The 114,553-nt window shown below is 55.0% G+C and carries 105 protein-coding genes and 1 tRNA gene (1 of these 106 only partly in view); 42 read left to right on the plus strand and 64 right to left on the minus strand.

The annotated features are described in order from the left end of the window. Both MLE19_RS04975 and MLE19_RS04980 read right to left on the minus strand, forming a co-directional pair. Positions 1-1,380, minus strand: the beginning of a protein-coding gene (locus MLE19_RS04975) for a valine--tRNA ligase (RefSeq protein ID WP_240716967.1). 1,467 nt of this gene lie to the left of the window's left edge; only the first 1,380 of its 2,847 coding nucleotides appear in the window; its start codon is at positions 1,378-1,380; its stop codon lies off the left edge, out of view. A gap of 122 nt (positions 1,381-1,502) precedes the next feature. After that, entirely contained in the window at positions 1,503-2,678 is a 1,176-nt protein-coding gene (locus MLE19_RS04980; protein WP_240716968.1) for an MFS transporter, read from the minus strand. A 161-nt stretch (positions 2,679-2,839) separates the two neighbouring features. Between MLE19_RS04980 and MLE19_RS04985 the strand changes: the two genes are divergently transcribed. After that, entirely contained in the window at positions 2,840-3,295 is a 456-nt protein-coding gene (locus tag MLE19_RS04985; RefSeq protein ID WP_240716969.1) for a Spy/CpxP family protein refolding chaperone, read from the plus strand. Positions 3,296-3,403: 108 nt separating this feature from the next. Here the strand turns inward: MLE19_RS04985 and MLE19_RS04990 are convergent, their stop codons facing one another. The 4 genes from MLE19_RS04990 to MLE19_RS05005 form a co-directional block, all read right to left on the minus strand. After that, a complete protein-coding gene (locus tag MLE19_RS04990) occupies positions 3,404-4,867 on the minus strand; it encodes a Fic family protein (protein ID WP_240716970.1) in 1,464 nt (487 codons plus the stop codon). Positions 4,868-4,950: 83 nt separating this feature from the next. Continuing rightward, positions 4,951-5,382 (minus strand): DNA polymerase III subunit chi, encoded by a 432-nt coding sequence (locus MLE19_RS04995; protein ID WP_240716971.1) that lies wholly within the window; start codon positions 5,380-5,382, stop codon positions 4,951-4,953. A gap of 75 nt (positions 5,383-5,457) precedes the next feature. Continuing rightward, complete coding sequence (locus MLE19_RS05000; RefSeq protein WP_240716972.1) at positions 5,458-6,558, minus strand: branched-chain amino acid aminotransferase; 1,101 nt, start codon at positions 6,556-6,558, stop codon at positions 5,458-5,460. A 143-nt stretch (positions 6,559-6,701) separates the two neighbouring features. Next, complete coding sequence (locus tag MLE19_RS05005) at positions 6,702-8,222, minus strand: leucyl aminopeptidase (RefSeq protein WP_240716973.1); 1,521 nt, start codon at positions 8,220-8,222, stop codon at positions 6,702-6,704. Between the two features lie 146 nt (positions 8,223-8,368). On the opposite strand from MLE19_RS05005, the gene lptF reads away from it, so the two are divergent. The 5 genes from lptF (at position 8,369) to bfr (ending at position 12,097) form a co-directional block, all read left to right on the plus strand. Further along, the gene (gene lptF / locus MLE19_RS05010) at positions 8,369-9,448 is read left to right on the plus strand and encodes an LPS export ABC transporter permease LptF (protein ID WP_240716974.1); all 1,080 of its coding nucleotides are present in this window, start codon (positions 8,369-8,371) and stop codon (positions 9,446-9,448) included. Further along, a complete protein-coding gene (lptG, locus tag MLE19_RS05015; protein ID WP_240716975.1) occupies positions 9,448-10,512 on the plus strand; it encodes an LPS export ABC transporter permease LptG in 1,065 nt (354 codons plus the stop codon). The genes lptF and lptG overlap by 1 nt, the downstream gene beginning before the upstream one ends. Positions 10,513-10,580: 68 nt before the next feature. Continuing rightward, positions 10,581-11,057 carry an RDD family protein gene (locus tag MLE19_RS05020; protein WP_240716976.1) on the plus strand — a complete coding sequence of 159 codons (477 nt, stop codon included), beginning with the start codon at positions 10,581-10,583 and terminating at the stop codon, positions 11,055-11,057. A gap of 159 nt (positions 11,058-11,216) precedes the next feature. After that, positions 11,217-11,423 carry a bacterioferritin-associated ferredoxin gene (locus MLE19_RS05025; protein ID WP_240716977.1) on the plus strand — a complete coding sequence of 69 codons (207 nt, stop codon included), beginning with the start codon at positions 11,217-11,219 and terminating at the stop codon, positions 11,421-11,423. A gap of 191 nt (positions 11,424-11,614) precedes the next feature. Next, on the plus strand, positions 11,615-12,097 hold the full coding sequence (bfr, locus tag MLE19_RS05030) for a bacterioferritin (protein WP_008959829.1): 483 nt from the start codon (positions 11,615-11,617) through the stop codon (positions 12,095-12,097). Between the two features lie 130 nt (positions 12,098-12,227). Here bfr and MLE19_RS05035 read toward each other — a convergent pair whose 3' ends face one another. From MLE19_RS05035 to MLE19_RS05075, 9 genes are all read right to left on the minus strand, one after another. After that, a complete protein-coding gene (locus MLE19_RS05035) occupies positions 12,228-13,700 on the minus strand; it encodes a carbon starvation CstA family protein (protein ID WP_240716978.1) in 1,473 nt (490 codons plus the stop codon). Between the two features lie 203 nt (positions 13,701-13,903). Beyond that, positions 13,904-14,455, minus strand: coding sequence for a superoxide dismutase [Cu-Zn] SodC (sodC, locus tag MLE19_RS05040; RefSeq protein ID WP_240716979.1), 552 nt, complete (start codon positions 14,453-14,455; stop codon positions 13,904-13,906). Between the two features lie 83 nt (positions 14,456-14,538). Continuing rightward, positions 14,539-15,708: a M20 family metallopeptidase gene (locus tag MLE19_RS05045; RefSeq protein ID WP_240716980.1), complete on the minus strand. Its 1,170-nt coding sequence runs from the start codon at positions 15,706-15,708 to the stop codon at positions 14,539-14,541. Then, positions 15,693-17,114, minus strand: a complete 1,422-nt coding sequence (locus MLE19_RS05050) for a M20 family metallopeptidase (protein WP_240716981.1) — start codon at positions 17,112-17,114, stop codon at positions 15,693-15,695. Before MLE19_RS05050 ends, MLE19_RS05045 begins: the two co-directional genes overlap by 16 nt. Before the next feature lie 38 nt (positions 17,115-17,152). Beyond that, a complete protein-coding gene (locus MLE19_RS05055) occupies positions 17,153-18,157 on the minus strand; it encodes an ABC transporter ATP-binding protein (RefSeq protein ID WP_240716982.1) in 1,005 nt (334 codons plus the stop codon). Next, positions 18,154-19,203 carry an ABC transporter ATP-binding protein gene (locus MLE19_RS05060; RefSeq protein ID WP_240716983.1) on the minus strand — a complete coding sequence of 350 codons (1,050 nt, stop codon included), beginning with the start codon at positions 19,201-19,203 and terminating at the stop codon, positions 18,154-18,156. Before MLE19_RS05060 ends, MLE19_RS05055 begins: the two co-directional genes overlap by 4 nt. Further along, complete coding sequence (locus MLE19_RS05065) at positions 19,196-20,104, minus strand: ABC transporter permease (protein ID WP_240716984.1); 909 nt, start codon at positions 20,102-20,104, stop codon at positions 19,196-19,198. Before MLE19_RS05065 ends, MLE19_RS05060 begins: the two co-directional genes overlap by 8 nt. Positions 20,105-20,115: 11 nt before the next feature. Then, a complete protein-coding gene (locus tag MLE19_RS05070; RefSeq protein ID WP_240716985.1) occupies positions 20,116-21,033 on the minus strand; it encodes an ABC transporter permease in 918 nt (305 codons plus the stop codon). Between the two features lie 75 nt (positions 21,034-21,108). Next, complete coding sequence (locus MLE19_RS05075) at positions 21,109-22,626, minus strand: ABC transporter substrate-binding protein (RefSeq protein ID WP_240716986.1); 1,518 nt, start codon at positions 22,624-22,626, stop codon at positions 21,109-21,111. 197 nt (positions 22,627-22,823) lie between these two features. Between MLE19_RS05075 and MLE19_RS05080 the strand changes: the two genes are divergently transcribed. After that, positions 22,824-23,807 carry a LysR family transcriptional regulator gene (locus MLE19_RS05080; RefSeq protein ID WP_240716987.1) on the plus strand — a complete coding sequence of 328 codons (984 nt, stop codon included), beginning with the start codon at positions 22,824-22,826 and terminating at the stop codon, positions 23,805-23,807. Here the strand turns inward: MLE19_RS05080 and MLE19_RS05085 are convergent. Continuing rightward, positions 23,746-24,351: an ABC transporter ATP-binding protein gene (locus MLE19_RS05085; RefSeq protein ID WP_240716988.1), complete on the minus strand. Its 606-nt coding sequence runs from the start codon at positions 24,349-24,351 to the stop codon at positions 23,746-23,748. The two genes, MLE19_RS05080 and MLE19_RS05085, sit on opposite strands and share 62 nt — an antisense overlap. Before the next feature lie 250 nt (positions 24,352-24,601). On the opposite strand from MLE19_RS05085, the gene MLE19_RS05090 reads away from it, so the two are divergent. The 7 genes from MLE19_RS05090 (at position 24,602) to MLE19_RS05120 (ending at position 31,900) form a co-directional block, all read left to right on the plus strand. Next, positions 24,602-25,375, plus strand: a complete 774-nt coding sequence (locus tag MLE19_RS05090) for a pseudouridine synthase (protein ID WP_240716989.1) — start codon at positions 24,602-24,604, stop codon at positions 25,373-25,375. 10 nt (positions 25,376-25,385) lie between these two features. Further along, entirely contained in the window at positions 25,386-26,282 is an 897-nt protein-coding gene (gene tcdA, locus MLE19_RS05095; protein WP_240716990.1) for a tRNA cyclic N6-threonylcarbamoyladenosine(37) synthase TcdA, read from the plus strand. Beyond that, positions 26,279-26,497 (plus strand): DUF1653 domain-containing protein, encoded by a 219-nt coding sequence (locus tag MLE19_RS05100; RefSeq protein ID WP_240716991.1) that lies wholly within the window; start codon positions 26,279-26,281, stop codon positions 26,495-26,497. The genes tcdA and MLE19_RS05100 overlap by 4 nt, the downstream gene beginning before the upstream one ends. Before the next feature lie 167 nt (positions 26,498-26,664). Beyond that, positions 26,665-27,573 carry an MBL fold metallo-hydrolase gene (locus MLE19_RS05105; protein ID WP_240716992.1) on the plus strand — a complete coding sequence of 303 codons (909 nt, stop codon included), beginning with the start codon at positions 26,665-26,667 and terminating at the stop codon, positions 27,571-27,573. 30 nt (positions 27,574-27,603) lie between these two features. Continuing rightward, positions 27,604-28,032: a TIGR01244 family sulfur transferase gene (locus tag MLE19_RS05110; RefSeq protein WP_240716993.1), complete on the plus strand. Its 429-nt coding sequence runs from the start codon at positions 27,604-27,606 to the stop codon at positions 28,030-28,032. A gap of 53 nt (positions 28,033-28,085) precedes the next feature. Next, positions 28,086-29,792 carry a SulP family inorganic anion transporter gene (locus MLE19_RS05115; RefSeq protein WP_240716994.1) on the plus strand — a complete coding sequence of 569 codons (1,707 nt, stop codon included), beginning with the start codon at positions 28,086-28,088 and terminating at the stop codon, positions 29,790-29,792. 113 nt (positions 29,793-29,905) lie between these two features. Further along, positions 29,906-31,900 carry a RecQ family ATP-dependent DNA helicase gene (locus tag MLE19_RS05120; RefSeq protein WP_240716995.1) on the plus strand — a complete coding sequence of 665 codons (1,995 nt, stop codon included), beginning with the start codon at positions 29,906-29,908 and terminating at the stop codon, positions 31,898-31,900. Between the two features lie 9 nt (positions 31,901-31,909). Here MLE19_RS05120 and MLE19_RS05125 read toward each other — a convergent pair whose 3' ends face one another. The 6 genes from MLE19_RS05125 to MLE19_RS05150 form a co-directional block, all read right to left on the minus strand. Then, on the minus strand, positions 31,910-33,331 hold the full coding sequence (locus MLE19_RS05125; protein ID WP_240716996.1) for an FAD-dependent oxidoreductase: 1,422 nt from the start codon (positions 33,329-33,331) through the stop codon (positions 31,910-31,912). Continuing rightward, positions 33,331-34,263, minus strand: a complete 933-nt coding sequence (locus MLE19_RS05130; RefSeq protein ID WP_240716997.1) for a polysaccharide deacetylase family protein — start codon at positions 34,261-34,263, stop codon at positions 33,331-33,333. Before MLE19_RS05130 ends, MLE19_RS05125 begins: the two co-directional genes overlap by 1 nt. Positions 34,264-34,267: 4 nt before the next feature. Next, entirely contained in the window at positions 34,268-35,221 is a 954-nt protein-coding gene (locus tag MLE19_RS05135) for a polysaccharide deacetylase family protein (protein WP_240716998.1), read from the minus strand. A gap of 15 nt (positions 35,222-35,236) precedes the next feature. Next, positions 35,237-35,902, minus strand: a complete 666-nt coding sequence (locus MLE19_RS05140; protein ID WP_240716999.1) for an isochorismatase family protein — start codon at positions 35,900-35,902, stop codon at positions 35,237-35,239. Between the two features lie 57 nt (positions 35,903-35,959). Next, on the minus strand, positions 35,960-36,853 hold the full coding sequence (locus MLE19_RS05145; protein ID WP_240717000.1) for an isocitrate lyase/PEP mutase family protein: 894 nt from the start codon (positions 36,851-36,853) through the stop codon (positions 35,960-35,962). Between the two features lie 83 nt (positions 36,854-36,936). Continuing rightward, positions 36,937-37,356 carry a nuclear transport factor 2 family protein gene (locus MLE19_RS05150; RefSeq protein ID WP_240717001.1) on the minus strand — a complete coding sequence of 140 codons (420 nt, stop codon included), beginning with the start codon at positions 37,354-37,356 and terminating at the stop codon, positions 36,937-36,939. A gap of 234 nt (positions 37,357-37,590) precedes the next feature. On the opposite strand from MLE19_RS05150, the gene MLE19_RS05155 reads away from it, so the two are divergent. The 6 genes from MLE19_RS05155 (at position 37,591) to MLE19_RS05180 (ending at position 43,646) form a co-directional block, all read left to right on the plus strand. Then, on the plus strand, positions 37,591-38,397 hold the full coding sequence (locus MLE19_RS05155; RefSeq protein WP_240717002.1) for a GntR family transcriptional regulator: 807 nt from the start codon (positions 37,591-37,593) through the stop codon (positions 38,395-38,397). Between the two features lie 145 nt (positions 38,398-38,542). Beyond that, positions 38,543-39,982 carry a 3-isopropylmalate dehydratase large subunit gene (gene leuC / locus MLE19_RS05160; RefSeq protein ID WP_240717003.1) on the plus strand — a complete coding sequence of 480 codons (1,440 nt, stop codon included), beginning with the start codon at positions 38,543-38,545 and terminating at the stop codon, positions 39,980-39,982. After that, the gene (gene leuD / locus MLE19_RS05165) at positions 39,982-40,620 is read left to right on the plus strand and encodes a 3-isopropylmalate dehydratase small subunit (protein WP_240717004.1); all 639 of its coding nucleotides are present in this window, start codon (positions 39,982-39,984) and stop codon (positions 40,618-40,620) included. The genes leuC and leuD overlap by 1 nt, the downstream gene beginning before the upstream one ends. A 142-nt stretch (positions 40,621-40,762) precedes the next feature. Next, entirely contained in the window at positions 40,763-41,761 is a 999-nt protein-coding gene (gene dctP, locus MLE19_RS05170) for a TRAP transporter substrate-binding protein DctP (protein WP_240717005.1), read from the plus strand. Positions 41,762-41,826: 65 nt separating this feature from the next. Next, the gene (locus MLE19_RS05175) at positions 41,827-42,333 is read left to right on the plus strand and encodes a TRAP transporter small permease (protein WP_240717006.1); all 507 of its coding nucleotides are present in this window, start codon (positions 41,827-41,829) and stop codon (positions 42,331-42,333) included. Continuing rightward, a complete protein-coding gene (locus tag MLE19_RS05180) occupies positions 42,333-43,646 on the plus strand; it encodes a TRAP transporter large permease (protein WP_240717007.1) in 1,314 nt (437 codons plus the stop codon). The genes MLE19_RS05175 and MLE19_RS05180 overlap by 1 nt, the downstream gene beginning before the upstream one ends. Before the next feature lie 99 nt (positions 43,647-43,745). Here MLE19_RS05180 and zigA read toward each other — a convergent pair whose 3' ends face one another. From zigA to MLE19_RS05205, 5 genes are all read right to left on the minus strand, one after another. Next, complete coding sequence (zigA, locus tag MLE19_RS05185) at positions 43,746-44,972, minus strand: zinc metallochaperone GTPase ZigA (protein WP_240717008.1); 1,227 nt, start codon at positions 44,970-44,972, stop codon at positions 43,746-43,748. A gap of 114 nt (positions 44,973-45,086) precedes the next feature. Beyond that, the gene (locus MLE19_RS05190; RefSeq protein ID WP_240717009.1) at positions 45,087-45,362 is read right to left on the minus strand and encodes a TIGR03643 family protein; all 276 of its coding nucleotides are present in this window, start codon (positions 45,360-45,362) and stop codon (positions 45,087-45,089) included. A gap of 3 nt (positions 45,363-45,365) precedes the next feature. Then, complete coding sequence (locus tag MLE19_RS05195) at positions 45,366-46,760, minus strand: PepSY-associated TM helix domain-containing protein (protein WP_240717010.1); 1,395 nt, start codon at positions 46,758-46,760, stop codon at positions 45,366-45,368. An 85-nt stretch (positions 46,761-46,845) separates the two neighbouring features. Beyond that, a complete protein-coding gene (locus tag MLE19_RS05200; protein WP_240717011.1) occupies positions 46,846-47,478 on the minus strand; it encodes a class I SAM-dependent methyltransferase in 633 nt (210 codons plus the stop codon). Between the two features lie 280 nt (positions 47,479-47,758). Then, the gene (locus MLE19_RS05205) at positions 47,759-48,106 is read right to left on the minus strand and encodes a helix-turn-helix domain-containing protein (protein ID WP_240717012.1); all 348 of its coding nucleotides are present in this window, start codon (positions 48,104-48,106) and stop codon (positions 47,759-47,761) included. A gap of 498 nt (positions 48,107-48,604) precedes the next feature. Here MLE19_RS05205 and MLE19_RS05210 point away from each other — a divergent pair, with 498 nt between their 5' ends. The 3 genes from MLE19_RS05210 to mdoH all read left to right on the plus strand — a co-directional run bounded on the left by MLE19_RS05210 (position 48,605) and on the right by mdoH (position 55,415). Continuing rightward, the gene (locus MLE19_RS05210) at positions 48,605-50,947 is read left to right on the plus strand and encodes a putative bifunctional diguanylate cyclase/phosphodiesterase (RefSeq protein ID WP_240717013.1); all 2,343 of its coding nucleotides are present in this window, start codon (positions 48,605-48,607) and stop codon (positions 50,945-50,947) included. Positions 50,948-51,304: 357 nt separating this feature from the next. Further along, on the plus strand, positions 51,305-52,891 hold the full coding sequence (locus MLE19_RS05215; protein WP_240717014.1) for a glucan biosynthesis protein G: 1,587 nt from the start codon (positions 51,305-51,307) through the stop codon (positions 52,889-52,891). Between the two features lie 4 nt (positions 52,892-52,895). Beyond that, on the plus strand, positions 52,896-55,415 hold the full coding sequence (gene mdoH, locus MLE19_RS05220) for a glucans biosynthesis glucosyltransferase MdoH (RefSeq protein ID WP_240717015.1): 2,520 nt from the start codon (positions 52,896-52,898) through the stop codon (positions 55,413-55,415). A gap of 86 nt (positions 55,416-55,501) precedes the next feature. On the opposite strand, the gene MLE19_RS05225 is transcribed toward mdoH, so the two are convergent. Beyond that, the gene (locus MLE19_RS05225; protein WP_240717016.1) at positions 55,502-56,449 is read right to left on the minus strand and encodes a helix-turn-helix domain-containing protein; all 948 of its coding nucleotides are present in this window, start codon (positions 56,447-56,449) and stop codon (positions 55,502-55,504) included. A 196-nt stretch (positions 56,450-56,645) separates the two neighbouring features. Between MLE19_RS05225 and MLE19_RS05230 the strand changes: the two genes are divergently transcribed. The 7 genes from MLE19_RS05230 to MLE19_RS05260 all read left to right on the plus strand — a co-directional run bounded on the left by MLE19_RS05230 (position 56,646) and on the right by MLE19_RS05260 (position 64,274). Then, positions 56,646-58,061, plus strand: a complete 1,416-nt coding sequence (locus MLE19_RS05230; RefSeq protein ID WP_240717017.1) for an ethanolamine ammonia-lyase subunit EutB — start codon at positions 56,646-56,648, stop codon at positions 58,059-58,061. After that, on the plus strand, positions 58,051-58,896 hold the full coding sequence (gene eutC, locus MLE19_RS05235) for an ethanolamine ammonia-lyase subunit EutC (protein ID WP_240717018.1): 846 nt from the start codon (positions 58,051-58,053) through the stop codon (positions 58,894-58,896). Before MLE19_RS05230 ends, eutC begins: the two co-directional genes overlap by 11 nt. Before the next feature lie 129 nt (positions 58,897-59,025). Continuing rightward, positions 59,026-60,465 carry an ethanolamine permease gene (gene eat / locus MLE19_RS05240; protein WP_240717019.1) on the plus strand — a complete coding sequence of 480 codons (1,440 nt, stop codon included), beginning with the start codon at positions 59,026-59,028 and terminating at the stop codon, positions 60,463-60,465. 118 nt (positions 60,466-60,583) lie between these two features. Next, on the plus strand, positions 60,584-61,078 hold the full coding sequence (locus MLE19_RS05245; RefSeq protein ID WP_240717020.1) for a CIA30 family protein: 495 nt from the start codon (positions 60,584-60,586) through the stop codon (positions 61,076-61,078). 81 nt (positions 61,079-61,159) lie between these two features. After that, complete coding sequence (aceK, locus tag MLE19_RS05250; protein ID WP_240717021.1) at positions 61,160-62,920, plus strand: bifunctional isocitrate dehydrogenase kinase/phosphatase; 1,761 nt, start codon at positions 61,160-61,162, stop codon at positions 62,918-62,920. Between the two features lie 43 nt (positions 62,921-62,963). Then, positions 62,964-63,677 carry an SIR2 family NAD-dependent protein deacylase gene (locus MLE19_RS05255; protein ID WP_240717022.1) on the plus strand — a complete coding sequence of 238 codons (714 nt, stop codon included), beginning with the start codon at positions 62,964-62,966 and terminating at the stop codon, positions 63,675-63,677. Positions 63,678-63,767: 90 nt separating this feature from the next. After that, the gene (locus MLE19_RS05260; protein WP_240717023.1) at positions 63,768-64,274 is read left to right on the plus strand and encodes a lysozyme inhibitor LprI family protein; all 507 of its coding nucleotides are present in this window, start codon (positions 63,768-63,770) and stop codon (positions 64,272-64,274) included. Positions 64,275-64,394: 120 nt separating this feature from the next. Here the strand turns inward: MLE19_RS05260 and bioA are convergent, their stop codons facing one another. From bioA to bioB, 6 genes are read right to left on the minus strand one after another with little or no spacing between them, the layout of a single operon-like run. Beyond that, entirely contained in the window at positions 64,395-65,681 is a 1,287-nt protein-coding gene (gene bioA / locus MLE19_RS05265; protein WP_240717024.1) for an adenosylmethionine--8-amino-7-oxononanoate transaminase, read from the minus strand. Further along, entirely contained in the window at positions 65,678-66,367 is a 690-nt protein-coding gene (gene bioD, locus MLE19_RS05270) for a dethiobiotin synthase (protein ID WP_240717025.1), read from the minus strand. Before bioD ends, bioA begins: the two co-directional genes overlap by 4 nt. Beyond that, entirely contained in the window at positions 66,364-67,146 is a 783-nt protein-coding gene (gene bioC / locus MLE19_RS05275; protein WP_240717026.1) for a malonyl-ACP O-methyltransferase BioC, read from the minus strand. Before bioC ends, bioD begins: the two co-directional genes overlap by 4 nt. Further along, positions 67,143-67,883 carry an alpha/beta fold hydrolase gene (locus MLE19_RS05280; RefSeq protein WP_240717027.1) on the minus strand — a complete coding sequence of 247 codons (741 nt, stop codon included), beginning with the start codon at positions 67,881-67,883 and terminating at the stop codon, positions 67,143-67,145. The genes bioC and MLE19_RS05280 overlap by 4 nt, the downstream gene beginning before the upstream one ends. Continuing rightward, positions 67,865-69,034: an 8-amino-7-oxononanoate synthase gene (bioF, locus tag MLE19_RS05285; protein ID WP_240717028.1), complete on the minus strand. Its 1,170-nt coding sequence runs from the start codon at positions 69,032-69,034 to the stop codon at positions 67,865-67,867. The genes MLE19_RS05280 and bioF overlap by 19 nt, the downstream gene beginning before the upstream one ends. Continuing rightward, positions 69,027-70,121 (minus strand): biotin synthase BioB, encoded by a 1,095-nt coding sequence (bioB, locus tag MLE19_RS05290; protein WP_240717029.1) that lies wholly within the window; start codon positions 70,119-70,121, stop codon positions 69,027-69,029. Before bioB ends, bioF begins: the two co-directional genes overlap by 8 nt. A gap of 143 nt (positions 70,122-70,264) precedes the next feature. On the opposite strand from bioB, the gene MLE19_RS05295 reads away from it, so the two are divergent. The 3 genes from MLE19_RS05295 (at position 70,265) to MLE19_RS05305 (ending at position 71,976) form a co-directional block, all read left to right on the plus strand. Then, a complete protein-coding gene (locus MLE19_RS05295) occupies positions 70,265-70,570 on the plus strand; it encodes a nucleotidyltransferase domain-containing protein (RefSeq protein ID WP_240717030.1) in 306 nt (101 codons plus the stop codon). Beyond that, positions 70,567-71,046 carry a hypothetical protein gene (locus tag MLE19_RS05300; RefSeq protein ID WP_240717031.1) on the plus strand — a complete coding sequence of 160 codons (480 nt, stop codon included), beginning with the start codon at positions 70,567-70,569 and terminating at the stop codon, positions 71,044-71,046. Before MLE19_RS05295 ends, MLE19_RS05300 begins: the two co-directional genes overlap by 4 nt. Positions 71,047-71,202: 156 nt before the next feature. Beyond that, positions 71,203-71,976: a tRNA-uridine aminocarboxypropyltransferase gene (locus tag MLE19_RS05305; RefSeq protein ID WP_240717032.1), complete on the plus strand. Its 774-nt coding sequence runs from the start codon at positions 71,203-71,205 to the stop codon at positions 71,974-71,976. On the opposite strand, the gene MLE19_RS05310 is transcribed toward MLE19_RS05305, so the two are convergent. From MLE19_RS05310 to def, 7 genes are all read right to left on the minus strand, one after another. Then, the gene (locus MLE19_RS05310; protein WP_240717033.1) at positions 71,962-73,236 is read right to left on the minus strand and encodes a TraB/GumN family protein; all 1,275 of its coding nucleotides are present in this window, start codon (positions 73,234-73,236) and stop codon (positions 71,962-71,964) included. The two genes, MLE19_RS05305 and MLE19_RS05310, sit on opposite strands and share 15 nt — an antisense overlap. Before the next feature lie 44 nt (positions 73,237-73,280). After that, positions 73,281-74,729, minus strand: coding sequence for a TrkH family potassium uptake protein (locus tag MLE19_RS05315; RefSeq protein WP_240717034.1), 1,449 nt, complete (start codon positions 74,727-74,729; stop codon positions 73,281-73,283). Positions 74,730-74,781: 52 nt separating this feature from the next. Beyond that, positions 74,782-76,155 (minus strand): Trk system potassium transporter TrkA, encoded by a 1,374-nt coding sequence (gene trkA / locus MLE19_RS05320; RefSeq protein WP_240717035.1) that lies wholly within the window; start codon positions 76,153-76,155, stop codon positions 74,782-74,784. A 174-nt stretch (positions 76,156-76,329) separates the two neighbouring features. Beyond that, positions 76,330-76,536, minus strand: a complete 207-nt coding sequence (locus tag MLE19_RS05325) for a dodecin (RefSeq protein WP_240717036.1) — start codon at positions 76,534-76,536, stop codon at positions 76,330-76,332. Positions 76,537-76,585: 49 nt separating this feature from the next. After that, positions 76,586-77,923 carry a 16S rRNA (cytosine(967)-C(5))-methyltransferase RsmB gene (rsmB, locus tag MLE19_RS05330; RefSeq protein ID WP_240717037.1) on the minus strand — a complete coding sequence of 446 codons (1,338 nt, stop codon included), beginning with the start codon at positions 77,921-77,923 and terminating at the stop codon, positions 76,586-76,588. Next, on the minus strand, positions 77,920-78,924 hold the full coding sequence (gene fmt, locus MLE19_RS05335) for a methionyl-tRNA formyltransferase (protein ID WP_240717038.1): 1,005 nt from the start codon (positions 78,922-78,924) through the stop codon (positions 77,920-77,922). Before fmt ends, rsmB begins: the two co-directional genes overlap by 4 nt. A gap of 49 nt (positions 78,925-78,973) precedes the next feature. Further along, positions 78,974-79,486: a peptide deformylase gene (gene def / locus MLE19_RS05340; RefSeq protein WP_240717039.1), complete on the minus strand. Its 513-nt coding sequence runs from the start codon at positions 79,484-79,486 to the stop codon at positions 78,974-78,976. A 192-nt stretch (positions 79,487-79,678) separates the two neighbouring features. Here def and MLE19_RS05345 point away from each other — a divergent pair, with 192 nt between their 5' ends. The 5 genes from MLE19_RS05345 (at position 79,679) to aroE (ending at position 84,348) form a co-directional block, all read left to right on the plus strand. Continuing rightward, positions 79,679-80,728: a LysM peptidoglycan-binding domain-containing protein gene (locus MLE19_RS05345; RefSeq protein ID WP_240717040.1), complete on the plus strand. Its 1,050-nt coding sequence runs from the start codon at positions 79,679-79,681 to the stop codon at positions 80,726-80,728. Positions 80,729-80,762: 34 nt separating this feature from the next. Next, entirely contained in the window at positions 80,763-81,902 is a 1,140-nt protein-coding gene (gene dprA, locus MLE19_RS05350; protein WP_240717041.1) for a DNA-processing protein DprA, read from the plus strand. A gap of 40 nt (positions 81,903-81,942) precedes the next feature. Then, complete coding sequence (locus tag MLE19_RS05355) at positions 81,943-82,500, plus strand: L-threonylcarbamoyladenylate synthase (RefSeq protein WP_240717042.1); 558 nt, start codon at positions 81,943-81,945, stop codon at positions 82,498-82,500. Between the two features lie 79 nt (positions 82,501-82,579). Next, on the plus strand, positions 82,580-83,533 hold the full coding sequence (gene hemF / locus MLE19_RS05360) for an oxygen-dependent coproporphyrinogen oxidase (RefSeq protein WP_240717043.1): 954 nt from the start codon (positions 82,580-82,582) through the stop codon (positions 83,531-83,533). Next, positions 83,530-84,348 carry a shikimate dehydrogenase gene (aroE, locus tag MLE19_RS05365; protein ID WP_240717044.1) on the plus strand — a complete coding sequence of 273 codons (819 nt, stop codon included), beginning with the start codon at positions 83,530-83,532 and terminating at the stop codon, positions 84,346-84,348. The genes hemF and aroE overlap by 4 nt, the downstream gene beginning before the upstream one ends. An 83-nt stretch (positions 84,349-84,431) precedes the next feature. On the opposite strand, the gene MLE19_RS05370 is transcribed toward aroE, so the two are convergent. The 17 genes from MLE19_RS05370 to MLE19_RS05450 all read right to left on the minus strand — a co-directional run bounded on the left by MLE19_RS05370 (position 84,432) and on the right by MLE19_RS05450 (position 100,061). Beyond that, positions 84,432-84,692: a hypothetical protein gene (locus tag MLE19_RS05370; protein WP_240717045.1), complete on the minus strand. Its 261-nt coding sequence runs from the start codon at positions 84,690-84,692 to the stop codon at positions 84,432-84,434. A 17-nt stretch (positions 84,693-84,709) separates the two neighbouring features. Continuing rightward, positions 84,710-85,513 (minus strand): M48 family metallopeptidase, encoded by an 804-nt coding sequence (locus MLE19_RS05375; RefSeq protein ID WP_240717046.1) that lies wholly within the window; start codon positions 85,511-85,513, stop codon positions 84,710-84,712. 123 nt (positions 85,514-85,636) lie between these two features. After that, a complete protein-coding gene (locus MLE19_RS05380; protein ID WP_240717047.1) occupies positions 85,637-86,245 on the minus strand; it encodes a hypothetical protein in 609 nt (202 codons plus the stop codon). Positions 86,246-86,451: 206 nt separating this feature from the next. Beyond that, positions 86,452-87,855, minus strand: coding sequence for a ribosome biogenesis GTPase Der (der, locus tag MLE19_RS05385; RefSeq protein WP_240717048.1), 1,404 nt, complete (start codon positions 87,853-87,855; stop codon positions 86,452-86,454). Next, positions 87,852-89,036 (minus strand): outer membrane protein assembly factor BamB, encoded by a 1,185-nt coding sequence (gene bamB / locus MLE19_RS05390; protein ID WP_240717049.1) that lies wholly within the window; start codon positions 89,034-89,036, stop codon positions 87,852-87,854. The genes der and bamB overlap by 4 nt, the downstream gene beginning before the upstream one ends. After that, positions 89,033-89,689: a YfgM family protein gene (locus MLE19_RS05395; RefSeq protein ID WP_240717050.1), complete on the minus strand. Its 657-nt coding sequence runs from the start codon at positions 89,687-89,689 to the stop codon at positions 89,033-89,035. Before MLE19_RS05395 ends, bamB begins: the two co-directional genes overlap by 4 nt. Before the next feature lie 75 nt (positions 89,690-89,764). Next, positions 89,765-91,066 (minus strand): histidine--tRNA ligase, encoded by a 1,302-nt coding sequence (gene hisS, locus MLE19_RS05400; RefSeq protein WP_240717051.1) that lies wholly within the window; start codon positions 91,064-91,066, stop codon positions 89,765-89,767. A gap of 61 nt (positions 91,067-91,127) precedes the next feature. Next, complete coding sequence (ispG, locus tag MLE19_RS05405; RefSeq protein WP_240717052.1) at positions 91,128-92,243, minus strand: flavodoxin-dependent (E)-4-hydroxy-3-methylbut-2-enyl-diphosphate synthase; 1,116 nt, start codon at positions 92,241-92,243, stop codon at positions 91,128-91,130. 8 nt (positions 92,244-92,251) lie between these two features. Further along, a complete protein-coding gene (locus tag MLE19_RS05410) occupies positions 92,252-93,295 on the minus strand; it encodes a RodZ domain-containing protein (RefSeq protein ID WP_240717053.1) in 1,044 nt (347 codons plus the stop codon). 47 nt (positions 93,296-93,342) lie between these two features. Next, positions 93,343-94,077: a type IV pilus biogenesis/stability protein PilW gene (gene pilW / locus MLE19_RS05415; RefSeq protein ID WP_240717054.1), complete on the minus strand. Its 735-nt coding sequence runs from the start codon at positions 94,075-94,077 to the stop codon at positions 93,343-93,345. 143 nt (positions 94,078-94,220) lie between these two features. Beyond that, a complete protein-coding gene (rlmN, locus tag MLE19_RS05420) occupies positions 94,221-95,435 on the minus strand; it encodes a 23S rRNA (adenine(2503)-C(2))-methyltransferase RlmN (protein ID WP_240717055.1) in 1,215 nt (404 codons plus the stop codon). 89 nt (positions 95,436-95,524) lie between these two features. Next, entirely contained in the window at positions 95,525-95,950 is a 426-nt protein-coding gene (gene ndk, locus MLE19_RS05425; protein ID WP_240717056.1) for a nucleoside-diphosphate kinase, read from the minus strand. 212 nt (positions 95,951-96,162) lie between these two features. Further along, positions 96,163-96,489: a HesB/IscA family protein gene (locus tag MLE19_RS05430; protein ID WP_240717057.1), complete on the minus strand. Its 327-nt coding sequence runs from the start codon at positions 96,487-96,489 to the stop codon at positions 96,163-96,165. 13 nt (positions 96,490-96,502) lie between these two features. After that, a complete protein-coding gene (locus MLE19_RS05435) occupies positions 96,503-97,675 on the minus strand; it encodes an aminotransferase class V-fold PLP-dependent enzyme (RefSeq protein WP_240717058.1) in 1,173 nt (390 codons plus the stop codon). 52 nt (positions 97,676-97,727) lie between these two features. Then, positions 97,728-98,195 carry a Fe-S cluster assembly transcriptional regulator IscR gene (gene iscR, locus MLE19_RS05440; RefSeq protein ID WP_240717059.1) on the minus strand — a complete coding sequence of 156 codons (468 nt, stop codon included), beginning with the start codon at positions 98,193-98,195 and terminating at the stop codon, positions 97,728-97,730. Positions 98,196-98,273: 78 nt separating this feature from the next. Then, entirely contained in the window at positions 98,274-99,161 is an 888-nt protein-coding gene (cysE, locus tag MLE19_RS05445) for a serine O-acetyltransferase (protein WP_240717060.1), read from the minus strand. A 147-nt stretch (positions 99,162-99,308) separates the two neighbouring features. Continuing rightward, positions 99,309-100,061 (minus strand): RNA methyltransferase, encoded by a 753-nt coding sequence (locus tag MLE19_RS05450; protein ID WP_240717061.1) that lies wholly within the window; start codon positions 100,059-100,061, stop codon positions 99,309-99,311. A 189-nt stretch (positions 100,062-100,250) separates the two neighbouring features. Here MLE19_RS05450 and MLE19_RS05455 point away from each other — a divergent pair, with 189 nt between their 5' ends. Next, positions 100,251-101,045, plus strand: coding sequence for an inositol monophosphatase family protein (locus MLE19_RS05455; protein WP_240717062.1), 795 nt, complete (start codon positions 100,251-100,253; stop codon positions 101,043-101,045). 112 nt (positions 101,046-101,157) lie between these two features. Here MLE19_RS05455 and secF read toward each other — a convergent pair whose 3' ends face one another. The 5 genes from secF to queA all read right to left on the minus strand — a co-directional run bounded on the left by secF (position 101,158) and on the right by queA (position 106,849). Continuing rightward, complete coding sequence (gene secF / locus MLE19_RS05460; protein ID WP_240717063.1) at positions 101,158-102,084, minus strand: protein translocase subunit SecF; 927 nt, start codon at positions 102,082-102,084, stop codon at positions 101,158-101,160. 49 nt (positions 102,085-102,133) lie between these two features. After that, complete coding sequence (secD, locus tag MLE19_RS05465; protein ID WP_240717064.1) at positions 102,134-103,987, minus strand: protein translocase subunit SecD; 1,854 nt, start codon at positions 103,985-103,987, stop codon at positions 102,134-102,136. 132 nt (positions 103,988-104,119) lie between these two features. Next, a complete protein-coding gene (gene yajC, locus MLE19_RS05470; protein WP_007111584.1) occupies positions 104,120-104,446 on the minus strand; it encodes a preprotein translocase subunit YajC in 327 nt (108 codons plus the stop codon). Between the two features lie 160 nt (positions 104,447-104,606). Next, complete coding sequence (gene tgt, locus MLE19_RS05475) at positions 104,607-105,725, minus strand: tRNA guanosine(34) transglycosylase Tgt (RefSeq protein WP_425356799.1); 1,119 nt, start codon at positions 105,723-105,725, stop codon at positions 104,607-104,609. Positions 105,726-105,817: 92 nt separating this feature from the next. Next, the gene (queA, locus tag MLE19_RS05480; protein ID WP_009286722.1) at positions 105,818-106,849 is read right to left on the minus strand and encodes a tRNA preQ1(34) S-adenosylmethionine ribosyltransferase-isomerase QueA; all 1,032 of its coding nucleotides are present in this window, start codon (positions 106,847-106,849) and stop codon (positions 105,818-105,820) included. 114 nt (positions 106,850-106,963) lie between these two features. On the opposite strand from queA, the gene MLE19_RS05485 reads away from it, so the two are divergent. Further along, a tRNA-Leu gene (locus tag MLE19_RS05485) sits at positions 106,964-107,050 on the plus strand. A gap of 728 nt (positions 107,051-107,778) precedes the next feature. After that, positions 107,779-109,527, plus strand: coding sequence for a hypothetical protein (locus MLE19_RS05490; RefSeq protein ID WP_240717066.1), 1,749 nt, complete (start codon positions 107,779-107,781; stop codon positions 109,525-109,527). Positions 109,528-109,918: 391 nt separating this feature from the next. On the opposite strand, the gene MLE19_RS05495 is transcribed toward MLE19_RS05490, so the two are convergent. Beyond that, complete coding sequence (locus tag MLE19_RS05495; protein WP_240717067.1) at positions 109,919-111,841, minus strand: acyltransferase family protein; 1,923 nt, start codon at positions 111,839-111,841, stop codon at positions 109,919-109,921. Between the two features lie 651 nt (positions 111,842-112,492). Between MLE19_RS05495 and MLE19_RS05500 the strand changes: the two genes are divergently transcribed. Then, the gene (locus tag MLE19_RS05500) at positions 112,493-114,391 is read left to right on the plus strand and encodes an acyltransferase family protein (RefSeq protein ID WP_240717198.1); all 1,899 of its coding nucleotides are present in this window, start codon (positions 112,493-112,495) and stop codon (positions 114,389-114,391) included. Positions 114,392-114,553 lie beyond the last annotated feature (162 nt).

Here is a 114,553-nt window from a genome sequence, read left to right on the forward strand (position 1 = left end):
GGGTTCAAGTGCGTGCTTCTCGCGAGCTTCCTCTTCGCTGCGAGCAACGTAGACATTCCCTTCTGCGTCATACCAGGCGGGAATGCGGTGGCCCCACCACAGCTGGCGGGAAATACACCAATCCTGCAGATCGCGCATCCAGGCGAAGTACATATTTTCATAGTTTTTGGGTACGAACTGGATATCGCCATTTTCCACCGCTTCGATGGCGGGCTTGGCGAGGGACTCCACGGCCACAAACCACTGGTCGGTGAGCAGCGGCTCGATCACGTCACCGGAACGGTCGCCATAGGGCAGAGTATTGTTAACGGGTTCGACTTGCTCCAGCAGGCCCAGGGCGTCCATGTCGGCGACGATCTGCTTACGCGCTTCAAAGCGGTCTAGACCTGCATACTTGGCGGGCAGACTGGCGTCTTCGTCCGGCTGGGGCTGGCCTTTAAGATCGAAAATCTCAGCGCTATCAAGGATAGCCGCGTCTTTGGAGAAAACGTTGATCAGCAGGTGATTCTGGCGCTTGCCGACTTCGTAATCGTTGAAGTCGTGGGCGGGGGTGATCTTCACACAGCCCGAGCCCTTCTCCATATCGGCGTGTTCGTCGGCGACCACCGGGATGCGGCGACCAACTAGCGGGAGCTCGATAAATTTGCCTACCAGCGAGGCGTAGCGCGCATCGTCTGGATTCACGGCCACGCCGGTATCGCCTAGCAAGGTTTCCGGACGAGTAGTGGCAACCACGACATAATCTTTGCCATCATCAGTTGTAACGCCGTCGGCCAGCGGGTAGCGGAAGTGCCAGAAGCTGCCCTGCTGCTCTTTGTTTTCCACTTCCAGGTCGGAAATGGCGGTGTGTAGTGTAGGGTCCCAATTGACCAAACGCTTACCACGGTAAATCAGGTTTTCTTCGTGCAAGCGTACAAACACTTCTTGTACGGCTTTGTAGAAGCCTTCATCCATGGTGAAGCGTTCGCGAGACCAGTCGACACTCGCACCCATGCGGCGCAGTTGACGGGTAATATGACCACCAGACTCCTCCTTCCACTCCCACACTTTATCGATAAACGCGTCGCGGCCAAGGTCGTGGCGGGTTTTGCCCTCTTCAGCCGCGATTTTGCGTTCGACCAGCATTTGCGTGGCAATACCGGCGTGATCCGTACCTACCTGCCACAGGGTGTTGTTACCCTGCATCCGCTTCCAGCGCGTCAGGGTATCCATAATGGTGTCCTGGAACGCGTGGCCCATGTGCAGGCTGCCGGTCACGTTGGGCGGCGGAATCATGATCGAAAAAGGCGTGCCCTTGCCGGAAGGGGCGAAACGGTTGTCGGCTTCCCAGCGCTCGTACCAGCGGGTTTCGATCTGTTCGGGTTGGTAGGTCTTTTCCATGTGGAGTCGGCTCACGGCTGGCAAGAAATGTGCAAAATGTGAAAATGTATAACCCGAGAGTATACCGCGATAGAGCATTGATCGTCAGGGGCTACTCGCGCTCGATTGCGGGCGTAACGTGTTTATGAGAGGTGCTGATGTGCAGAAAACCCGCGCATGGCTATAAGCCCGAGAATAGGCCCCGGCAGCAGCCACCAAATTACCGCTAGTGACTGGCTCGACCATAGCGCGGTGACCAGGGCGATGGAGGGGATAGTCAACCCAAAGCCAATCGCGTTCATCATCGCCAGCGCCGCCCCTAGCCGTTCGGGCGGGGCAGTAGCCGAAGCCAGCGCCGAAAACTGCGCGGAGTCGGCAATCACGCTTACTCCCCATAAGCCGAGAAGCGCCAACAGCAGCCAGGGCGAGGCGCTGCCCAACAGGGGATAAACCAAACAGAGCGCGCCTGAGGTGGCCAATGCCACGCAGGCTACCCGATCGCTGCCAATCTGGCGGCTCCATTTGCCCGCGAGCACGCAGCCCGGCAAACCCAACGCGATCACCGCAAAACTTAGCCATGGCTGGACGCTGTTTGAAGCCCCTAAGCGCTCCAGTTCCCGGGCGACCAGAAACGGCACCAGCGCCCAAAGGGCGTAAAGCTCCCAGCAGTGGCCGAAATAACCCAGTGCGGCGGCACGAAAGCGGGGCTGTTTGAACGCGGCCAGACCTGCCCAGGGGCGTCCGCTTTTGGCGGTGGCCGGGAGGTGGGGGCCAACGCCTAGCTTGAAAATCATTAGCGCCGCGACCAGCGCCAGCAGTGAAGCCAGCAGCAGCGGCCACTGCCAGGGTAAATGCAGCGTTAAACCGCGCAGCAGGTGTGGCGAGGCAATGCCCAGGGTGAGCATGCCCACCAGCCAACCCAGCGCGGCGCCGGCGTGGCTGGGTGTCCAGCTCACCACCAGCTTCATGCCTAGCGGATAAATCCCCGCCAGGCAAAGCCCGGTCGCAAAGCGAGCAACAGCGGCGAGCGTCACGCTCTCAGCCACGCCGATAAAGGCGGCGTTGATCAGTGCGCCGAGAACGGCAGAAATCGCAAACAGGTGGCTGGCACGAATTCGGTCGGCAAGACCAGTGGTTGCGATCAGCAGCGTGCCGGTAATAAACCCTGCCTGAACGGCGATGGTTAGCAGACCCAAGTCGCTTTCGCTAAGGCCGACGGCCTCCTGCAGCGCCAAGCCAACGCCATTAACGCTAAACCATAGTGAGGTGCCAAACAGCTGGGCGATGACAATCGTAACAAGCGGGTAGCGCGTGAACACGTTTACGTCTCCATGAGGGCAAAGGGCGCGGCCAGAGCCCGCTAATGGTAATCAACAATTTACCGTTACGACGAATTTTTTAAAAACAGCAGTGTCGGATCACAAGACCCGTCAGGATTCGTCGGGCAGGAAGTACAAATTTGTTCGCAATTGGAGTTTTTATGCACGTAGCCAAGCTTTTCCTTCCAGCAGTTGCAGCACTGGCATTCAGTGTTCCCGCCATGGCCCAGCAAATGGGTGGCGGCACCCCCAGTGTCGATGACCAAGTTAACCAACTCGACGAAATGGTGGATCTGAATGATGGGCAGAAGGAAGAACTCAGCAACCTTTTGATCCAGATGCAAGACGACGTTGGTGCCAATGAGCAGGAAGCCCAGCAGTTGCAACAGCAACTCAGTGAGCACGTTCAGACTGATTATGACGAAGCCGCCATTCGGGCAGATGCAGAGCGTCTTGGTGACCTAACGGCCGAGATGACCGCGGATAGCATTATCATACAGTCTCAGATCGAAGGCGTTTTCACTCAGGAGCAGCGCGATCAACTGGATGAGGCCGTGGCTCAGCAGCAGGAGCAAATGCAACAGATGCAGGAGCAGATGCAGCAACAGGGAGGCTAAGGCGAAGACGTACTGACAGAGATTGCCGACTTCCGTTGATGGCCCCGCCAAGTGCGGGGTCACGGGTTTGTGGCTGATCTTCCCTCTTTCCAGGTTGGTTTGCCCCTATCAATGTTGTCTTCCTTGATTGGCTACCCATTTCTGCCCGGCTGCTGTCAGACGGTACTTCTGACGGCTGCTGCGTGGCTTGTCTGGAATTGTCATTTCAATAGCGCCGACCTTTAATGCCGGACGCAGATAGGATTCCCGAAAGTGGTCTTCATGCTTCAGCCCAAGCGCTGCCTGTATATCTGAGCGCTTCATTTCGCCTTGCAAGACCGCGAGTAGTCGAGTCACTTCCCCGGTGACTTCCCCGGTGACTTCCCCGGTGACTTCCCCGGTGACTTCCCCGGTGACTGGTGGGGTATCGTCCGTCCACTCCGCCTCTGGCCGCCAAGCGATTGCACTGAATTGATTGCCTGAAGGGTCATTAAGCAAGTCAATCTTAGGCCATGCCTCAAGCGCTCGTGGAATGCCACTGCCCATACCGCGATAGGGTAAGATATGGCTGGCATGTTCGGTGAGCGTAGGATTACGGCGGATGGTCTTGCCCCGGCGAATGTCCTCAGCGCTTAGGCTATCCGGCAGGTGGCCAGGGCTGACAATCTCCACACGATCGGCAAAGACCATCAAGCGGACGGAAGCGCTGGTGAAGTAGTCTCGGTGAATCAAGGCATTAACCAGCAACTCTTCCAGCGCCGTTTCGGGAATCTCCAACTCGCCCAGGGTGTTGAAACTACGCCCGTGCTGCACATGGTGCAAATTGCGCTTGATAAAGGCAAAAGCGCCACGGAACTGCTCCAGTAGGGTGCCCTTGATATCTTCGCTATCCAGGTAGCGAGTATCGTGCAGCGCGGTGCCGGGGAAGGCCACTGCCTTCACTTCAAAGGCCGGACGCCAGCGCTGAGGATTGCGACCAAACAGTATCAGCCCCGCCAGATTCAACTCCTGCCCATCGCCCAGGCCCAAGTTCTGCAGCAACTGCTCCCGTGTCAGACCGGAGAACTCGCTGCTCTCACCATAGCGGCGATTGAAGTAGCCAGTAAACGCCTTGTCATCGATATCCTCCACCGAAGTACCCGCTACTGGTACTACATCAGCGTAAACCAGCCCAGAACGCTGGAACATGCGCTGCAGTTCTTCGCGGGAGGTCACATGCCGTTTGTCCGACCCCTGCTTGACCCAAATGCGGCCTTGATTATCAAGATACGGTTTGGCCAGCCCATCGGGCACCTCCATCACTATTACAATGCCCTGATCTGTCTGCACATTCTCGGTCAGCGGATGCACGGGAGGACGTACATGCTGGGAGGCAGCGTTGCCAAGTAGCTGGTTCAACCGCCGTACCGCCGCGCCATCCAGCCCTGCAATCGAGCCGTCATCATTGACGCCCAGCAACAACCACCCGCCGCCACTGTTGGCAAAGGCGGCCATCTCAGAGGCAAGGCCATCCGCGTTGGTGGCATCGCGTTTGAACTGGTGGCGGCTGTCTTCGCCGCGTGCGACCATCTCAAGAAGTTCACTTATCGTCATGGCTTACTTCGCTTCAGCTCGCGATGGAGAAAGGCGTCAATTTCAGCTTCTGGTCAAGCCTCTTCGCGCTGGATGCATTGTGCCTACCCCAATTTATGCGGCACAACCTCATGACCCATTTCTTTATAGCGCTGCCAGCAGGCGCGTTTGGCGACCAGCACTTGTTGGTGCTGGTTAATGATCTCGGCAATGCGGGCGTAGTTTTCTACACCGTCGGGAATATCGGGGTGCAGGTTAAGCAGTGCGGTTTCTTCTGTGGGCACCGGCAATTGCTGCCAGCCTAGCGTGATGGGTACGCTAGCAGCCATTTCGCTATCTTCTAAAGCGTGGGGTAGGTAGGCGTCCGGGCGGAAATTCCACAGCGCGTCGTCGGCCTGCTCGGCGAGGGCTTTATCCTCGCAGTGCAGATGCAGGCGGTAGCCTTTACGCCAGATAGTCTCGGCGAGTTTGCAGGCAAACTGCAAGCGCGCCTCTAAGGTTGTATCGGGCAAAATATAGAAATCAATGCGCGCCATGGCGGTTCCAGGTTAGTCGTTTCCAGAAACAACACCGCCGCATAAAATGCGGCGGTGTGGAGGTAAGCGCTAGCGTTACACCAGCTTGGTGAGCCAGCCGTACTTATCTTCGCTGCGGCCGTACTGCAGATCGAGCAATTTGGTACGCAGCCGCATGGCAACCTCGTTGTTGCCACTCGCTGTGAGCTGGATACGCTCGTTCTCGGTCACCAGTTCACCTACTGGAGTAATGACCGCGGCGGTACCGCAGGCAAATATCTCAGTGATCTCACCGGATGCCGCGCCTTCACGCCACTCATCAATACTGATCGGGCGCTCTTCCGGCGTGAGGCCTTCATCTTTGGCTAGCGTGAGCACTGAGTTGCGGGTCACGCCTTCCAAAATGGTGTCGGTCAGCCGCGGTGTGACCAAGCGACCATCTTTGAAGACGAAGAACAGGTTCATACCGCCCAGCTCTTCTACCCACTTGTTCTCAGCGGCGTCAAGAAACGCTACCTGGCCACACTGGTGGGCTTCTGCCTCTTTTTGCGCGGCTAGTGAGGCGGCGTAGTTACCGCCACACTTGGCAAAACCGGTGCCGCCTGCAGCAGCGCGCTTGTAGTTCGAGGAGAGCCAAATCGACACCGGCGCAACGCCGCCTTTGAAGTAGGCCGCCGCTGGTGAAGCGATCACGTAGTAATCGACTTCTTGCGACGGGCGAACGCCCAGAAACGCTTCTGAGGCGATCATAAATGGACGCAGGTAAAGACTGCACTCGTCAGAGGCGCTAGCGGGCGTGGGTACCCAGGCGTGATCCTGAGCGAGCAGCGCCTTCAGTGAGCCGATAAAGTCTTCGTCGGAAAGCTCGGGCAGCGCTAAACGTCGGGCGCTGCGCCGGAAACGTTCAGCGTTTTTCTCGGGGCGGAACGTCCAGATAGAGCCGTCGGCATGACGATAGGCTTTGATGCCCTCAAAAATTTCCTGGCCGTAATGCAGCACGGAAGCGGCGGGGTCGAGTGTCAATGGGCCGTAAGGGCGTACCTGATGGCCGTGCCAGTCAGCATCGCCGGACCAGCGAATATGTGCCATATGGTCGGTGAAGTAGCGACCGAAACCGGGATTTTTGAGAATATTTTCACGAAGTTCGTCGGCCATCGGCTGATTGGATGGCAGGATTTCAAAACTGGCAGTGGGCACGGCGGTTATTCTCCGTTAATACCGCTTCCGTTAAGAGGCGGTTGGATATTGGTGATCATACAGGCACAGCGGGTACTCGCTTGCTGTGCCTTGATAGTTTCAGGTTTAACGGTTGCCGTGCTGAAAGGCAACCACTGAACTGTCTAACTGTCGCTATTTTCTACTTGCGTGTCGGCTTCACGGTCGAGCAAATACTGGGTTAATAGGCCGACCGGGCGTCCGGTGGCGCCTTTCTGCTTGCCGGAGTGCCAAGCAGTGCCCGCGATATCCAGATGCGCCCAGGGGAAGTGGTCGGCAAAACGCGATAAAAAGCACGCGGCGGTAATGGTACCTGCCGGGCGGCCGCCAATATTGGCCAGGTCGGCAAAGTTGGACTCTAACTGCTCTTGGTACTCGTCCCATAGCGGCAGGTGCCAAGCGCGGTCCCAGGCCCCTTCGCCTGCATCCAGCAGATCCAGGGCGAGGTCATCGTCGTTGGAGAGCAGGCCGGTGGCGTGGTGGCCCAGGCCAACAATCACGGCGCCGGTGAGGGTGGCGATATCGACCACGCTTGCCGGGGTAAAGCGCTCGGCGTAGGTCAGCGCATCGCACAGCACCAGGCGACCTTCTGCGTCCGTATTCAGCACTTCCACGGTCAACCCTTTAAGCGTCTTGATAATATCGCCGGGCTTGGTGGCGTGACCGTCGGGCATGTTTTCCGCCGCGGCAACGATAAATACCAGATTGAGCTTGGGTTTAATCGCCAATACGGCTTTGACGGTGCCGAACACGCTGGCGGCGCCGCACATATCGAACTTCATTTCGTCCATGCCTTCGCCAGGCTTGAGCGAAATACCACCAGTATCGAAGGTAATACCTTTGCCGATCAGCACGTGGGGCGCTTCTTCGGCGTTTTCTGCGCCTTGATACTTCATTACGATCAGGCGGGTGGGTTCTTTGCTGCCGCGACCAACCGATAACAGCGAGCCTGCCCCCAACGCTTCGAGCGCCTCTTCATCGAGAATCTCAACCTCGAGCGTGCCCTGTGAGTCGCGGCCAAGCTGCTCTGCCTGCTCGGCGAGGTAGCGGGGCGTGCAAATATTGGCAGGCAAGTTGCCGAGAGTGCGGGTGTAGTTGATGCCCTGGCCTATAGCGTTGCCTACCAATGCGCCCTGCTTCACCAGCGGTACAGCATCGGCATCACTAATAATCAACGTCAATTTGGCAAGGCTAGGTGCTGGCGCGGGGGACGATTTGAACTGATCAAAACGATAAATGGCCCGCTCGGCGGCTTCCATCACCTTGCGCGCTTTCCAGGCGGCGTCGCGATCGGTGAGCGGTACATCGCCAAATACGACGCTGGCTTCGTCAATGGGCAGTTTTACCAGCGCTGTCATGGCCGCCTCCAGCGCTTTGATAAAGGCGGCTTCCTGGCATTTTTCGCGCTCACCCAAGCCAATCAGCAGGATGCGTTCGGCGCCCAGTCCCGGCGCAAACGGTACCATTTGCACATTGCCCAACGCTGCGTCAAAGTCACCGCGCTCAAGCAGTTGGCCAATCAGGCGCTCGCTAGCGTCGTCCAGTTTGGCAACGGTGGGCAGTAAGTCGCTACCTTTATAAACCGGTACCAAAAGGCAGGCCGTTTCGGTTTTGGCCGGGTTAGCAGTCTGAACGGAAAATTCCATGACGTCTCCAACAAGACAAGCAACGAGGGATTCGGGATAATGCCCCGTTGCTTTTGATTTTGAAAAGGGACTGAGAATAGTTTGATTAGTGTACCCAAGCCATACGCTTATTGCATGGCATCCTGCACGACTAGCCGGAGAGCGCGTTGATTTTATTTCGATATCTAACTCGCGAAGTGTTACTCACCATGTCGGCGGTCGCCGGCATTTTGTTGCTGGTGATCATGGGTAGCCGCTTTATCCGCTATTTTTCGGACGCAGCGGAAGGTGATATCCCCGTCACTATGTTGGGCAGCCTGATGATGTTTCACCTGCCTGGTTTTATGGAATTGATTCTACCGCTGTCGTTTTTTCTAGGCATCATGCTGGCCTATGGGCAGCTCTATATGAACAGCGAAATCACGGTGATGGTCGCCTGCGGGATGAGCCCCACGCGGCTGTTGAAAGTGACGTTGCTGCCTGCCAGCGTTGTGGCGGTGCTAGTCGGTGCCTGCAGCCTGTGGCTGACGCCTTTAGGGGCACTGCAAACCGAAACCGCGCTGGAAGAGCAGCGCAGCCGTCTGGATGTTTCCGTGTTGGCGCCAGGACGTTTCCAGGAATTTGGCGGAGGGCGTACCGCTTATATCGGCAGTTTCTCCAGCGATGGCACAGAGATGCAAGATGTGCTGGTACACGAACAGAATCAGCCGGGTGATGAGACCACCCATGACTATGTAACCCGCGCGGCCTCGGGCTATCAGGAAACACGGCTCGAAACGGGGAGCCGCTTTTTGGTGCTGGATGACGGTGAGCGTTATGGCGTGACCCCAGGCCAACAGAACGCCGAGCGTCTAACGTTCGAGCGCTATACGCTGCGCTTAGGGCTGAATCGCGACCGGCAGGAGCTCGATTCCCTGGAGTATGCCACTACGCCGGCGCTATGGAGTGACCCTAGCCCCCGTGCCCAGGCGCAGTGGCAGTGGCGTGCGGGCCTGCCATTAATGGTATTTGTGCTGGCCTTGATGGCGCAGCCGCTTTCACGGGTTAATCCACGCCAGGGCCGCTTTGGCAAACTGCTGCCCGCCGTATTTTTATATGTTGCATATCTTAGCCTGCTGCTGGCGATTGTCGATGCGATTGGCAGTGGTACTTGGCCCACCACGCTGGGTGTGTGGCCGGTACACGGACTGTTCTTAGGGTTGGGCCTGCTAATGCTGTGGCGCTCGCAACGTAAGGGGATGCGCTGATGGTTCTTGATCGTCTTGATCGTTATATCGCCCGCAACGTGCTGGCGGCCATTATCGTCGTCCAGTTCGTACTGCTGGGCTTGGATATTACTATTGCCTATATCGATGATTTAGGTGATGTGCAGGCGAGTTATACCGCCTTCGATGCGCTGCTTTACCTATTAATGCGCACTCCTTGGCGCTTCTATCAGTATGCCCCGGTGGCAGTCTTGATCGGCGCGCTGATTGGTCTGGGCAGCATGGCATCCAGTAACGAGCTGACTGTTATGCGCGCCTCTGGGCGCTCTTTGGCACGCATTGTATGGGGGGTGATGAAGCCGGTGCTGTTGGTGGTAGTGGCTGTGTTGCTGGTGGCTGAATATGTGAGCCCGCGCACCGAGCAGTATGCAGAGGCGTGGCGGCTGGAAAAAATTCAGGGCGAAGGCGCCATGCTGACAAGCCGCAGCGGATGGCAGATTGAGGGTGAAAGTGTCTACCGTTTCGGGGCGATTCGCGCCGATGATGTGGTGCTTGATTTAACCCGCTATCGCTTCGATGAGCGTCAGTTAGTTGAAGCTACCTACGCCCAACGCGCCCTTTGGGAAGAAGGGGCGTGGCGTTTGGAAAATGTGACTACCACGCGTATTTTCGATGATCACACCGAGTCTGACCAGGTGGCAAGCATGGGGTGGGACACTTCCTTTACGCCCACTCAGTTAGATCGATTGCTTCGCGATATAGAGAGTCAGGCACCCAGTGAGCTGTGGTATTACGCCCGGTTTCTTGAAGAGCAAGGCCTGCAGAATGATCAGGCGCTGCTCTATTTTTGGCAGAAGATACTGATGCCGCTCACGATGGGCTCGTTGGTGCTCATTGCCGCCTCTTTCGTATTTGGCCCGCTGCGGACTGTCGCCGCGGGTACCCGTGTTTTTTACGGCGTTATTACCGGGCTCTCCTTTAAGTACGTACAGGATCTATTGGCGCCAGCCTCTACGATTTTTGGCTTTTCTCCTGTCTGGGCCGTACTGGTGCCAACCCTGGCGTGTGCGGGGGTGGGTATCTACTTTCTGCGTCGTAATGGTTGATACCGCAACGGCATCGCTGCTTCTTATCGCCTAAATACAGCTAATAAACAGCCAGGAGCTGGGAAAGAATGAGGGAAACACGACGCTTTACTCAGTTGGATAGCGTATGGCCAGCGGGCCTTGGCCGCCGTTTAGGGGCCATGCTCTATGACGGCTTTTTGGTCACCGCGATCTGGATTGCGGTGACAGTCGTTCATATGCTGTTTTTCCGCTATGTGCTCGGCCAGCAGCCAGAAGAGATTGGCACGACGGCCAGCGATATTTGGAGTCTGCGCTTCTTGCTGCTGTTTTTTGTGACGCTGTTTTTCGTCTTCTCCTGGTCCCGGGGCGGTATGACGCTAGGTATGCAGGCGTGGCGTTTACGGGTGCAAACGGTAGACGGGTATTCACTGAACTTGAAGCAGTGCCTTATTCGCTGCGCGGTGGCGTGGCTCTCGCTGCTGGTCTTTGGTTTGGGCTACTTATGGGTGCTGTTTGATCAACAGCGGCGTAGCTGGCCGGATATCGCATCCAACACGCAAACCGTGGTGCTACCGAGTAAATAATTTAACGGGTGTTTTTCAAAAAAAATCTTGGCTGATCAGAGCTTTATTGTACTGCTCATGATGATTAAGACGAATGGATATCAAAAAGTATCCATTTTCACTTGATAAGATGTATGCGAATCATTTACATTCATCTCATGATTTCCATGAGGTGCAGCCATGTACGTTTGCGTGTGCAAGGGAGTAACCGATCATCAGATTCGCCAGCACGTTAGCGACGGAGCGCGCAGCTGGCGAGAAGTACGTGAAGCAACCGGCTGTGCAACGCAGTGTGGTAAATGCGCGTGCTATGCCAAATCTATTACCCGCGATGCAGTGACAGAAGCGCGCCAAGAAGCGGATATGGGACTCGCTTACGCCGTGTGACGCGAATCACTATTGTTAGGGTTATCTTTAGCAAATATATGATTTGCTTGAACTTTTAAATACCTTATCTATACTCTCAGGAAAGCTGGGAGTATAGCTATGTACGTCTATACTCTTCTTAAAACGTAACTGCTTGATCGCATTATCTAAACCAGATTAAACATCAGCATTACAGTAGAAAAGGTGACGTTATGAAAGGTGATACTAAAGTTCTTGAGCACTTAAATAAGGCGCTGGGCAACGAACTGGTCGCGATTAATCAGTACTTTTTGCATGCCAAAATGTATAAAGATTGGGGCCTGAAAGCGCTGGCTAAGTGGGAATACGATGAATCCATCGAAGAGATGCAGCACGCTGACAAGATCATCGAGCGTATCCTGTTCCTGGAAGGCATTCCCAATCTGCAGGATCTTGGCAAACTGCACATCGGTGAAAACGTCAAAGAGATGCTCGAAAGCGATCTGAAAATCGAGCACGATGGCCGCAATGATTACATCGAAGCCATCACTTACTGCGAAAGCGTTAAAGATTACGTCACCCGAGATATGCTTCGCGACCTGCTCGCCGATGAAGAGGGTCATATCGACCACATCGAAACTGAGCTTAAGCTAATTGAGCAAGTGGGCATTCAGAATTACCTGCAGCGCCAAATGCAGATGGCTGGCGAAGAGTAAACACTCTGTAGCAAAGCCTTTAGTGCACTTCTTAAGTTAGCTTTTTAAGTTCGCTAAGCGCGCAAAGCAAAACGGGCACCCAAAATGGCTGCCCGTTTTCTTTTGCTGGTACTAAATGAATGACGCGGCGTTAGGAGCTTGTGGCCAGCGTATCACCCGATTTACCACCCAGTGCCGCTTCCGCGGGCTCATCAACGGTGAAGGTCGTGCGGCTCAAACGGCGCACACGCTTCATAAATAGCGCAATGCAAATGAGCGTGCCCAGGGCCGCTACCACATAGCTTAAGTGAAGTGGTAAACCAAAGCCGATTGGCGCGTAGGCCAAGTAGGTAAACGTTGCCATGGTCATAAAGGTGGCCGGTATTGATGTGATCAGGTGAGGCTTACGCGACAGCACTAGGTACATGGTGCCTACCCACAGCGCGATAACGGCGGTGGTTTGGTTCGCCCAAGAGAAGTAGCGCCACAGTAGCGTGAAGTCCATATGGGTTAGGGCATAGGACACCACAAACAGCGGCAGAGCGACCATCACCCGCTTCACAATCGGTTTTTGATCGATCTTAATGTAATCAGCAATGATCATTCGCGCACTACGGAAAGCGGTATCACCAGAAGTGATTGGCAGCACAATAACGCCCAGTATCGCCAGCGTACCGCCTACCGCGCCCAGCATAGTAGTGGAAACTTCGCTAACGACGGCAGCAGGGCCGCCTGCGGCGAGTACATCGGATAGAGTTTGGTCGCCGTAGAACAGGCTCATGGCAGCGGCTGCCCAGATCATCGCGATAATACCTTCGGTGATCATCATGCCGTAAAAGATTTTGCGCCCATTGGTTTCGTTTTCAGTCGTGCGCGAAATAATAGGCGTTTGGGTGGCATGAAAGCCGGAAAGCGCGCCGCAAGAGATCGTTAAAAACAGCAGCGGGAAAATGGGGGCTGCTTCAGGGTGCATGTTTTGGAAGGAGAGCTCGGGGATGGGGGCGCCCGTTACAATCAAGCCAATACCAATACCCGCCGCGCTGAACAGCAGAAGTGCACCGAAGTAGGGGTAGATACGCCCGATGACTTTATCTATCGGCAGTAGGGTTGCGATCAGATAGTAAATAAAGATAGCGACAATGATGAGTGTTAGCGAGAGTGACGTCATATTGGCCAGCAGCGCTGCGGGTGAGGTCACAAAGACCGTACCCACCAGAAGAAGCAGCAGAATCGCAAAGCCATTCACCACGTGCTTCATCGCTTTACCGAGGAACTTGCCCGCTAACTGCGGCAGGTGAGCGCCGTGGTTGCGAATCGAGATCATCCCGGTCAAGTAGTCGTGAACGGCACCGGCAAAGATGCAGCCGACCACAATCCATATAAAGGCCACAGGGCCATAAAGTGCGCCAAGGATAGGTCCGAAGATAGGGCCCACACCGGCAATGTTGAGTAACTGAATAAGCGAGTTACGCGTAGTATTCATCGGCACATAGTCGATGTTGTCGCGCATGGTGAACGCTGGTGTGCGCCGTTTGCGATCGGTCACAAACACGCGCTCAACGAACTTCCCATAGGTAAAGTAGCCCGCAATCAGCAGCAGGATCGATACAATAAAGGTGATCATCGAAGGTACCTAGAGCAGTGAAGGGGATTAGCCGGTAGTGGCGAGTGTGCCAGTAACCCAAAAGTAGGCACTTTTTTAGCCGGTTCGAATGTACAGATAAGGGCTGGGCATCACAGCTAGACTTTAGTTGGTGTTCGCCCTATAAAAACGGGCAGCACAATTTGCTACCCGTTTTAACTGCTCATTTAAGGTGAGCGGTTTGGTTAAGACTCAACGACACCGCAGGCCATACGCGTGCCGCCGCCACCAAGATGAGGCTCGTCCTCATAGGTATCGCCGCCTTCATGAATCATGATGCTGCGGCCCGGCATATCTTCCATGCTCAGGCGCGGTGCCAAAACCGGTAGGTTAGCTTCGCCATCTTCATTAACGGTCAGCACAGGGAGATCGCCTAGATGGCCTTCACCATAAGGACCTTGGTGAGTGCCGGTTTCCTCAGGATCATAGTGACCGCCTGCTGCTTGAGCGGCAGTCATCTCGCCGTCGTCATTCTCGGCAGGGTCACAGCTGGCGTTCTGGTGAACGTGAAAGCCGTAAACGCCGGGCTCAAGATCCGTTAGCGAAGGGGTCAGCAGTAAGCCGTGATCCGTATGCTCAAGGGATACGGTGCCGATTGACTCTTCATTACCCTCGGTGCTGACTTTATGCATCTCCACATCAAGCGTTTCATTCGCTTGTGCCGCTGAGGTAGCGAGCAGCAGCGAGGCGGCAATAGCGGTAAGCGGTGTTGAGAAACGTATAGTTGAATAGCGCATGGTGATCTCCTTCCGAATCCATGGAAACGCTGTGGCAGCGTTGCTTATTCAAGGTAGCTGGCGAGCCGTTACTTCGCCACCCGCTAGCGAGGATCTGCTGAGATATGTTGTAAATTCAGTAAAGTAGCCGTTAGTGCTTGCGTCCGCGGCACTAGCGTGTCGAGTAAGCAGTACTCCTCATCAGTATGCATTTTCGCGCCGACCGGGCCAAGGCCACACAGCGTGGGAACGCCCAAGCTGGCTGTCCAGCCCGCATCGGAACAGCCGCCGGTAAATTCGCCATCAACAGCAAACCCGATCGCTTTAGCTTGCGATTGATAAAGCGCAAACAGCGCGCTGCTCATACCCTCTTCAAGCGGGAAGAACTCCGACGTCTGCTCAATGTTTGCCCCAGTGCCAGGAGTATCGGGTTCGGCGATTATTGCCTCAATGGCTTGATAAAGCTGGTCGCGCTGTGCGGTGGTGACAAAACGAATATCAAGCTGTGCGGACGCTGAAGGCGCAACGGTATTGCGAGATACCCCGCCGGTGATGGTGCCCACATTGGTGGTAATGCCTGCCTCGTAATCGGTCAACGCGTGCAGTTTGATAATTTTTTGGGCCAGTGCTTCGATGGCGCTGGCACCATCGCCATGGCTAACACCAGAGTGGGCGGCTTTGCCGGTGACGTTGATCAAAAAACCAGCACCCCCTTTTCGGCCAGTGACCACATTGCCGCTGACGCGCCCTGGCTCGACGTTCAAGACGCCGCTTGCCCCCTCAGCGGCAGCTTCAATAAACGCCCGCCCATCTGGCGAGCCGATCTCCTCATCGGCGGTAAATAGGGCGCGGACGGGCAGTGGGCAGGTGGGCAAACGGCTTAACGCGCGAAGCACAAAGCAGTTCATCACCAGACCGCTTTTCATATCGGCCACGCCAGGGCCAAAGCCAAGGTTCCCATTTTGGCTGTAGCCTCGGCCTGCCACGGTGCCGGTCGGAAAAACCGTATCCCGGTGGCCCATAAGCAGCGCATGACCTTGGCCAGCACCCCCAAGTTGCGCCTCTAAAATATCGCCTGAGTCAGGGCGTTGGTGGCGTATCACCGTGATGCCATCCTGCTCGAGCCACTGGGTGATCAGGTCAGCCACCGCATCCGTGCCCGCTTTGTCATGACTGTTGGAGTCGATATTAACCAGGGCCTCCAAACAGCCAATCATCGCCTGCTGTTGCCCCTTTAGCCAATCACACGCTTGTTGTATTAGTGGCTCTTGCATGACGCTCGCTCCTTATGAATCTCTGCACCTTGAGCACTCAAATCCCAGAATAGCCCCGCCATTAATATAAGCGCTTCTGAGGCAATGCTACCCAATAAGTGTTCATCGGGGGCGTGTTGCGAACAGGAGGGGTAGGAGTGGGGAACCCATAGTGTGGGTAAGCCAAGCGTCTCGGCAAATACATCGTTAGGCAATGATCCGCCCAGGTTAGGCAGTAGCGTGGGCGTTTTATGGGTCGATAGCTGCATCGAGGTTAACGCCCAGCTCACCCAGGGGTCTTCAGGGTCAAGGCGTGTGGCATTCATCTGTGACATGCGCGCCGCGCTGACCTCGATATCGTGATAGCCGTGTTGATCCAAATGATGGCGTAAATGGGCTAGAAAGTTATCCTGGTCGCTGCCCACCACATAACGCAACTGGCAGTGGGCGTAGGCGTGGGGTGGAATCGCATTGGCTGGGGCGTCCGGGTTGCCTGCCTTCATGGCGAGTACTTCTAGCGTGTTCCAGCCAAACAGGCGCTCCGCGGGGGACAACCCTGGCTCCCCCCAGTCAGTATCAATGGCCGGGGCATTGTCACCAACCCCCACCTCAAGTAAGGCAAGCGCTTGGCGAACGGCATCAGGTATTGGCGCTGGGCGTAACCCTTCAATTTGGATCACCCCATTGGCATCCACCAGCGTGGCTATCGCATTGGTTAACCGCACGGCAGGGTTCTTGAGCACGCCGCCCCAGTTACCCGAGTGGTGGGCGCCTTCACGGGCCTGTAGTTTAAGATCAAAATTGAAGGAGCCCCGTGAGCCTAAAAATAGAGTGGGGGCGTCAGCGTTCAAACGGGGCCCATCCGAACCGATAAACACATCGGCCGCCAACCGCTCGCGATAACGGTGGCAGACCTCTTTTAACCCCGGTGAACCGGTCTCTTCGCCCATCTCCAACACCAGCTTCACGTTATAGCCCAGTTGCCCGCCGCTTGCTTTTAACACACAGCCCAGGGCGGCTAGATTAATCGTGTGCTGTCCTTTGTTATCAGCGGTGCCGCGGCCGTACCAGCGATCCCCCCGCTGGGTGATCTGCCAAGGCGACAGCCCTTCGGCCCACTGATCATCATAGCCGCGGATCACATCGCCATGGCCGTAGGTTAATACGCTGAAAGCGGCCTCTGGCTCAATTCTTTCCGCGATAAGAAAGGGCCCAAAACCTTCCACCGGGTTATCGACAATTTCCCATGTAAAACCGAGCTGCTCAATGTCCGGAATAATCTGTTCAGTCAGGTAGCCGTGAAGCTCCTCCAGCCGATTGGGTTCCTGGCTTTCACTGCGGATGGCAATACGCGGGGCAAGCTGAGCATAAAACTCACCACTATCAAAATAGGCTTTGGCAGTGTCTAAGGCGTGTTGGCGCGACATAAATATTCCTTTTAACGTAAGGCATTAATTAGCGGTAGTTAGGCAAAGTGGCAGGCGACACGCGCCTGATTGCCCTGACGAGTCGCCTGATCAGACGTTTGAGCAATAGCGCTCAGCGTCGGCGCTTGCTGTGAGCATGTGGGCTGAGCAACAGGGCATCGAGGGTGAAAGGCACAGCCTGAAGGTGGTTGTGTAGGGTCGGGTTGCCCGGCCCCAAGGCCGATATCAGGTACGCCCAAGCCAGGCTCTGGCGTCAGCGCGGAGGCTAGCAGCGCTTGGGTGTATGGGTGGCGAGGCGCGGTGAAGATTTGTTCACGGGTGCCCTCTTCGACAATTTGCCCCAGGTACATCACCGCCAGCCGGTCCGCCAAATGTTCCACCACGGCGAGGTCGTGGCTTATAAACAGATAGGTAAGACCAAACTCATCTTTAAGGTCGAGCAGGAGATTGAGAATCTGAGCCTGCACTGATACATCCAGTGCGGAGGTAGGCTCGTCACAAATCACCAGGTCAGGGCGCATAATCAGTGCTCGGGCAATCGCTACCCGTTGGCGCTGCCCGCCAGACATTTGCCCTGGGTATTGCTGTGCAGCGCGTTTGGGCAACCCGACCATATCGAGCATCTCCTCGACCTTTACGGCCTGCTCCTTGGAGGTGCCAATGCCATGAATACGCAGCGGCAGACCAACGATCTGGGCAATCCGCTGGCGGGGGTTCAGTGACGAGTAAGGATCCTGGAAAATGGGCTGTATATGGCGGGCTAACGCCTTTTGGTTAGCATTAACAATCGCTTTGCCATTAATCAGCACATCGCCCGCACTAGGGGGCGTCAGCCCCAGCAGCATTTTGGCCAAGGTGCTTTTACCGCAGCCTGATTCGCCCACCAGCCCCATCACCTGACCGCGGGGAACGCGCAGCGATACATCGTTGACTGCCTTTAAGGTACGGCTCTTATGCAGCATGCCGCCGCCCAGTTTGAATGTTTTGGAAAGCGCGCAGAGCTCCAGGGCAAGCGGGTCGAGATGGTGTGCGACACTGCTCATAGCGTTACCTCCTGAGCGTTTATCGTTGCCGGGTTGGCTAGCTGATGGGCAAAGTGGCAGCGCGATAGGTGTCTGTCCGCGACGGTTTGCAAGGGTGGTGTGGAGTAACAACGCTCATCCGCATGGTCGCAGCGATTACAGAAGGCGCAGCCCTCGACCTTATCTACCAAGCTGGGAACCACGCCTGGAATGGCCTGCAAGCGGCTGCCCGGCAGCGTTTTGCTAGGTGTCGGTATGCAGCGCAGTAACCCTTGGGTATAGGGGTGGCTGGGGGCATGAAAAAGCGCCTGGGCAGAGGCGGTTTCAATCACTTCACCGGCATACATCACGGCGACACGGTCGGCAATGCGGGCAACAACGCCCAGGTCGTGGGTAATGAAGATAACCGCGGTACCAAACTCCTGCTGTAAGTCCCGTAGCAGGTGCAGAATTTGCGCTTGAATGGTGACGTCCAGCGCCGTGGTAGGCTCATCGGCGATGATCAAGTCGGGTTCACACATCAGTGCCATTGCGATCATGACCCGCTGGCGCAGCCCGCCCGAAAGTTGGTGGGGGTACTGGCGCATACGCTCTTCGGCGGCGCTGATACCTACCCGCTTGAGTAAATAGAGTGCACGGTCGTGGGCCGCTTTACGCGATACCAGCTGATGACGGCGCAACGCTTCGCAGAGCTGATTGCCCAGGGTGTAGGCGGGATTGAGGGCCGTCATGGGCTCTTGGAAAATCATCGCCATGCGTGCACCACGCAGGTTGCTGCGCTCGTGCTCAGACACCGTGAGCAGATCAACGCCGTCAAAGTTGAGGCAGTCGGCGTTGATCTGCGCTTTGCGCGGTAGCAGGCCCATTAATGCCAGCGAGGTCATGGATTTACCACACCCAGACTCGCCTACCAGGCAGAGCATTTCGCCGCGTTCAACGTGAAAATCGATGCCCCGCACGGCGTGAAGCGTGCCTTTGGCTACCGGTAAGTCGACACGTAGCTGTTTTACGCTGAGTAGCGGTGAGGCTGGCGCTGTTGAACGCTCAACGGATGATTGATTACTCATTGCGGCCTCCTGGCGCGCTTAGGTCGCGCAGCCCATCACCTAGCAAGTTAATTGCCAGCACCAGCACAAACAGGGCGCTGCCGGGAATCGTAATGACCCAGGGCTGAAAGAACATATAGGCTTTGCCTTCGGCGATCATCAGCCCCCAGGAGGGGGAGGGTGGCTGCACGCCCATCCCCAGGAACGACAGCGTCGCTTCGAGCAAAATGGCGTTGGCAACTTCTAATGTGGCCACCACAATCAGGGCGCCGGCGATATTGGGCAGCACTTCGCGCAGTAGAATGTAGTGCAGGGGGCAGCCCAGTGCCTGGGCGGCTTGGATATATTCAGCGTCACGCAGTTGCTGGGTGGCTGAGCGAGCAACGACGGCGAAGCGATCCCAGAGTAGTAGCCCTAACAGTAGGGTGACGGTGAGCATTGAGCCGCCTATTAGCGAGGCCATAGCCAGTGCCACTAACACCACCGGCATGGCTAGGCGGGTGGTGAGCAGGTAACTCACCACTGCATCAACGCGTCCACCAAAGTAACCGGCCAACACGCCTAACGTGGTACCAATCAGACCGGAAATCAGTGCGACCACGATGCCGATAAAGAGTGAAATGCGGGTGCCATAAATCAGTCGGCTCAGATAGTCACGGCCAAGACGGTCGGTGCCTAACGGGTGTGTCCAACTACCAGTGTCGTGCCAGAAAGGCGGCACCATGCGGTTAGCGGTGTTCTGTAAATATGGGTCATGAGGGGCTAGCCAAGGTGCCAGGAGCGCAACGACCCCCAAGGACGTAATGATCAATAAACCGATGGTTAGGCTGCGGTTATTAAGCGTGCTGCGAAATAGGCGCGACTGCCAAGTAGCGGCCAACGGTTGTTCTGCGGCCACCTGTGGGGAAAGGATATTTGCCATGGTGTTCTCCGTTAACGCGCGCGCAGGCGGGGGTCGAGTACTGCGTTGAGAATGTCGGCCAGCAGCGTCAACACGATATAAAACAGCGCAATGATCAAAACGATGGCTTGAACCACTGGGTAGTCGTTGCGGGAAATGGCGTTCCAGGCCAGTTGCCCCAGTCCGCGCAGCGAAAAGACGGTCTCGATAACCACCGAGCCGCCAAGCATAAAGCCCAACTCCACGGCGGCTAGCGCCACCACGGGAATCACCGCATTGCGTAGGGCGTGTTTGAAAATCACCGTGCCGGTGCGCAGCCCTTTGGCTCGTGCAGTGCGGATGTAATCCGCCTCAAGTACTTCCAACATGCCGCTACGGGTGAGGCGCATCATGGCGGGAGTGGCGTAGTAGCCCAGTGCAATGGCGGGTAGCACAAAGCCTTGCCAGCTATCGCTTCCAGCCGCGGGAAACCACTGCAGCTTGACGGCAAACAGGATGATCAGCGTTAAGCCAAACCAGAAATTCGGCATCGCCTGTCCGGTCACCGCAATGGCCATGGCCATCCGGTCTATCCAGCTACCCCGCTTGAGCGCGGCCACTACACCGAGTGGAATAGACACGAAAAGGGCAATCGCCAAGGACATCACACCCAGGGTCATGGTCACCGGTAAGCGCTCGACCACCAGATCCATGACATCGCTCTGGTAGTAGTAAGAGCGCCCAAAGTCGAGCTGCACGGCTCCCCAAAGCCAACTGGTAAACTGCTGGATCACCGGGCGATCCAGGCCGTAATCCGTTCTTATTTGTTCTACCTGCTCGGCGGTGGCCTCGGGGCCACCAATGGAGAGTGCCAGGTCACCCGAGAGCTGCAGCAGACTAAAGCAGAGAACTGAAATAGTCAGAGCGACGCTAAGCGCTATTAGCGTGCGCTTGAAAACAAATGCCCACATAAAGCATCACCCCCTCGCTATGGAAGGCTAGCCGTGGAAAGAACCACGGCTGCCGATAGGTCAAACGTCACGCCGTTACTTCCAGCTTGCTTCGTAAAAGCGCGGTAGTTCGTCGGGGTAGGCGGTGAAGTCGAGATCAGCGGTGTGGGCGTAATAGGTGGAGTAGGAGAACAGCGGCGCCCAGTACGCTTGCTCGGAGATGCGGGCGAGCGCTTTTTGGTAGTGCTCCAAGCGCACATCAGGATCTACCGAGGTGTCGGCGGTCTGAAGCCACTCTTGCACCTGGCTGTCCTGCCAGAGATCGTCAATACCGCCTGTGAAATAGACGCTGACGAAGGCCGAAACATCGTTAATAGAGAATGAGCCCCAGGCTTTAAACGACATATCGGTTTGGCCGTTACGCTGAAGCTCAAGTAGCGCGGGGGAGGTCATAAAGCGCAGGTTGGCATTGATGCCTACTGCGCGTAGATCGCCAATCATCGCTTCGGCGTAGTCGCGTTCCCGGTAGGCGTGAAGGTCGATATCAAAGCCATCGGCGTAACCCGCTTCGGCGAGCAGTTCACGAGCTTTTTCAGGGTCGTACTCATACTCAATGACGTCTTGTGTTTCACAGCCGAACTGGGTGGGAAAGCAGGGGGCGTAAAGGGGCTGGCTGCCGCCGCGTACTAGATCATTAGCGAGGCCTTCCCGGTTCATGGCGTGGTTAATGGCTTGACGCACGCGAATATCATGTAACGGCGACTCTTCTCGGGTAGCTGAATCCAGGCCGATATAGCCGACGCGCATGGTTTCGCCGCCCAGTACGCTAAGCTGGGGCATACCGCCTAACGATTCAGCTTGATCCGACGGTACGCGCCAAATCCAATCCACTTGCCCCGACATCAATTGCGCCATACGAGAGTCCGCATCGGCAATCGCCTTGAACTCAATATTGCCAATCTCCGGTTGGCCAATCGGGCTGTCGGTAAAATAGTCATCAAAGCGCGTTAGGCTGACGCCATCCCCAGGGCGAACGTTGGTAATCCGGTAAGGGCCGGTGCCCACTGGCTCACGGCTAAAACCCTCAATGCCCACTTCCTGGAAATACTCATCGGGGTAAATTGGCATCGGGCCTGAAAGATACTCAAGGGCCGCGGGGAAAGGCTCCTTGAGATGAATGCGAACCTGGTAATCATCCAATTTCTCAACGCTTTCGATCCAGTCGACATTTTGGCGTGTCACCACCCGGGATTCGGGAGATACCGCGTAATTAAAGGTGAACACTACATCGTCGGCGTCGAAGGCCTCGCCGTTGTGAAAAGTAACGCCTTCACGTAGTACCAGATCTAAGGTCGAGTCATCGACCCACTCCCATTCGGTCGCCAAACGGGGCTCGTACTCATTCGTCTGTGGGTTGCGGTAAATCAGCGTGTCCCAGGCCAAATGGGCAAGAATCACCCCTTCTCGCAGGTTGTTATGGTAGGGGCTAACGTTCTCGGGTTCGCTGTCAGACGCATAGACCAGCGTATCGTTAGCCTTACCTGCCATTGCGGGTGTCGCAATGCTGAGCAAAGCCAGTGATGTAACGCAGTAAAGAGTTTTAGGTGTTTGCATGCCATACCTCGTTTTTTTAATAAAGAAAGGTTATGAGCGTTTGGCGTACCGTCGGCACTGTTGTTATGAGATGGACCTGTTCAAAGATCTGTTGCCGCTCCCATTTCAAGCTAATCTATTGATAAGGAGTGCCACAAGTGCAATGTTTAGAACTTATCATTGCTGTTTCGGCAATCCTTATGGCGAAGGGAGGCACGATGAATCCACGGGTGCTACAAGAAACCGCGTTACGCTATTTTTTAGAAGTGGTGCGCTGCGGCTCCATTAGTGAAGCTTCGGGGAAGCTCAATGTGGCACCTTCGGCGATTAGTCGGCAGATTGCCCGGCTGGAGAGCGAGTTGGATACGCTGCTCTTTGAGCGCCGTGCGCGGGGCATGGTGCCGAGCGCCGCAGGCGAACTGCTGGCGGTACATGCTCGCCATATGCAATTGGAAGCCGACCGTATTGGCAGTGAAATTCTGGCGCTGCGTGGATTGCAGCGGGGTAAGGTGCGCTTGGCTAGCTCAGAAGGCTTTGCCGTGGATTTTTTACCGGCGGCTATCGCGGCTTTCCGCAAGCGCTACAGCGGCATTCATTTTCACTTGATGGTGGGGTCGCCTGCCCAGGCGACCCGGCATGTCAGGGAAGGCAATGCGGATATCGGTATTACCTTCAGCTTAAAGCCCGAAGCGGATATTACCGTCGCGCTTAGACAACCAGCGCCGATTATGGCGCTGGTTTCACCTGACCATGAGCTAGCGACTAAAAAACACATAACACTAGCGCAGCTACAGCGCTATCCACTGGCGCTACCCTCGCCAGAAACGACCCTGCGGCAGCTGTTTGATATCTGCTGTAGTCGCCAAAATCTGGCGTTTGAATCCATTTTTAGCAGTGACTACACTGAGGCATTGATCAACTTCGCCATGCTGGGAGGCGGGGTGGCGCTTGCCGGGGAGATTTCCGTTCGTTACCGCATTTATCAACAGCGAGTCGTCGCGATTCCCATTCGTGACCAGGGCATGGACTCCCGCTTTATCGAAGTCCAAACCCTCGCCAAACGAACCTTGCCGAGTGCTACCCAGGCCTTTCTGGCGTTCATTAAAGAGCACATCCCAGCTGGAAAGTTGCCGCTTTTACCTACCCCGCCAATGCCAACTGCCGATCGCACACCTTCGCAATCAACGCCGGGTCGTGGCTGACCAGCATTACCGCACAGGCTTGTTCACGAGCCAGCTCAACCAGCAGGCTCAGAGTTTGCTGTTGGGTGATGGGGTCGAGCCGGGAGGTGGGCTCATCGGCAAACAGAAAACTCGGTTTGAGCAGCAGCACGCGCAGAATCGCAAAGCGCTGGAGCTCACCACCGGAAATTTCCCCAGGGCGACGGGCCAGCAGATGCTCGTTAAGCCCCAGGCGCTCCATAAGGGGCGCAACCACGCTGGGCTCAAGTCGGTGACGGCGGAGCAGGTCCTCAAGCAGCTGGTTCAGCGTCCAATGAGGGAAGAGCGCCGCCGGTGGGTCTTGATAGAGTTTCTGTCGGGCAAGCCGAGGTAGGCCATCTTGGTAGATGACGTTGCCACGGTCTGGTTTGGCAACACCGAGCAGTATATCGCCTAGGGTGCTTTTGCCACAGCCAGAGGGCCCTACCACGCCCACCATTTCCCCAGGGTGCACCGCGACATCTAGTTCGCTAAACAGCTCGCCGCCGCCGCCCAGGTGTTGAAGGATGCCAAAATGGCCAGCCATGCAGCAGAAGTTCGTTTCATAAGAGTCTCCTTATTAATCAATAAAGTTGTCTTATAACATTGCACTTATTGTGCAAAGACTTGATAAGAACACTTGGTGTGAATACTTGAGGAGTAGCCTTGATGAAAAGCTATGATGAGAAGGATTGCCGTATTGGCCGGATGACATCTCGCGGCCCAGCCGCGACAATAGCGCCCTGTTGTTATCGTGAACGATATTTTTTAATCGCCAGCTTTTATCCAGGAGCGTTATGACGCCACTCAATATCCTTTACCAGGATGAGTATCTCGTTGCGGTGCATAAGCCGTCAGGGCTGTTGGTACATCGCTCGGCGTTGGCGCGCGGCGAAACGGAATTTCTGCTCCAGCGGCTGCGCGATCAGCTTGGCAAGCGGGTCTATCCCGTTCACCGTTTAGATCGGCCTACCTCTGGTGTGATGGTATTTGCGCTCTCCTCTTCAGTGGCGGGCCTACTCAGCGAAGCCTTTAGCGAGCGCCAGGTAGAAAAGCGCTATTTGGCGGTGGTGCGCGGTAAAGCGCCGGAAAGCGAGCGCTTGGACTATCCGCTACGGGAAGAGGACGGCACGCGACCCAAAGCTGAGATGCCTGCCATGCCCGCGATGACCGATATTCGCCGCCTGGATAGCGCTGAGTTGCCGGTGCAGGTCGACCGTTACCCAGTGGCGCGTTACTCCCTGGTAGAGGCTCGGCCATTGACCGGGCGCCGCCACCAAATTCGTCGCCATCTTTCACGGCGGGGCTATCCGATTATCGGCGATGCCAAACACGGTAAAAGTGTTCACAATCGCTTCTTTGCCGAGCAGTTGGGCGCGCCGCGTTTACTGCTGGCCGCCACCTATTTAGCCTTTGACCATCCGCTGTTGGCCAAGCGTGTACAATTGAGCTGCGCTTTGGATGACACCATGATCGCGCTGTTTAAACACCTTGGTTGGGCGGGGCATTTGCCGCTGGATAGCGTACGAACGCCGCCACTTGTAACGCCTTCCGCTCTCCAAGCAATGTGAGTCTGTTTCTATGCCATTGAACGAGCCATCAACCTCCCTTGCTACCGCCTCAGTTTCTAGTGAGCGTGTTTCTAGCGACTATTCTTCTAGCGACTATGATTTTCGCTTTGGTGGTATTCGACGCCTCTACGGGCAGCGCGCGGCGCAGGCGTTTCGCCATGCCCATGTCGTCGTGGTCGGGGTAGGCGGCGTGGGTAGCTGGACGGTAGAGGCGCTGGCGCGCTCGGGCATTGGCAAGCTGACGCTGATTGATCTTGATGATGTGTGTGTCTCCAACGTCAACCGTCAGCTCCACGCGCTGGATGGCACTATTGGCCAGCCCAAGGTCGGTGTGCTGGCTGAGCGCTGCCGCCTGATTGCGCCCGAAATCGAGATTGTGGCCGACACTGCCTTCGTTACGCCGACCAACTTGGCCGAGCGCATTCCTGATGACGCCGATCATGTGGTGGATGCCATCGACAGCGTGATCGCCAAGGCTGCGCTCATCGCCTGGTGCAAGCGGCGCAAAATACCGATTACCGTCACCGGCGCGGCGGGCGGGCAGACCGACCCGACGCGTATTCAAGTCGCCGATCTCACCCGTACCGAGCACGACCCGCTGCTCTCCAAAGTGCGCTCAAGGCTGCGCCGGGACTACGGCTTCTCCCGCAACCCCAAGCGGCGCTTCTCGGTAGAGTGCGTCTACTCCGACGAGCAGTTGATCTACCCTGGTGCCGACGGCGAAGTGTGCCTGCAAAAGCCCGGCAGCGGTGACGCCACGCGCCTGGACTGCGCCTCAGGCTTTGGCGCCGCCACGTTTCTGACAGGCACCTTTGGCTTCGTGGCCGCTTCAAAAGTGTTGGAGCGCCTCGCCAAAAAAGCCAATCTGCCAATTGCTGCAAACACCATCCAAGAGGAAGCCGAATGACGACGCCCGTTCCTGGCATTTATCGCCACTACAAAGGCAATTTGTACGAAGTGATGGGCATCGCCCAGCATAGTGAAAGCGAGGAGCATGTAGTGGTCTACCGCGCTCTTTACGGCGATTACGGTCTCTGGGTGCGCCCGCTTGAGATGTTTACTGAAAACGTAACCAAAGAGGGCCACACCCAACCGCGTTTTGCGCTGGAAAGGGCGTTCTAACCCGTATCGATTTGTTTGCCATTTTGGCTATTTAACGCCGCCACCTGTGAGGCCAGGGAGGCGGCTTTTTTATGGGCACTATTGCTTATATTCCAAAATAAGCTATGTTTATAACAATTGTTGGTGATAGTGCCAAGTAGCAACACTCAAGTAGTTAGGAGATAAGCATGAAGACCTTTGCCCTTTCTCAAAGCACAGGCACAGGCGCACCTGATGTAGCGGGCTTTTTTGATCCACGCACCTTTAGCATTCAATACATCGTGAGCGATCCCGCCACCAAACAGTGCGCGATTATTGACCCGGTGCTGGATTTCGACGAGAAGGCCGGTGCCACTGCGACCTTCTGCGCTGACGCGTTGTTGAAATATATACACAAAGAAGGCCTGACGGTGGCGTGGGTTTTAGATACTCACCCCCATGCGGACCACTTTTCCGCGGCCCAGTACCTAAAAGAGAAAACCGGTGCACCCACGGCAATCGGCCAGTACGTCACCAGAGTGCAGGCGCTGTGGAAAGAGATATATAACTGGCCAGAGATGCCGACTGACGGTAGTCAGTGGGATACGCTTTTCAAGGAGGGTGACACCTTTAAGATTGGTGAACTAAGCGCCCGCGTGCTGCACTCTCCTGGCCATACGTTGGCATCGATCACCTACGTGATTGGCGATACCGCTTTTGTTCATGACACCCTTTTTCAGCCAGATTTTGGCACCGCACGGGCGGACTTTCCTGGCGGCAGTGCCAAATCGCTGTGGAACTCCATCCAACAAATTCTCTCATTGCCCAGCGAGACGCGGCTGTTCACAGGCCACGACTACATGCCGGACGATCGAGAGCCGCAGTGGGAAAGCAGCGTCGCCGAACAGCGTGACCATAACCCGCACCTGGTGGGCAAAAGCGAGGCAGACTACATAGCGCTCCGCCACCAGCGGGATAGCGAGCTGCCCATGCCCAAGCTGATTTTGCATGCGCTGCAGGTGAATACTCGAGGTGGACGCCTACCGGAGCCTGAAGCCAATGGTAAGCGCTATTTGAAAATCCCCCTGGATGCCCTGGAAGGCGCTGCCTGGGATTGATGTTACCCAAACCAATATTGAGGTGTGGCCATGCAAACGAAGCCATTGGAGCCAGGCGTTGAGATCACCTCAGCGCTGACGGTAGATGAGCTGGAAGAGGTAAAAGCACGTGGTTTTCACGCGGTGGTGTGTAACCGCATCGAAGGCGAGAGCGAGGACTTTTCCGACGAGGCGCGCTACCGCGAAAAAGCCGAGCAGCTTGGCCTTGCCTGGGTGCATATCCCCGTGAAGCCAGGCGAGTACAGCGAAGCTGACATTCGCGCCTTTGCTGAGGCGCTTCAAGAGCTGCCGCGGCCAATTCTGGCGTTTTGCCGCTCGGGCAAGCGCGCCACTCACTTATGGGCGTATGCCAAACGCCAGCATGAGCAGTGTGATTTAGCTGAATTGTTTGCCGCCGCCAAAACGGCAGGTTTCGATTTGGAAGATCAGCGCAAAGCGCTTGAGAATCATGCCAACTAAGTGAGTGGCGTGAATAAGGGCGGTTGATTCTATTCCTACAATGAGTATGCGTCATGGTCATTGAGCGCTGGGTGCCGTTAGTGGGCTGGCTGCGTACCTATCACCGGGGTTTGCTATCGCGGGATTTACTAGCGGCGGTGATTGTCACGCTGATGTTGGTGCCGCAAGCGCTGGCCTACGCCATGCTGGCGGGCTTGCCGCCGGAAATGGGGCTTTATGCCAGCATGCTGCCGCTGGTGCTTTACGCCATTTTCGGTACCAGCGCGAGTCTAGCGGTGGGGCCGGTGGCGGTGGCTGCACTGATGACGGCCTCGGCGCTGAGCAGTTTAGCCACGCCGGGCAGCCCTGAGTACATTGGGGCGGCGCTAGTGCTGGCGGCGCTTTCAGGGCTTATCCTGATCGCGATGGGCGTGCTACGGCTAGGTTTTTTGGTTAATTTCTTAAGCCATCCAGTGATCTCGGGTTTTGTGACCGCCTCGGGTATTCTGATCGCTGTCAGTCAGTTAAAGCATCTTTTAGGCGTTGAGGCGTCAGGCCATAACATTATTGATCTGATGGGAGCGCTGCTAAGCCAGTGGCAGCAGGTAAATATTATTACGCTGCTAATTGGCCTGGGCGTATTGGGCTATCTGCTGATGTGCCGCAAGCGCTTGAATGGCTGGCTGACAAGGCTAGGTATGTCGGCCAATTTGGCAGGGCTGATCGTTAAAGCCGCGCCCATTTCGGCTGTCGTTGTGACCACGCTACTGGCTTGGGGCTTGCAGCTGGAGCAGCGAGGGGTCGACGTGGTGGGGTTTGTGCCTAGCGGCCTGCCGGTCATTACGCTACCTAACCTTGAGCAATCACTATGGCTTGGCCTACTTCCCGCGGCGCTGCTGATTAGCTTGGTGGGGTTTGTGGAGTCAGTATCCGTGGCGCAAACCCTAGCCGCCAAATGCCGCCAACGGATTGACCCGAATCAAGAGTTAATCGCCTTGGGTATGGCCAACCTAGGCGCCGGCGTCAGCGGTGGCTCGCCGGTGTCGGGTGGGTTCTCCCGTTCGGTGGTGAATTTCGAAGCAGGGGCCGCAACGCCGCTGGCCGGAGCCTTTACCGCTGTAGGGATTGTGCTGGCCACGCTGCTGCTTACCGACCTGCTGGCCTTTTTACCCACCGCGACGCTGGCGGCCACCATTATCGTAGCGGTCGGCACGTTGATTGATCTACCGGCGGTAAAACGCACGTGGCAATACTCTCGAAGCGACGGGGTGGCGATGGTCGCCACTTTGCTGCTGACCCTGCTGCACAGCGTGGAAGTGGGTATTATCAGCGGCGTAGTCCTCTCGCTGGGGCTACATCTTTACCGCACCAGCCAGCCCCACAGTGCTGTCGTTGGGCGGGTGCCGGGCACCGAGCATTTTCGTAACGTAAAGCGCCATCAGGTTGAAACCGATGAGCATGTCGCCATGCTGCGCATCGATGAAAGCCTCTACTTTGCCAACGCCCGCTATCTGGAAGATACCGTAATGGCGCTAGCCGCTCGCTCGCCGTCGCTGAAACATATCGTGCTGACCTGCCAAGCGGTGAACGTCATTGATGCCTCTGCGCTGGAGAGCTTGGAAGCTATTAATGGGCGTTTAAAAGATGCTGGTGTGAAACTACATTTAGCGGAAGTGAAGGGTCCGGTGATGGATCGCCTGACACATACTGCGTTTTGCCACGAACTCACCGGGCAGGTATTTTTCACCACCTATGATGCCTGGCAGTTGCTGGCGCATTAGGCTAGTGCCAGTCCGGTATCGGTTTGATGACCTTATAGGCTTCAAATTGGAGAAGTCAGCGTTAACGCGTTAGGTTAGCCGCTAACGCATTGATGACTCTCCAGGGAATGGCCATGACCTTAGCCTCGCCGCAGCAGACACTAAAAGCAGTATTTGGGTTTGATGACTTTCGTGGCGGCCAGCAGGCGGTGGTGTCCAGGGTGTTGGCGGGGCACTCCACGGCGGCGATTTTTGCTACTGGCGCGGGGAAGTCGCTTTGCTACCAGCTTCCGGCGCTGCATTTGCCGCATCTAACTCTGGTGGTTTCGCCGCTGCTGGCGCTGATGCAGGATCAGCTCTCTTTTCTAACCCGCCATGGCGTGGCGGCGGCCAGCATTGATTCCACCCAAGACCGCGAAACGACGCGTGATGTCATGGAGCGCGTTAAAAGCGGTGAGCTGAAAATCCTGATGATCTCGGTGGAGCGGCTTAAGAACGAGCGCTTCCGCCACTTTCTGCGCCAAGTGAAGATCTCGCTGCTGGTGGTCGATGAAGCCCACTGTCTTTCCGAGTGGGGGCATAACTTCCGCCCCGATTATTTGAAGCTGCCGGACTACCAACGGGACTTTGCCATTCCACAGGTGCTGCTGCTTACCGCCACGGCTACGCCGACGGTGATTGCCGATATGGGTGAGAAGTTTGCCATTGCGCCGGAGAACGTGATTACCACAGGCTTTTACCGCCCCAATCTTGAGCTGCTGGTGGCGCCCGCCATGGAGGATCGACAGCAGCAGTTGGTTGAATGGCTGAAACCGCAGATGCAGCCAGGCAGCGAAGCACCCACGATTATTTACGTCACCCTGCAACAAACCGCTGAGCGCGTGGCGAAAGCGCTGGCGGCCCAGGGCATTGCCGCTGAGGCCTACCATGCAGGGTTAGATTCCCAACGGAGGGATGAGATCCAGCGCCAATTTATGGGCGGTGAGTCGCCCTGCATCGTGGCGACCATTGCTTTTGGAATGGGCATCGATAAGGGCGATATTCGCAACGTGGTGCACTTTGATCTGCCCAAATCCATCGAGAACTACAGCCAGGAAATTGGCCGGGCAGGGCGTGATGGCCAGCCTTCCACCTGCCTGACCATGGCAGGTCGCGATGGCCTTCGGGTGCTGGAAAACTTCGTTTACGGTGATACCCCTGAGTACGCGGGCATCTATCGCCTGCTGGAGGAGATCGCTGCGGCAGGCCAAGCGCCGGATCGTCAGTGGGAGGTGCTGCTGAATACGCTTTCCCGGGATACCAATATCCGTCCGCTGCCGCTGAAAACACTACTGGTGCGGCTGGAGATGCATGGCATCATCGCCCCGCGCTTTGCGTTTCTCGCCGAGTATCGGCTGCGCTACCATATTGAACCCACTGAATTAGTGAGCCGTTTTCAAGGCGAGCGGTCAGCCTTTGTGCGTTTGCTAGTCGACAATATTGTTATCGCCCGCACCTGGGGAACGGTGGATTTTGAGCTTCTACACCAAGCGGGGCTAGCTCAGCAGATCGACGCCTCCCGTACCCGAGTGATCACTGCCCTTGAGTACTTTCAGGACAAAGGCTGGCTGACCCTGGAAGGCAAGCGCATGACCGATGTGTATGAAGTGTGTCAGCCCAGTTTTGCCATTGAGACGCTAGCGAGCCAGCTGTATGACGACTGCCTCAATCGAGAACGTATCGAAATTGAGCGGCTGCAATCGATGCTGGCGCTGTTTGAATCGGAGAGTTGCCTGATGCGACGAGTGGCCGAGCACTTTGGCGATAACACTTTTGACGCACCACTTGAGAGCGAGCAGGGCCACTGTGGGCACTGCTCGGTATGTTACGGCCATCCGGTAAAATTACCGGATGCGCCTCCACCGCCTGAATTAACGGCTGCTGATTTTCAGCGCTATGCAACTCCATTAATTGAGTGCCACACCAAACAGCTCGGCCAGCCACCCAATGCACACCGGCTGGCGCACTTCCTGTGCGGCTTAACAATGCCGATCTTCACCCCACTCAAAGCCCGCAGCCTTAACGGCTTCGCGGTCTTTGAGCAGCGTGCCTATCCCGAGGTGCGTCAGTGGGCGGAGGCAATGTTGTAGCGAGTAGCCCTAGGGCAATACTGCTGAACTGAGCTTCAAATGAAGCAGCTCAGCGGCGCTTTTGCCCGCTACAGCGCCCAGTACCACCGCGCTAAGCAGCCCGTTGCCGGAAAGGTAGCCGCTGTCGTTGGAACCCGAAACACCGCGTGCCGCGCCCCCTGCCGCGAACAGGTTGGGTAGCGCCTGGCCTTGGGTATTAAGCACTCGTGCGGTGCGGTTCACCTCTAAACCGCCTTGGGTATGAAACAGCGCACCGGTCACGCGAATGGCGTAATAGGGTGGCTTGAGCAGGTTGGCGGGTTCAAAGCTGCGGCCAAAGGTATCTTCCGTTTGCTGCTCGGCATGCTGCTGCATCGCTTTGAAGGTGGCCTGCAGCGTGGTGAGTGGCATGCTCAAGCCAGTTGCCAGCTCTTCAAGGCTAGCAAAGCTGCGTACCGCGCCACTCTCCTGAGCGTTGCGATAATCCTCAAACGCCTGAGCGGATTCATGGATGCGGGCGTCATAAAGATTCCAGGCAATTTTCTCTGGCTGGGCCAAGACCTTGGCCGCTTGCTCTGAATAGCCGCCGTGCTCGTTGGAGAAGCGCTCGCCGTTTAGATTGACCTGAATGCCGCCCTGCATCATCAGCGCCCAGCTAATCAGAATCTGGTGGGGCGTGGCTAGGGATCCATGCCCCTGGCAGGCGCCTAAATCTTTGGTGCTGGCGCCCATGGACTGACCCCACAGCAGCGCATCGCCCTGGTTACCTTCATGGCCGTAGTAGAGCGCGTGTTTGAGCGTGGGAAGGTAGCGCTCCACCAGCTCAACGTTACCGCCATAGCCGTTGCAAGCTAGAATCAACGCGTCGCAGCCGATGCTTTCGCGACTACCGTCCGGGCGCTCAAGCGTTACGCCGCGCACTCTTTGAGCATCATCAACGTGTATATCCACCACTCGCGCCTGGGTCAAAATATCGATACCTGCCGCTTCAACAGCGTTAAGCAACGCGCCCATCAACTCTTCCCCGGTACGCCGAGGCGTGGCGTGCATACGCAGGTGGCGGTGGCCGGGGTAGAGAAATCCCTCGACCAGCTCAAAGGGCACGCTGTGTCGATCCGCTAGCCACTCAATGGTTTGGCCGGATTGGCTGGCGAGTAGCTCAACAATCGCCGGGTCTGCCTCGAAGCCATTTTTCTTCTGGATATCCTCTGCCATGGCGTCGGCGGAATCCGTGACGCCAAGCTCATGCTGAAAGCGCGTATTAGCAGCAGGAATAAAGCCCGACGACATCGCCGTGCTGCCGCGGGGTAGCGCGTCGCGCTCCAGCACCGCCAGCTCCACACCCGCCTCTTGGGCAGCCAGTGCGGCGACCAAGCCACAGGCCCCAGCGCCAATAATCAGTAACGGCAAATGGGCATCAAAGCTGTCGTTGTTATAGGGAAGTATCGCCATTACGCCTGCTCCCCTGCACGATGAAACGCATCAAGAATCTCGCCCGCCGGGGCCTGCCATACTTCTGGGTGCCCGCTGATATGGGCCAGCACCTCTTCCAGGCAGGCAATCCGGTGAGGCTGGCCGACCAACCAGGGGTGAAGGTTCAAGGCAAACAGTCGCCCGCCCTGCTCGCGGGACTCTGCCAACAGGAAGTCGAAAGCGTCTTTCACCTGAGTCACCCAGGAATCCTCCGAGTGCAGGTTCTGGCCGATCACAAACTGGTCCTCGATCTCGGTGGCCAGCGGCATCATGGTTAAACAGCCGGTTTTGGTTTCACAAGCATAAGGCATATCGTCGTTGACCCAGTCGGCACAGTATTCGATGCAGTTCTCTGCCAGCAGGTCAGGGGTGTTGAAACTTTGGTGCTTGGCTGGGCTTAGCCAGCCGCGAACAGGCTGGCCGGTGACGCGCCGCAGCGTGTCGACGGAACGCTTGACCAGCTCGGCTTCCTCTTCAATCGGCTGGCCGCCGTAGTGCAGGTGATCCATATTCCAGCCGTGGGCGATAAATTCACCGCCATGCTCTTTCAGGCGCTGCACCAAATAGGGCGTCTGCTCCGCTAACTGGGCGTTGATAGCAAAGGTGGGCGTGATGTTGTAAGCCGTCAGCGCTTTGAGTACCCGATAAATCCCCACGCGGTTGCCGTAATCCCGCAGCGAGAAGTGGCGCAGATCCGGGTAGGGCATGGTCATGCCGTTAGGCACCTTAAACGGCTTGCCGCGCTGGTTAAGCGGGTAGAACTGTAGCGAGATATTGATCCATACCGCCAGGGTTTTGCCCTCGGGCCAGGTGACCGTTGGGCGTTCACTTAGCATCGACCACGCATAGCGCTCGTGGTCGTAGCCGTGGCGGCGTAAAGGGTAGTCGAGATAGTCGTCGTTAAGCGCCATAGCGTTACCCCTGTTTACTTGCGGTGGCGGCCTGGGCCGCGATGCTGTCGAGGGCGACATCGTAATAGTTGGCCAAGTAGTAGTCGGCAATCTCGCGGCCGGTGGCGACCCATACATCCGGATGGCCGGTAATGTACTCAAGTGCCTCTTCAAACGCCTTGATCCGGTGCGGACAGCTCACCTGATAGTTGTGAGTGGGAATGCACATCACGGTGCCGGACTCGGCGCCTTCGGCATACAGCCGGTCAAAGTGGCGCTTGAGCATAGTGGCATACTGGCGCGGCTCTACCTTGTTCACGGCGTAGACGATGGTGTCGTTCATCTCCAGCGAGTAGGGCATGGAGATAAACCGCTTGCCGGAACGAACGCTGACCGGCGTTGGCTGGTCGTCGTGGAACAGATCGCAGGTGTAAAGCCCGCCTTTGTCGCCGAAAAGCTCTTCGCCCACTTCTGCAAACAGATCCAGGGTGCGCTCTGAGTGAGAGAGTGCCGGGGCTAGATAGCCAGCGCAGGCCTGGCCAGTATGACGGTGTATGGTTTCCATACTGTCGCGGATCATCGCCCGCTCCTGGGCTTCGCTCAGGCCGTAGGTGTAGCGTGTGTTGTAGATGCCGTGGCTAAAGAACTCCCAGTCACGCTCGCGGCACATCTGGATAATCTCAGGGTGGTGCTCGCAGAGCGCCACCGACAGCGACACCGAACCGCGAATGCCGTACTTATCCAGCAGAGCCATCTGGCGCTGGTGGCCAACCCGGTTGCCGTAGTCGCGAATGCTGTAGCCAGGAACCGAAGGGTGCGGATGCGGCCAAGGGTTACGCTGCGGGTTCAGCGGTGGGTCGAGTTCGTAATACTCGATATTGGGTGCGACCCAGAAAGCGACTTTCGCCCCGCCTGGCCAGGTGATCTTGGGGCGCTGGTCATAGGCCCAGTAGTCGTAAACGCCGAGTGACTCTTTCATGGCTGGCTCCTGTTATCACCCATTACCGTCCAACCACGCTAATACCTCGGCCACCGGCAGTACGTCGGCATACTTAAGGTGTAGGTCGGTCAGGTTGGCGTAGTGGTAGCTTTCGTGTTTATCCGATACGCACTCCATCGGCACGATAGTGCGGTAGCCTCGGGACAGGCTTTCCACCGCGGTAGCGCGGATGCAGCCAGAGGTAGAGCCACCGGTAATAATCACCGTATCGACCTGATGCCACACCAGCAGCGACTGTAGCGGGGTTTCAAAAAATGCTGAGGGCATGCGCTTGGTATAGATCACATCCCGGCTGCGATCGATTTCACATCGCTCGTCGAACTCGGCGCGCTCAGAGTCGTACTTAATGTTTTGCAGTGAGTCCGGCGTATCGGTCCGCGTGCCCCATACCCCCGCATCTTCGGCGGAGTCCAAAAAAGCCACATGCGTCCAGACCACCGGCCAGCCTTTCTCCCGAAAACCGCGGGCCAGTTGGTTGGTGTACTCCAACTGTTTGGGGTCTGTTTCGTAGGCGGTTTTAAAGAGATCGGTACGGGTGTAGGCCTTTTGCGGATCAACGTTCACCAGCACTGCTTTATTACCAAAGCCAAACGGCACCCGCTGGGGGTTGGCCATGACGTCGTTAAAAATCTCTTTCGCCGTTTTATCGGTGATCTGCATCGTCGTCTCCTGAATTTGCTTATTTATAAATCATCGGCACACGTTGAGAAGCGAGCGTTAGCGATTGTCGTACTGCTCGCCAAGCTCCAGCATCGCCTGGGTGCCTAGGTAGTCGTTAAGCTGTTTGAAATCGAGCATCTGGTCGCGGAAGGCGTCGGTGGTGCCATCCTGTTTCAGGGTGGCAAAGAAGCGACTGGCCATATGAGTAATCGCTCGTACCAGCGCGCCGGGGAAAATCACCAGCGAGAAGCCTAGGTCTTCCAGCGCCTGGGCGTTCTGCAGCGGCGTGTCTCCGCCCTCGACCATATTGGCCATAATCGGCACATTGCCTTTGAACTGGGTCATGATCTTGCTGATATCTTCGTCGCTACGAATACCTTCGATAAACAGCATATCGACGCCCGCTTCATAATAGGCTTGGGCGCGCTCAATGGCGCTGTCGGTGCCTTCCACGCCAAGGGCGTCGGTGCGGCCGATAATCAGGGTGCTGTCGCTTTCACGGGCGTCCAGAGCTGCGTGTAGTTTACCCACCATTTCGCTTTTGGAGACCAGGGTTTTACCGCGCAGGTGGCCGCAGCGCTTGGGATAGGTTTGATCTTCTAACTGAATCGCGTTGGCGCCCGAACGCTCCAGCAAGCGCACGCTGCGCATCACGTTCATGGCGTTGCCAAAGCCGGTATCACAATCCACCACAACAGATAAATTAGTGCGTTCGCGAATATGCGACATCGCAGTGCAAATTTCGGTAATGCTGAGTAAGCCAATATCCGGCCGCCCCAGCTGGGTATAGGCCAGGCTAGCACCGGAAAGGTAGACCGTATCGAAGCCTGCCTGCTCGGCAAGTGAAGCGCCAAGGGCGTCAAACACGCCGGGGGCGACCACAATGGAGCTGTCTTTCAACTGCTGCTTAAGTTGGGCTGGCTGGTGTGAGGCGTGCTGTTGGCGTGTCATAAATATCTCGTCACTCTAGGAAAAAGGGTAGTCAGAAAACGATAGTAAGAAAAACGATAGTCAGAAAAACATGAGCGGTGGATTCAGGGGTTAGCGGTGGCAGTTTGTGTTAGCGCCAAGTCGTTCCAAACATCCTGACGGGTAATCAGGCCATCGGTGAGTTCAAAGCGGTCAATAAAGCGCACGCCCGCTGAAGTACTGCCATCCAGCCACTCCACTGTGAGCTCGCCATGGCAAAAAACGACTATTACAGAACCAGCGCCGTGAGTGGGGTAGTCGCACTGCTCGACGGCGTAAATCGTTTTGCTCACCCGGCGGTAGCGGTTTTTGGCCCATTCGACAACCTCGCTGAGCCGTTGCATCGGTGGCGCGCCAGGAAACTGCATGACTACGTCTACGGCGAGGTAGCGCTCAGCGCTGGCTAAGTCGCGGGCTTCCATAGCACTTAAAAAAGCGCGTACCTGCTCAGCGCTAGTGTTTTTCTCACAGCGGTTTTCCGTCATAGATAACGCTCGACTCTTTGGCTAATCGCTGCCCATCTGAAACCCTTATTTGAAACCCGGTTGTTAGCGATACTTAAGGGGGCTGGTTCTGTAATAATGGCTTTCAAACGGCAGTAATTGTGTTATTAACTGGCTGTCGATATGTATTATATGTAATACATTTTTATGTCTATTATTATCCCTACGTCAAGCCTGTTATGAATTTTTTGAACCACATCCTGAGGAGAGGCGTGGATGAGTGAGGCACAATCCTCCGCGGTAGGCGGCACTAAATCCCACCGCATCTACCTGCTGCTGAAAGACGCTATTTTGAGTGGACGGCTGCCTGCGGGCAGTAAATTAGCCGGTGAAAATAAACTGGCAGAGCAGCATGGCGTGTCGCGAGTTACCGTTCGGCGTGCCATGGAGGCGCTGCAAACGACAGGCATGGTAGAGCGTAAGGCTGGGGTGGGGACGGTGGTATTGGAGCAGCCGTTGGACGCGACGGTGATGACCGCCAGCGTGTCTAATCTGATGCCCAATATGGTCAAGATGAGCCAAGCTTCCCAGGTGCGGCTGCTGGAGTTTGCCTATGTGCTACCACCGGAAATGGTTCGCGAGCGGTTAGGTATGGCGCAGAACGGCAAGGTACAGCGCTCGGTGCGTGTCCGTATGGTCGACGATAAGCCATTTTCCCATCTGGTGACCCACGTCCCCGAATCTATTGCTCTGCACTACAACGAGATGGATTTAGCCAATACGCCGCTGTTTGTGCTGCTAGAGCGCAGTGGCGTAAAGGTCGACCACGCTTCCCAATCGATTTCCGCTACGTTGGCTAGCCATGAAGTGGCTGAAGCACTAGATGTTGCCGTAGGTTCGCCGCTGATTTCACTTACCCGCGTTGTGTTTGATGAGCAGGGCCGGGGCGTAGAGCATTTGGATGCACTCTATCGTCCGGATCGTTACCGCTTCCAGATAGATCTTGAGCGAAACGGCGACGATAACTCCCGCTACTGGGAACCGAAAGTGGGTGGAATGCCCACCAGCGGCAAGGCTGAGTAGTGTGATTAGGTTGATTTTTAATGTATTAAATTTAATACAGATTTAAAATTATAAAAAATACATTTGACCTGTGTTGTGAAACTGCGCTAGTTGTATTGGGTGAGAATGATAAGTCCAACGAAGGCCGAGGCAACGAGCGACGACAATGAGCACCCCAACAACGCTATTTGACAAAGTTTGGCAGGCCCATGAGGTTCACCGCAGTGACAGCGGTCAGAGCCTGCTGTGGATTGACCGTCACTTTGTCCATGAAGGCTCCTTTCATGCGTTCAATAAGCTCGCTGAGCGTGCACTGCCCGTTGCCCGGCCCGATCTGACCTTTGGCATTGCTGACCACTACGTACCAACGCTAGCCCGAGATTTGGCAGGCGTTGCCGATCCCAAAGTGCGCTCAATGATTGAGCAGCTCTCCCAGAATACCCAGCAACACGGTGTGACGCTGTTTGGCCTGGATGACCCCCGCCAGGGCATCGTGCATGTTCTCGGGCCGGAGCAGGGGCTCACTCAGCCCGGGATGGTGATGGTGTGTGGCGATAGCCATACCGCTACTCACGGTGCCTTTGGCAGCATTGCCTTCGGTATTGGCGCATCAGAAGTCGCCCACGTGCTGGCCACCCAAACGTTGTGGCAAAGCAAGCCCAAGGTGATGCGCATCACGGTGGAAGGCCAACTGGCCGAAGGCATCACCGCCAAGGATGTCGCGCTCACCTGGATTGCCCGTTTGGGTGCTGATGGTGCACGAGGCTACGCCATCGAGTACGCCGGTGAGGCGATTCGTTCGCTCTCCATGGAAGCGCGTTTGACGCTGTGCAACCTCTCCATTGAGGGCGGGGGTCGCTGTGGCATGATCGCGCCTGATCAAACCACCTTCGACTATTTGCGCGAGCGCCCCTGGAGTCCAAAAGGTGACGCTTTCGACCAAGCCTGCGCTTACTGGTCCACGCTCTACAGTGACCCAGGCGCCAGCTTTGATCTAGAAGTGACGCTGCATGCCGATGAGATTGCTCCGACAGTGACCTGGGGCGTTTCGCCGGAAGAAGCACTGCCTATTGATCGCGCAGTACCGGATCCCGAGCAACTTAGCGACCCCGCCAAAGCGCGCCAGGCCAGAGATAGCTTGGCCTATATGGGCTTAACACCAGGCCAAAAGCTCACCGACATCAAAATTGACCGAGTTTTTATTGGCTCCTGCACTAACGCCCGCATTGAAGACTTACGCGCCGCTGCCGCCATACTGGCAGGCCACAAAAGCCGCGTACCCGGCATGGTCTCGCCCGGCTCAACGTTAGTGAAAACCCAGGCGGAAGCGGAGGGGTTAGACCGCATTTTTATCGACGCAGGGCTCGAGTGGCGCCACTCCGGATGCTCCATGTGTGTGGGTATGAACGGTGATTTGGTCGCCAGCGGCGAGCGCTGTGCTTCCACCACCAATCGCAACTTCAAGGGTCGCCAGGGGCCAGGGGCGCGTACGCATCTGATGTCACCTCCCATGGTGGCCGCTGCGGCGGTCAGTGGACGGCTGGCCGATGTACGGACGTTAACGGCGGGCAGTGACTCATCCGTTCAGGCTTCAGGAGCGCACTAATGCAACCGATTACCGTATTGCACAACCTTGGGGTGGCGCTTGCAGCAGCGAACGTGGATACCGATCAGCTTATTCCGGCGCGTTTTATGAAAGAGCCGCGCAGCGTTGGGTACGGCCAGTTTCTGCTTTATGACGTTCGCCATGATGAGCATGGCACACCAGACGCTGAATTTATTCTGCATCGCCCTAAGGCCAATAATGCCGAAGTGATGGTCAGCCGACGCAACTTTGGGGCGGGTTCGTCGCGTGAGGCAGCAGTCTATGCGCTGGTCGATTACGGCTTTCGCTGCGTGGTGGCGCCAAGCTTTGGCGATATTTTTGCCTCTAACGCCGTCAATAACGGCTTGCTGCCTGCGGTTGTGGAAGAAGAGGAGGCAGAGCGCTTGCTGGCAGCGTTGGGAGATGCACCGGCCGATATTTATGTTGATTTGGAGCAGCAGCTAATCCGTGTCGCTGAAGTGCAAGTCAGCTTTTCCATTAGCCCCGTATGGCGCACCAAGCTGCTTAACGGCTGGGATGATATTGATATGACCCGCCAACATGCCCACACCATTACTGAGTTCGCAGCGCACTACTCAGCACAGTTCCCTTGGACGGCGGCGCAGCCGCCAGAAAGCGCCATTATAAGTAAAGGTTAGCGGTAGTAACGCTATACCAATAGTGAATGTTTATAAAAAGAGTACGCACGCTTACAGCAGACGTTTATAAAAACGGCTTATAAGAAAGCAGCAGAAACAATAAACGCTATAACGCAGACTACCTCGTGCAGGAGACTAACGAATGAAAAAAGTAACGCTTACCCTGGGCATGCTCACCGCCCTGGCTTCAGCCCAGGCACTGGCGCTTGATGAAATCACCGCCGTGCATGCATTCCCCCCTTCGCTGATCTATACCCAGAGCTTTCTCGAGTTCGTCGATAAAGTGAACGAGCGCGGTGAAGGCGTGGTGCAGATTAACGTGCGTGGTGGTCCTGAAGTGATCGGCCTTTCCGAGCAGCCTGATGCAGTGCGCAACGGCGTGGTGGATATGGCCTATACCGCCGCAAGCTTCTACGCCGGTACCGTGCCAGAGCGCGATGCCATGGTGGCCTCCAACACCAACGCTATTTTTGCCCGTGAAAATGGCGGCATCGACCTGCTCAATGAAATCCACCAAGAGAAGATGGGCACCTACTACCTTGGCTGGTTCGATAGTGGCGTCAGCTACAACTTCTACACCATTGAAGAACCCAGCGTTGATGCGGACGGTAATCTGAGTGTTTCGGGCCTGCGCTTACGCAGTAATCCGGTATATGACGCCTTCTTCCAGGATTACTTGGGCGCGCAGCCGATCAGCCTGCCTACCACCGATGTCTACGCTGCTCTTGAACGCAGTGTGGTCAACGCGACTGGCTGGACCCAAATTGGCCTGAAAGACCTCAATTGGGACCGCTTCCTTAATTACCGTGTGGATCCTGCATTTTTCTCAACCGACATGGGCGTGATCGTTAACCTGGATAAGTGGAACCAGTTAAGCGAAGAGTCGCAGCAAATCCTGCAAGAGGTTGCCATTGAGCATGAGCGTGAAAGCGCCGAGAAGCTGGCTGAATTAGCCGAAGAGCAGCAGGCTCAACTCGAGGCTGATGGCATGCAGGTAGTCACGCTGGAAGGTGAAGCAGCACAGCGCTTCTCCGATGCCGCTCGGGATGCCACCTGGGAGCGTATGCGCCGCCAAATGGAGCGCCACCCTTCAGGACTTGAGCATTACGATACGTTGATCGAAAAGTTTAACGACCTATAAAGACATGCGGGGCGCAGTTCTCATAAGCGCCCCTTTTAGTGTGGCAATTTTCGTTAGGGTCTTTTATGCGCTACGCACAACGCGGCTACCTACTGCTGCTCAACGGCATGGCCCTGCTGGCCGCCATCATGCTGGTATGGCTGATGGTAGCGGTGGTGCTTTCCGTGGTTATTCGTAATTTAGGGCTTCAGCCCTCGGCGTGGTTTTTCCTTTCCACCGAGTACGCCATGTTTTATCTCACTCTGCTGGGCGCGCCCTGGTTAGTACGTCAAAAAGGGCACGTGCATATTGAACTGCTGACCTCGGTTTTACCGCCGCCAGCGCTGAACATACTGAGCCGCGGCGTATCGTTACTGTGTGTGGTGGTGTGCGGCATGTTGGCGTGGAAAGGGCTGGATCTGTTTCTGCTGAACATTGAACGGACTGACTATGACGTGCGTGCCTACTTTGTGCCGAAGTGGATACTGACCATCGTATTCCCTATCAGCTTTACCTTAATGGCGATTGAGTTTGGCCGCTTTGTAGTAGGCCATGAAATACTTCACAGCGGCGAAGCGGGGATGAAAGAATAATGGAATGGTACTTTGCGCTCGCTTTTCTGCTATCGCTGATTCTTATCTTTATGGCGATTGGCACTCCAATAGCCTTGGCATTTTTAGCTGCTAACGTCATTGGTGCCTGGCACTTTATGGGTGGCCAAACTGGCATCTTGCAGATGCTAAACAACGGGTTTGGTGCGCTCTCAAGCTTTAATCTAGTGCCTATCCCGCTGTTTTTGCTGATGGGTGAACTGTTTTTCCGCACCGGCTTAGGCATGAAAATGTTCAATGCCGTTGACCAGTTGATGGGCAAGCTGCCGGGGCGTTTATCTTACGTGACGGTGGTCGGCGGCACGGCGTTTTCTACTTTAAGCGGCTCTTCCATGGGTTCCACGGCGCTAATGGGTTCGCTGCTGGTGCCGGAAATGGAACGACGCGGCTATAAGAAGAAAATGGCCATTGGCCCCATTCTGGGGACCGGAGGTTTGGCGATTATTATTCCGCCTTCTGCGTTGGCGGTACTGTTGGCAACCTTGGCAAAAGTGGATATTGGCGCGCTGCTCATCGCGGGCATTTTGCCTGGGCTGACGCTGGCGGGGTTCTATATTGTCACCATCTTTATCCAAACCAAGCTGGACCCGGATGCCGCTCCAGTCTATGAGTTAGAACCGGTGCCGCTAAGCGCTAAGCTCAAGCTGATAGTGACCGATATTCTGCCCATGCTCAGCGTGATGGTAATTATTGTTGCAATGATGCTGATGGGGTTTGCCACACCTTCAGAAGCCGCGGCCTTTGGTGCATTGGGCGTGATTATCCTGGCGTTTCTTTTCCGCTGCATGACCTGGGAGGCGTTTAAGCTTTCGGTCACCGGCGCGCTAAAAGTCACGCTGATGGCTTATCTGATCGTCTTTGGTTCGGCCACCTTCAGCCAGTTACTTGGTTTCTCGGGCGCTTCGGGCGGTTTGATCGGTTGGGCAACAGGCTTTGATCTTTCCCCCATCCTGATGCTGTTAGCCATGTTTGCGGTACTGCTGGTGCTGGGCACTTTTATGGAGCAAATCTCCATCATGATGCTCACTGTGCCTATCTTCTTTCCATTGGCGCAGGCACTTGGTTTTGATTTGGTATGGTTCGGTATCGTCGTGTTGCTGGCACTGGAAATCAGCTTCTCAACACCACCATTAGGGCTGTTACTGTTTGTGATGAAAGGGGTCGCACCGCCGGGCACGACCATGAGTGAAATCTACTCGGCCGCGATTCCCTATATTCTCTGTTCGATGCTACTGGTAGCAGTGCTGATAGTATTCCCAAGCCTAGCGACTTGGTTGCCTAGCATGTTGCAGTAAGCGCCTTAGCTTGCGAAAAAGTAGCTTGCACAAAATAGTTGGCAATAAAAAAGAGAGGCTTCGGCCTCTCTTTTGGTCGTTGAGGATTATGGCTATCACCTACTCCCAGGAAGGGAACGGGTCGGGAAGTTTCTTCCACGCTTCCATGCCTGCCAGCAGTACTGCCTCGCTTAGCAAGCAGTCGTCCAGCGCTTCGCGCATCCGGGCTTGATCCAGGTTCTGGCCGATAAATACCAGCTCCTGGCGCATATCGCCAAACGGCTCCTGCCACTTCTCCATAATAAACTGACGCGTTTCGGGGTCGGTTGGCCAACGCTCTTCGGGGATCGCTTTCCAGAACACACCTGCCGGGCCGTGGTGAGCGATACCGCCTGCCTGACTCCACTGGCCTGCGGCCTGGGGGCGAGTGGCAAGCCAGAAGAAGCCTTTCGAACGTAGCAGGCCTTTGCCGAACCACTCCTGGTTAAGCAAGTCGTGGAATTTCTGTGGATGGAAGGGGCGCCGGGCATGGTAAGCAAAGCTGCCAATGCCGTACTCTTCGGTCTCTGGCACGTGTTCGCCGCGCATCTCTTTGAGCCAGCCTGGGGCCAGTTGGGCGCGCTCAAAGTTGAACTTGCCGGTATCCAGCACTTTATCCAGCGGCACGCCGCCTTTAGTGATCGGGACTAGTTCAGCATCAGGATTAAGTGAGCGCAGAATTGCCTTGAGTGACTCGAGCTCTTTTTCACTGATCAGATCGGTTTTGCTGATCAGCAGCACATCGCAAAACTCGATTTGGTCGACCAGCAGGTCGGCGACGTTGCGCTCGTCGTCTTCGCCTAAGCTTTCCCCCGCTTCAGCGAGGCTTTGCGCTTCGCGGTACTGCTCAAGAAAGTTGGCGCCATCGACGACGGTGACCAGGGTATCCAGCCGAGCTACGTGGGAAAGGCTCTGACCGCTCTCATCTTCAAAGGTGAAGGTTTCCGCCACAGGCAGTGGCTCAGAGATGCCGGTAGACTCAATAACCAAGTAATCGAACTTGCCTTCTCGGGCCAACTGGCTGACCTCTTCCAGCAGATCTTCGCGCAGCGTGCAGCAGATGCAGCCATTGCTCATCTCTACCAGGCGTTCTTCGGAGCGGTTTAGTGCTACATCACCATCCAACGTCGACTCGCCAGGGCCGCCGCGCACCAGCGCACCGTCAATATTCACCTCGCTCATATCGTTAACGATCACCGCCACGCGGCGACCTTCACGATTGGCCAGAATATGATTCAGCACGGTGGTTTTACCGGCACCCAGAAACCCTGAGAGCACTGTCACGGGCAGGGGAGTAAATGCGGTCATTGCAAGGTCACCTCTAAATGGGTTTATGTTATGTGATAATATAACAATAAAGAGGCGTTTAGAGAAAGGCTTGTTTTGAAAGTGCCGAGCGAGGCGGGTGTTGGTTAAGCGCTATCAGCGCTTATACTGCGTCGGGCAGTAGCCGCGCAATACATCTGGCGAGCGCAGGGCGCGGTGCTTAGTCGCGCGCCCGGTGACGCGTTTGCGCCATAGTCGAAATGAGCCTGGTTTGAGCTGGTGGCGCATCACTTCAATGACATCAGGTTCGGCTAAACCAAATAGCGTCTCAATCGCTTCAAACGGCGTACGGTCTTCCCAGGCCATCTCAATAATGCGCGACTTCTCGTCATCGGGTAAGCGACGGAAGCGTTTAACGGATGCTTTTGGCATCGGTCACCTCGACGGATTGGAGTGGTGTGCACTTAGGGTGCGGGCAGTGTAGCGCTTTTTAACGTACCAGCGTAACGCATCGATCACGATGAACATTGCGAGGCTAGCGCCTAAAACGGGTAGCGCCAAGCCTAACGCGATAGCAAACAATAGCACGCTTAATTTAGCCTTGAGCGGGAGCATTAGCCACGGTTCAGAAACCGTTGGAAAGCGCTGACCATTTGCAGTGCGCAGCCGCCGCCAGGCCATGGCGTAGCCCCATCCCATCAGTGTCACAAGCCCGGCAGCTATCAATGCAAGCACTACTTGGTTGACCAGACCAAACAGCACTCCCATGTGCAGATCAATTCCCCAACGGGTAAGTTTGGCGGCCATAGGAAACGTGTCGAAATCGGTTTGATCGGTTACCGCCATGCTGCTTGGGTGCAGCGCGACTTGGTCTACCTGTGTGGGCCAACGCCGATCTATTTCCGCTACTCGCCAAGCCTGATTTTCACTGGTAGGTGGTGAGAGTTGAATGCGATCGGCCATTAGTCCTGCCGCACGCGCAGCCATTAGCGCACGATCAAAATCGTCTGGCAGCAGCGGTGTGCTGGCTGAAATGGGGGCTGCATGACCATGATGCTCTGCATGCTCGTCGGTGACGTGACTATCAATTTCGGTCAACGCTGTTGAAGCGCTAGGTGTGCTCCAACCCCAGGCATGACGCAGTTCAGCAATATTGCCACCTGCCCACTGGGACCAGGTGAGACCTGTCGCCGAAAAGAACAGCAGTCCCATGGCGAGGAGTACACCTAAGGTTGCGTGACGCCGACGGGTAGCTTGATGGCCGGAAAGCGATTTCAATGCGCGACGCTGCCATATCCACAGCACTATGCCTCCCAAGGCAGCTAGCCAAAGCCAGGAAGCGGCTAATTCGCTATAAAGGCGGCCTACATCGCCCATTAACAGCTGACGGTGAAAATGATCAATCGCTGTGCGCAGCGGTAAAATCCCGCTGGTGCCGTAGACGGTGGTATCGCCGGTCACCTCCAAAGATATCGGATCGACAAACAGCGCACGATGCTCCGAAGGACCAAGGTCAGTTGCGTTAAACATGAGACGAGTGGTGTCACCCAGATATGGAGCTGGGCGTACGGCGCTTGGCAACCTAGCATCACCCAAGAAGTGTTGAGCGGCGGCAATCTGAGCGGAGAGCGGCTGAGGGTCTCCCTGGGTTACTCCGTAGAGCGTGTCGTGATAGAGCCACTCTTCAAGAGGAGGGCTAAGCAGGTATGCGATGCCTGATAACGCCGCAATGAGAATGAAAGGCCCAATAAAAAGACCGATATATAAGTGCAGGCGGCTCAGTAGCGCAAACAGAAGCTTGCCGGTATGGGCGGGGGAGCGCGGGGTCATGGAATTAATCCAAGCATCATCGGCGGAGTAGTTTGCCAGAGTAGACAATTCACCCAGCTACCGCCAGCGGTGAAAGGTCGCATCTTTAACGATTTGAGAGTGCGGGTTTTGCGGCCAACAAAGCGCGAAATAGTCCGTTCATGAGCACGGGTTCATCGTGACGGATTATGAACCCAGCCTCCGAAAGCAGAGGTTGAGCTTGGCGGGTAATATCGGTTGCAAGCGCAGATGTCAGTTGGTTTAGAAGGCGCCGTCCCGCTCCCGCAGGTTGTTCATCTGGCTGGAATTTATCCATTATGCATAGCTGGCCACCCGGTTTTAACACCCGTTGTGCCTCGGCAAGACCACGCTGTGGATTAGGCATCACAGCGATAATCAGGTGCATGATAACTGCGTCAAAGTATTCGTCAGGGTAGTTGAGGGCTTCGGCATCCATCACGCGGCACTCCACATCGCGGCGTAGTGCTTCAGCTCGTTTGGCTGTGCGCTTCACCATTGCCGGTGCTAAGTCGGTCGCATGCAATTCGATATCATGTGGCAGAAAGGGTAGGTCCAAACCCGTACCAGCACCGACCAATAACACCCGCATGCTTGGCTCCCAGTCCACTTGGCCTAGCGCAATTCGCCTTGGCTTACGAAAGATGCGAGCGACAATCGCATCATAAAACGGTGCGTAGGCGGTATAGCGCAGTCGGTTCCAAGCGGTAGTGTTAAACATAACGCCTCTTTGCAGCGCAACGCTGCGATGGCTGAAGGGCGGGTGCCGAATATCTATAGCATAAAAGCATTTGATCAACCAATAATGAGAGGCAGTTTTTTAATTTGGTATTAAAACTATTTTAAAAGTCAAGTGTTATAAAGATGGTTTTTTAGATATGTTTTATCTCCTAAGCAATATCGTAAATTAGTGAGAAAACTAATACTTATTTTTGTGAATTGTTTTATATAGCTGCTGTTTTTATAGATTAATGTTGATAGTGGTAATAATCTTTTTATCATTATTCTTTCTGCAATCGTGTAGTTAAATTTTCGACAATATCGATAACTAGCTTGCGGTCAGTTTGATTTAAAGGTGCTAAGAGCTGTTTCATTCTGCTTGACTGATCATCCACATGAAAGCTTGCTTGACCAAGTAGCTCTGCAGCTTCGCAATTAAAAATTTCAGCAAGCTCTATAAGACGCACAATATTGGGTATTACCCGTCCACGTTCAATACGCGAAACGGCCTCATTGCCAACACCTAAGCGTTCAGCAACTTCTTCTTGGGTCAAATTACAGCGAACCCTTTGTTTGGCAATGGCTCGGCCTATACTGGCCGCTAGCCGCTTCTGTTCTGTTTTATTCACAACGTCCTCCATTAGACCTAGATGGTTGAGGAACGACCTATTGACATGAAGGACTGTTTAGGTTGAATATCATCCTCTAAGGTTGATTTGGATGCTAAAGGTAACTTTTTGCTTCATGTGGTTACGCCTTGAAATGTTAAATGATTGAGATATTAATTTAATTGAGCGTGCAAAAAACATAAAAAGCCAAGAAGTATAAGTAAATACTTGGGTCGCTAACGTAAATAGGTAAGCGCCGCTACACATAAATAGTGAAGTTTTAATGTTAAAGTATTAGTTTGTTTGATTTTGAGCTGAAGCTTTTTGAAGGCGCTTTGAGAGTGTGGTGTCTAGTAAGTGTTCAGTGATCTTTTTCCTATTAAAGGTATGTGGCGGCTAATTAATTGCTGGGAAGTATTTTATGCAGCGGGTCTGGTTTGATGTTTTCAAGAAATACTCATACAGAGCCGGCGAGTAGCATGATTTCTGGCACTACTAAATCTGAAGGCGTTTAATAGCATGTCTCCTAATTGCACACCAGAAATTTTTCGACAGTTAGCGGATAAGCTGTCCTACGTCAGTGAAGAGGGGTTTTTTCACCATCTGGTGATGTCCTTAGCGGATATGCTTAAGGTGGATCATGCCGTCGTAGAGCACGTCGATAATCGACAGCATATAGCAACTACATTGGCTGCCTGGTCCAAGGGAGCGTTTAGAGAGATAGCGCCATATCCACTGGATGCCACGCCAAGCCAACGGGTCGCCCGCCATTCACGATATTTCGTTGCTTCCCAGGTTCGCCAGCAGTTTGCCAGTGATGACCGGCTCACAACCATGCATGTTGATGGATATTTAGGTATTGCGATTACTGCGCCTGATGGCGGCTTTCTGGGCGTGATTGCGCTAATGCACTCTTCTCCCTTGTTGCTGCCTATATATACCGATGATCTATTACGCATTGCTTCCGCTCTGGCGGGGGCTGAGCTGGCGCGCCAGGTGACGGAGAGCCAAACGCAAGAGCGGCTGCTGTATAAAAAAAGGGCGCTGCAGCGAATTAGTAAACATAATGAAACGCTGATTAATACGATTAATGAGCAGCAACGCTTTCAACACGCGGTTGTTAGCCTCGCGACCTCAGTATCAGCACAAAATGGCGAAGCGTTTTTGCATCAATTGACGGCTCGCATGGCCGAGGTGTTGTCTGCGGAAGTAAGCTTTATTGCGTTGTTGGATGAACAAAACCATGATTTTGCGCATACCTTAACGCTGTACGTGAATGGTGAGCGTCAGGACAATTTTGCCTACTATCTGCCAGGAGTTCCCTGTCACAAGGTGATGGTTGAGCAGGAGTGCATCGTTTACGAAAATGCTGCCATTATGTTGCCTACTGAAAGCAATGGTGCGCTGAGCTGGGTAAATGGCTATGTAGGGCGGCGGCTGGATAACAGCCATGGTCAGCCCATGGGGCTGATTGGGGTAATGTTTAAAAGGCCTCTGGTTGATGTGGATATCGTGCGTAACGTGCTGCAAATATTTGCGGCGCGGACAGCCTCTGAGCTTGAACGCCAGCAAGACGAAGTGCGTATACGGCAATTAGCGTTTTGCGACCCCGGCACTCACCTGCCTAATCGCGCTGCCTTCATGCGTCATTTGGAGAGCGCCTTCAATGATGCGCATACATCTGAATTGGCACTATTGCTGTTGGATCTGAACCATTTCAAAGAGATCAACGATACTGCCGGGCACGATCTGGGTGACTTGGTTCTTGAAGCGGTTGCCAGAAACTTTGCAGCGTCACTAAACGCGGATGAGTTTTTGGCTCGGTTAGGGGGCGATGAGTTTGTCGTGGTTTGCCCAGCGGTTGACGCGAGTGGCGCGTTAGCCACCGCTCAGCGTCTGTGCGATAGCATTTCACGCCCGATGATCGTTGAACAACACTCCTTTGAGATCTCGGTAGGCGTGGGTATTTCGCTTTATCCTCAGCATGCGGCTACGCCTTTGGAGCTATTGAAGCATGCTGACATTGCAATGTATCAAGCAAAACGGCAAAAGCTTTCCGTGTGTGTCTTTGAACCATGGATGGGGCGCGTCGTCGCTGAGCAGTTGAATATTGCCAAACGTTTGGCCTCTGCGATTGCAGAGAAGCAGCTTAGCCTGCACTTTCAGCCCCAGGTGGATTTGGAGAGTGGTCAATTGATTGGAGCCGAAGCGCTATGTCGCTGGCACGATAAAGAGCTTGGTGACGTATCGCCGGGCAAGTTTATCCCCATTGCCGAAGAGCGGGGCATGATTGTAGCGCTCGGCAATTGGGTGATTGAAGAAGCCTGCCGACAGCTTGCCGAGTGGCGTGATCAGGGCCATTTTATGGCTGGTCAATTAGCGATTAACATTGCCGCTCAGCAGTTTGAAGAGGAAGACTTAGTCGAAAGCTTGCTCAATAGCTGTTCTTGCTTCGGCATCGAGCCTTCACAACTTAGCCTGGAAATTACCGAAAGCGGCATCATGGACAATCCTGAAAAGGCGATCGCCATGACTGAAGTTTTAAAGGGCAAAGGGCTGGGGCTCTCCATTGATGACTTTGGTACCGGCTACTCATCACTTGCCTACCTGAAGCGCTTCGCTGCTGACAAAATCAAGATTGATATCTCCTTTGTCCGCGATATGCTTACCAGCGACAATGATCGTGTCATCGTGGCAACGATTATAGCCATGGCCAACACGCTGGGGCTCGAGACCATTGCGGAAGGTATAGAGCAGCAGGATCAAATCACCGCGCTATTGGCAATGGGGTGCACACAGGGCCAAGGCTACTACTTTGACCGGCCGTTGGGCGCCGAGCAGTTTGTTCAACGCTGGCTCTAGTAAATCCAAAGGTTATTCGCATTGAGCGTTTGCGACAGACGCTCTCCAAACGGCTGCTTATAATAGCCAACCAGCTTAAAATAGCGCCTTCCCAGGCGGATCAACATGTTGAGCATAATCTGATTTTTTTCCTCAGCCTTTCAAAAAGCCCGCTCAGTCAGGGTGCCAAGTAGTCTAGACTCATGCTATACCTAAAATGTAATCTAATCTTTACATGCGCGCATGGTGTGAGTCTTAGCGATGGCGAGCAATAGCAGAAAGACGCATTTAGCTGATCGAAGGGACTCTATCGTATGTCGATTCGGCAAAAAGCGAATTTGAATTCAGTCAAAGGATTGTACAGGAGCATTACGCTAAATGAGTGGATCGACCCCGCGAAGTAAGCTTTCACGCCGCAAAGGTTTTTTTTCACGCGCCGTTCTGGGCGGGCTGCTGGTTGGAAGCATCCCTCTTGATGCTTTTGCATTTGGCTTCGATGATGTCGCTAAAAGAGCAGAAGAACTCGCCCAGCAGGGCTACCGTGCCCCAGAAACGTCGTTGCCCAATGAGCTGCGCGAACTCAACTATGCGGAGTATGCGCAAATACAGTTCAAGCGAGATCGCGATGTATGGAGCGGTAATGACGCACCTTTCACACTGAGCTTTATGCATGAAGGGATGCATTATGACAGTGCCATCCAATTAAACAGTATTGATCAGGAGGGCGAGGTTCGTGGCTTTGCTTACAACCCCGATGACTTTACGTACGGTGATTTAAATATCTCCGATGACGTTAAGAATAGCGATGGTCTGGGGATTGCTGGCTTTAGGATCAATCATGCACTCAACGATGCGGATCGTAATGATGAGGTGATGGTGTTTCTGGGAGCAAGCTATTTTCGCGCCGTGGGCAGAGGCCAAGTTTACGGTCTTTCCGGGCGCGGGCTGGCGGTTGATACAGGATCAACTTCAGGCGAAGAGTTTCCCCGCTTTAGCGAGATGTGGATTGTCGAGCCTAGCTCAGAAAGTCAGTACTTGACGATTTTCGCACTGCTCGATTCGCCAAGCGTTACCGGTGCTTATCGCTTCGTGCTACGCCCCGGAGAAGACACCTTAGTAGACGTACAGTCGCGGCTATATTTGCGCCGGGCTGTTGAAAAACTAGGTATAGCACCGCTAACCAGCATGTACCTTTATGGCCCAGAGCAGCCTTCATCGACCCAACACTACATCCCGGCCATCCATGACTCGAATGGCCTGTTAATTAATGATGCACAGAATGGCTGGCTGTGGCGCCCACTCTCCAATCCGGCCAGATTGATGATGAATAGACATGCTACGCCTCAATTACGTGGCTATGGCCTGATGCAGCGTGGCCACAATTTTAATGATTATCAGGATATTGACGCACGTTATGACCTGCGCCCCAGCGCCTGGGTTGAGCCTCTCAACCAATGGGGGGCGGGTAGTGTTGAGCTGATCCAGATTCCGACCAACAACGAGACCAACGATAACATCGTATCAATGTGGCTAGCTGACGAACCCCATGAGACGGGCGTGCCGTTGGCATTCGATTACCGCATTTTATTCACCACCAATGAAAGCCGTCACCTTGATCCTCAGCTTGCATGGGTTGAAGAGACGCGTCGCTCACGGGGTGAAGTGATACGCGATAACCTAGTGCGTGAGCCCGACGGTACACTTGCTTTTGTCCTCGATTTTGTCGGGCCATCGCTTGAGGGCATCAGCAGTGGTGCAAACATAAGCGTTGAAGCAAGCGTTGGCGATAATGGCGAATTGGCTAATAGCCGGGTCGTTCAAAATCCAGCCACTAACGGCTGGCGTGTGTTTGTCAACGTGAAGCGCAGCAATGGCAACCAGCCCTTGGATATCAGGGCCAAGCTAATGCTCGATGGCAAGCAAGTATCCGAGACTTGGTACTATAGGCTGCCCGCCAATGGTTGAAACAGTGTCTTCTTCGAAGGCAACGCCAACGGATATTTATTTAGAGCGTTTGGCGTTGGAGACCCAGGATCGAGAGGAGCGCTACAAGCTACTGGTCGGTGATCTGGATAAGCACGAAATGGCTTCACTGCACGCTGCGTTAGGTGGGCATAGTGAAAGTAATAACGAAGGCAATAGCGAAGATAACAGCGAAGGCAATAATGATCCGGCAGCATTGTCGGTAGGGCGGCGCTTGGCGCTTGCCTATGCAGAACCACCTCTCGCGCCGCCAGAAGCGCTCGCAACGGACGCATCGGGCATTACGCGGCTGCGCACTGCGCCAACGATGAAACGCTCCCCGCTGGCTCCCCAAAAGTGGTCGACCAATCCTTTCGTAAATATTGGTCGACGCTTCAAGCGCTGGGCTAACGGGGACTTTCGTCGCCGTAAAAGAGAGTCACCCTCAGCGTCTTGGAAGTGGGTCGCCTCCAGGCGTCGTTGGGTTTTGTTGGTGCTGATCTTCGGGCAAAGTATTATCGCCGCCAATCAGATGCGGACCGTGCTCCCCGGCCAAGGTTTGCAGTGGCTTGAAGTTACTATCCTGTCACTGTTTGTGCTGCTGTTCGCCTGGGTATCCGCCGGGTTTTGGACCGCGTTGATGGGTTTTTTCCAGCTATTGCGACGCCATGATCGATACGCCATCGATAGCGAGGTGGGCGACGAGCCGATTGATGATGAGGCACGCACAGCGTTGCTAGTGCCCATCTGTAACGAGGACGTTGCAAGGGTGTTTGCCGGAGTGCGTGCCACCCTGGAGTCTCTTCGTAGCACCGGTAATGATCGGCATTTTGACATCTTCATCCTCAGCGATACGTCCGACCCCGATATTGCCATTCAGGAAACCTATGCCTGGCTGGGGATGTGCCGAGACCTGGAGGCCTTTGGCCAGGTGTTCTATCGCCGTCGGCAGCGCCGTGTCAAACGTAAGAGCGGTAATCTTGACGATTTCTGCCGGCGCTGGGGAGCGCTCTATCGCTATATGCTGGTATTGGATGCCGATAGTGTCATGAGCGGCAAATGCCTTACCCGGCTGGTGCAAATGATGGAGGTGCACTCCAGGGTTGGCATTATTCAAACGGCGCCACGCGCTTCAGGACGCCTTAATTTGTACGCACGTATGCAGCAGTTTGCGACGCGGGTTTACGGGCCGCTGTTTACCGCTGGGCTACACTTTTGGCAATTAGGCGAGTCGCATTACTGGGGCCATAACGCGATCATTCGCTTAGCCCCATTTATGCAGCACTGCATACTCGCGCCGCTGCCCGGTAAAGGCTCAATGTCGGGCGAGATTTTATCCCATGACTTTGTTGAGGCAGCGCTGATGCGCCGCGCCGGTTGGGGGGTATGGATTGCCTACAAACTGGAAGGCAGCTATGAAGAGATGCCGCCTAACCTGCTCGATGAACTCAATCGCGACAGGCGCTGGTGCCACGGCAATTTGATGAACTTCCGGCTGTTTTTTTCACAAGGCATTCATCCCGTACATCGTGCCGTGTTTTTGACCGGATTAATGTCTTATCTTTCAGCACCGCTGTGGTGTCTTTTCTTGATCCTTTCTACCGCACTGTTAGCGGTGCATACCTTTACCACTCCCAACTACTTTCCCGAGCCGGGGATGATGTTCCCTGTTTGGCCGCAATGGAATCCAATGCTAGCGGTGGGGCTGTTTGGTGTAACGGCGCTGCTGCTGTTCTTGCCTAAGTTACTTAGCGTAGTGCTGGTGTGGATACAGGGTAGCCGTCAATTCGGGGGGCCGCTCAAGGTATTGGCAAGCATGGTGCTTGAATCGCTATTCTCAATGCTATTAGCGCCGGTAAGAATGCTATTCCACACTCGGTTTGTATTGACCTCCATGATGGGGTGGGCGGTTCAATGGCGCTCTCCCTCGCGGGAGAATAGCGATACAACGTGGGGTGATGCCATCAGCGCTCATTGGAGCCAAACGCTAATAGGGGCGGTATGGGCAGCGGGCGTTTACGTGATGGAACCGACGTTTCTTTGGTGGCTATCGCCGATTGTCGTTTCTTTAATGTTATCCATTCCGGTATCGGCCCTGTCGAGCCGTGTATCGCTAGGGCGACTCAGCTTTCAAAAGCGACTGTTCCGGATTCCCGAAGAAACTCAACCACCCCGTGTACTGCGACGCATGGTGAGCCTGCTTACCCGCATGAACACCGGAATGTCGGCGCCGTCTTTTGCCCAAGTGGCAGTCGACCCCGTGCCCAATGCGTTGGCTACTGCCTTAGGGTCATCACGACACATTGAGGTTGAGCCCATCCGCCAGCGTCGGGCCGAGCGGGTTTCTCGCGCCGTATTGATGGGGCCTGCGGGAATGAGTCGACTGGAGCGTTTGGATTTTCTAGATGACCCTGTGATGATGTCGCAACTGCACTATCACATATGGGGCGACAGCAAGGCGCACTACAGTTGGTTTGAGCAGGGTCTGCCTGGCCGTGAGTCCAAGCACCTACCTACGTTTAGCTAATCTTGCTTTGGCTTTAACGGCTATCGCATTTAATCAGGCCAGCTGAGAGGCTGGCTTGTATTTCCTCTTCGCTCTTATCTACATGCTTAAAACGCTGGCGTATTAAGCGTATGCGATGGGCACTCACCAAACTGCTGCTTATAGTCATGGGCAAATTGACCCAAATGCCAAAATCCCCAATAGGTGGCGATTTCCGTTACCGACTGCTCTGGGGATGCCGCACGCAGCGCCCGTCGAACACGATTTAGCCGCGTTAAGCGTAAAAACTGCAGCGGGCTAATACCTAAAATAGTCGTAAAGCTGTACTGCAGCGTGCGGCGGCTGACATGGGTTAGCTGGCAAAGCTCCTCCATGGTCACGGGGCCATCCAGATGCTCGTCCACATAGCGCTTAACGCGATCAACCACGCCCTTGCGATGGGCGTAGCTGGGGGGCAGTTCGGTGCTAGGCAGCTCGGCCTGGAGCAGTTCCAGTAACGCCATCAGTAAAATGTCTTGATGGATATGGCTGGCGATCGCCAGGGTTTGGCTGGCCAGTAAACGTTCGATAAGAAACGACACGGCACTCAGCGTTTCCTTGGCCGCAGGCCGACGTGGCCTCTCCTGCCAGCGTGTATCCAAGCTCACACCCTGGCGTTGAGCAGCCTCTGCTAATGCTGGCAACTGAATCACTAGCCCGTAGATATTGAAGGCTTCTGGGGTGACCAGTTCAAAGTCCTGCCCGCCCTGGCGGCACATCACATCACCCGCGCTAAGCGCTTGGCCATTGATACGCGTACCGTGGCGGGTGGTAGGAATCCCGATCCACAGCGAGTTTGGCCATACCCGGCAGTCCTGACGTAGCGCTTGCCCGGTGTACTCCTTAAACACCTGCATGGCTTCCAGTTCCACTTCATCAAGGCGTCCGTAGAAGCTTCCCGGGCTGAGCTGGTCGTACTCCTGCTGCCAGCGCGTCAGGTTTTGCGCATGCTCATCGGCATCAAATGCCTCTTGAATGCATCTTTTTGGTGCAAATGCGCTTTCGAGCATAGACATAGGGCACTCCTCAGGGCGATGTTCAGGCTCATAATTGCTCTTTTAACGCCTTCAATGACTGTATTTATAGTGATTAATGGGATTTTTCTGGGTTTGCCAAAACTCGATACTCCCTATCAAGTGATAGCGCTATGGTGTAAACAAGCAAGTTTTATACCTCAACACGCGTGTCGTGCCGTTAAAAAAGGAAAGCTCTATGGCCCAGACCTATCACACTACGGTGGGGAGCCGCAGCTACCGCTTCGCAAGCCTAGCCGAGCTGATGGCTAAAGCCACGCCACCCCGTTCCGGTGACCGTTTGGCGGGCGTGATGGCGGAGAGTGCCGAAGAGCGCGTGATCGCCCAGATGGTGTTGGCCGAGCTTCCGCTCACCACCTTCTTGAACGACGCCTTGATTCCCTATGAAGAGGATGAGATCACCCGGCTGATTATGGATGACCATGACGCCGCCGCCTTTGACCCTATAAGCCATCTGACCGTGGGCGATTTTCGGAACTGGCTGCTCTCTGATCACGCTTCTAGCGAGGTCTTAACGCAAGTGCGCGCAGGGATTACCCCTGAAATGGCCGCCGCTGTCAGCAAGCTAATGCGCAACCAGGATCTGATTCTGGTCGCCAAGAAATGCCAGGTCACCACCGCGTTTCGCAACACTATCGGCCTGCCGGGGCGGCTCTCTACCCGGTTGCAGCCTAATCACCCCACCGATGATGTCACCGGCATAGCCGCCAGTATCCTCGATGGTCTGCTCTACGGCAGCGGCGACGCGGTGATTGGTATCAATCCAGCAACTGATAACGTCGCCCAAAGCGTCAAGCTGATGCGCTTGATGGATGAGGTAATTCAGAAATATCAAATCCCCACCCAATCCTGCGTGCTTACCCATGTCACCAATACGCTGGAAGCGATTGAGCAGGGCGCTCCGGTCGATCTGGTCTTCCAATCCATTGGCGGCACTGAGGCAACTAACCGCAGTTTTGGCTTTGACTTAAGCACCCTCGCCGAAGCCGAAGCAGCCGCGCAGTCGCTCAACCGAGGCACAGTGGGGCGCAACGTGATGTATTTTGAAACTGGCCAAGGCAGTTCGCTCTCCGCCGATGCTCACCATGGGCTCGACCAGCAAACCTGCGAAGCCCGTGCCTACGCGGTGGCGCGCAAGTTTAATCCGCTGCTGGTAAACACCGTCGTGGGTTTTATTGGCCCCGAGTACTTATTCGACGGTAAAGAGATTACCCGCGCGGGCCTGGAAGACCATTTCTGCGGCAAGCTGTTGGGCGTGCCGATGGGCTGCGATGTGTGCTACACCAACCATGCTGAAGCTGATCAAAATGATATGGATAACCTGCTGACGCTGCTGGGCGTGGCGGGCTGCAACTTCATCATGGGCATCCCGGGCTCTGACGACATTATGCTCAATTACCAGACGACCTCTTTTCACGACGCACTTTACGCGCGGCGAGTGCTGGGACTGAAAGCAGCCCCCGAATTTGAACGCTGGCTCGAGGAGATGCAGATTTTCCAGGATATCAGCACCCATCGGCTTAACGACCAACTTCCCGCCGCTTTTGCCAACAGCCTGCGCCACCTGCCCAAGGAGCCGCGTCATGGTGCATGACCCATCATCCCCTATCGTCGTAGAGAATCCCTGGGAGCGCTTGAATGCGTTTACCGACGCGCGCATTGGCTTAGGGCGCGCGGGTGTCAGCCTACCCACCAGTAAACTGCTGGCGTTTCAACTGGCCCACGCCCAGGCTCAGGATGCCGTTCACTGCCCGTTGGAGGTGGAAACGCTGGCTAAGGAGTTAACCGAAGCGCTGAATTTGTCTGAGGCACCGCTTCGCCTGCACAGCCATGCCCAGGATCGCGCTATGTATCTGCAGCGGCCGGATTATGGCCGTCGCCTAAACGATGAAGCCCGCGAGCACCTGCAGCAAGCTGCGGCCTCTCAGCAACGCTATGACCTCGCCGTGGTCGTGGTCGACGGTCTGTCCGCCTTGGCCGTGCAGCAGAACAGCGCGCCGTTTCTCAGCGCGCTTTATCAATTGCTTGAGAAAGATGCCGCTGATTGGCGGTTAGCGCCGCTCACCATTGTGGAGCAAGGGCGAGTGGCCATAGGTGATGAGATCGGGGCGCTGCTCAATGCTGACGCCGTGCTTGTGATGATCGGCGAGCGGCCGGGCCTCAGTTCTCCGGATAGCCTGGGGCTTTATATGACTTGGGCACCGGAGTCAGGGCTTAAGGATGATCGGCGCAACTGTATCTCCAACGTGCGCCCGGCAGGTCTGAAGGTGGAGGAGGCCGCCAGACGCTTCTTTCTGCTGTTAAAAGAGGCATGCCAGCTCAAGGTGTCCGGCATTAAATTGAAAGACCGCAGTGAAGACGATGTGCTGGAAGGTCAATCAGCATCAGGAGCGTCAGGCTCGACGCGTAATTTTCTGGTTGCTGATTAACCGGGGCTCACTTCGAAAGAACGACACCTCAATAACAAGACATACACAACAATATGGAACGTATAGAGCAGCACCTAGCACAGCACGCCGCTGACGACGATTTCGTTCCACACTGACAAGGGCAAAACGATGACACAATCTTCGATTGATCAGGCGTATTTGGCAAAACGCCAACTGCGTAAAGGCACCGCTGGGTGGATACTGCTGGCGGGGCTTGGGGTTTCCTACGTAATTTCCGGTGACTTCGCCGGGTGGAACTTTGGCATTGCCGAAGCGGGTTGGGGCGGCTTTGCGATTGCCGCCTGCTTAATGGCGCTGATGTATCTGGCGCTAGTGCTGTCGCTGGCGGAAATGTCGGCGGCAATTCCTGCAGCGGGCGGTGGCTACAGCTTTGCCCGCCAGGCCATGGGGCCTGCCGGTGGTTACTTAACTGGGCTGGCGGTATTGATCGAGTACGCCTTAGCCCCAGCGGCGATTGTGATTTTTATTGGCGCTGCGGTGGAATCCCTACTGGGCATTAATGGCCCGCTGGTATATCTGATTTTCTACGCTGTGTTTATTGGTATTCACCTAACGGGCGTGGGGGAAGCCCTCAAAGTCATGATGGTGATTAGCGGCTTGGCAGTGTTCGCTATTTTGGCGACGGCCGTCGCGTTGATTGGCAGTTTTGATGCCGCTAATTTATTTGATATTGCACCCACCGATGCGGCAGGCGCGAGCACCTTTATGCCGTTTGGCTGGTACGGCGTTTGGGCAGCGCTGCCGTTTGGCATGTGGCTGTTCCTGGCGGTGGAAGGTGTGCCGTTGGCCGCCGAAGAAGCCAAAGATCCAGCACGGGATATGCCCAAAGGCATTATCGCGGCGATGCTATTTCTGCTGTTCACCGCCCTGTTGGTCGTAGTATTGCTGGCCGGTGCAGCGGGGGCTGAAATGATCGGTCAAAGCGGCGTACCATTGGTAGATGCGCTGAATGCGGCGGGCAATCCAACTCTGGCGACATTAGTAAACGTGCTGGGCTTGGCGGGGCTAATCGCTTCCTTCTTCTCGATTATTTATGGCTACAGTCGGTTGGTGTTCGCGCTTTCACGAGCGGGCTATTTGCCTAAGCGTTTATCACTGACCAGCGGACGTAAAGTGCCTTATTTAGCGCTGATTGTGCCGGGCATCTTTGGCTTTCTAGTCTCGCTCAGCGGTGAGGGCGACCTGATGTTGGGGATGGCCGTGGTCGGCGCCACTATCTCCTATGCGCTGATGGCGCTAAGCCACATTATGCTGCGAGTAAAACAACCTGATCTTCCGCGCCCCTATAAAACCCCTGGCGGCGTGGTGACGTCAGGCATTGCGCTAGTGCTGTCACTGGTTGCGCTAACGGGGGTGTACGCCTTCGATCCCCGCGCGTTCAACTACACCCTCGTGCTGTTTATTGCCGGTGCGGCCTACTTCTTCCTCTACAGTAAAAATAATCTGGTGGCGAAAACGGCAGAAGAGGAGTTCGCATTAGTGGTCGCCTCACCTGAAGAACTAGACGATAACGACGTAGCCCCGGCAGCGGCAACAACGAAGCTGTAATTTGCCGTCTTAATCACCTAGGCTTAACGAAGTTATATCTATGGAGCCTCTGCGCCTCACGGCACAGAGGCTCCTGTTTTTAAGCTAATATTTTTTCAGTTGATAGAAAGGAGTAAGCATGGCGCTGACTTTTGATAACCCTAACGAACAGCAGCGCTGGTACGCCGTTGATGATGGTGTCATGGGCGGTGTTTCCCAGAGCACATTTAGCGTCGCCGACAGTGAAGGCCGCTTTCATGGCGAAGTGTCGCTGGAGAACGGCGGGGGCTTTGCCTCCGTTCGCCGCGAGCCCAACGGTTTTGAACCAACGCTGGCGGATGCCCTGGGCATCGCGCTGACCGTGCGGGGTGACGGACGTACCTATCAACTGCGGCTGAAAAGCACCTCCCTGGGCAATGCTTCAGCGTACCGAGTCAAATTTACCCCCGCGCAGGATGAGTGGGAGACGCTGCATTTCCCTTGGCCCGCCTTTGAAGCGGTGCGTCGTGGCACTCTACTGAGCGATGCCCCCGCAGTAACGCCAAGTGAGATTCACCAGATCGGTTTTTTAATCGCTGACCGAACCGCAGGGCCGTTCTGTTTGCAGATCAAACGAATTGAACCCATGGGATAATTAGCGGGGGCGCCACCAAGGTCGTCTCGCATGTAGTTTCCCGTTAGGTAACGCTGGTGAAAACCATCAGGAGTTCGGCCCGTGAAACACTCACCTGCTTATCGTTTAGCGACCACGATTCTGCACGGCTTCGATGAGTACCGCGCGCGCTTTAAAGAGATCACCTTTGACGCGAACCGTCGCTTTCGAGATGCCGCATGGCGAGAAGCCCAGCAGGCCTCGGCGGAGCGGATAAATCTCTATAAGGAAAAAATCGACGTTACCCTGAGTCGCTTAAAGCGCACTTTTGATCCTGAGGTTGTGTCTCACTGTGAATGCTGGCGTGAAGCGCGTAACCACTATGCTGAGTTAATTAGCCACCGGCTTGATTACGAGTTAGCAGAAACGTTCTTTAACTCGCTGTTCTGCGCCATTTTTCACCACCGCCATATCCGCAACGACTGGATGTTTGTGTATAGCTCTCGGGAGGATGCCGCCCACCGTTCGGGGATTGAGCTGTGCCGCAGGCACAAGGTCAATGGCGATTGGCAGGCCGCGCTCAAGTGGGCGCTGATGGATGCGCCGTTGGAGAATCGCTTTGCGGAGATAGGTCAGGACACTCACCTCGGCGCCAGCTTCCTACAGCAGCAATTACCCGCGGCGATGTTGGATGCCGGTGACACTGAAATCGAGCTACTCAATAGCGTCTTCTATCGCAATAAAGGCGCCTACTTGGTCGGGCGAATCCTGGGCGGTGGTGAGCAGGTACCGTTAGTGCTGCCGGTGCTCCACGGTGAAGGTTTTGGTGAACAGTCAGGAGGCGATCCCAGCCTGCACCTGGATACGGTGCTGATTGAAACGGATGAAGTCTCGATTATTTTTTCGTTTACCCGCGCCTATTTTCAGGTCGATGTGGCGGTCCCCAGGGAGTTTGTTGATTACCTGCAACAGTTAATGCCACATAAGCCGGAAGGCGAGCTCTACGCTGCCATCGGCTTCTTCAAGCATGGTAAAACCGAGTTTTTCCGGGCCTTGAACCGTCAGGTGGCCAAGCGCGAAGATCAGTTTATTATCGCCCCAGGCGTGCGCGGCATGGTGATGGCGGTGTTTGTCCTGCCCAGTTTTCGCACCGTGTTTAAGATCATTAAAGATAAGTTCGATCCCGCCAAAGACGTTACCCACGCCGTGGTGCGTGAAAAGTATCGGCTGGTTAAGCGTCACGACCGGGTAGGGCGCATGGCCGATACTCAAGAGTTTTCAAACTTTATTGTTCGTCAGGATCACTTCGCCCCCGAGTGTTTGGAGCATCTGGTGGAGGTGGCCCCTTCGACGGTGGTGCTGAGAGACGACAAAGTCATCATTAAGCATTGCTATACCGAGCGCATGATGACACCGCTAAATATCTACCTGGAGCAGTGCAGCGACCAAGAGAAGGAGATGGTGCTCAAGGATTACGGCAACGCCATCAAGCAGATGGCAGCGGCGAATATTTTCCCTGGCGATATGCTGCTGAAAAACTTTGGCGTGACGCGCCATGGCCGGGTGATCTTCTACGACTACGATGAGGTTTGCTACCTCACCGAGTGTCGTTTCCGGCATATCCCTAAATCCCACGGCAATGACTTCCAGGGGGGCGATACGCTATCCATCGGGCCAAACGATATCTTTCCTGAGGAGTTCGGGCCCTTTATGTTTGCCAATAAAGCGCTGCGCGATATGTTCATACACCAGCACCCAGAGCTCTTCGACCCGGATTACTGGCTGGAGCTGCAGCAGGCGATCATCGATGGTCGCGTCATTGACGTTTACCCTTACCGCAATAAACAGCGTTTTGCGGGTAGTATTGGCCAATTGGTATATTAGGGTTCTATTTGGCGTGCAATGAAACATCGATAACGAGGTCATCATGGCAGCAAGCCCGCATTTGGTGGTATTTACCGGCTCGGGGATTAGCGCCGAGAGCGGGATTAAAACGTTTCGTGCCAGCGACGGCCTTTGGGAGAACCATCCGGTTGAGGATGTGGCGACCCCCCAGGCGTGGCAGCGCAATCCGCAGCAGGTGTTGGATTTCTATAATCAGCGCCGCGAGCAGATCCGTCGTGCCAAGCCCAACGCCGCCCATAAAGCGCTGGCTGCTTTGGAACAAGGTGGTTTTAGCGTCAGTATCATTACCCAGAATATCGATGACCTGCACGAGCGAGCAGGCTCCCGACACGTGCTGCATCTGCACGGTGAGATTTTAAAAGCACGCTCTTCCATTGATGAGCGTATGCGCTACCCGCTGCACAAAGGGGGGATTGAGTTGGGTCATGTCTGCGATAAAGGCAGCCAGCTGCGTCCCGATGTGGTCTGGTTTGGCGAGTCGGTGCCGCTGTTTGCCGAGGCCTGTGAACTCGTCAGTCAGGCTGACTTTCTGCTGGTCGTCGGCACATCGCTGGCAGTCATGCCCGCCGCTTCGCTTCTTTCGTACATTGACTACGATACCCCCTGCGCCCTGGTCGACCCAGAGGCGGATAGCCTCAGCCCGCCGGGAGTGCTGGCGATTAACACCACCGCTGGAGAAGGCGTTCCAGCGTTGGTCAATCGCTGGAAGCAGCAGGGTAATTTGCTGTTGTCTTAAAAATTCGAGCCTGGATCGGCACAGCCTTCTGCGGTGGCGCTTCAATCACGGTGGCGCCGCCGAGCATGTAAACATAAAGGGAAAAAACAAGTGAAGAGCGCAATCTGTAGCATTGTTATCGTGATGGCTTGGGTGGGCGGTGTTGCCGCTCAGGATGTGAGTTATTCGGACGAGGCAACGCAGTCCTGCCTTGCTGACGCATCGGATGACGCGCGGCTGGCCTGCGTCGGTGAATCCGCGAATGCCTGCATGGCCGACACAGAGGGCGGTTCCACGACGGTCGTTATGGGTGGTTGTCTAGATCGGGAACGGCAGTTTTGGGACGATCGGTTAAACACCGCTTACAGCGACCTGATGGCGATGTACACCTCAGCTGACGCTGAGGCAGAGGCTGAGAGTTGGAACTCACCGGCACAGGCGCCGGCGCTGAAGGCAATGCAACGGGCCTGGATCGGCTACCGCGATGCCCGCTGCGATTTCGAGCGGGCGAAATGGGGTGGCGGCACCGGCGGGAGCCCTGCAACCGCGCAATGTCTGATGCGGGTCACGGCAGAGCAGACACTGGTGCTGATCGACGGTCGGGACGGATTGCAGTGACACCCGCCGCGAACGAGGCCCGCCGTGTGTGCTGGCAATCAATACCACTGGCGGATGAAGACGTTCCAGTGCTAGTGAATCGTTGGAAGCAGCAGGGTAATTTGCTGCTTTCCTGAGCCATTACGACTCAAGAAACCATGCTTTCATCACGCTGGTAATCTGAGTGATTTCCGCTTCCGAGGTGATGTAGGCGGGCATGGTATAGAGCCAGCGGCCAATGGGGCGCAGCCACACGCTGCGCTCGCGGGCGAAGTCTCCTACGCCTTTTAGCGCTTCAGTGGAGTGCGCTTCAATCACGGCGGTGGCGCCAAGGACTCGAACGTCAGCCACGGGCGGATGTGCATTCAGCGCCTGATCTTCAAGTAGCTCATGCTGTAACTGCTGGCTGAGCTTGGCAATTTTGCCCAGGTAATTCTCTTCCTCGAAGACGCGCAGGCTTTCCAGCGCCACGCGGCAGGCCAGCGGGTTGCCCATAAAGGTAGGCCCGTGCATAAAGGCGTGCTGGGGGCTGTCGCCGATAAAGGCGTCGTGGACGCGATCCGTGGCGAGCGTAGCCGCGTGACCCAAATAGCCGCCGGTCAAGCCTTTGGAGAGCACCATAATATCCGGCGTGACGCCTGCGTGGTCAGCGGCAAACAGCTTACCGGTGCGGCCAAAGCCGGTAGCGACTTCATCGAAAATCAGTAGAACCCCAAACTCATCGCACAATGCTCTGGCGCCAGTAACATAGTCCGGCGAGGTCATATTGAGCCCGCCGGCGGCTTGTAAAAGCGGCTCCATCAGCAGCGCAGCGATCTCATCATGGTGGCGTTCAAGTACGCTACGTAGAGCGCTAAGGTCGTGCTCAACCTGTTCCGCGCTAGCATCAAAAGGAGCCGTAGGTGCCGGGGCGAAGTGATGCTGGGGCAGCAGGCTGGCGAACAGGCTGTGCATGCCTTCTTCCGGGTCGCATACCGCCATGCAGCCGGTGGTATCACCGTGGTAGGCCTTCATCAACGAGAGCATCTTTCGCTTGCCGGGGTGGCCGGTAAGTACCTGGTACTGAAGCGCCATTTTCATCGCCACTTCCATACCCACCGAGCCGCTGTCCGAATAGAACACATGATCCAGCCCGTTCGGGGTAATGCGCACCAGCTCACGAGCTAATTGATCGGCGGGCTCATGCGTCAAGCCGCCAAGCATCACATGGCACAGCTCGCCAGCCTGTTCGCGAATGGCCGCCACCAGGCGCGGGTGGCCATAGCCGTGGATCATGCACCACCAGGAGCAGGTGGCATCCAGCAGGCGCTCGCCGCTCTCAAGCACAAAGTGAGCGCCGTCACCGCCAACCACTTTGGGCGCGGGCGTCTGGGTTTTTAAGTGGGCATAGGGGTGCCAAACATGTCGGTGCCAAACCGGCGTAGTCATAACGGCTCCAGGGAGAGATAGGGGGCGGCATTCGCGGCGTCGGGGGCATCAAGATGGGGGATAATGCCTAAACAGGGGGCCGCGAGTTTGGCGTTTAGATGGGCAATATTGGCCTCAAAACGATCAGCGTCGGCGGCAAAGGCGGGATCTACCACGCTGCCCGCCCATCCTGCTAATACCAAGCCATCGGCGCGAATGGCTTCTGCTGTTAAGCGAGCATGATTCAAGCAGCCCAGCTTTAGGCCAACCACCAGAATCATCGGCAGCTCAAGCGCTATCGCCAGGTCGGCGAAATCTTCCTGCGCGTTTAACGGCACCCGCCAGCCACCGGCGCCTTCAATCAGGGTGATATCTCTGGGTGTTTGGCTAAGCGTTTCGCGCAATAAGCTAACCATAGCGCTAACCTCAAGCGGCTGGCCCGCTTCTAGCGCGGCAAGATGGGGCGCAATGGCGGGGGGAAAGGCGATGGGATTCACCGTGGCGTAGTCGACCGGCGGCACGCTTTGATGCTGAAGGGCGAGGGCATCGCTATTTTGCAGGCCTTCAGGCGTCGCTTGGCTGCCCGAGGCGATAGGTTTTAAGCCCAGCGTGCTCAACTGCTGTTGGCGGGCGGCATATAGCAAACCACTGGTCACCAGGGTTTTACCCGCATCGGTATCGGTGCCAGTCACAAACCAAACGTTCATAGCGATTTTTCCAATTGCAGCGTTAAACAGTGGTAGCTCACGGGTAGGCCTTCCGGCTGGCGGAGTTGTTCAAAGCGCGATTGTGCGGCGACGATGTCATTTCGGCTAAGGCTGGCCTGTGGCCGGGCAATCTGGGCGCCAACACCTTTGATAGACGCCATCACCGCCTTCAAGTCAGGGTAATAGAAGCGTTCAACGGTGGCCGCCTGGCGGGCAATGGTTAAGCCGCTTTTACCGATGGCCCTCTCGACGCTGGCGCGATCAGGCGTTTGCAGCAGCGCCTCGGGGCGCTGCCAGGCATAGGCAATCTCCTCCAGAGTGCCGGGCAGCAGTGTGGTGATATGCGCCTGCCCACCGAGCGTGAGCACCCGATAAAGCTGATGCATCACTGCGCCAAGATCACGGCACCACTGCACCGCCAAGTTGGAAAACACCAGATCAAAGTCATGGGCACCAAACGGCATCGCTGCCGCGTCGCCCTGCTGCCAGTGGATACTTTCACCATAGCGCTGGCGGGCCTGTGCCAGCATGCCGGGAGCTAAATCTACCCCGGACACCTGAGTGCGGGGGTAACGTTCAGCCAACCGCTGAGTCCAGTAACCGGTGCCGCAACCTAGATCGAGTACTTTATAAGCGCTGTTGGGTAGCGAATCCCATAGCCGTTGACCTATTTGGCGCTGTGCGCTGGCGAGCGCATCGTAACTTGGGGCGGCCCGAGAGAATGCGTGAGCAACCCGCGCCTGCCAGTTAGCCTCGCTGTTCAGCGTTGGAACGTTCATAAAACCGCCATATCGGCGTTAGCCATCTGGGTGGAATGGTGGTTAATCGCAGCGGCGAGAGCCTGGGGCTGGGAGAGCATAGGACAGTGGCCAACACCGCTTAAGCGTTCGCTGGCGCTGCGCTGGACAGGGCTGATTAATGGATCGTGTTCGCCGGTGAGCCGTACCACCGGGCAAGGGGCAGCCGCTAAGCGTGAGCGATTATCAATCGACGCCAGCCATTGCAGGCCGGTAGCCAAGGTGATGCTGTCGGCGGGCGGGGTTTCGCCCAATAAATCACGCAATTGCCGGTAAGCCTGCCGGGGACTGGGCTCCCCTTGCGCCTGCCAGCGCAAAAAATGTTGCCAGGTTGCGGTGGGGTCGCGCTGAAAGGCGCGCTGAAAAGCCTTTAGCTCGGCGGTGGTAACGCCATCATCGGCGCAGAAAGTGGCGCCAGCGCCTAATAATATAAGCCCCTTCGGGGCCGGGAGGTAGTCGAGTAGGGCGGTCGCCAGTAGGCCGCCCAGGGACCAGCCTACCCACACTGTATCGTGGGATAATGACGTGGCCATCGACTCCGCTAACTGCGCCATGGTCGCATTAGCGGGTAGCGCGGGGGTACCGCCATCACCTTCACTATAACCCGGCCAATCGATAGGCTGAACTTCAGTCTCACGCGGCCAGTAGGCTTCAAGTGACTGCCAAATGCGACGGTCAATGCCCCAGCCTGAGAGCAGCACTAGGCGTGGGTAAGGCATAGAGACTCCTCACGCTGACACGTTGTTAGCGCTGCTAATAACTGATCGATATGGTCACGGGTATGACCTGCGCTTAGCGTAATACGCAAGCGTGCTTCACCACTGGGTACCGTAGGTGGGCGAATCGCTCCTACGTGTATGCCCCGCTGTTGCAGTTGCGCTGCCCAGCTTAGGGTGCGTATTTCATCACCCAAAATCAGTGGCTGAATAGGGGTGGCCGAATCGTTGAGCGGGAGCCCCAAGAGAAGCGCTTCGCGGCGAAAGTAAGCAATATTGGCGTTGAGCTGGACGCGGTGTCCAGGTTCACCCTGAACGATCTCCAGCGCTTTCAGGGTGGCGGCGGCAATCGCCGGGGGTTGGGCGGTGGTGTAGATATAGCTGCGTGAAAACTGAATCAAGTGCTCGATTAGCTCGGCATCCCCGGCCACAAAAGCCCCGGCGGTACCTAATGCTTTGCCCAGGGTGCCGACCAAAATCGGCACCTCTGTGCTGTTCCAGGTGCTGCCCACGCAGCCGCTGCCATTGTCGCCTAACACGCCCACGCCGTGGGCGTCATCGATCATTAGCCACGCATGGTGGCGGTGAGCACTGGCGACGAGACTGGCAATGTCAGCGACATCGCCATCCATGCTAAAAACGCCATCGCTGACCACGAGCTTGTGGGCGCACTCACTGCGTGCCAGCAGGCTTTCCAGGTCAATGGCGTCGCGGTGATGAAAACGCCTTGAGCGGGCACCGCTTAATACGGCGCCATCAATTAGCGACGCGTGGTTGAGGCGGTCTTGGAAAATAGCGGTATGGCGATCTGCCAACGCTTGAAGCACGCCGAGATTGGCCATATAGCCGGTAGAAAACAGCAGCGCACGTTCACGGCCTGTCCAGCGCGCTAACGCTTCTTCCAGGGCGTCGTGAATCTCCAGATGACCGCTGACCAAATGCGAAGCGCCTGCACCCGCACCAAAGCGGCGCGCGCCTTCCGCCTGGGCCTCAAAAACGCGAGGGTCTTGGGTGAGGCCCAGGTAGTCGTTACCGGCAAAGTCGAGAGCCGAACTGGATGAGTCGCTTGCCACCACTTGGCGGGATCGCCAGCGTTGCGCCTGCTGGCGATCAGCGCGGGCGTCGGCCAGTCGCTGTCGCCATGCTTCAGACACTTGCGTCTACCGCCAGCTCGGCGACGCGTTCGGCGTGCACCTGCTGCTGTGCCTGTTGGGCAAGGCGTGCGGCTTGGGTATCTTCGCTTTCGCAGGTTTCGATCTTTTCAGGGTGCAGGCCCAGCTTGGCAAACAGCGCACGGTCGCGATCCACTTGAGGGTTGCCGGTGGTCAGCAGCTTGTCGCCGTAGAAAATCGAGTTGGCGCCTGCTAAAAACGCCAGCGCCTGGGTCGATTCGTTCATTTGCTCGCGGCCAGCGGAGAGCCGCACGTGGCTTTGTGGCATCATGATGCGAGCGACCGCAATAGCGCGGATAAACTCGATGGGGTCTAAATCTTCGACATTTTCCAGCGGTGTGCCGGGCACTTTCACCAGCATATTGATGGGTACGGACTCAGGGTGCGGTGAGAGCTTGGCCAGCTGTTGCAGCAGCGCGCTACGATCCTGGGCCTTTTCGCCCATGCCAAGAATGCCACCAGAGCAGACCTTCATACCCGCATCACGCACGTTAGAGAGGGTTTCCAGCCGGTCGGAATAGGTGCGGGTGGTGATGATTTCGCCGTAGAACTCCGGTGAGGTGTCCAGGTTGTGGTTGTAGTAATCGAGCCCCGCCGTGGCCAGTCGGCTAGCCTGTTCGCCGTCGACCATTCCCAGGGTCATGCAGGTCTCCAGGCCCACCGCTTTTACCTGACGCACCATCTCTTCGACCAGCAGTAAATCCTTATCCCGCGGGCTGCGCCAGGCGGCACCCATACAAAAACGGCTGGCACCGGCTTCTTTAGCAGCCTTGGCTTGTTCGACCACCTTTTCAATTTCCAGCAGCTTCTCTTTCTCCAGCTGGGTATTGTAGTGGCCCGACTGGGGACAGTACTTGCAGTCTTCCGGGCAGGCGCCGGTCTTGATCGACAGCAGGGTAGAGACCTGCACCGCGTTAGCATCAAAGTGGGCACGGTGAACCTGCTGGGCTTGAAACATCAGGTCATTGAACGGCAGCGCGAAAAGCGCGTTAATCTCGTCTAGCGTCCAGTCGTGGCGTTGTTCATGAAGGAAATGTTCATGAAGAAGCTGTTCGTGATGCACGGTCATGGTGTAAACCTTTTTACCTTTAATAGTTGACGAGACTTTAGCGGCGTTGCGCTTTGGGTGTCAACGTTGGATATTTTTTAGGTTTACGGTGGTGGCGAGGAAATATGCTAGCCTTTGCATAACCCCACCCGAGGTGAGCTACTATGCGTTTGAGCGACTATCAGCGCCAAATGATCGTTCAGTCAGTAAAAAGCTGTTTCGGCCCCAAGGCGCGGGTGAAACTATTTGGCTCGCGTACGGATGACCGCCGTCGAGGCGGTGATATCGATCTATTGATTACCACGGACATACAGGATGTTAATGATATCGTCCGGGCCGAAATGCGTTGTCAGGTGCAACTTCAGCAGGCGCTGGGCGAACAAAAAATCGATATGTTGATCGACTACCCCAATAGAGGTCATTACCCAGCCATTTTCCGCATAGCCGAACAATCAGGTATTGCGTTATGACTCAAGATATTTCGCAACAGCGTTTACTTGATGCTTGGCGCGAGTGTCAGCGTCATAGGCATTTCATTGACTATGCGTTGTCGTCTTTGCAAACGTTGCTACCCATTACCGGCGAGCGCTTTGCGCGACTAAGTGATGCAGAGATCCAAAGTCTGGATCAATTCGTGCTTCGGTTTGGCAAATTGCAGGATGCTATTGGCGCGCGACTGCTCCCTTCTGTGCTGCTGTATTTACAGGAGCCTTATGAGGATCGCCCCATGCTGGATAAGCTTCACCGCCTGGAAAAGCTGGGTTACATCGAAGACAGTGAGCAATGGCAAGCGCTTAGAATGTTGCGCAATCGCTTCGCCCATGAATATCCAGATGACCCCGATAAAAATGCGGCGATCCTGATGTTGGCGATTGAGTCAGTAGCCAATTTGAGTTCTATTCTGGAGCGCATTGACCAAAAGCTTGCGCTTTCTTCTATCGCGTAATCATTTCCTTATAGCCCTGTTCTTATGGCTCTGCTCTTATGACAAAGTGCCTAGCTGATCAGCGCTACCCTGCTTTATACTCTGCGCCCTTTTCCATTCTCGTTAGTTCTTGTTTTAACTTTTTCACTCTTGGCTTTTTCACCCTCTGGAGCGCGGATGTCTGTTTTTGAAAGCTCTGTTGATAAAAGCGCTGTGAATGATCGCTCTGTTGTTGGTTCTGGAAACAGTCCCGCCAGTGAACAGCCGCGTCCGCCGCGGCGCGAGTTCAAGGCGCGGGGCAGTTTTGTCACTCGCTGCGATAACTGCCAGCTACCCGTACTGAACTGCCTGTGCCCCTATCAGGTGAAGGCAGAAAGTCATGCTCAGGTCTGGCTAATAACGCACCCGATAGAGCACTTCAAGCCGACGAATACCGGACGCTTGATTCGCGATGTGATCACGTCGACCCAGGTGTTTACCTGGTACCGCACGGCGCCGGATGCCCGGTTAGCTGCGTTGCTAAAAGACCCACGTTACGCGCCCTTTGTGATTTTTCCGGACGATCAGCCCGACTACGTGGATCGGGTGGTTGGCATAGACGCGGTGCATGCGGCGAAAGCGCAGGCGCGCATTCCGGTATTTATTATTCTGGATGGCACTTGGCGTCAGGCGCGGCGCATGTTTCGCAAGAGTGCTTACCTGGATGGTTTGCCGGTACTACCGCTGCGCACCGAACGGGAGACGCGCTATCGGCTGCGCAAACCGGCGTCTAAAGCGCATTTATGTACCGCAGAAGTGGCCATCGAGTTGCTGCGTCAGGGTGGCGATACGGTCGCGGCAGATGTGCTGGATGATTACTTTGACGTGTTTAACGATAGCTACGCGGCGAGCCGATTGCATCACAAAATCGACCCGCCGACAGCTGCAATGCGACGTCTAGCCGCCAAATAGTGCGCCGGCGATTCTGAACCCGGCTACCCAGGTGCCGATGGCAGAACCTACGGTGGCAAGGATAAATACCAGCAGGGTGCGCGATACGCGGTTTTGCCACCAGCCTTTGAGCTGCGTGACATCGTGGCGAAGCGATGAAAAATCGCGCACTTTGGGTTTGCGCATATAGAGCTCAACCCCAGCGGCCACAAAGCCCGCGCCGATAGTGGGGTTCAGCGAGGTCAGAGGAGCGGCAAAGAAGGTGGCAATCACAGTGATGGGATGCGCCAGGGCGATAATCGTCGCACCGCCAGAGAGAATGCCGTTAATCAAGAACCACTCCAGCACCAACTGCCAGCCCAGGCCAGTATTGCGCGAGAAGCCAATCGCAAAGCCGGTGAGCACTAAGGCGGTAATCAGCCAAGGCAACGCTTTCCAAATTTTGGACGGCGGCGGGGTGGCTTCCAGCGACTCTCTCTCAACCTTGGGGTTGGCAGGTAGCGGGGCTTCCAAATGTTCGCCGGTGCCTTTTAGGTGGCCTGCGCCGATAACCACTAGTACGTGCTGATAGCGCCCTGGCGGCGCCTCTTCGGCCAAGCGAAGCGCCATGTAGCGGTCGCGTTCGCGAATCAGCGGGGTGTAGAGCGCTTCTGATTCGGCGGCGAACTCGCTGAAGGTCGCTTCCAGCATATCGCCTTCTTTGAGTTTTTCGATATCCTCTTTGGAAACGTCCTGACGCGAGAGTACGCTGCCAATCAGGCCCGAGAAGAGCGAAAAGCGCTGCCACCAAGGCACGTTGCGGTAAATGCGTTTCAGCGTTACGCCTACATCTCGGTCGACCAGGAGCAGTGGCAGCTGGAGACGGCTGGCTTCTTCGACTGCAGCGCGCATTTCGGCCCCAGGTTGAATACCTGACTGGTCGGCAATCCGCTGCTGAAAGGCACCGAGCGCTAAGCTCGCCGCGACCATGCCCGCTTTGCCTTCCCTGAATACTTGGAACAGATCCTGTTCGCCCATGGCGTCGGGGTTAGACATGCTGTGGTGGCGGGCATCGCAAAGCTCAATAGCGACGGCATCAAAGGCGCCACTAGCCAATAGCGCACGGACATCGTCGGCGCTCTCTGCCGACACATGGGCCGTACCCAGCAGCGTGTAGCGGGTTTCGCCAATGGTGAAGGTTTTTAACGGCCCGCTAGTGGCCGGAAGCGAAGTCGGCGTTGCTGTCAGTGGCCCGCTCTCTTCCTCAGAAGCTTCTTGGTGTGACGTATCATCTTGGTTCATTAACAGCTCTCAAATCGATCAATAAAGGGTCCGGCGTGAAGTGCTTAGCGCCGCCAGAAGGCGGGGGTAAATAGCACCAGTACCGTAAAAATTTCCAGGCGACCTAGCAGCATGGCCATCACCAGTATCCATTTTGCCAGGCTAGGTATTTCGCCATAGTTGGTGCTGGCTTCGCCCAGAGCGGGCCCGAGGTTGTTAAGCGCTGAGCCTACCGTCGACCAAGCGGTTACCTGGTCAACACCAGTGGCCATCACCCCCACTAGCATTATTAAGAACAGCAGTACATAAACCGAAAAGAACCCCCACACTGCTTGGGCGATGCTGTCGGGAACGCTGACCTTGCCGACTTTGACCGCAATCACTGCGTTAGGGTGAATCAAACGCATGATTTCCCGCATGCCCTGCTTAATGATCAAAATAATCCGAATCACTTTGATACCACCACCGGTAGAACCGGAGCAGCCGCCGACAAAAGCAGCCACAAACAGCAAAAAAGGTAGGGCACCCGGCCACATGGAGAAATCAGCGACACTGTAGCCGGCGGTAGTGGCGACGGAAACGACTTGAAAAACCCCGTGCCGTAAGCCGCGCAACGTGTCATAGGTGTCCGTCAGCCAGAGTGAAAGCACGGTGATCACGGCCAGCGCGAGCAGAAACAGCATTAGAAAGCGTGCTTCTGGATCGTGGAAATAGTGCATTAAGCTTTTTTCACGCCAAGCAATGAAGTGCAGGCTAAAGCTGAACGCAGAAATCAGCATAAAAGCGATACAGATCATTTCAATCGTGGCGCTATCAAAATAGCCAATACTGGCGTCATAGGTAGAAAAACCGCCGTTGGCGACGGTTGAAAAACTGTGGCTTAACGCATCGAACCAGCTCATGCCTGCCAGCATATAGGCGATCATACAGGCCACGGTGAGCGTGGCGTAGATGTACCACAGCGCTTTGGCGGTTTCGGTGATGCGTGGCGTTAGCTTTGAATCTTTTAGCGGCCCGGGGATTTCGGTGCGATAAAGCGCCATGCCGCCAACGCCCAAGGTGGGCAATATGGCGACCGCCAAAACCACGATCCCCATCCCGCCCAACCACTGAAGTTGCTGGCGATAATAGAGAATCGATTCGGGTAAAAAATCGATGCCGGTAATCACGGTGGCGCCGGTGGTGGTCAAGCCGGAGAACGACTCAAATACCGCATCGGTAATATTTAACGAGCTTTCCCCAAATAGCATCAGCGGCAGTGAACCGAAGAGCGCCAGCACCGTCCAGAACATCGCGGCAATAATAAAACCATCGCGGATGCGCAGCTCTTTTTGCGAGTGGCGATTGGGTAGATAAAGCAGTAGTCCGGTCGCCACTGAAATGGCCATGCCGCTTATAAATGCACTCCATACACCGTCGCGAAACCACAGTGACATCAGCGTTGGGGGGAGCATGGTCAAGCTGAATAGCATCAGCAGCAGCCCCAAAATGCGCAAAATAACCCGCAGACTCATGGTTGTCGCATGCTCCTGTTATTAGCTGCCATTGGCAGTCGCTCGGGGGTTATCAAAAGAACGTTAAACCGACTTGGAACAGGCGCTCCACATCGCGAATGCGGCGTTTGTCGATCACAAACAGAATCACATGGTCGCCGCTCTCAACTTTCACATCGCCGTGAGCGATGATGACCTCTTTACCGCGCACAATCGCACCGATGGTGGTGCCTTCGGGAAGGTCGATTTCGCGAATAGTGCGGCCCACCACTTTGGACGACTGCTTATCGCCGTGGGCGATGGCTTCAATCGCTTCAGCGGCGCCTCGGCGCAGTGAGTGAACGTTGACAATATCGCCACGACGCACGTGGGTGAGCAGGCTGCCGATAGTTGCCTGCTGAGGTGAAATCGCAATATCGATGTCGCCGCCCTGGACTAAATCCACGTAGGCGGCGTTGTTAATCAGTGTCAGCACCTTCTTGGCGCCTAAACGCTTGGCGAGCAGCGACGACATGATATTGACCTCGTCGTCGTTGGTGAGCGCGCAGAAGATATCGCACTCTTCGATGTTCTCCTCTTCCAGCAGCCGCTTGCTGGTGGCGCTGCCATGGAGCACCACGGTGCGATCCAACCGTTCAGAGAGCGTGGTGCAGCGCTCCAGGTTGTGCTCGATGATCTTGACCTGGTGGCTATGCTCCAGATGTTCTGCCAGCCGCTCACCGATATTGCCGCCCCCGGCAATGACGACCCGGCGAAAGTCACGCTCGACCCGACGTAATTCGCTCATGACCGCGCGAATGTCGCGACGGGCGGCGAGGAAGAAGACCTCGTCGTCGGCTTCGATCACCGTATCGCCGCGGGGAATGATCGGACGGCTGCGACGGTAAATCGCCGCCACCCGGGTATCCACGTTGGGCATATGGCGACGTAGAAAGGCCAAATCCTGGCCCACCAGCGGGCCGCCGTAGAACGCTTTCACCGCCACTAGCTGTACCAAACCACCGGCAAACTCCAATACCTGTAGCGCACCGGGGTGCTCAATCAGACGGCGCACATGGTCGGTAACCACCTGCTCGGGGCTGATCAGTACATCAATGGGAATGGCTTCGTGGGCGAACAACCCTTTGCGGGTGAGATACGCCGTGGCGCGCACCCGGGCAATTTTGGTCGGGGTACGAAACAGCGTATGGGCGACCTGACAGGCGATCATGTTGATCTCATCGCTGTTGGTGACGGCTATCAACATATCGGCGTCTTCGCAGCCTGCCTGGCGCAGCACAATAGGGTAGGATCCCGCCCCGGTAACGGTGCGGATATCGAGTTTGGTGTGTAGATCGCGCAGTTTTTTGGCGTCAGTATCAACGACAGTGATGTCGTTCTCCTCGCGGGCGAGGTGTTCTGCCAAGGTGCCGCCGACCTGGCCGGCGCCGAGAATGATGATTTTCATTGCTAAGCATCGGTTCCATTAAAAGCGCCAGCGCGATGTAGTAAGACCAGGAGGTGGTCTTAGCACTCATTCCTGACATTCAAGACATAAGCTTTCATCCAGGAACGTCTATCATGCGCTGCAATAAAGACGGCGGCCAGTGTAAACCAGCCGCCGCCGAAAAGCAGGTGAGGATTACTCTAGCGTAAAGCCCACTTTAACGGTGACCTGCCAGTGAGCAACTTGACCATCTTCAATGTGGCCACGGGTATCGACCACTTCTAGCCAGCGCATGTGCTGAATCGTTTCCGACGCTTTGGCCAAGGCGTTCTGAACGGCTTCTTCAATACCCTTTTCTGAAGATCCGGTCAGTTCTACATGCTTGTAGGTGTGATGACTCATAATGTCTCCTTCCTTGTCATAAATTCACTGCCTCGGCATCAGTTAGCGCCTAGGCAGACCGCTTCTCTAGTCTGGCATAAAAAAAGCCATCGTGACTGCTCTGGGCTGGAAACAATTGACGACCCGCGCCGCTGACAATGCCCCAGGCAACGTCGTTAGGCGTGGTGACATGCGCATCCGGCGTGCGGGCGAGAAACGCCTCAATCTGCTCACTGTTCTCTTCTGGCAGCACCGAGCAGGTGGCGTAGAGCAGTGTGCCGCCTTCGCGCAGCATCGGCCAAAGATTGTCTAACAGCTGGCGTTGAAGCTTGGCCAATGGGCGAATATCGTCTTTGCGGCGCAGCTTTTTGATATCGGGATGGCGGCGGATGACACCGGTACCCGAGCAAGGGGCGTCGAGCAAAATGGCATCAAAGGGTGTGCCGCTCCACCAGTCGCGTTCGGTGGCATCAGCGTGTTCGAGCACTGCTTCAACGCCTAGGCGACTGAGCGTATCTTCCACCCGCGCCAAGCGCTGGTTATCGCTATCAATAGCGGTAAGATTGATATCAAACTGCTCGAGCAGGTGAGCCGTTTTGCCGCCGGGGGCGCAGCAGGCATCCAAAACGTGCGCACCTGGCCGTGGCGCGAGCACCGGGCCTAGCAACACCGCTGAGAGCTGTGCGGCCTCGTCCTGAACGCTAATGTGGCCTTCTTCAAAGCCAGGTAGCGACATCACATCGCAGGGTGTTTCCAGCGTGATGGCGTCTGGAGCATGGGGGCACAGGTGGCCGCTTAACCCCTGTTCGGTCAGTAGCGATAGATAGGCTTCACGATCATTGTGGTGCTGATTCACCCTCAACGTCATCGGGCCTGCGTGGTTGTTGGCTTCAATAATATCGCGCCACTGCTCTGGCCACGCCTGACGTAGCGCGTTAAGTAGCCAAGGAGGATGCTCTAGCGCCACGCTCTCATCCCGATCTACCTGAGCTTGCAGCGCCTCTGACTCGCGCTGTAAGCGACGCAGGCAGCCATTGAGCACGCGGGTGGCCCACTCTTTGTTCAATAAGCGCGCAGCGCCCGCGGTTTCGCCTACCGCTGCATGAGCAGGGATGCGCATATACAGCAACTGATAAATCCCCACCAGCAGCAGCGCCTGAACATCGCTGTCGCGCTTTTTGAACGGTTGCTTAAGCAGGGCGGCGGCTAACGCTTCCAGGCGCGGTAAGCGACGGCAGGTGCCGAAGCAGAGCTCTTTTAGCAGTCCACGGTCGCGGGCGACCACGCTGTGCTCATCCAACCCCGCCAAAGAGCCTTGATCGCTGAGTACCGGGGCTAGCGCACGAGCCGCAGCAGCGCGAACTTCCTGACCACTGCCACCGCTTTGAGGGGAGCGCTTTTGGCTCATGGTGTTTCTCCTTCGCTGGCCTGAGCCGCTGGTTTGCCAATGTAGGTGCCAAGACGGGTACCGGTGGCAAGGCGTGCGTGGCGCGCATTAAGTAGCTCTCGCACGGCCATGGCTTTACCGCCGGGCAGCTGCGCGCTGGTGATACACAATACTTCACGTCCGTCGGTGCCGCAGGCAATGCGCAGGTGATCATCGCCATGCTCAAGTAGCGTGCCTGGGGCGCTTGGTGGCTGCTCGCCGTCTTCTACGTTGGCCATTAGCAAACGTAGGCGATCATCGCCCAGCGCGCACCAAGCCACCGGCCAGGGATTGAAGGCGCGAATCTTGCTAGCGAGTTGCTGCGCCGGCTGGTGGAAGTCGAGCTCTGCTTCCGCTTTGCTGAGTTTGGCGGCATAGGTCACGCCTTCGTCGGGCTGAGGCGTGGCATGAGCGGAGCCGGTGGCCAATGCATCCAGCGTAGTGATCAGCGCATTGGCGCCCTGAATGGCGAGACGGTCGTGCAACTCGCCGCCGGTAGTGCGTGGCGTAATCGGTGTGCGCACTTCTGAAAGCATTGCGCCGGTATCCAAACCCGCATCCATCTGCATGATGGTCACCCCCGATACACTATCGCCCGCTTCAATCGCCCGTTGAATGGGGGCAGCGCCGCGCCAGCGGGGCAGTAGCGAGGCGTGGACGTTAACGCAGCCTAAGAGCGGTATGTCCAACACGGCCTGGGGAAGCAGCAGCCCATAGGCAACCACCACCATAATATCGGCATTCAGCGCGGCTAACTCAGACTGTGCCGCGGGCTCTTTTAGCGTCTGGGGCTGATAAACGGGCAGGCCGTGCTCTAGCGCCAGCTGTTTGACCGGACTGGGCGTGAGTTTACGGCCACGACCAGCAGGGCGGTCGGGTTGGGTATACACCGCCACCACCTCGTGCTGGCTCTCAAGCAACGCGGCTAGACTTGAAGCGGCAAATTCAGGCGTGCCAGCAAAAACAACGCGCAATCGTGACATAAGTTGAGAGCTACCTAGCGTATCTGACGTGTGAAGGAGGCAAAGCGGCTTAGGCGTCCTGAATCTGCTTATGGCGTTTCTGCATCTTCTTAAGGATGCGGTTACGCTTTAGCGGCGACAGGTAGTCAACAAACAGCACGCCTTCAAGATGGTCGTACTCATGTTGAATACAGTGTGCCAGCAAGCCTTCCGCCTCTAACTCATAGGCATCGCCATTACGATCCAGCGCGTTGAGCTGCACTTTAAGAAAGCGGGGTACTTCGGCGTAGTAGTCGGGAATCGACAGGCAGCCTTCTGACAGCGGCTCTTTCTCGTCGCCAATCGGGGTGTAGCGTGGATTGATAAGCACCAGCGGCTGGGAGTTATCGTCGCTGACATCCATGACAACAACGCGTCGATGCACATCGATCTGCGTCGCGGCAAGACCGATACCACGGGCGTCATACATGGTCTCCAGCATATCGTCGACAAGTTTACGCACCTCATCATCGACGGTTTCCACCGGGGCAGCCTTGGTGCGCAGGCGCTCATCGGGGAATTCAAGAATAGGAAGTTTGGCCATGACGTTACAATCACCGTTATGCTGAGTCTAAATTAAGTCAAGCTAGGCAGTGACGAGCGTCTTCTAGCCTAGGTACTTTATGATGGGTCACTATATCATGCTGTCAACGTTTCTGGGCATGGGTGGCCAAGGCGCGTGGCGTGTTATCAATAATAGAATAATTGTACTTACTTATATTAAGGGGAGAGCAGAATGGCGGCGAAACAACACGCCTATCGTGACGCTTTTGGCGCACTGCTGCTGAGTGTTGTCATGCTTATGAGCGCTGATGTAGCAGCTTGGGAACGCCTGCGCAGCGATGCGCCTGAGCGCTATCAGGTGGTTTCAGGTGACACGCTGTGGGGCATCGCAGGGCGTTTTCTGCACACTCCCTGGCAGTGGCCCCAGCTATGGCGGCATAACCCTCAGATCACTAACCCGCATCTAATTTACCCAGGCGATGTGTTGATACTTCGCGACTGTGATGGCTCCCCCTGCTTAGCGTTGGAGCGTGGCCAAAACGTCGTGAAGCTTTCGCCACAGATGCGTACCTTTCCCCATCGCGAAGCGATTGCGCCGATTCCCATGGAGGTGGCGCGGGCTTTTCTACGCGAACACCGCGTCGTGGATGATGTTGAAGCGTTGCAGGAGTTGGCCTACGTGGTCGCCGGAAATGATCGACGCTTGATCAGCGGTGCTGGGGATAAGTTATACGTGCGTGGCGATGTTCCGCACTATGGTGAAGTGGGTATCTTTCGGCAATCAGAACCCTACCAAGCAATGGATGGCACGCCGCTTGGCTTAGAGCTGATCAATGTGGGCGTTGCTCGGCATATCAGTAGTGAGGGCGATATTGCTCAGATTGAGGTGATTAGCTCCCATCAGGAAGTGCGCATTAACGATATTATTTTACCGCTGGAAGAGCGCGAGCTGAGCAGTGAGTTTATGCCCCGCGCGCCGTTAAATGCGGTTGAAGGCCATATTATTGCCGTGCCAGGTGGCGTGCGTTTTATCGGCCGCTATCAAATTGTCGCGCTGGATCTGGGCACCCTGGATGGTTTGCAGGCGGGACACGTGCTGCGGGTTAATCAGCGGGGGGAGCTGATCAACGACCCACGTACCCAGGAGCTAGTCCAACTACCCAGCAGCGAGGCGGGCATCGTGATGGTCTTCAAGCCCTATGATCGCGTTAGCTACGCGTTGGTGATGCAGGCATCCCGTGTGCTGGAAGTGGGCGATCAAGTTGAATCACCGGTTGATTAGCGGGCGACAATAAACAGATTGATAAGGAGGAAGTATGGACGCCCAGGAGTGGCTGGTGGTCAATGCTTTGCCGAGTATGGGAGCGCTGCGTATCGCGCAATTGGTTGCCCGACAGCCACGGTGGCCGGAAGGTTGGCTGGCCGCCCTGCCTAGTCGAGCGGCCAGTGAATTGAGGCTGTGGCTTGAGCACCCTGCACGCAGCCCGTTGCAAAAGGTCATTGATGAAACACTCGCGTGGCAGCAGCAAGGCCCCAGTCGCCACATCCTGCATCGTGACCACCCTGCATGGCCTGACCTGTTAAACGAACTTCCTGATCCGCCCGTGGTGCTATGGGCCCAGGGCGATCTTGGTGCACTGGAAGGCCCAAAACTTGCCGTGGTGGGCACACGAAGACCGACTGGAGAAGGTGCTCACAATGCGCAGACGTTTGCGCGCGATATGGTACGCCGAGGCTGGTGTATCGTCAGCGGCATGGCGTTAGGTGTAGATGGTGTTGCTCAGCGTGCAGCGTTAAACGCCGGGGGGAGCACCATCGCCGTACTCGGTTGCGGTGTGGATGTTATCTATCCCGCCTCCCATCGTGACCTTCATAAACAGCTCAGTTGTCTACCCGGTGGGCTACTGCTATCTGAGCATCCGCCTGGCACCGTGGCCCGCCCCGCATTTTTCCCACGCCGGAATAGAATCGTTACCGGCCTGTCGCTCGGCACACTGGTGGTCGAAGCCACCGAAAAAAGCGGCTCACTGGTTAGCGCGCGGCTCACCTTAGAGCAAAATCGCGAGCTGTTCGTGCTGCCGGGCTCCCTGCATAACGTGCAGGCCCGCGGCTGTTTGGCACTACTGCGGCAAGGGGCGGCGCATCTGGCTTGCAGCGTCGACGATATCATTGCCGACCTTGGCCACTGGGCCGAGGCGTTTATACCGCCTGGGACAGAGGGAAAGCCGCCTGAGCAAGTACCTCTGCCCGGTAGCCTGTCCGAAGATAGTTTGTCCAACGATTGCTTACCCGACTCATTATTAGCGTCATTATCAGCTACCCCTACGCCGATCGATCTCTTGGTGCATACCACCGGCGTATCCGTCAGTGACTGCCAGCAACGACTGCTGATGCTGGAGCTAGAGGGCTGGGTAACCCAGCAGGCGGGAGGCTGGGTGCGGCTACCGCGCTCATGATAGGATGCGGGCATGTTCGCCCTGACGGTGAGGAGAGACCATGAGTTTAGCTGCCGATCTAACCCCTGCGATTAACGCGCTGCGTGAAGGTGGCGTGATTGCCTGCCCCACCGAAGCGGTTTGGGGGCTTAGCTGCGACCCCGAAAACGACGAAGCTTTAGCGCATCTGATGCGTATGAAAGAGCGTGATCCGGCGAAAGGGGTAATTCTCGTTGCCGCCAGTGTCGAGCAGTTCCACCCCTGGTTGAGCCAACTCCCGTTAGCGATGCACGCCCCTCTCGCAGCAAGCTGGCCAGGGCCGAACACTTGGTTAGTGCCTGATAATGGCCGCAGCCATGGGCTGGTGCGCGGCGCCCACGAACGCGTGGCGCTGCGTGTTACCGACCACCCTCTCATGAAAGCGCTTTGTGAAGCTTTTGGCGGCCCGCTGGTCTCGACCTCGGCCAACCGTTCCGGGGAGTCACCCGCCATGAGCGCCACTGAAATCACTTCAATCTTTGGTGATGAAGTGGCTTATGTGGTGAGAGGCGAGCTAGGTGGCAATGCCAAACCGAGCACTATTAGGGATTTAGCTACTGGCAAAGTCATGCGTTCTTAGCAGCCCTTCGATTCACTGCTCACCGCTGACTATTCACTATTGCTACTCTTCATTCACGATTCACCACCCAGGAGTTACCGTGGCCCACGAGCACCTTGATGACGTTAAACGCTACCTTCTTGATCTGCAGGAACGACTCTGCGCTGGATTAGCCCAAGCCGACGGGGCTGCTCAGTTCCAAGAGGATAGTTGGGAGCGTGAAGAGGGGGGCGGTGGCCGATCGCGGGTGATGACCAATGGCGGCGTATTTGAAAAGGGCGGGGTCAATTTTTCCCATGTGTATGGTACTCAGCTACCGCCTTCCGCTACCGCCGCGCGTCCTGAGCTGACCGGACGTAGCTTCCACGCGGTCGGTGTTTCCTGGGTGCTGCACCCTGAAAATCCTCATATCCCCACCAGCCATGGCAACGTGCGTTTCTTTATTGCCGAGAAAGTCGGCGAACCACCGGTGTGGTGGTTTGGCGGCGGTTATGACTTAACGCCGTTTTATCCCGTGATGGAGGACGTCGTCCACTGGCACCGGGTGGCTAAAGCCGCCTGCGATCCTTTTGGCGAGGACGTATACGCCCGCTACAAGTCCTGGTGTGACGAGTATTTTTATCTCAAGCATCGCGATGAGACCCGTGGCGTGGGTGGGCTGTTTTTCGACGATTTAAATGAAGGCGAGTTTGCCGACTGTTTTGCCATGCAGCGGGCGGTGGGCGACAGCTTCCTAGAGGCTTATTTACCCATCGTGGAGCGCCGCAAGAAGGACACCTGGACCCAGCACGAACGCGAGTTCCAGCTTTATCGTCGTGGCCGCTATGTGGAGTTCAACCTGGTATGGGACCGCGGTACGCTGTTTGGCTTACAAAGCGGCGGGCGTACCGAGTCTATTCTTATGTCGATGCCCCCCTTGGCATGCTGGGAGTACGCCTTTGAGCCCGAGTCAGATAGCGCTGAGGCGCGCTTGCAGGCGTTCTTGCACCCCCGCGATTGGCTCGACGAGACCGATGAAGATACAGGTCTAGTAAATAACGGAGAGCAATCATGACCGATCGCTACTGTGTATTTGGCAACCCGGTCAAGCACTCCAAATCACCGTTGATCCAGGCTGAGTTTGCCCATCAAACGGCGCAAGCGATTGAGTACACCGCCGAAGAAGTGCCGTTGGATGGCTTCACGGGTGCCTGGCGAGCCTTTATTGACGCGGGCGGCCGGGGTGCCAACGTTACCGTACCGTTCAAAGGGGATGCTTTTACGCTATGCGACACCTTAAGCCACCGAGCCCGCCGTGCAGGCGCGGTCAATACGCTGATTTTGGGCGGCAATGGCCGCACTTACGGCGACAACACCGATGGCGTTGGCTTGGTACGTGATTTCGCTTATCACCGCGTGGCGTTAGCGGGGAAGCGCATTTTAGTCGTCGGGGCAGGCGGGGCCGTGCGCGGTATTCTGGAGCCCCTCCTCGCCGAGCAACCCAGTGAAGTCGTCGTAGTCAATCGGACCGCCGCCAAGGCTGAGCAATTGGCCCACGATTTTGCTGATCTGGGATCTATTCGTGGTGGCGGTTTTGATACTGTCAGTGGCCTCTTTGATGTAGTGATTAACGGCACTAGCGCCAGCCTGACGGGTGAGTTACCTCCGCTACCCGATAAGCTCTTTGCCGCTAACGCCTGGGCGTACGACATGATGTACGGAGCCGAGCCGACGGTTTTTTTACAGTGGGCAGGCCCGCGTGGTGCGAAGCTACTTGATGGTCTGGGAATGCTGGTAGAACAAGCCGCTGAGTCGTTTTTTCTATGGCGTAACGTACGCCCTGCTACGGCCCCCGTGCGGGAAATGCTGCGCCAGTCGCTTAACTATTAATAATGGCATCAGGTTAGGCGCAACCAAAAAAGCGGGGACGGATAATGTATCCGCCCCCGCTTTTTTATGTCGCTAACAACGTTTCACTTAGCGCGTTGCACATACAGACCTACCATGCACATCACCAGCCCTACCACTGAGAGCAGCATGCCGCCATTGACTAACAACGGTGAACGCTGCAGCCACGAGACGAAGGGCTGCGGGGCATCGGCGCACACACTCTCGATGTAATCCCAATGTCCGCCGTCAAGCTGGCACGCGCGCACATCGTTTAACTCCCAGAAGTAGACGCCCATCAGCACAAACAGCGGCAGTACCAGTAGCAGTAGTCCCAGCTTAATCATTTAAACCTCAAGAGCCGTTAAGGTCGCGGGCAGTTGGGTGTACGACCATTGCTGCGAGCCTGCTCGTACAGAGCAAGTGCTTCATCCATATTGCTCTGCAGGCCTTCGATGCGCTGACCTTGGCCCGGGTGAGTCGACATCCACTCGGGAGGTGAACCACCGCCAGATACTGACTGCATATTTTCCCACAGGGTGACGCTTTCACGTGGATCGAAACCGGCTTGCGCCATCAGGTCCAGACCAATCACGTCTGCCTCACTCTCATGGGTACGCGAGAACGGCAGCACGATGCCATACTGCGCGCCCATGCCGAGCACGCCCATGAGTTGCTGACCACCAGCAGACTGCATACCCGAGGTGCTGGAAATAACCGACAAACCGAGTGAAGTGGCGCTCTCGGTGGAGGCGCGTTCATTGGCATGGTTCGCCAACACATGGCCTATTTCGTGGCCTATGACGGAAGCAAGCTGGTCTTGGCTAGTCGCGATATCCAGCATGCCCGTATTGACGCCCATATAGCCGCCGGGTAGGGCGAAGGCATTGGGCTGCTCAGATTCAAAGACGCGGATTTGCCAGTCTAACTGCTGCTGCTGAGCGGGCAGCTCCGCTACGATGGCATTGGCAATACATTGTACATAGCGCTGGCTGGACTGGCTGGCAGTTGGCAGCTCCTGCTGGTATTGAGTGAACGCCTGTCGACCCATCTCATTCAGCTCACCATCAGATAGCAGCAGTAGCTGCGAACGTCCGGTGGGAGACGTGGAACAAGCGGCAATAGAAGCACATAAAGCGGTAACAGCGAGAGGGCGAAGCCAGCGCATGAGACGGTTTCCTTATAGACGAATGGGTTTCTTGATCACAAGATAACCGCTGATAGCAGTAAATCAATCCCTCCCATCATACCCTACCTGGAGGGTGAGATTGGAGGCTGAACTGAGCCACCCTCAACGCTGGGGAACTAGTTGTCCATCGGCACCGACATTTAGGCGAATGGTAGGTGTTAATAGACCCGCTGGAAGCCGCATGCCTAAACCGCGCAGGTCCCCTGGTGTGATAGCCAGTTGGCTGCCTGCCGGTAGCTCGCCTTGTGACGCTAACTGACTGGCAAGCTCAAGCATCGGCGCCATTTTTTGGGTATCGGTTGCCAGCACATCAAAGGCAACCGGCAGGCGTAAATTGGCATCGTCGCCGGAGGTCAGCGTGACATCCTGCTCATAGTTCCCCTGCACAGGGCCAACGCCTGGCATATCCAGCGACCAGCGAAAACCTGACATCTCCACCGGCGGCATACCAGCGGGCAAGCCAAGCCCCATGGCAATGGTGGCTTGAATCGGCAGGCTACCCGCGCCAAGGCTGGAAGCGATCAGGCTGGTGAGGTCGCTGGTATCCAGCCCGGCATTAATGCTGTAAGAGCCAATGCGCACATCTTCGACCCCCAGGGAAGTCACCGCCAAACGAAACGCAAAGAGGCCGGTTTGAGGTAGGGCGAGACAGCCAGTAAGCAAGCTGGTAAGGCTCAGTAAAATTAGCCATCGGCGAGCAGCATGGAGCATTGAATACCCTCTGGGTAAGGATAAAAGGATCGTTAAACGGGTTGGTAAAGCATTAGAAATCTAGTTATGCAGTGTGCGGGTATTTGAGGGCCGAAGCTATTTTCTGTCAAGACTATTTGCGCGCTTAATTGCTGATTACCAGTTAGAACCAAAACGCCCGCTTGACGGTGCAAACGGGCGAATTCAACTACCAACTAATGAAGGCTTTAACGACGGCTCTTACGGGCCTCTTTGGTGCGATTAAGCTCGCGCTTTTTCGCCTTCTCTTTGTCGCTGGCGCCCGCCATGTTATCGAAGGGGTTACTGCCCGAGCGAAACTCAAAGAGAATCGGCGTGCCGCGCACTTTCAATACCTTGCGGAAAGTGTTGATCAGATAACGACGGTAGGCTTCCGGCACCGCTTCGGTCTGGTTGCCGTGGACGACGATAATCGGCGGGTTGCTGCCACCCTGGTGAGCCATGCGCAGCTTGATTCGCCGTCCATGTACCATCGGCGGCGGGTTTTGGCTGACCGCGTCCTGGAGCAGGGTGGTTAAGCGGTTGGTCGACCAGTGGGCGTTAGCAGCGTCAAAGGCGCGATCAATTGAGGGATAAAGATCGCCCACCGCGGTGCCGTGCAGGGCAGAGATAAAGTGCAGTTCGGCGTAATCCGCAAAGCCCAGGCGGCGCTTCACTTCCGTACGCATCTTATCCTTGGCTTCGGTCTCCAGGCCGTCCCACTTATTGACGGCCAGTACCAGTGCCCGACCAGAGGTCAACACATAGTCAAGCAGGTGCAAATCCTGCTCCACCAGGCCACTCGAGCCATCCAGTACCATGATCACCACATGGGACTCTTTGATCGCATCCAGGGTTTTGATGATGGAGAACTTCTCGGCGATTTCGCTTACGTTCTTACGCCGCCGAATACCCGCGGTATCAATCAGTACATAGGGCTTTCCGCGGCGCTCGAAAGGGATTTCGATGGCATCGCGGGTGGTGCCCGCTTCATCAAAGACCACCACGCGGTCTTCACCGAGCAGGCGATTAACCAGGGTCGATTTGCCGACATTGGGGCGACCAATGACGCTGATTCGAACGCCTTTGCTACCGGTGTCGGCCGGGATACTGGCGTCGCGCTCGGGAAATGGTTCAAGTACCACGTCAATCAGGGTTGAAACGTTGCGACCGTGGGCAGCAGCGATCGGCCAGGGGTCGCCTAAGCCCAGCGACCAGAAATCGCCCATCGCCGAGTGCTCTTCCAGCCCATCGGTTTTATTCACCACCAGCCAGGTTTTTTTCTGGTTAACCCGCAGGTGGTTGGCAATCGCCTGATCCGCGGCGATAAGGCCGGCGCGAGCGTCGACCATAAACAGGACGATATCGGCTTCATCAATGGCCGCAAGCGACTGCTCTGCCATCGCAGCGTCAATACCCTCTTCGTCACCGCTGATACCGCCGGTGTCGATAACCGTATAGACCTTATCGCCCAGCATGCCATTGCCGTACTTGCGGTCGCGGGTGAGGCCAGGAAAGTCGGCCACCAGTGCATCACGCGAGCGCGTTAGGCGGTTAAACAACGTCGATTTGCCCACATTGGGGCGACCGACTAAAGCAATGACGGGTGTCATGGAGTGACTTCCAGGGTTTCCAGGCGACCATTGTTGGCCTGGACATGAATGGTGCTGCCTTCAGTGACCGGGCGAACGGTAATGCCCGAGCTGTGCACGCGAGTGCGTCCTACGATATTGCCTTCACGGGCGTCGATCAGGTGAACATATCCATCAAAATCACCGAAGACTAAGCGGCCGTCGGCGAAGGCCGGGGCGGTCAACCAACGATCTTCTAAATCGTCATTGCGCCAAACTTCGCGGCCACTGTTGGCGTCTAGCGCAACCACTTGGCTATCATCGGTGACGACGAACAGCAGATCACCGACCAAAATCGGTGTATGTCGACTAGACAGATCCGCTTCCCAAAGCACATCGCCTTGGGTGGCTTCTAGTGCCACCACGCGACCGTTGTAGCTGGTCACGAACAGGCGGCCATCGGGGCTGATAATCGGTTGGCCTGAAAGGTCAACCAGACGCTCAACTTCGCTACGCCCCTGCGGCGTGGCAATCTGCATGTCCCATAACGGTTGGCCGCTGCGGTTATCCAGTGTAGCTAAACGGCCATTGGCCAGGCCAACAAACGTAACCGGGTCAATGACCATCGGCGTGCCGGTGCCGCGCAGCGTAAGAGAAGGCTGCGAGCTGGTGTATACCCAGCGCTCTTCACCGCTAGCGCGGTCAAGGGCGGTAATATTTCCATCGACACTTTGTACGACAAGCAGTTGCTGATTGGCCTGAGGCGCGGCAAGTACTTCGCTGGAAACCCGTGAACGCCAGCTTTCGCTGCCGTCATTTTGATCCAGTGCAATGACCTCGCCGTTACCGGTCGCCAAGTAAACCTGACCCGCAATCGCAGTTAGCGCACTGGAAATAGGGGTATCAAGGTCTATTTCCCACTCAACATCGCCACTATTGGCGTTCATTGCCATCACCACGCCTTCAACGTCGGCGGCAAACACGGTGTCGCCTTCACGGGAAGGGGCAATGGGGTAGCGAGCATGGCCCAAGCCATCGCCTACGGTACGCCGCCACTGGGTGTCTAGTGAGGAGATCTCATCGAAGCTACGCAGCTCTTTGGGCGTAAATGCGGGTTCCCCTTTGCTGGCGCAACCTGCCAGCAGGGCGAGCGTCAGCGCACCCAGGCTCACTCGCATCAGCTTTTTGGAGATGCCCTGATTAAGTGCTGTGCTAATCGTCATTGTGTCGCCTCCTCAGCGCCGAGATCGTCAAGCTTGAACTGCACGCCGTAAAGCGGCTGGTCTTGGGTTTGTGACACTTCCATCGCTGTTTCCCAAGCATCGCGGGCGGCGTCAGTGTCGCCTTGTGCGGCAAATGCATCGCCGCGTACGTTAGCTCGCTGTGCCGCCAGTGCGTCGCTGATCGGTTCATCCAGCAGCGCATGCGCCTGTGCGGGGTTGCCATCGGCAAGCTCAACACGGGCTAAGCGCAGCCACGCCAGGCTCTGCACATAGCGGCGCGATGAGTCGGCCGCGTTCTCCAGTGCGCTTCTGGCCCCTTCCAAGTCGCCTTGTTGAACTGCTAAACGTGCATCAAGCAGCAGGGCGAGTTCGGCATAGAGGGTGTCGCCATGCTCAGCGTTAATTTCACTGACCATTTCCCGTGCGCTTGCCAATTGATCGTCGCCAAGCTCATTGCTAGCGGTCATATTGACTAACTGCTGGTAGCGCATGGAGGCGGCTTCTGACTGGCCTTGTTGGTAGTTCTGCCACGCATTCCAGCCGAACACCCCCGCCGCCGCCAGGACAGCGCCTGCAATCAACGACATGCCGTTCTCTTTCCACCAGCGCTTAACAGCGTCTAGCTGCTCTTCTTCGCTTCTCAGCTCCACCACGGGCGGGCTCCTATTCTTCTAAAGTCGTATGTTTAGACCGTCGCATGCCTGCAGGCGGCTAATCAACAGGGCGTATTATGCGTTAGCGGTTAACAGCTCGCGCAGCGTGCGGCCTAATGCTGTTTGAGGGACGCTTTGCTGTTCGCGGTCGTCGCGCAGAAACTTGACAGTTGCCGACTGCTGGGTGATTTCATCTTCGCCGAGCAGGATAGCCATTGAGGCATGGCTTTTATCGGCTTTTTTAATCCGGCTTTTGAAGCTACCGCCACCACAGTGAAGCTGCACACGCAGCTCGGGCAATTCACTACGCAGTCGCTCGGCCAGGGAGATAGCTGCCGTGGTGGCGCTATCGTCCATGGGTAGCAAGTAAACATCGCAGCCGCCAAGCGCGTCTTCAGGAATCAGCTCAAGGGTTTCGAGCAGCAGAATCAGCCGTTCGATACCCATGGCAAAGCCCACTGCCGGGGTAGGTTTGCCACCTAGCTGTTCGACCAAACCGTCGTAACGTCCGCCTGCGCAAACAGTACCCTGGCTGCCCAGTGCGGTGGTGGTCCACTCGAACACGGTGCGGCAGTAGTAATCTAGCCCGCGCACTAAGCGTGGGTTGATCACATAGGCAATCCCCGCGGCTTCAAGCATCGCGGTAAGCTGCTCGAAGTGTTCCCGGGACTCGGTGTCCAGGTGATCCATCAACTGCGGCGCGGCGTCGAGCATCTCGGCCATGGCCGGGTTCTTGGAGTCGAGAATACGCAGCGGGTTGCTGGTCAAGCGGCGCTTGGAGTCTTCATCGAGAACGTCTAGGTGCTGCTCAAAATAGGCCACCAGCGTATCTCGATAGGCCGCACGGGCTTCAGATGAGCCTAGCGAATTGAGCTCCAGGGTGACGTGCTCCATCAAGCCGAGTTCTTGCCACAGGCGCGCCGAAAGCAGAATTACCTCGGCGTCGATATCGGGGCCATCAAAACCGAAGGCCTCAATACCAATTTGGTGGAACTGGCGATAGCGGCCTTTCTGCGGGCGCTCATAGCGGAACATCGGCCCCTGGTACCACAACCGCTGCGTCTGGTTATACAGCAGGCCGTGTTCCATCGCCGCGCGCACGCAACTGGCAGTGCCTTCCGGGCGTAGGGTCAAACTCTCGCTGTTGCGATCATCGAAGGTGTACATCTCTTTTTCGACGATATCGGTCACTTCACCGATCGAGCGCGCAAATAGTGCCGTTTGCTCAACGATAGGCGTGCGGATTTCATTAAAGCCATAGCGCAGCATGAGCTGGCGTACTTTAGCTTCAAAAAACTGCCAACGCGGGCTGTCGCTTGGCAATAGGTCGTTCATGCCACGGATGGCTTGAATCTTTTTAACAGCGGACTTGCTCAAAGAAAACTCCTTATTCTGCCTCTAGGCGTTACTCGCCTTAGCGGGCAGCTAACCCCAGCGGTTAAACGCTGCGGGCAATCATATCGTCTTGCTGCTGCTGTTTTTCACGTACTTTCTCGCGAATCAGCTGCTCCAGGTCGTCTACCAAGTGGTCATTGCGCAGCTTGCTGGCGGGCTTGCCATCGATATACACCAGGTTGGCGGGGCTGCCGCCGGTCAGGCCGATATCGGTCTCTTTGGCTTCGCCGGGACCATTGACCACGCAGCCAATCACCGAGACGTTGAGCGGTGTCATCACGTCTTCTAACCGCTCTTCGAGCTGGTTCATGGTGCTGATGACGTCAAAGTTCTGGCGCGAGCAGCTGGGGCAGGCAATAAAGTTGATGCCTTTGGAGCGCAGCTTAAGGCTTCTGAGCATGTCAAAGCCGACTTTAATCTCTTCCACAGGATCTGCCGCGAGAGACACACGGATGGTGTCGCCAATACCGTCCATCAGCAGCATGCCCAGGCCAATCGATGACTTCACGGTACCAGAGCGCAGCCCACCCGCTTCGGTAATACCCAAATGCAGCGGCTGTTCGATGCGTGCGGCCAGATCGCGATAGGCGGCCACGGCCATAAACACATCCGAGGCTTTAACGCTGACTTTGAATTCTTGGAAGTCGAGGCGATCCAGGTAGTCGATGTGGCGCATAGCAGATTCCACCAGCGCCGAAGGCGTAGGCTCTCCATACTTTTTCTGCAGGTCTTTTTCCAACGAGCCAGCGTTAACGCCGATGCGAATGGGAATGCCATTATCACGAGCGGCGCTGACCACCGCGCGCACGCGGTCTTCACGGCCGATATTGCCGGGATTGATGCGCAAGCAGTCAACGCCGAGTTCGGCAACACGCAGGGCAATCTTGTAATCAAAATGAATGTCGGCCACCAGCGGGACATTGACCAGCTTTTTGATCTGACCAAAGGTTTCGGCGGCGTCCATATCGGGTACTGAGACGCGGACAATATCCGCACCAGCTTTTTCCAACTGCTGGATTTGCGCCACGGTGGCGGCCACGTCCAGCGTGTTGGTGTTGGTCATGCTTTGAACGGAAATGGGCGCATCACCGCCCACAGCAACATTTCCGACCTGAATTTGGCGGGAAAGGCGGCGTTTTATCGGAGAAGGGGCGTGCATAGGACGGGTCACTCTCCCAGGGTAAATCGGGCAACATTATTGGCGCCTGCGCGGGCGGGAAGGTCAACTTCCTCACCCTGGTAGCGCAGCTCAACGCCGGTGGCATTACCCACGGTTAAACGGAAAGGGGGTTCACCTTCGACGCTTGTCGAGGTGCCTGGCGTTTGTAGGCCAACGAAAACGCGCTGATTGGTGGCATCAAAAATTTCAGTCCACGACTGCTCGTTAAACGTCAGCTCAAGAAGATTGGCATTGGTGGTTTGCTCGGCGGCAGCGGCTTGCTCGCTGTCTGCGCTGTCCTGCTCGGTAGCGCTCTGGTCGCTTTCATTCAGGCCAGTGCTGCTCAGTTCATCGCTTTCTGCGTCAGCGCCGCTGTCGCTATCCAGAATGGAGTCGTCGAGCCCTGCAATGGCGTCAGCGTCATCTTGCGCACTGGGGGCCTGGTTTTGCGAAGCTGTCGGTGTAACGCGGGCAGCATCACTTTGTAGCGCCGTGCTCTCGTCACCATTGCTGAAACTTGAGTTGTTTTCTGGCTCTGCATCAGCAGCTTCATTAGCTGGCTCCGCTGGAGCGTTAGCGGCCTCTTCCGTCGAGGTCGAACCAAAGCCTGGCGGCTCGTTGCCGCCCCGGCTCTGCCACCACATAACGGTGACAGCGATGAGGCCGACAATCACCAGCAAAGTGACCAGCTTGAACAACCAAGCGCCGATGCGAGAGGGTGGCCTGGCTGTGGAGACAGGGGTCACTTTGCGTTCGGTGTCGGTGCCGCCGCTGCGTGCCTGGTAAGCCTCAAGTACCAGCCGGTCATCCATTCCCAGGTATTTGGCGTAAGAGCGCAAATAGCCGCGCCGATAGGCGGCAACGGGTATTTCCTGATAATCGTCCTGCTCAAGCCCTGCCACTACGGCGGGACGCAGATTCAATGCCCGGGCCGCATCGGCGAGGGGTATGCCTAGCTGCTCGCGCTGGCGAGCAAGAAGTTCGCCGGGCGAAGCGCTAGTGCTGATGTTAGAGCTGTCGATAACGTTTTCTTGTGACTGTGTATCGCTCATGGCTGAGCATCCTTCATTAAATAAGCGGTGATCAAGGCGTCAATCAGTCAGTCGGTGCCAAGCTGGCGCTGGTAATCGGCGGCGACGTCATGCTCGCCGCGCGCTTGGGCGATATCAACCGCCATTCTTAGCGCTGCTTGGTTGGGCTCGGCGAGCTGTAAATAAGTTTGCAGCGGTGCCCAGGCCTGAGAGTAATTGCCCTGCGAATATTCGAGTTCAGCTAACATTAAATAACCGCGTGAATTGCGCGGATCAATACTTTGCGCACGCTCCAATCGAGCGCGCGCTTTATCAAATTCTTCCAGCGCCAGATAACACTGCCCTAAATTGGTAAATAGCTGGGAGCGGTTGGCGTACTGGGCATCCTCTGATGCGGTTTCTAACTGTTCACAGGCAGCGTTGTACTGACCCTGCCCGTATAAGAACGCCGCATAGTTATTGCGGGCGCGAGTAAAATCAGGCTCGGCGTTAACGGCCTGTTGAAAATAGTCGTTGGCAAGCGGGAACTCGCCCTGGCGTTGATAGACAAGTGCCAGTGCTTGCAGTGCTTCTGCATGGCGGGGGGCGATCTCTAGCGCCCGGTCCAGTGCATTGAGTGCGCGGGGAAGATTATTACGTTCAAGATAGGCAACGCCAAGCTGGGTATAGGCGTCTGCCGCCGCTGGGGTTTCTTGAGGTGTCAGGGTATTGGACGAGGCACAGCCGGCTAGCCACAGGCTGCCGATAAGAACGGCTAGCATGGGCACCCGTGATGGGTGTTGGCGCCTGCGGTGAGCGATCATGTAAATCCTCTTGTGGTGAACGTCCAACAACTAACCTGATGCTACATAAAAACCGAGACCATCAAAGCGCCGTGTTAAGCGGAAGTCAAGATAAGCCCGGTTTTGCGCGCAACAGGGCGCTCAATAGGCTCACCGCACTAACATTAATCAGCGTCAAGTTGTACCGACTGAATATAGCGTTCGCTACGTTTCGTACGGTCTTTCACGCGACCAACGAGCTGGCCGCAGGCGGCGTCAATATCTTCACCGCGGGTCGTTCTGACCGTTGCGTTGTAGTTCAAATCATACAGCCACTGCTGAAAACGCATGACTTGATTACGCGATGGCTTTTCGTACCCTGAATTGGGGAACGGATTAAACGGAATTAGATTGATCTTGCACGGCAGCTCTTTAAGCAGTGAGGCAAGCTGCTCGGCGTGCTCCTGCTGATCGTTGATGTCTTTGATCAGCGTGTACTCGATAGTGACCTGACGATTGTCTGGGCACTTGGCAAGGTAGCGGTGGCAAGCATCCAATAGCGCGCGAATATTATATTTGCGGTTAATGGGTACCAGCGTATTGCGCAACTCGTCAGTGGAAGCATGCAGCGAAATAGCTAGGCTTACGTCCATTTCATCGCCGAGCTTGTCGATCATGGGCACAACGCCAGAGGTCGACAGCGTCACGCGGCGCTTGGATAAGCCGTAGCCGTTGTCGTCGAGCATCAGCTTCATGGCGGGCACAACGTTGTCGAAGTTGAGCAGCGGTTCGCCCATGCCCATCATCACCACGTTGGTCACCGGGCGATTGGCCGTATCACGACGCGGGCCCACGCTACGTTGGGCGACCCATACCTGGCCGATAATTTCAGCGGCGGTTAAATTGCGCTGAAACCCTTGCTTGCCGGTAGAGCAAAAACTGCAATCCAGCGAGCAGCCCACCTGGGAAGAGACGCACAACGTACGGCGCTTACCGTTTTCGGCCGGGATTAACACCGTTTCTACGTAGCTGCCATCTTCTACCTCAAGCACCCATTTACGAGTGCCGTCGCTAGAAGTGCCTTCGTAAATCACCGCTGGGCCACGAATTTCTGCTACCCGCGCCAGCTTTTCCCGTAGCGGTTTGGAGAGATTCGTCATTGCAGCAAAATCATCGCTGCCTTCTTGGTGAATCCACTTCATCAGCTGGGCAGCACGAAATTTCTTTTCCCCGATTGACAAAAAGAAGGCTTCCATCTGCTCGCGGGACATACCAAGCAGGTTGTGTCGCTCAGTCGTTGCTTTTGCAGCAGGCGTGCTAACGGCGTCTGAGCTAACTGCTTCAGTACTGTCGGCGCCTGGGCGGGGAGCGGGCGTATGTTGGGTTACAGTGGTGGTCATGGCGGTCAGCGTTATAGAAAGGGGCGGGGGCGTGGCCCCCGCAAAATGGCCGGCAACTGACGTTGAGACGGCTGCGCTACCTGAAAGGCTTAGCGCGGGCAGATTTCGTCATTGCCAAAGAAATAACTAATTTCGCGCTCAGCGCTTTCCGGAGAATCAGAACCATGGACAGCGTTAGCGTCGATTGTTTCCGCAAAGTCGGCGCGAATAGTGCCGGGTGCTGCTTCTTTAGGGTTGGTTGCACCCATTAGGTCGCGGTTTTTGGCAATGGCGCCTTCACCTTCAAGTACTTGAACAACCACCGGGCCAGAGGTCATGAAGCCGACCAGGTCTTTAAAGAAAGGGCGCTCTTTGTGCTCTGCGTAGAAACCGCCAGCCTTCTCTTCAGAGAGATGAACCATTTTGGCAGCAACCACGTTCAGGCCAGCTTTTTCAAAGCGCGCGATGATCACACCGATAGCATTTTTAGCAACGGCATCAGGCTTGATAATAGAAAGAGTGCGTTCAGTAGCCATATTAATGGTCTCCATAAATGGGGGCTAAGCAAAATTGCCGCCCCAGAAAGCCGGGGCGGCCCAGAAAATAATTCGGCTAATAGCGTTTCAGCAGCTAGCGTTTTAACTAGCGCCGATCATTACCCGGCGCTTGGCATTGGGTATCTAGGGGCGCGATTATAACGCTTAAGCCAGGGGATGAATACCGGTGATGAAACCTGTGCGAACAAAGGCTAAACGGTAAAGCTTTCGCCGCAGCCGCATTCATCTTTGACATTGGGGTTGTTAAAGCGGAAAAAGCGATTTAGCCCTTCGCTGACATAATCCACTTCGCTGCCATTGAGCATCTCGACCGCGTCGGGGGCGACATAGACGCTCGCCCCATGGGCTTCAAAATGGACTTCTTCTTCGCTAACGGAGTCGGCAAAATCAAGCACATAGCTATAGCCAGAGCACCCGCTTGGCTTGACTGAAACGCGCAGGCCCAGCCCTTGGCCACGCTCATCAAGCACGTGGCGAATCTGTTGTGCGGCAGCCGGGGTAATATTGAGTGTTGCCATGAGGCATCCTCCCTTAAAAATTGCGTGGCGGTGTACGTAAGCCGTTCACCGCGTGGCGTATGAGCGTTAACGCATGATCAATTTCTGCTTCGGTTGTAAAGCGCCCGAAACTAAAGCGCAGCGATGAGAGCGCCAGCGTACGCGGCGTGCCAATGCCAAGTAGAACGTAGGAAGGGTCGACACTGGCCGAGTTGCATGCAGAGCCTGTGGAGACCGCTACATCGCGCAGCGCCATTAACAGTGACTCACCGTCAACGCCTTCAAACGCCAAGTTGAGAATATTGGGAACAGCATTATCTAGTGGCGTGTTTGCAAAAACGCCTTCGATGCCTTCCAGACCGTGCAGAAAGCGCTGCTGTAGGCGCAAAATATGAGCAGTATCTTCATCGTACTGCTGCTGCATCAGAGCAAAGGCTTCACCCATGCCAGCAATCTGGTGCGTCGGTAGCGTCCCTGAACGCATACCGCGCTCGTGGCCACCACCATGAATCAGCGCCTCAACGCGAATATCCGGGTGACGTTTTACATACAGTGCCCCCACGCCTTTGGGGCCGTAGGTCTTGTGCCCGGAAAGCGACATCAGGTCAATCTGCTGGGCGACAACATCCAGGGGGATACGGCCTACCGCCTGAGCGGCATCGGTATGAAAGACCGCTCCAAACTCATGGGCAACGGCCGCCAAAGCGGCAATATCGTTGATGCTGCCCAGTTCGTTGTGCACCGCCATCAGTGACACCAGCGCGGTGTCGTCGCGCATCGCTGAGCGCAGCTGTTCGGGTTCAATACAGCCATCCCGGCCCGGCGTTAACCATGTGACTTCAAAGCCCTCTTTCTCCAGCGCATGGGCAGTGTCAACGATAGCTTTATGCTCAATCGTTGAGGTCACTAAGTGTAGTCCGCGCTCGCGGTTGGCGCGCATAAAACCAATCAGCGCTAGGTTGTCTGCTTCGGTGGCGCCACTGGTCCACACAATCTCTCGCGGGTCAGCGCCAATGGCGTCGGCCACCTGGCGGCGCGCCTGTTCGATCACCTGCTCTGCCTGCCAACCTAACATATGGCTTCGTGACGCCGGGTTGGCGAATAGCTGGTCAACCGTCAGGTAGCGCTGCATAACCTCAACCACGCGGGCATCCGCCGGCGCGGTGGCGGCGTAATCCAGATAAATGGGCAACGTGGGTGTGGTCATCGTTACGTTCCAGCGGTTGATCGGTCAGGGTGATTGGGTATAAGTCTTGGGATCAGGGTGCAGAGGCGAGAATGCCCGCCTCGGCACGCTGCTTCTGTCGCGATGCAATACGTATGACATCAGGACGTAGCATCAGTTGTGCCAGCGTCATACCGTCAAGAAAGTGGCGTATCTGAACGGAAAGTTCGCACCATAAATGGTGCGTCAAGCATGTATCGCCCTGCTGGCAATCTGAGAGCCCTTGGCAGCGGGTGGCGTCAACGCTTTCATTCACTGCGTCAATCACCTTTGAAACGCTGATCGCTTCAGGCGGCTGTGAAAGTAAGTAGCCGCCGCCCGGGCCGCGAACGCTGTTGACCAAACCTGCACGGCGCAGGCGAGCAAAAAGCTGCTCTAAATAGGAGAGCGATATCTCTTGGCGCTGTGAGATATCGCTTAGGCTGGTCGGGCCGTTGTGGGCATGCAAGGCTAAATCGAGCATGGCGGTAACGGCGTAACGGCCTTTGGTGGTCAAGCGCATGGCAAGCCCCTCGACGCTGAATGTTCAGCGCGCTAACGGCAAATGTGATGCCATTATGGGAAAACCTGAGTGCTTTGGTCAACCATTACGCGGCGGCAACGTTTCTTGCTCGGTCTCTTGCCCAGCCTCTTGCTCAACTGATGGCGGTGTGTCCGAGCGTTTGCCAACGCCTGGGCAGCCGGTGTCGTGTTCATCGAGAATGCCGGCAAAATCTTCTTCGCGTAGCGCCGGTAGCTGGCCGTCACGGTAGTTGTCGTCTAGCTTGCGCAGCGTTGAGCACATGCGTTCGATGCGCTCGTCGACGGCGTGCATATGGTCGAGCATGGCCTGCATTGAGCGGGCCACCGGGTCAGGCATATCCTGGCTGACACCATAGGCATCAAAGCCAAATTTTTGGCAGATGGCTTCGCGTCGGGCAGGGTCGACATCCAGCGCCTCTTCCACATCAGGGTCGGTGCGTTTCACTATTTTGCCTGGAATGCCGACCACCGTGGCGCCGGGTGGCACTTCTTTAGTGACTACCGCGTTAGAGCCAATTTTCGCCCCAGCCCCGACGGTGAAGGGGCCTAATATTTTGGCGCCCGCACCCACAATGACGCCATCACCCAATGTCGGGTGGCGCTTGCCTTTATTCCAGCTGGTACCGCCCAGGGTGACGCCTTGATAGAGCGTAACGTTATCGCCGACCAGCGCCGTTTCGCCAATCACCACGCCCATGCCGTGATCAATAAAAAACCGCCGACCAATAGTGGCGCCTGGGTGAATTTCAATACCGGTCAGCCAGCGTGAAAACGTCGATAGCGTCCGCGCTAGCCACTTGAGATTTTTCTTCCACAGCCAGTGGCCGCAGCGATGCAGCAGTAGGGCGTGCAGGCCAGGATAGTTGGTCAGCACCTCAAGAAAGTTACGTGCGGCCGGGTCGCGGTCAAATACGCTGTTGATGTCTTCACGTAGACGTTGAAACATGAGGTGATCCTTGGCGTTAAAGGGCGGCGTCTAGCTATTGAAATATCACAACGGGCGCTTGGAATATCAATAGTGAAATCACGTTAAGAATAGCGAAGTTGGGGCGCGCAGTATCAACTTCAAGTTTGGCGTTTCCAGTCTCATAAATTACGGCTTGGGTGGCTTGCTGTTCGCAGCCTTCTCGGTGGCCGACAGAATCCCGCGCAATATATTCATTTCCATTCGCTCTGGGCGGGCGCGCAGATACAAGCGGCGCAGCCTCGCCATTAGCTGGCGCGGCTGGTCGGGGTCGTGAAAATCAATACCGATCAGCGTGCGTTCTAAGTGTTCAAAATAGCGCTCAAGCTCGGCATGGGTTGCCAGATCGTCGTCAGCATTAGTTTCGACTGCGGGCGCGTCAACCTGACTCAACCAGGCCATACGACACTCATAGGCGAGTACCTGAACCGCCGCGGCCAAATTAAGCGAACTAAAATCAGCGTTGGTAGGAATATGCACATGGGCGTGGCAGCGCTGTAGCTCTGCGTTGGTCAGGCCGCTGTCTTCGCGGCCAAACACCAACGCTACCAGGGCACCTTCGGGCTGGCACTCGGCGGGCAGGCGATCAGCTAATTCTCTGGGCGAGAGCATCGGCCAGGGCAGCGTGCGTGAGCGCGCACTGGCGCCCACGGCCAGGGTGCAATCAGCCACGGCTTCTTCGAGTGTGGCATGCACGCTGGCTTGATGAAGCAGGTGGTCAGCGCCGGACGCGCGAGAAATACTCTCCTGGGCAATCACTTCACAGCGGGGGGCAACAAGAGCTAAATCTGCTAATCCCATATTGTGCATGGCGCGTGCCACGCCGCCGATGTTGCCAGGATGACTGGTGCCGATTAAAACAATGCGAATGCGCTCAAGCATGATAGGGCCCGGTAAAATAGTGCTCGGTAAATAAGCGTAAAGCGGGCAGTCTAGCATGAGTCGATGGCATGCCCGAGAGCGGTCTGCTAGAATTGCGCGCCAAAGGCGGCACCTGCGCCTACTGATGCACTTTCTTATGAACTATGATTAGCATCACGTTCTTTAACATCACTGTGACAAGGCCCAACCATGAATCCGATGGTCCAATTTACGCTGCGCGCTGCGCGTGGCGCCGTTGAACACTTCCTCCGCGTACGCGAACGTATTGAAAACGCTCACGATGAATTTAACCTTGACCGCCTGCTCGATGAGACAGCGCGCAAGGCCGAAGCGACGATTGTTCAGCAGTTGGAACGCGGTTACCCCCAGCATGGTATTACCGGTCGCTTTACCCCGCACCGCGCGGGTGAAGGCGAAGGTGCGGATACCGTCTGGAAAATTGAACCGATGCACGGTTACTCCAATTTAGCCGTTGCCGGGAAGGGCTTTGCACTTTCAGTGGTGTGTCTAGTCAAAGGTCGTCCCGAGCACGCAGTGATTATTTGCCCGTTCGCCGACGACGAGTATATCGCCAGTCGTGGCCGCGGCGCCCAGCACAATGACAAGCGTATGCGCGTTAGCAAGCCGACTGCCATCAGCGGCACGCGCATGGCCATGAGCCTGCCCGAAGTGTGGCTACGCCCCAGCAATTTACCGGCCTATTTAACCGTTTCACAGCAGCTTGCTCCTCAGGTCGAAAACCTGCTGGCAACGGGCTGTGGTCTGCTGGATTTGTGTGAGTTGGCCACTGGGCGGGTAGATAGCGCTTTTGTACTTGGCTTGGAAGAGCAGGATATGCTGGTAGGCACGCTGTTCCTGAAAGAGTCGGGCGCCTTGATGGGAACGCCAGACGGTCAGCCCACGGTGAAAGTGGAAGGGCAGTTAATGGCTGCCGGGCCGCGTCTCTACAAGGCGCTGATCAAGCAGCTAACGCCGCACTTTTAAGCAGTAATGCTAAGCTTTTAAAGATAAAAGCTGTAAAGATGAAAAAGCCCCTGCTGGGTTACCAGCAGGGGCTTTTTTGTCGGCGAAAGAAGTTGCCTAAAAGGAGGCGCCGTTAAGGCAGCTCCTCCTCTTCTTCGTCGAGCTCTTTCTTGGTGGGAATCAAGTCTTCCCGCGACAGCTTCAGCGGTAGCAGCAGCGCTGCGGCGATATAGATGGAAGAGAACGTACCCACTACGATACCGACCAGCAGCGCAATGGCAAAGTTCTCAATCATATCGCCGCCCAGCAGTAGCAGCGCCAGCAGGACCAACAAGGTGGTGCCTGAGGTTGCCAGGGTGCGCGAGAGCGTGGCGTTAATCGCTTCGTTAAAGATCTGCGGCATGTCGTCAATGCGCGAGGTGCGGATTGATTCGCGGACGCGATCATAAACCACGATGGTATCGTTCAACGAGTAGCCGATCACCGCCAGGATCGCTGCTAGCACGGTGAGATCGAAATCGAGCTGAAACAGCGCAAAAACGCCCACTACGATAATTACATCGTGCATCAGAGCAAGCAGTGCGCCAATCGCAAACTTGTATTGAAAGCGGAAAGCCACGTAGACCATGACAACGCCGAGTGCTACCAGCAGGCCTAACCCGCTTTGATCACGCAGTTGATCACCCACCTGGGAGCCAACAAACTCAGAGCGCACAAGGTTCACGCTATCGCCACTGGAGCGCAGCAGGTTAACGACCTCACCGCCTACGTCGGCATCAAACGCCTGCTGGAGGCGAATCAACACTTCAGTCGATGCCCCAAAGGTTTGCACGGAGACATCCTGGAAGCCGCTCTCTTCGAGCAATACCCGAATGGCATCTAATGAAGGCGCAGCACCGTAGCGCACCTCAATCAGCGTGCCGCCGGTAAAGTCCAGCCCGAAGTTGAGCTTGAGAATAATGATGGCAGCAATCGACGCGATTAACATTACAGCTGAGACGATATACGCAAATTTACGCCGCCCCATAAAGTCGATTTGCAGATGTGATAGGGGTTTCATTACCACCTCTTAAGTTCTGGGCTAGGCACGTGGTTCAAATCCATGCATTTCAAATCCACAGCTTTTTGACGGGTTTGCTGCCATAAACCAAGTTGACCATGGCGCGAGTCACCATCAGAGCGGTGAACAGCGACGTCAAAATGCCGATAGAGAGCGTAACGGCAAACCCTTTGACCGGGCCAGTGCCAATCGAGAACAGGATAACGGCTACCAGCAGGGTGGTGATATTGGCGTCGACGATAGAGGTGAAGGCGCGCTCATAGCCAGCCTGAATCGCCTGCTGTACTGACATGCCGTTGCGCAGCTCTTCGCGTATTCGCTCAAAAATCAGCACGTTGGCATCCACGGCCATGCCCAGCGTCAACACGATACCGGCAATACCCGGTAGCGTCAGCGTGGCGCCCAGCATCGACATTACCGCGACCAACAGTGTTAAGTTCAGCGCCAGGGCGATGTTGGCAAACACACCAAACACTTTGTAACGCACCAGCATAAACAGCACGACAAGCAGCAGGCCAATCTGTACGGAAAGCAGGCCGCGCTCGATGTTTTCAGCGCCCAGGCTTGGCCCAATCGTGCGCTCTTGCACGAAGTAGATGGGGGCGGCAAGAGAGCCAGAACGCAGCAACAGCGCAAGTTCAGCGGCTTCCGTCGGAGAATCGAGGCCGGTAATGCGGAAGCTGTTGCCCAGGGCGCTTTGAATCGTCGCCAGACTAATCAGGCCACGCTCCACATAAGGCTCGCGCTCAATGGTCTCTTCGCCAGTTTCCGGGTCGGTGACAACCGTGTCTTCGCTCTTGTGCTCAATGAACAGCACCGCCATGTTGCGACCAATATTGGTGCGCGTGGCGCGGTTCATCAGCGTACCGCCGGTGCCGTCCAGATCAATATTGACCTGTGGGCGACCGTTTTCATCAAAGCTATTGCTGGCACTGGAAACACTGTCACCGGTAATGATCACATCGCGCATTAGTTCAGCAGTGCGCGCTGGCTCGTTACGAAACGTCAGGGTTTCCGTTTCGTTTTCCGGCGTGTCGGGGCGGGCTTCCAGACGGAATTCCAAATTGGCGGTGGCGCCCACGATCCGTTTGGCGGCCACGGTGTCTTGAATACCGGGCAGTTCCACTACGATCTGGTTGGGGCCCTGGCGCTGCACCATTGGCTCCGCGACGCCCAGTTCGTTGACACGGTTGCGCAAGGTGGTCAAGTTCTGGTTGATCGCGTAGTCCTGGATTTCATTTACCGACTGATCACTAAGTGTCATCACCAGTGAGGAAGCGCGACCATCGCCTTCGCTACTGTACTCGAAATCAGGAAAGTCACGGCTGATTAGGCTGCGTGCCGTGTCGCGATCTTCAGCACTGGCGAAATCGATCGACAGCGAGCGCTCCTCTACCTCGGTATTGCGGTAGCGGATACGCTCACCACGCAGCAGCTCACGCATGGCGCTGGCGTTGACTTCAAGGCGCTGGGTAAGCGCCGCATCCATGTCCACTTCGAGCAGAAAGTGCACGCCACCGCGCAGATCAAGACCAAGGGTCATGGGCGAGGCGGAGAACGCCTGTAGCCACTCTGGCGTCGCTTCGGCAAGATTCAGCGCTACCGTTGCATCATTGCCTAATAGGTCAGCAGCAATATCGCGAGCGTTCAGTTGATCATCGTCATGGCGCAAACGAATGAGCCACTGTCCGTTCTCTTTTTCGAGCGCTTTGACGTCAATGTCATTTTCGATGAGAGCGGTTTCAACGCGCTCTATCTGACGCTCATCCAGCGAGTCGCCTTGGGCGCTGCTAATTTGGATGGCGGGATCTTCGGGGAATAGATTGGGAAGCGAATAGATAAGGCCAACCACCAGGACGACCAGTATCAGAAGATACTTCCACAGGGGGTAACGGTTGAGCATGCAAGCCCTGCCTTCAATTACAAACGGAATGCTGTGCACGGACACGCCGCGCACAGCAAAGTTCACCATCATTTATACCATGTCACCCCTGCCGGGGTGGCTGGCACTGGCTCGGCAGGGGTAGTACAAGGCTTAGATGGACTTGATGGTGCCTTTAGGCAGTACGGCGGCAACGGCATTTTTCTGCACGTTAACTTCGGTGCCTTCAGAAATCTCGATGGTCAGGAATTCGTCGCTCACCTTAGTGATACGACCCACCAAACCGCCACCAATGACGATCTCATCACCTTTGTCCAAATTGGTGACCAGTTGCTTGTGCTGCTTAGCGCGTTTGGCTTGTGGGCGCCACAACAGGAAGTAGAAAATCAGCACGAAGCCGACCAGCATGACGATTTGCGCAATACCACCGCCAGCGGCGGCTTCTTGGGCATGGGCTGGTGAGATGAAGAAATCCAGCATTGTAGAGAGCTCCTGAGTTAGAAAAAGCTTAGGTTTTTAAAGGCTTAGGTTTTGAAAAGCTTGGTTATAATAAGCTTGGTTGTTAAAAGCTTGGTTCAAAAAACATAGTCAAACAGTTTAAACCACACGCCAAGGCGCGTGGCGATTAATTCGCTAGATTTTAGGTAGCAAGGGGAGGCACTGGCAGGCCGCGCCGTGCATAGAAGCCTTCCACAAAGGTCGTCAATGTACCCGCTTCAATTGCCGCGCGCAAATCAGCCATCACACGCTGGTAGTAGCGTAAGTTGTGGATGGTGTTGAGCATTGAGCCGAGCATCTCATTGCAGCGGTCTAAGTGATGCAGGTAGCCCCGAGAGAAACTCTTGCAGGTATGGCAATCGCACTCTTCATCAAGCGGGCGGGTGTCAAAACGGTGCTTGGCATTACGAATTTTGACCGTGCCTTCCGAGGTGAACAGGTGGCCGTTACGGGCGTTGCGGGTGGGCATCACGCAATCGAACATATCCACACCCCGGCGCACGCCTTCCACTAGATCTTCGGGTTTGCCGACGCCCATTAAATAGCGCGGCTTCTCATCCGGCATCCAAGTGGGTAGGTAGTCGAGCACCTTGATCATCTCTTCTTTAGGCTCGCCGACGGAAAGCCCACCAATTGCCAGTCCATCAAAGCCGATCTCTAGCAGCCCTTTGAGCGAACGTTCGCGTAGCTCAGGGTGCATGCCGCCCTGAATAATACCGAACAGTGCAGACGGTGAGTCGCCGTGGGCATCGCGGGAGCGCTTGGCCCAACGCAGCGACAGCTCCATGGACTTCTCGGCTTCGTCAAAGGTGGCCGGGTAGGGGGTGCACTCATCAAAGATCATGACCACATCGGAGCCCAGCGAACGCTGAACCGCCATGGACTCTTCCGGGCCCATAAAGACTTTGCTGCCATCCACCGGCGAGCGGAAATGCACGCCCTGTTCGGTGATCTTGCGCGTTTCGCCCAGGGAGAAGACCTGGAAGCCGCCAGAGTCGGTGAGTATCGGTTTGTCCCACTGGGCGAAGTCGTGCAGGTCGCCGTGGGCTTCAATCACCTCAGTACCGGGGCGCAACCACAGGTGAAAGGTGTTGCCCAGGATGATTTCGGCGCCGATCTCTTTGACGGAGTCCGGCGTCATGCCTTTCACCGTGCCATAAGTGCCTACCGGCATAAACGCCGGGGTTTCGACCGTGCCACGGGGAAAGTGAAGGCGACCACGGCGGGCGCGGCCATCGTCAGCCAGGCGCTCAAAGCGCATAAAGCATTCGTTTCGCATAAAGGTAACTCGTTAATCTCGTTCGTTTGGCGCGACTGGAGTAGAGCAAGCGGTCAACAATCAGCAATCAGTAACTAGCGGGTCAGCAGCATGGCATCGCCATAGCTAAAGAACGCATAGCGCTCGGCTACCGCCCGTTGGTAGGCGTGCATGATGGTGTCGTAGCCCACAAAGGAGGACACCAGCATCAACAGTGTCGATTCAGGCAAATGGAAGTTGGTGATTAAAGCATCCACGCAGCGCCACTGATAACCGGGATAGATAAAAATATCGGTATCGCCACTATAAGGCGCGATCTGCCCATCGCTGCTTTTCATGCAGGCGCTTTCCAGGCAACGCACGCTGGTGGTGCCGACCGCCACCACACGCTTACCTGCTGCCAGGGTCTCGCGCACTTGCTGGCAGGTGGCTTCCGTGACCTCAATCCACTCGCTGTGCATATGGTGTTCGAGGATGTTGTCGACGCGCACCGGCTGAAAGGTGCCCGCGCCTACGTGCAGGGTGACAAAGGCACGGTTAATGCCTTTATCGGCAAGGGCGTCCAGCAGCGGCTGATCAAAGTGCAGCCCGGCGGTCGGCGCCGCCACGGCGCCGTCACGTCGAGCGTAAACCGTTTGGTAGCGCTCACGGTCGCTAAGTTCGTCTTCGCGGGTAATGTAGGGTGGCAGCGGCATATGGCCGTGTTTTTCCAGCAGCGCGATCATCGGCGTATCGCCCAAAAAGCGCAGCTCGAAAAGCGCGTCACGGCGGCCTTCAACAATGGCGTGAATATCGCCTTCGAAAATCAGCTCGGTGCCGGGCTTGGGCGATTTACTCGAGCGAATATGCGCCAAGCCGCGGTGAGCATCCAGCGGGCGCTCCAGCAGCATTTCCACCTTGCCGCCGCTGGCCTTATGGCCGTGCAGGCGCGCCGGAATCACGCGGGTGTCGTTAAACACCAACAGGTCGCCCGGCTCTAAAAGCTCAAGCAAATCAGGAAAGCGGCGGTGCTCAAGCGCGCCGCTCTGGCCATCCACACACAGCAAACGGCAGTCGCTACGCTGTTCTGAAGGGTAGCGAGCAATTAATTCGTCGGGTAGCTCGTAATGAAAATCCGCGCGCTGCATAGCGTATAACTCTTAGCGTTGATCAAACAGGCGGAATAGGATAGCGCTTTGGCTGGATAAAGTCAGTCAATGTGATTGACCTACCTCGTTAATTACGTATAATGCGCCTCCATTGCCGGTATGGCGGAATTGGTAGACGCAGCGGATTCAAAATCCGCCGCCTTTACGGGTGTGCCAGTTCGAGTCTGGCTACCGGCACCAAATTCAAAGGGCTTAGCGTTTATCGTTAAGCCCTTTTTTGTGACTGGCTTTCTAGTCCGGTTAGCGCGTGTTCTTACTATGAACAAGTAAGCATGTTGGGCTGTGGTGACAGCTGGATAAAACCAGTTTGGTGATTGGTGACGTCTCGCGGATTTCGTCAGTGATGCAATGATAATTTAATCAATCGTGATGAAGGCATCACTTCCCTGTGGTTTTTATTAGTATGCGTTTTAAAAGTAATGGTGCGTAATCAGCACTATTTTATTGAGGCATCAGTGAATTCGACGGTAAGCATCATTTTATCAGTATCGCTTTTCCTCTATTACTATAAGTATCAGCTTTGTACCAACTCCGAAGGTCTCCGCGTTTTTGTTTTTATTTGAACGCTGGATTCAACCGCAATAGAGCGAATAACCTTTATAAAATTTTCATCTGACGATGACACAATCAATAATAATATTTTATTTCTCCACATGTCATGACATCACCCCCTGACTTTAGTAATGCCGAATTTTTATCGCTCCAAGTTGTCAGATAATGTCGACTCATAACGTTCTGCCCCGCGTTTGGTATCCTTGAAATAGGTAAGCCCTAAACTGTGTTTACAAGTCTCATGAAAGCGAGTGGCATCAGTAGCCTATTGATATGCCGCTTGCAGGAAGGATGACAGCAGCTAAGGTGACAGTAAACGTAACTTGCTTTAACTAAAGCAGCGTAAAGAGGTATTCATGCAAAATCTAGTCAGTCTTCCGTCAATACCGCAAATGGGTGTCAACCCATTATCGAATCCTGCTAGGTCGGTAAAAGTAACTACCATGGCAGTTGTGGAGAGTGTCGAAGCGTTAGTCCAGTTAAGTGGCGTAAAAATGGCGATGGTAGTAGGTCATAATGAGGGTTCGACAAAAGGGGGCGGCAACTTTATTTATCAGCCAGAAGGGCCTGGCTTGCGAATCGGTGGGTGGATATTTCAGCCGGGCCAGACGGTAACTCCGTATCACTTTGGAGCACTGGAAAGCGGTTGGGATCAAGACAGTGGTGACGCCCTGCAAAAGTTTTTTGACTTCTGTGCCACACCGGATTCCCGAGACTACTCTATTTATGGGGGCGGCTCGTTCGGCACGAGCATTCCCTTAGTGGCGGAAGGACTAAACCATGTGTATGGATTCGATCTGGCAATTCAAGCATTAGCAAGCATGGATGATGTGCTGACGGCAAAGAATTGTCGGAGTAGCGTATGGATGGGCAAAATTATTATCAGGGTATCGCAACATCGCACGCTATCAAGGCGTACTGGTGTCAATGGCTTTCGCATTGATGATAGCCGTGCTGCGAAATTTTGTGACTTTAGCGTTAGTGCAGGCTCTGGTTGGGCAGTTTATTTTGGTGCTGGCAATAACAATATGTCGACAGTGGGTAATGTGTCTGCTGTGGATATGGGGGCTTCGACACGCGATAGTCGAGAGCATAAAGTCGTGTCTATTGACTACCAAAATGATGAACGAAATACGCTGTGGCAAAGCACGACTATTACTCTTTCGCCTTCCTCTGTTTTTCCCAGCGATGCTCACCAAATGGAGCGTGCATTCTGGGTTTCAGCAGCAGGAGAGCCCTATAAGATTCGTAGCTTTAATCGAGAAAATCATACAATTACCGTTTACCCCATGGTACCTGATGCAGAACAGCTGCTAGAAGAGCATCAGTTGGTTTATGGGGGAGGCGTTTGTTGCTATAGCGGCGGTCACACAGCAAAAGGACGTATTGGGCATGTGTATCCCATGCGCAGTGGCATAGGGTTGTGGTTGACTGGCCAATCTTCCGCAAACGTTGATGGCTATACCGGTCAGTTTAACGGCATTGATATCGCACTAGGCGCCAATCCAGAGAACGCCTTCGGTGGTAGTTTCATCAGTTCGGTATATTTTGAGGCGGCTCGCGTCGCTGATTTGGTGTTCGTAAACCAAGTCAGTTCGTTTTCGTACGGCTCCCTTTTTGGCTCTAGTGCCTCCTTGGATACCGATAAATGGTGGAGTTTGGGCTATAAGCGAACTAACACACCACCTCGTCAAGGTGGGCTTCAGCGATTCCCTATCGCTTTCATGAATGATGGAACACTATGGGAGCCAGGTGGGGGGCGAGAGCTGAGTTACGACAATGCCCGATATGTAGCCAGCGCCAGCAGTCCTACTTCTTATCACGCTCAGCCGACACGAAATACCACAGAAATTTATCTAACGGCAAATAGAGAGGTAGAAAGGTTTCGGGGTGTATCTCCGATTGTCTTTCATCTTTATGGTCAGCGTGGCGCAAACGGTTCCTATCATCGTGCAATGCCAGTTACGTGCGAGGAGGGTTACACCATCAATGGCAAAGAAGGGCCGCTATTGATTGAGAATCGTAATGCGCCAGTAACACTGTATGCGCTGCTTGAAAGTGGCAATAATTGGATCGTGACACTAAGCGAACACCAAATTCTTTAAGCTGGAAAATGCAATGGGAGCACTCCTTTACGTTGCTACTACGTCACTCATTACTCTGCTGATTGTTACTCAGTGTATTCACCTTTTGGGTGCGAATTTTGTGCTTCAATTAAGCACGTAGTTCCGTTAATGAAGCCGGTAAATGATGAGTAGCCAAAAAATGTAGACTATTCATCGCAAATTTTTGAAATGCGCCGCCTATGGGCGCATTATTTATCTAGCATGAGTAGTGCTGCGTGTTATTGGCGCTCAAAAGCCTCTTTTCATATTTATTAATGAGCATGTTTCATATTAATGGAGCGGAACAAGAGGCTAGTCGCCTCGTGGTATTGCAAAACCATTCTTGCAATGGATGTCAAAGTAAGTTGAACCAATAATGAAAAACTATTTTTTATCTTTCCAATAAAATGTCTGTCTCCGATAGGATCAAATCAGCAATCCTCTTTGCTCCCTCTACTGACAGATGATCCTCGTCAAAATAGAAAGATACGCCTTCTTTTCCTGCATAACAAACTTCGTCGTCGCAGAGGATTTTATCCACATTAATGCGTTCAACGAACTTAGGGACAATGTCTTTATTATTGAAGAAAGTATTAAATGCATCCCACCAATCTCGCGAAAGACCTTGAACGTCTCCGTTTATTATTCTGTCTGCATACACTAACTCTTGAATGCTTCGTGGTAACTCTGGCGATTGGTCAACATAAATTACTTGCTTACCACTCGCAGCAATATCTTCAAGCGTATTCCTCAGGCTTTCAATTACGGGATTAGCTTTATCTTCACTTCTTATAGTAGGTAAATTTGGGTAGGCTCCCAGTGGAGTGCCCCAAATTTGAGCCGCCATACGGTAAGAGACAATTATATGGGTAAACTCATCGCTATCTATAAGGTAACTGACAGTATTGTTTGCCCACTCGGAGCAAGCTGAGCTGTCTCTATTACCATATGATGCTGCGCAGCCGCTAAATGAGAAATGCGCTACACCAATATCTGTCCCCTTAACCTGCTCTCCCAAAGCATAAGCAAGCTCAACAACATGGCTATCGCCAAATACGGCTATAGTGGCATTGTCATTATTATAGCGACAAGCATTTTGAGGTTTTATTGGATTATCTGCACTAGCATGGCATTTATTACGCATCGGGCTTGATGTGGCCGTTGACAGATATGCACTCTGTTCTGCGCTTAAACGAATTCTATCAGGGATTCCATTGTTTATATGCCCATAGAAACCGAATGAAAAAACAGCGCAGGAAGCGACAAAAGCAGTAGCGAATACTTTTGCCCTGCTATTAATCCAGGAACCATTTTTTGTTCTGAACGGACGTTCCACATAGCGCCAAGTCAAATAAGCCAATGCTAATGAGGAAAAGCAAAGGGCTAGCATCGTTGTCCAATGAGGGTAAGGAAATATTTCTATTCTAGCAAAAGCCATTAAAGGTTGATGCCACAGGTAAGCGCTATAGCTTATCAAGCCTATACCTACAACGAATTTTAATGAGAGTAAATTATAAACAAGAGTGCCAGTTGAGCAAAACAATATGATTAAAGCTGTGCCTACGACAGGTACAAGGGTATAAGCTGAAGGAAATGGAATGCTTTCGTCAAATAGAAAAATTGAATATAAGATTAGACAAAAACCCAGAGTGGAAAGAGTTTTATTTGCCTTTATAGGTCGGTGATAATTATATAAAGCACACATCGCGCCAGCTCCAAGCTCCCAAGCACGAGTAGGTAGTAAATAGAAATTAGCCGACGGAGAGTTTCTCCAACCCCATTCTGACAGTAATAGGCTTGCACATGATAAACCTAAAACAACATAAAATATAGGTCGTTTCCCAAAGCGCCATAAGACCAATAACAGTAGGGGGAAAAAGATGTAGAACTGCTCTTCTACTGCCAGACTCCACGTATGTAATAGTGGGTTTAGCTCTGCAGCCGGAGCAAAGTAATCCTCTTTAGCCCAAAATAAAATATTAGACGAAAAGAAACTTACTGCCACAAAAGCTTGTGAGAAATCCTTAAATTGTTGAGGTATCATCCAAGTATAGGCAAAAGGAATGCAGCACATCATTACAAAGAAAAGCGCTGGCAGAATTCTCCGAGCCCTTCGCTCATAAAACTGAGCGATAGAAAAACGTCCATTTTCTAAGTCTTTTATAAGTATTGATGTGATCAGATATCCACTAATTACAAAAAAAACATCTACTCCGATGTAACCACCAGAAAACCATGAAAATCCTGCATGAAATAAAATGACAGGCAGAACAGCCACAGCTCTCAATCCATCAATTTCTTTACGATACTCCATTCCCAGCGTTCCTTTCCAAAATTTACCAGTGCAAAATGAATGGGGAAATCTTATTTTTAAATTATTTTAGGCAGTGGTTTTCTATAAAAATACAATGTACTGCCCAAAAAATAAATAGGAAAGAAAGATTAAATCAATGTGCGGCTCAGCCTTGTCTAGCCCTGGTACAGCATCTCTGTATAAGCTATCAGAAATTGGCGGGTTGAAGCCATCAAGCTGAACAGGATTGAGAGTCTTGCTATAGCTCCTATTCTGACCTCTCCAATAGCCTTTGCTGCTGATGGTTGATGTGAAACAATCCAGATGTAGCTCCACAATGGTGGATAATGGTTAGAAAACCAGTGATCACCGCCTTATGACCAAGTGTTTCAGAGCAAATTGTTGGATATCGTCTCGTGTAGGTCATTTGCTGGCCTGTCTTGCAATACTTATTGGACAATCGGCAAAGAATTTTTTCGTCCTCTTTAAGAAAAATGCGATCGGGATGCTGGTGAATACAGGACATACAGAATGGTATGGTTATTGGCTAGAAAGTTAAAGTAAAATGAGTTCTAATGCTAACGCCTTATATTTCAGTTCTCTGCTGTTGGTAATCATACTAAGGCATGTAAACTAAGCCAGTTATCAAAAATAGTAAGAGGGTGCTTGAAAATGGAATATAGGCGAGAAATTGATGGGCTTAGAGCGGTTGCCGTTCTGCCGGTCATACTTTTTCATGCAGGTTTTTCATGGTTTGCTGGTGGATACGTTGGCGTCGATATATTTTTTGTTATCAGTGGATACTTAATCACTACTATTATTATTAATGATATTGAAAATGGTAGGTTTTCCATAGCAAAATTTTATGAGCGAAGAGCGCGTAGAATACTGCCGGCGCTTTTCTTTGTTCTGATTTGCTGTATACCATTTGCATGGATGTGGATGGTGCCCTCTCAGTTCAAAGATTTTTCCCAGGCTCTCGTTGCCATAACATTTTTCTCTTCTAATATTCTTTTTTGGCGGAAAGAGGATTATTTTGCACCAGCGGCAGAAGAAAATCCATTGCTACATACCTGGAGCCTGGGCGTTGAGGAGCAATTTTATATATTTTTTCCCATTCTTCTTATAATGTTATGGAGATTTGGAAGACAGCCGGTATTTTATGTTGTTTGCTTGCTTTCATTAATTAGTTTTCTTCTTTCGGAGTGGGGATGGCGTAACAATCCAGAGGCCAATTTCTATCTACTGCCCACGCGTGCTTGGGAGCTAGGGATTGGCGCTATTTGTGCTTTTATACTTAATGGTCGACCTGTTAAACCAAACCAGTTCCTTTCTTTAACCGGCCTAGTGCTTATTATATATTCAATTTTTGCTTTTGATGAAAGTTTACCTTTCCCTTCAGCTTACGCGTTATTACCAGTACTAGGTGCGGCATTAATTATTATTTATGGTTCCTCAAGCACGTTCACCGCTAAAATCCTGTCTATGAAGTGGTTGGTAGGTATTGGTCTTGTCAGCTTCAGTGCTTACTTATGGCATCAGCCGTTGCTGGCATTTGCTAGAATTAGGTCTTTAACCGATCCTTCAGCTGTGCTGTTATTCGGACTTTGCGTCGCATCAGTAATTCTAGCTTTTTTTAGTTGGAAATTTGTTGAGCAGCCGTTTAGGAGTGGGCCTAAAAGTATATTGAATAGTAGAGCTAAAGTTTTTGCTATTTCATTAGTGGCATCTGTTGGTTTTATAGCATTTGGTGTTCATGGCCATGTGAATAATGGTTATTATGATGAATGGATAGCAAGTAACAAAGAATATGCCGATGTAGCAAGTTTTTTGAGCTATAGAGATACAGATGATTACAGGTATCAATTTAGCATGGATGGTTGCTTTTTTTCAGGCGCAAATGGTTCTTTAGATGATTATAATAGCTCTTGCTTGGATATAAGGGAAGGTGAGGAAAATTATATTTTAATGGGAGATAGTCATGCAGCGCACCTGTATAAAGCATTAAGAGAAAAGTACACTGATTCTAATCTTTCGGTGGCTACCGCGTCAGGCTGCAAACCACTATATGGTAATGAAGGTCGATTGCAGTGTACTTTACTTCATGAGCAAACATTTAAAGAAATAGAAGCGAAAAAAGAGCTTGTAGATGGGGTGATACTTTCGGCGAGGTGGGAAGAGAGTGATTTTAATGGAATCCAAAGAACAGTAACTATTTTAAAAGAACTGGGTTTGAATGTTGTTATAGTAGGGCCTACTGTTGAATATTCATCAGATTTTCCGATAGTATTGATAAGGCTTTTGAAGGAGTATGGTGAAGTTGAAACAAACACGTTGTCAATGGAGAGTAAGCATAACTTAGATAATGATCTGGAGGTGCTTGCAGCATCATTAGGCGTAGGATATGTTTCAATGATTGATGATTTATGCTCTGGCGACGAATGTAGAAACTATTCGCTAACAAGGGAGCCTATGCAGTTTGATTATGGGCATCTTACTCTTTCTGGAGCAAGAACATTGGTTAATGAAAGTTTTCCTGGCTCTTTGTCAAATATGTTTTTGCCGAACTAATCTGCATGTAAGTAAATGTGTGGCATTACCTTAAGTTATTTGTATGTTATTCGCTTTAGGTGGTATATGAAATGCGCCCCAAAATGGGGCGTTTTTTATTGTCTTCTAAGTGTATGCGTTTGTTCTTAAAGTGTCAGTCGAGTATGGGCACTTGCTTCACTG

This window comes from Vreelandella neptunia (assembly GCF_022489065.1).
In the GTDB taxonomy this organism is placed as follows: domain Bacteria; phylum Pseudomonadota; class Gammaproteobacteria; order Pseudomonadales; family Halomonadaceae; genus Vreelandella; species Vreelandella neptunia_A.

What these genes read in the sequence shown, in the direction of transcription:
- MLE19_RS04985 (WP_240716969.1), top strand. Translation starts at nt 2,840, where the DNA reads ATGCACGTAGCCAAGCTTTTCCTTCCAGCAGTTGCAGCACTGGCATTC.
- MLE19_RS04990 (WP_240716970.1), bottom strand. Translation starts at nt 4,867, where the DNA reads ATGACGATAAGTGAACTTCTTGAGATGGTCGCACGCGGCGAAGACAGC.
- MLE19_RS04995 (WP_240716971.1), bottom strand. Translation starts at nt 5,382, where the DNA reads ATGGCGCGCATTGATTTCTATATTTTGCCCGATACAACCTTAGAGGCG.
- MLE19_RS05005 (WP_240716973.1), bottom strand. Translation starts at nt 8,222, where the DNA reads ATGGAATTTTCCGTTCAGACTGCTAACCCGGCCAAAACCGAAACGGCC.
- lptG (WP_240716975.1), top strand. Translation starts at nt 9,448, where the DNA reads ATGGTTCTTGATCGTCTTGATCGTTATATCGCCCGCAACGTGCTGGCG.
- MLE19_RS05020 (WP_240716976.1), top strand. Translation starts at nt 10,581, where the DNA reads ATGAGGGAAACACGACGCTTTACTCAGTTGGATAGCGTATGGCCAGCG.
- MLE19_RS05025 (WP_240716977.1), top strand. Translation starts at nt 11,217, where the DNA reads ATGTACGTTTGCGTGTGCAAGGGAGTAACCGATCATCAGATTCGCCAG.
- bfr (WP_008959829.1), top strand. Translation starts at nt 11,615, where the DNA reads ATGAAAGGTGATACTAAAGTTCTTGAGCACTTAAATAAGGCGCTGGGC.
- MLE19_RS05035 (WP_240716978.1), bottom strand. Translation starts at nt 13,700, where the DNA reads ATGATCACCTTTATTGTATCGATCCTGCTGCTGATTGCGGGCTACTTT.
- sodC (WP_240716979.1), bottom strand. Translation starts at nt 14,455, where the DNA reads ATGCGCTATTCAACTATACGTTTCTCAACACCGCTTACCGCTATTGCC.
- MLE19_RS05045 (WP_240716980.1), bottom strand. Translation starts at nt 15,708, where the DNA reads ATGCAAGAGCCACTAATACAACAAGCGTGTGATTGGCTAAAGGGGCAA.
- MLE19_RS05050 (WP_240716981.1), bottom strand. Translation starts at nt 17,114, where the DNA reads ATGTCGCGCCAACACGCCTTAGACACTGCCAAAGCCTATTTTGATAGT.
- MLE19_RS05055 (WP_240716982.1), bottom strand. Translation starts at nt 18,157, where the DNA reads ATGAGCAGTGTCGCACACCATCTCGACCCGCTTGCCCTGGAGCTCTGC.
- MLE19_RS05060 (WP_240716983.1), bottom strand. Translation starts at nt 19,203, where the DNA reads ATGAGTAATCAATCATCCGTTGAGCGTTCAACAGCGCCAGCCTCACCG.
- MLE19_RS05065 (WP_240716984.1), bottom strand. Translation starts at nt 20,104, where the DNA reads ATGGCAAATATCCTTTCCCCACAGGTGGCCGCAGAACAACCGTTGGCC.
- MLE19_RS05070 (WP_240716985.1), bottom strand. Translation starts at nt 21,033, where the DNA reads ATGTGGGCATTTGTTTTCAAGCGCACGCTAATAGCGCTTAGCGTCGCT.
- MLE19_RS05075 (WP_240716986.1), bottom strand. Translation starts at nt 22,626, where the DNA reads ATGCAAACACCTAAAACTCTTTACTGCGTTACATCACTGGCTTTGCTC.
- MLE19_RS05080 (WP_240716987.1), top strand. Translation starts at nt 22,824, where the DNA reads ATGAATCCACGGGTGCTACAAGAAACCGCGTTACGCTATTTTTTAGAA.
- MLE19_RS05085 (WP_240716988.1), bottom strand. Translation starts at nt 24,351, where the DNA reads ATGGCTGGCCATTTTGGCATCCTTCAACACCTGGGCGGCGGCGGCGAG.
- MLE19_RS05090 (WP_240716989.1), top strand. Translation starts at nt 24,602, where the DNA reads ATGACGCCACTCAATATCCTTTACCAGGATGAGTATCTCGTTGCGGTG.
- tcdA (WP_240716990.1), top strand. Translation starts at nt 25,386, where the DNA reads ATGCCATTGAACGAGCCATCAACCTCCCTTGCTACCGCCTCAGTTTCT.
- MLE19_RS05100 (WP_240716991.1), top strand. Translation starts at nt 26,279, where the DNA reads ATGACGACGCCCGTTCCTGGCATTTATCGCCACTACAAAGGCAATTTG.
- MLE19_RS05105 (WP_240716992.1), top strand. Translation starts at nt 26,665, where the DNA reads ATGAAGACCTTTGCCCTTTCTCAAAGCACAGGCACAGGCGCACCTGAT.
- MLE19_RS05110 (WP_240716993.1), top strand. Translation starts at nt 27,604, where the DNA reads ATGCAAACGAAGCCATTGGAGCCAGGCGTTGAGATCACCTCAGCGCTG.
- MLE19_RS05115 (WP_240716994.1), top strand. Translation starts at nt 28,086, where the DNA reads ATGGTCATTGAGCGCTGGGTGCCGTTAGTGGGCTGGCTGCGTACCTAT.
- MLE19_RS05120 (WP_240716995.1), top strand. Translation starts at nt 29,906, where the DNA reads ATGACCTTAGCCTCGCCGCAGCAGACACTAAAAGCAGTATTTGGGTTT.
- MLE19_RS05125 (WP_240716996.1), bottom strand. Translation starts at nt 33,331, where the DNA reads ATGGCGATACTTCCCTATAACAACGACAGCTTTGATGCCCATTTGCCG.
- MLE19_RS05130 (WP_240716997.1), bottom strand. Translation starts at nt 34,263, where the DNA reads ATGGCGCTTAACGACGACTATCTCGACTACCCTTTACGCCGCCACGGC.
- MLE19_RS05135 (WP_240716998.1), bottom strand. Translation starts at nt 35,221, where the DNA reads ATGAAAGAGTCACTCGGCGTTTACGACTACTGGGCCTATGACCAGCGC.
- MLE19_RS05140 (WP_240716999.1), bottom strand. Translation starts at nt 35,902, where the DNA reads ATGCAGATCACCGATAAAACGGCGAAAGAGATTTTTAACGACGTCATG.
- MLE19_RS05145 (WP_240717000.1), bottom strand. Translation starts at nt 36,853, where the DNA reads ATGACACGCCAACAGCACGCCTCACACCAGCCAGCCCAACTTAAGCAG.
- MLE19_RS05150 (WP_240717001.1), bottom strand. Translation starts at nt 37,356, where the DNA reads ATGACGGAAAACCGCTGTGAGAAAAACACTAGCGCTGAGCAGGTACGC.
- MLE19_RS05155 (WP_240717002.1), top strand. Translation starts at nt 37,591, where the DNA reads ATGAGTGAGGCACAATCCTCCGCGGTAGGCGGCACTAAATCCCACCGC.
- leuC (WP_240717003.1), top strand. Translation starts at nt 38,543, where the DNA reads ATGAGCACCCCAACAACGCTATTTGACAAAGTTTGGCAGGCCCATGAG.
- leuD (WP_240717004.1), top strand. Translation starts at nt 39,982, where the DNA reads ATGCAACCGATTACCGTATTGCACAACCTTGGGGTGGCGCTTGCAGCA.
- dctP (WP_240717005.1), top strand. Translation starts at nt 40,763, where the DNA reads ATGAAAAAAGTAACGCTTACCCTGGGCATGCTCACCGCCCTGGCTTCA.
- MLE19_RS05175 (WP_240717006.1), top strand. Translation starts at nt 41,827, where the DNA reads ATGCGCTACGCACAACGCGGCTACCTACTGCTGCTCAACGGCATGGCC.
- MLE19_RS05180 (WP_240717007.1), top strand. Translation starts at nt 42,333, where the DNA reads ATGGAATGGTACTTTGCGCTCGCTTTTCTGCTATCGCTGATTCTTATC.
- zigA (WP_240717008.1), bottom strand. Translation starts at nt 44,972, where the DNA reads ATGACCGCATTTACTCCCCTGCCCGTGACAGTGCTCTCAGGGTTTCTG.
- MLE19_RS05190 (WP_240717009.1), bottom strand. Translation starts at nt 45,362, where the DNA reads ATGCCAAAAGCATCCGTTAAACGCTTCCGTCGCTTACCCGATGACGAG.
- MLE19_RS05195 (WP_240717010.1), bottom strand. Translation starts at nt 46,760, where the DNA reads ATGACCCCGCGCTCCCCCGCCCATACCGGCAAGCTTCTGTTTGCGCTA.
- MLE19_RS05200 (WP_240717011.1), bottom strand. Translation starts at nt 47,478, where the DNA reads ATGTTTAACACTACCGCTTGGAACCGACTGCGCTATACCGCCTACGCA.
- MLE19_RS05210 (WP_240717013.1), top strand. Translation starts at nt 48,605, where the DNA reads ATGTCTCCTAATTGCACACCAGAAATTTTTCGACAGTTAGCGGATAAG.
- MLE19_RS05215 (WP_240717014.1), top strand. Translation starts at nt 51,305, where the DNA reads ATGAGTGGATCGACCCCGCGAAGTAAGCTTTCACGCCGCAAAGGTTTT.
- MLE19_RS05225 (WP_240717016.1), bottom strand. Translation starts at nt 56,449, where the DNA reads ATGTCTATGCTCGAAAGCGCATTTGCACCAAAAAGATGCATTCAAGAG.
- MLE19_RS05230 (WP_240717017.1), top strand. Translation starts at nt 56,646, where the DNA reads ATGGCCCAGACCTATCACACTACGGTGGGGAGCCGCAGCTACCGCTTC.
- eutC (WP_240717018.1), top strand. Translation starts at nt 58,051, where the DNA reads ATGGTGCATGACCCATCATCCCCTATCGTCGTAGAGAATCCCTGGGAG.
- eat (WP_240717019.1), top strand. Translation starts at nt 59,026, where the DNA reads ATGACACAATCTTCGATTGATCAGGCGTATTTGGCAAAACGCCAACTG.
- MLE19_RS05245 (WP_240717020.1), top strand. Translation starts at nt 60,584, where the DNA reads ATGGCGCTGACTTTTGATAACCCTAACGAACAGCAGCGCTGGTACGCC.
- MLE19_RS05255 (WP_240717022.1), top strand. Translation starts at nt 62,964, where the DNA reads ATGGCAGCAAGCCCGCATTTGGTGGTATTTACCGGCTCGGGGATTAGC.
- bioA (WP_240717024.1), bottom strand. Translation starts at nt 65,681, where the DNA reads ATGACTACGCCGGTTTGGCACCGACATGTTTGGCACCCCTATGCCCAC.
- bioD (WP_240717025.1), bottom strand. Translation starts at nt 66,367, where the DNA reads ATGAACGTTTGGTTTGTGACTGGCACCGATACCGATGCGGGTAAAACC.
- bioC (WP_240717026.1), bottom strand. Translation starts at nt 67,146, where the DNA reads ATGAACGTTCCAACGCTGAACAGCGAGGCTAACTGGCAGGCGCGGGTT.
- MLE19_RS05280 (WP_240717027.1), bottom strand. Translation starts at nt 67,883, where the DNA reads ATGCCTTACCCACGCCTAGTGCTGCTCTCAGGCTGGGGCATTGACCGT.
- bioB (WP_240717029.1), bottom strand. Translation starts at nt 70,121, where the DNA reads ATGACCGTGCATCACGAACAGCTTCTTCATGAACATTTCCTTCATGAA.
- MLE19_RS05295 (WP_240717030.1), top strand. Translation starts at nt 70,265, where the DNA reads ATGCGTTTGAGCGACTATCAGCGCCAAATGATCGTTCAGTCAGTAAAA.
- MLE19_RS05300 (WP_240717031.1), top strand. Translation starts at nt 70,567, where the DNA reads ATGACTCAAGATATTTCGCAACAGCGTTTACTTGATGCTTGGCGCGAG.
- MLE19_RS05305 (WP_240717032.1), top strand. Translation starts at nt 71,203, where the DNA reads ATGTCTGTTTTTGAAAGCTCTGTTGATAAAAGCGCTGTGAATGATCGC.
- MLE19_RS05310 (WP_240717033.1), bottom strand. Translation starts at nt 73,236, where the DNA reads ATGAACCAAGATGATACGTCACACCAAGAAGCTTCTGAGGAAGAGAGC.
- MLE19_RS05315 (WP_240717034.1), bottom strand. Translation starts at nt 74,729, where the DNA reads ATGAGTCTGCGGGTTATTTTGCGCATTTTGGGGCTGCTGCTGATGCTA.
- trkA (WP_240717035.1), bottom strand. Translation starts at nt 76,155, where the DNA reads ATGAAAATCATCATTCTCGGCGCCGGCCAGGTCGGCGGCACCTTGGCA.
- MLE19_RS05325 (WP_240717036.1), bottom strand. Translation starts at nt 76,536, where the DNA reads ATGAGTCATCACACCTACAAGCATGTAGAACTGACCGGATCTTCAGAA.
- rsmB (WP_240717037.1), bottom strand. Translation starts at nt 77,923, where the DNA reads ATGAGCCAAAAGCGCTCCCCTCAAAGCGGTGGCAGTGGTCAGGAAGTT.
- fmt (WP_240717038.1), bottom strand. Translation starts at nt 78,924, where the DNA reads ATGTCACGATTGCGCGTTGTTTTTGCTGGCACGCCTGAATTTGCCGCT.
- def (WP_240717039.1), bottom strand. Translation starts at nt 79,486, where the DNA reads ATGGCCAAACTTCCTATTCTTGAATTCCCCGATGAGCGCCTGCGCACC.
- MLE19_RS05345 (WP_240717040.1), top strand. Translation starts at nt 79,679, where the DNA reads ATGGCGGCGAAACAACACGCCTATCGTGACGCTTTTGGCGCACTGCTG.
- dprA (WP_240717041.1), top strand. Translation starts at nt 80,763, where the DNA reads ATGGACGCCCAGGAGTGGCTGGTGGTCAATGCTTTGCCGAGTATGGGA.
- MLE19_RS05355 (WP_240717042.1), top strand. Translation starts at nt 81,943, where the DNA reads ATGAGTTTAGCTGCCGATCTAACCCCTGCGATTAACGCGCTGCGTGAA.
- aroE (WP_240717044.1), top strand. Translation starts at nt 83,530, where the DNA reads ATGACCGATCGCTACTGTGTATTTGGCAACCCGGTCAAGCACTCCAAA.
- MLE19_RS05370 (WP_240717045.1), bottom strand. Translation starts at nt 84,692, where the DNA reads ATGATTAAGCTGGGACTACTGCTACTGGTACTGCCGCTGTTTGTGCTG.
- MLE19_RS05375 (WP_240717046.1), bottom strand. Translation starts at nt 85,513, where the DNA reads ATGCGCTGGCTTCGCCCTCTCGCTGTTACCGCTTTATGTGCTTCTATT.
- MLE19_RS05380 (WP_240717047.1), bottom strand. Translation starts at nt 86,245, where the DNA reads ATGCTCCATGCTGCTCGCCGATGGCTAATTTTACTGAGCCTTACCAGC.
- der (WP_240717048.1), bottom strand. Translation starts at nt 87,855, where the DNA reads ATGACACCCGTCATTGCTTTAGTCGGTCGCCCCAATGTGGGCAAATCG.
- bamB (WP_240717049.1), bottom strand. Translation starts at nt 89,036, where the DNA reads ATGACGATTAGCACAGCACTTAATCAGGGCATCTCCAAAAAGCTGATG.
- ispG (WP_240717052.1), bottom strand. Translation starts at nt 92,243, where the DNA reads ATGCACGCCCCTTCTCCGATAAAACGCCGCCTTTCCCGCCAAATTCAG.
- MLE19_RS05410 (WP_240717053.1), bottom strand. Translation starts at nt 93,295, where the DNA reads ATGAGCGATACACAGTCACAAGAAAACGTTATCGACAGCTCTAACATC.
- pilW (WP_240717054.1), bottom strand. Translation starts at nt 94,077, where the DNA reads ATGATCGCTCACCGCAGGCGCCAACACCCATCACGGGTGCCCATGCTA.
- rlmN (WP_240717055.1), bottom strand. Translation starts at nt 95,435, where the DNA reads ATGACCACCACTGTAACCCAACATACGCCCGCTCCCCGCCCAGGCGCC.
- ndk (WP_240717056.1), bottom strand. Translation starts at nt 95,950, where the DNA reads ATGGCTACTGAACGCACTCTTTCTATTATCAAGCCTGATGCCGTTGCT.
- MLE19_RS05430 (WP_240717057.1), bottom strand. Translation starts at nt 96,489, where the DNA reads ATGGCAACACTCAATATTACCCCGGCTGCCGCACAACAGATTCGCCAC.
- MLE19_RS05435 (WP_240717058.1), bottom strand. Translation starts at nt 97,675, where the DNA reads ATGACCACACCCACGTTGCCCATTTATCTGGATTACGCCGCCACCGCG.
- iscR (WP_240717059.1), bottom strand. Translation starts at nt 98,195, where the DNA reads ATGCGCTTGACCACCAAAGGCCGTTACGCCGTTACCGCCATGCTCGAT.
- cysE (WP_240717060.1), bottom strand. Translation starts at nt 99,161, where the DNA reads ATGTTTCAACGTCTACGTGAAGACATCAACAGCGTATTTGACCGCGAC.
- MLE19_RS05450 (WP_240717061.1), bottom strand. Translation starts at nt 100,061, where the DNA reads ATGCTTGAGCGCATTCGCATTGTTTTAATCGGCACCAGTCATCCTGGC.
- MLE19_RS05455 (WP_240717062.1), top strand. Translation starts at nt 100,251, where the DNA reads ATGAATCCGATGGTCCAATTTACGCTGCGCGCTGCGCGTGGCGCCGTT.
- secF (WP_240717063.1), bottom strand. Translation starts at nt 102,084, where the DNA reads ATGAAACCCCTATCACATCTGCAAATCGACTTTATGGGGCGGCGTAAA.
- secD (WP_240717064.1), bottom strand. Translation starts at nt 103,987, where the DNA reads ATGCTCAACCGTTACCCCCTGTGGAAGTATCTTCTGATACTGGTCGTC.
- yajC (WP_007111584.1), bottom strand. Translation starts at nt 104,446, where the DNA reads ATGCTGGATTTCTTCATCTCACCAGCCCATGCCCAAGAAGCCGCCGCT.
- tgt (WP_425356799.1), bottom strand. Translation starts at nt 105,725, where the DNA reads ATGCGCTTTGAGCGCCTGGCTGACGATGGCCGCGCCCGCCGTGGTCGC.
- queA (WP_009286722.1), bottom strand. Translation starts at nt 106,849, where the DNA reads ATGCAGCGCGCGGATTTTCATTACGAGCTACCCGACGAATTAATTGCT.
- MLE19_RS05490 (WP_240717066.1), top strand. Translation starts at nt 107,779, where the DNA reads ATGCAAAATCTAGTCAGTCTTCCGTCAATACCGCAAATGGGTGTCAAC.
- MLE19_RS05495 (WP_240717067.1), bottom strand. Translation starts at nt 111,841, where the DNA reads ATGGAGTATCGTAAAGAAATTGATGGATTGAGAGCTGTGGCTGTTCTG.
- MLE19_RS05500 (WP_240717198.1), top strand. Translation starts at nt 112,493, where the DNA reads ATGGAATATAGGCGAGAAATTGATGGGCTTAGAGCGGTTGCCGTTCTG.